Raw genomic sequence first — 109,734 nt, 5'->3', positions numbered from 1 at the left:
ATCGTTGGCGCGATCCTGGGCCAGATGAAGCTGACAAAACCGCAGGCCGCAAATGCCGGCGAGTTGTTCGGCCTGTCGAAGACCGAGACCGCGATGCTCAACGAGGTGCCGATGCGTGGCACCGGCACGCCGATGCCGCCGACCGATCCCCTGATCTACCGCTTCTACGAGATGGTGATGGTGAACGGACCGGCCTGGAAAGCGCTGATCGAGGAAGAATTCGGCGACGGCATCATGTCGGCGATCGATTTCGACATGGGAATCGAACGCGTCGCCAACCCGAAGGGCGATCGCGTCAAGATCACCATGTCAGGCAAATTCCTGCCGTACAAATATTACGGCGCCAGCGGCAACGTGCCGGAATACGGTTTCAAGGAGGGGTGAGGCCCTTTCGTCATTGCGAGCGAAGCGAAGCAATCCAGAATCTTTCCGCCGCGGCAGTCTGGATTGCTTCGTCGCCAGCGCAAAATTGCTCCGCAATCTTGTCGCGGGCTCCTCGCAATGACGGCGAGACCTATCAGAGAATCGCGCCCGGCTTGTATTTGGCCGCCTCGGGCTTCGCCTTCGCCAGCGCGTCGACCTGCTCGGCGAAGTAATCGACCTGAGCTCCGGCGTCGCCGGAATTGGCGCGGCCGTGATCGAGCACTTGGGCGAGCTCGGCTTCGCCGAGGCCGAGGCGCTGGTCGGCGGCGAGACGCTTCAGCAAATCATTCTGCACGATCTTGCCGGTGCGCAGGTCTCTGATGGCTGCGACCGCATGCTCCTTGATCGCCTCATGCGCGCCTTCGCGGCCCGCGCCCTTCTTCACCGCCTCCATCATGACCGTCGTGGTCAGCAGGAACGGCAGGTAGCGGCCCAGCTCAGTCGCGACGACCGCGTCGAAGATCTCCATCTGGTCGAGCACCGAGAGCAGCGTCTCGAGCAGGCCGTCCATGGCGAGGAAGGCATCGGGCAGCATGACGCGGCGAACGACGGAGCAGGAGACGTCGCCCTCGTTCCATTGATCGCCGGCAAGGCCCGCAGCCATTGCGAGATAACCCTTCAAGACGACATGCAGGCCGTTGATGCGCTCGCAGGAGCGGCTGTTCATCTTGTGCGGCATCGCGGACGAGCCGACCTGGCCCTTGGCAAAGCCTTCGCTGGCGAGCTCGTGGCCCGCCATGAGGCGAAGTGTCTTGGCGAAATTGCCGGGACCGCTGGCAAGCTCGGTCAGCACGCTGACCGCGCGGAAATCGAGGCTGCGCGGATAGACTTGGCCGACCGCATCGAAGCTCCTGGGCAGGCCGAGGTGCTTGAGAATTTGCTGTTCGAGCGCGCGCGCCTTGCCGGCATCGCCGTTGAACAGCGTGATCTGGTCGAGCCGCGTGCCGACCGCGCCCTTCAGGCCGCGCGCCGGATAAGTATCGAGCACATTGACGAGGCTCTGATGCCCGACCAGCATCTCTTCGCCGAACATGGCGATGCGCTTGCCGAGCGTCGTGACCTGCGCGGCGACGTTGTGCGTGCGCGCCGTGAACGGCATGTCGCGCAATTGCCTGGCGTGCCTGGCAAAGCGGATCAGCGCGGCGATGCTCTTGGTCTCGATCAGCTGCAGCCCGCGATAGACCTGCAGCTGCTCGACGTTCTCGGTGAGGTCGCGGCTGGTCATGCCCTTGTGCAGGTGTTCGTGACCGGCGAGCTCGCAGAACTCCTCGATCCGCGCCTTGACGTCGTGGCGGGTGATGCGCTCGCGGCGCATGATGGAGTCGAGGTCGACCTGATCCTTGACGCGCTCGTAAGCCTCGATCACGCCATCGGGCACGGGAATACCGAGATCGCGCTGGCCTTTCAGCACGGCGATCCAGTAGTCACGTTCGAGGCGGACCTTGCCTTCGCCGCTCCAGATCGCGCGCATGGCGGGCGAGGCATAGCGCTGGGCGAGGACGTTCGAGATGTGATCCTGTGACATGCCGCCCATTTGGCATTGCGCGGGGCCGGCTGCAAGCCCGAGAGGGCGGGCCGCGCCGGGCCTGCCGTGGCCGTCCGCCGCTCGATGTTAAGCTTACTTTCCGGCCTTCACCTCGGCGGCGGCGACCGCCATCAGTTCGCTCATCTTGCCCCGAATCGCCTGTTCGGTGACGGCGACGTTCTTGGCGGCGAAATCGCCCATGACCTTGCGCAAGGCGCCGCCCTCGCCGGCCTCCCCGAAATCGGCCGCGACCACCTCCTTGGCATAGGCGGCGGCGGCTTCGCCCGACATTCCGAGCTTTTCGGCCGCCCACAAGCCCAGCAGCCGGTCGCGGCGGGCTTCAGCCTTGAACTTCTGCTCCTCGTCGAGGGCAAACTTCTTCTCAAAGCCTTCTTCACGCTTGTCGAATTCGCTCATGCGTCTCCCCCTGGGGCTGACCGGACGTGCGGCCCTCGTTGCGAGGACCCCCGTCCATGCCTAGATAGAGGGCACGACGGGCGAAACAACGAGCCGTAAGGCCGCAGGCAAGGCGGTATAAGTCAGCGTCGGACGGGCCGGATCGATTGTGCTCGGACAACCAATCGGATAGGTTGCCTGAAGGCTTGGTTCCCGTTCTGTTTCCTCGGAGTTTCCTTTGACGTTCCTTGGGTTCAGATCGGTTCCGGACCGTTCACGGCAGCTCCGCTGTGGGTCGTAACCTGGTAACCGGAGCACACCAAATACATGGATTTCAACAAAACACGGTACATCCCAATGAGCCGTCGGCGTCGCATTTATGAAGGCAAGGCAAAGGTTCTGTACGAAGGTCCGGAACCCGGTACCTTGATCCAGCACTTCAAGGACGATGCCACCGCGTTCAATGCCAAAAAGCATCAGGTGATCGAGGGCAAGGGCGTCCTCAACAACCGGATCTCGGAGTACCTGTTTCAGCACCTCAACGACATCGGGGTGCCGACCCACTTCATCCGCCGCCTCAACATGCGCGAGCAGTTGATTCGCGAGGTCGAGATCGTGCCGCTCGAGGTGGTGGTGCGGAACGTTGCCGCCGGCTCGCTGTCGCAGCGCCTCGGCATCGAGGAGGGCACCCAGCTGCCCCGTTCGATCATCGAATTCTACTACAAGAACGACCAGCTCAACGACCCCATGGTGTCCGAAGAGCACATCACCGCGTTCGGCTGGGCCACGCCCCAGGAGATCGACGACATCATGGCGCTTGCCATTCGCGTCAACGACTTCCTCACCGGCCTCTTCCTCGGCATCGGCATCCGCCTCGTCGACTTCAAGATGGAGTGCGGCCGGCTGTTCGAGAACGAGATGATGCGCATCATCGTCGCCGACGAGATCTCGCCCGATTCGTGCCGGCTGTGGGATATCAAGTCGAACGAGAAGCTCGACAAGGATCGTTTCCGTCGTGACCTCGGTGGCCTGCTCGAGGCTTACACGGAAGTTGCAAAACGCCTCGGCATCCTCATGGAGAACGAGCGTCCGCAGGGCACTGGCCCGGTGCTGGTGAAGAGCTAAGAGGGATCTGGACGTGAAGGCACGTGTGACCGTTACCCTGAAGGCGGGTATCCTCGATCCGCAAGGCAAGGCCATCGAAGGCGCGCTGAAGTCGCTCGGCGTCGATGGCGTTGCCAGCGTGCGTCAGGGCAAGGTGTTCGACATCGAGCTGGCCGGCGCCGACAAGGCCAAGGCGGAAGCCGCGCTGAAGGATGCTGCCGACAAGCTGCTCGCGAATACCGTGATCGAGAACTATCGGGTCGAGCTGCTCTGATGAAAGCCGCCATCCTCGTCTTCCCCGGCATCAACCGCGAGCGCGACATGGCGCGGGCGCTGAGGCTGGTCTCGGGCCATGAGCCTGCGATGGTGTGGCACGCCGAGACGTCGTTGCCTGCCGGCACCGACCTCGTCGTGGTGCCAGGCGGCTTCTCCTACGGCGATTATCTGCGTTGTGGGGCGATTGCGGCGCGGGCGCCGGTCATGGATGCGGTGCGCGACTATGCGGCGAAGGGTGGCCTCGTGCTCGGCGTCTGCAATGGCTTCCAGATCCTCTGCGAGTCCGGTCTTTTGCCGGGCGTGCTGATGCGCAATGCGCGGCTGAAATTCATCTGCAAGGACGTTCATCTGCGCGTCGAGCGCTCCGACACGCCGTTCACCCGCGGCTACAATGCCGGCCAGGTGATCCGCGTGCCGGTCGCCCATGGCGAGGGCAATTACGAAGCGGATGAAGAGACCATCAAACGGATCGAAGGCGAGGGGCGCGTGCTCTATCGCTACTGTTCGGCTGATGGCGTGGTCGACGAAAGCCACAACATCAACGGCGCTGCGCATTCGATCGCGGGCCTCGTCAACGACAAGGGCAACGTGCTCGGCATGATGCCGCATCCCGAAAACCACGTCGAAGACATCATGGGCTGCACCGACGGCCGCGGCCTGTTTGCGGGCCTCACCGCGCATCTGGAAAAGGCCGCGTGATTTCTGCGGTGGTGAAGCGTGCGCTCGTCGCGCTCGCGGCAGCGGGGCTTGTGAACCTGCATCGCGTTCGAGGCGACTGACTCCTCGTCGCCATCAAGGCGCATGGTCCTCGATCGCTGATTGCGGAGGTTGGGCAACTCAAGGTTGTCTCATTGCATCAGTTGCGATATCAGGAGGCCTGCGCTCCCGCTGTGCTCGTGGATGTCACATGCCCGTCGCTTTGGTCGTACTGCTGCTCGATATCTCGCTGATCTATCACGCCTCGCGCACCGGGCGGCTGCAGCCCTGGGCCTTCATCATCCTGATGGTCCCGCTGGTCGGCGCGCTCGCTTACATCGCCGTCGAACTTGTCCCGGAATGGTTGTCCAGCCCGGGCGCGCGGCAGGCGCGCCAACGCGTCGCCAACAGGCTCGATCCGGAGAAGCGCTACCGCGAGCTGTGCGACCACCTGGCGGGCACCGACACCATCGCCAACCGCGCGGCGCTCGCCGAAGAGTGCGCGATTATTGGCCGTTACAGCGAAGCCGAGCAGCATTATGACCACATCCTGAAGCTGCCGATGGGGCACGATCCCAACTATGCGCTTCGAAAGGCACAGGCCCAGTTTTCGGCCAAACGCCCGGCCGATGCGCTGGCAACGCTCGACGATCTCCAGAAGCAATGGCCCGACTTCGATTCCGCCGACGCGCATCTTTTGTATGCCCGCGCGCTCGCCGAGGTCGGCCGCCTCGATGAGGCCCTCGAGGAATTTCACGCCGTCGCAGGCTACTTCCCCGGTGCCGAAGCGCGGGTGCGCTACGGCATGCTGCTGCAAACGGTCGGCCGCACCGCCGAGGCGCGCATGGTGTTCAACGAGCTGCTGATCCAGATGCGGCGCGCGCCGAAATATCTGCGCAATGCGCAGGCCGAGTGGCTGTCGATCGCGGAGAAGCAGATATCGGCTTGAGCGGGGCGCTACGGCTTCCGCTTCACCCGCTTGATCGTGCCGGAGAAGGTGAACAGCGGCCGGCCGGCCGAGGTCAGCTTGCCGCGCAGGAAGATCAGCGAGCCGCCGGCGCGGGAGACTTCGCCGGTGCATTCGATCAGCTCGCCCTCGCGGGCCGCGTCGAGGAAATCGCAGGCGAAATTGGTGGTCACCGCCGGCCCGTCCAGCTCGTTTGTGGCGATCGCAAACAGGCAATAATCGGCGAAGGCCATGAAGCAGCCGCCGTGGACGTTTTTGGCGCCGTTCAGGTGCTTTTTCTCGACACGGAAGGCGCAACGGACGCTGCCATCGTCTTCGACCTTGTGCCAGAAGGGGCCGATATGGCTCTCGAAGCTGTCGCGAATCCAGGTCCGCCAGCCCGTGAATTCGCCCTCGGTGGCGACATGCAGGTCGGGGCGGCGGGTTGCGGGGACTTTGGTCAATTCGTGCAAGGACATGGACCTTAAAACATGGGCCTTCAATTACGGGTCTTGAGCCCTTAAATCCGATCCGTCAGCGCCTTGCAATTCCCGTTCCCGCCGGCCCACCGTGCAAAACGCGGGACAGCGGGAAAATGAGCCATAAAGGGCTTTTCGAAGCCGTCCGATCTTCCTAAGAACGGCCAAACGCACGCCGAAAGCCCCTGAAGCCATGACGAACGAACCCAAGATCACCCCCGAGCTGGTTGCCGCCCACGGGCTCAAGCCCGACGAATACGAGCGCATCCTGAAGCTGATCGGGCGGGAGCCGACCTTCACCGAGCTCGGCATCTTCTCGGCGATGTGGAACGAGCACTGCTCGTACAAATCCTCGCGTATCCATTTGCGCGGCCTGCCGACCAAGGCGCCCTGGGTGATCCAGGGTCCCGGCGAGAATGCCGGCGTGATCGATATCGGCGATGGCCAGGCCGTGGTCTTCAAGATGGAGAGCCACAACCATCCGAGCTACATCGAGCCCTATCAGGGCGCGACGACCGGCGTCGGCGGCATCCTGCGCGACGTCTTCACCATGGGCGCGCGCCCGATCGCCTGCCTCAATGCGCTGAGCTTCGGCGCGCCCGAGCATGCCAGGACGCGGCATCTCGTCTCCGGCGTCGTCGCCGGTGTCGGCGGCTACGGCAATTCCTTCGGCGTGCCGACGGTCGGCGGCCAGGTGCGCTTCCACACCCGCTATGACGGCAACATCCTCGTCAATGCGATGGCGGTCGGCCTCGCCGACGCCGACAAGATCTTCTATGCGGCGGCCTCCGGCGTGAACATGCCGATCGTCTATCTCGGCTCCAAGACCGGCCGCGACGGCATTCACGGCGCCTCGATGGCGTCGGCCGAGTTCGACGACAAGTCCGAGGAGAAGCGCCCCACGGTGCAGGTCGGCGATCCCTTCGCTGAGAAGCTGCTGCTCGAGGCCTGTCTCGAGATCATGGAGAAGGGTTGCGTCATCGCGATCCAGGACATGGGCGCGGCGGGGCTGACCTGCTCGGCGGTGGAAATGGGCGCCAAGGGCGATCTCGGCGTCGATCTCGATCTCGACGCGGTGCCGACCCGCGAGACCGGCATGAGCGCCTACGAGATGATGCTCTCTGAAAGCCAGGAGCGCATGCTCATGGTGCTCAAGCCCGAGAAGGAAAAGGAAGCCGAGGCGATCTTCAAGAAGTGGGGGCTCGACTTCGCGGTGGTCGGGTACACCACGCCGAGCAAGCGCTTCGTGGTCAAGCATGGCGGCGACGTCATGGCCGACCTGCCGATCAAGGAGCTCGGCGACGAGGCGCCGCTCTATGACCGGCCGCACGTTCCCTCCGCAGCGCTGCCGGTCGTGCATGCGCGCGAGGTGCCGGCGCCGATGGGGCTGGGGGCTGCGTTGGAGAAGCTGATCGGCACGCCCGACATGTGCAGCAAGCGCTGGGTCTGGGAGCAGTACGACCACGTCATCCTCGGCAACACCCTACAGCGCCCCGGCGGCGATGCCGCCGTCGTGCGCGTGCAGGACGGGCCGAAGGGCCTCGCCCTCACCGTCGACGTCACCCCGCGCTATTGCGAGGCCGATCCCTATCAGGGCGGCATGCAGGCGGTGGCGGAAGCCTGGCGCAACATCACGGCGGTCGGCGGCAAGCCGCTTGCGATCACGGACAACCTGAATTTCGGCAACCCTGAACGGCCCGAGATCATGGGCCAGTTCGTCGGGTGTCTGAAGGGCATTTCGGAAGCCTGTCGTACGCTCGACTTCCCGGTCGTGTCCGGCAACGTCTCGCTCTACAACGAGACCAACGGCCGCGCGATCCTCCCTACGCCGTCGATTGGTGGCGTCGGCCTGCTCGACGATTTCACCAAGTCGGCGTCGCTTGCCTTCAAGGCCGAAGGCGAGGCGATCCTCTTGATCGGCGAGACCCATGGCTGGCTTGGCCAGTCGGTGTACCTGCGCGACATCTGCGGTCGCGAGGAGGGCGCGCCGCCGCCGGTCGATCTTGCCGCCGAGAAGCGCAATGGCGATTGCGTGCGCGGCATGATCCATGCGGGTACGGCAACCGCCGTGCACGATCTCTCCGATGGCGGCCTCTTGATCGCGCTCGCCGAGATGGCGATGGCGGGCGGCATCGGCGCGAAGCTTCTGGCTGCGCCGACGTCGCTCGTGTCACACGCCTATTGGTTCGGCGAGGACCAGGCGCGCTATCTCGTCACCGTGCCGGAAACCGAAGCCGGCCGCGTGCTCGCCAAGATGCGCGGCTGCGAGGTGCCCTGCGTGCGGATCGGCACCACCGGCGGTGATGCCATTGCGATCGCGGGCGAGCCGCCCGTGTCGATCGACAGCTTGCGCACGTCGCACGAGCGCTGGCTGCCGGAGTACATGGGCGGCAAGGCGGCGTAAGGCCGCCTTCCCCAACTCACAGCACCTTCGTTGCCCCGGGAATCTGGCGCAAGGCGCGTGTCAGCGCCCAACTGAGCGCGACCGTCAGCACGAATCCGACCATCGCCTTGACGATCGCTGGCAGGTCATAGTCGAACAGCCAGTATTGCAGCCAAAGCGCGATCGGGTAGTGCACCAAAAACATGCCAAAGGCGTCCGCCTGCATCGGATCGAGCAGCCTTGCCGAACCCGATTGTTTGAACCGCTGGAAGAAGGCCAGGATCAGAAACATGATGGCCACGCTGAAGACGGTGACGCAGGCGGCGTAGGTTCCTTCATACCAGTTCGGCAGTGGCGACGGATTGCCCAGGATCTCTCGCTTGATGAAGATCAGCACCCAGAGCAGGCAGTACGGCACGATCGCCAGGACCAACCACTCCCAGCTCACCTTCGCCATTCTGCCTTCAGCCGAGAGCAGTCCGCGATCCATATTCGCAACGCCGATGCCGGCGCCGAAAAAGAAGTAGGTCGCATAGAGCATCACGCGCCCATGCTGGACCGAAAACGGCCCGAACTCGAACCAGCTGCTGGGTCCGAAATACATCAGCCCGGGGACATAGAACGCGGCGCTGACGGCCAGCATGACCGCGAAGAACTCGGCGGGTCGGCGCCGCCCGCGCACCGAGAGACGGTTGATGGGATCGAGCAGGTTGGGCCGCAGGCTGTACAGAAGGCATGCGATCAGGTCGAACGCGAACAGGACCCAGAGGAACCAGATCGGTCCTGATGGCCACGGACCTTTCGTGATCGTGGTCCACCAGAATTGCGAAAAGCCGATCTCGGGATCATTCCGCAGCGAGATGGCGTAGTAGGCGATCGGAATGACCGTGAATGCACAGATCACGAACGGTATGCCGAGCCGGCGGATGCGGTCCGCCAGATAGCTCGCCGGCCCCTTGCGCGCGATTCCCGACCACGCGAACAGTCCCGACAGGAAGAAGAACATCGCCATGAAGAAGCTGTCGGTCGCCAGCACGATCATGTCGAAGCCGAAGAAGGACGTCGGGTCGGTGTGGCCGAAATAGGTATAGGGGATCACGGCGTGGTGCAGCAGCACCACCAGCGTCAGGAAGGTGCGGGCGCGGTCGAGCGACATATTGCGCGTCTTGGCCTTCGGCGCGGCATGCGCTTCGGCGCCGGCGGTTGCGGTATGTGACATTGTGCTCATGGTCGCCCCCGATAGTGCTCCCGTCCCGGCCGGACTGTGCCGCCGGGAACCCGATTCAGCAAGCGCAGTTTGCGCCGCAACAACTCTCTGCCGTGCCTTTGGGAACCTGTTCCCTACGAAGCGGTTAGCGTTTCCGACACGGCTGAGGGGCCATCGCCTGCAGTGGCCGAAGTTGCGGAGCTGGCAATGACGATCTTGAAATGGGCATTGATATTCCTGCTGATCTCGATCGTGGCCGGCGTGCTCGGCTTCACCGGCATCTCCGCCGCCTCCGCCGACATTGCCCGCTTCCTGTTCTACGTCTTCGTCGTGATCTTCCTGGTGTTACTTGTCCTCGGGCTCACGATCTTCAGGGCGTAGCCCGGGCAGGTCCACCGCACGGTTGGTGAGGATACCACGTTTTGTTGCTGGGCAAGGAGACACAAATCCAGGTAACCTCTGGTTGCGTGTTTTTCCGGAATGGGCCCAACGAAACCCGATGGGGCGGATATTTTCATCGACTCGGGCGGCCTTGTCCGAACGCTTCCGATTATGCTTCGGCGTAGCGAGTCTTGTTGCCGTCGTATTGGCGGGCTGCGGTGAGGCGGCTGATCAGCGCGGCGCGGTCGCCAAGACGCTGCCGCCGACGGAAATCGTCAGGCGCATCGCGTCTCTTCCTGACTACGCTCATTTTGGCTTCTCGGGCGTCGCATTTGATGCAGGCCAGCTCTACGTCGCGACCAACATCGGGCTCATCGAGCTGCAGGGCACCAGTATCAAGTCTTTGCATACTTGGTATCCGGGAGACGATGTCGTTGAAGGGCCGTGGGCCGATGAAACCAGCCTGTGGATTCAACACGCCCACGATGGCGTCCTCCAACGGCTTGACGGCACCGGTTGGCATCGTGTCGCTCTTCCGGCCCCGCCGAATGGTTATTACAGTCGTGGCGACATGGCCGAAGGCTTCCGCGCAATATCCGATGCAACCGGGCTGCGCCTGATTGGTGCTGATCATGTCTGGGCCTGGAATTCACCCGACCAGTGGTCCATGGAATCGTCGCCGGCGGCACCGCAATATAGCGGGTCCGTAGGCGTGGCTTTTTTTCGCGGTCGGGAAGTGCGCATCATGCGCTTGGGGTTTTGCATCGGAGGGCCGGACCCCTGCGACTATGCATTCTACTGGCGAAAGGGAAATGGCTGGAGCGAAGGCAGGACCTTGCCGCTGGCGCGGCTGAGGCAGGTTTTGGGAACAGCGGATGGAATTTTCGCGAGAGGCGGCAAGGGCGGACTCGTCCGGCTCGATGACGAGGGTGCCGTCGTGCTTGAAACACCAGGGCAGTGCGAGGCCATTGCACGGACGTCTGCCGACAAGTTGATCGCGAGCTTTGTCGGCGCAGGGGTCTTTGCGCTAGGCCCAAAGGGATGGACGAAGGTTCTCGATTCTCCATATGGACCCTCGGAAGGTGAGCACTGGGCGCACCTTGCCGAGAACGATGGTGTCATCGCTTACGCAACGACAACCATGTCCGCCAGTTACGGGAAACAGGAAGCCGGCACCACCGCACTATGGATCGCCGAAGCAGGCAATTGGGCCCGGATCGATATCGAGCAGGCGGCCAGGAACTGAGCGGTGATCGATCAGCCCACTTCCTCGATCTTCACCTTGTCCGGATAGAACGCGAGGTGACCTGAAATCTCGGTCATCGCGGGGAAGGGCGTCTCATAGGTCCAGATCGCGTTGTCGAGCGTCTTGCCGTCGGCCTTGACGCTGAAGTAGCTGGCGTCGCCCTTGTACGGGCAGTGGGTGGTACGCCCGGTGCGCTCCAGCAGCGCCATGTTGGCATCCTCCCGCGGCAGATATTGCACCGCCGGATACCTGGCCTCTTTCAGCGTCAGCGCCCGGGTGCTCTCGGCAATCACGATATCGCCCGCCGTCACGCGGACGCGCCGGGGGTTTGGGGTGATTGTGATCGGGTGGTCGGGCCCTGGAAGTTTCATGATTTCACGCCTTTTCGTTCGATCTGCCGCGCGCGGCACTTTGTCGTGCCTTTATCCTGATGGGATCAGGGATATAGTGCCTGAAGGCGTGACGTAGAAGTCCGTTCACGCTAAGTTTCGCCCTGCCGGCAAGTTTGGCCTGACAGATCCGGACCCCGGCAAGCGATTCGATGCCGAGGCTGTAAGCCGACACAGGAGCAAGACCCGAATGCCCATGGACGCCCACGATATCGAGGCGATGATCAAGGCAGCGATCCCCGATGCCGAGGTGACCATCCGTGACCTCGCCGGCGATGGCGACCACTATGCCGCAACCGTGATCTCGGAATCCTTCCGGGGCAAGTCCCGCGTCCAGCAGCACCAGATCGTCTACCGGTCCCTCCAGGGCCAGATGGGCGGCGTGCTGCACGCGCTGGCGCTGCAAACCGGCGTACCAGGTACTTGACGAAATTGTACCTGACCTGATCGCGCAACGGGGACGCTGATGGCTGCGGACAATCCACGCGGCGCGATGTTTCGCGTCATCGTGCCGAACCAGCCCAGCCGCGTCACCAATGCCGAGCTGTTCTTCGACCTCGTCTTCGTCTTCGCCGTCACGCAAGTCTCGCACACGCTGCTGCACCATTTCACGCCGCTGGGTGCAGTTCAGGTCACGCTGCTGTTCCTGGCCGTGTGGTGGGTGTGGGTCTACACCGCCTGGGTCACCAACTGGCTCAACCCCGACCTGACGCCGGTCCGCATCCTGATCTTCCTGATGATGCTGGGCGGTCTCGTGCTGTCGACCACGATTCCAACCGCCTTCGATGGCCGCGGCCTCTGGTTTGCGATCGCCTATGCGGCCATGCAGGTCGGACGCACCGCCTTCTGGCTGCTCGCAACTCCGCGCCATCGCACTGCAGTCCGGCACAATGCGATCCGCATCCTGGTCTGGCTCTGCGGCTCCGCGGTGTTCTGGATTCTTGGCGGCCTCGCCCATGGCCAGGCGAGACTGTGGTTCTGGATCGTGGCGCTGACGATTGAATACGTCTCGCCCGCGGTGCGCTTCTGGGTGCCGAAGCTGGGCTTCTCGTCGGTCGAGGCCTGGGCCGTCGATGGCGGCCACATGGCCGAGCGCTGCGCCGGCTTCATCATCATTGCGCTCGGCGAGGCCGTGGTCGTCAACGGTGCGACCTTCGCCGAACTCGACTGGACCGCGGACAACATTCTGGCGTTCGTCTCGTGCCTCGTCGGCAGCATCGCGATGTGGTGGATCTATTTCCACAAGGGCGCTGAAGCCGGCTCCGAGGTGATCTCGAAGGCCGCCGAATCCGGCCGCGTCGCGCGGCTCGCCTACACCTATCTGCACATGCCGATCGTCGCCGGAATCATTCTCACCGCGGTCTCGGACGAACTCGTGCTGAAGCACCCGAGCGGCCATTCCGATGTCCGCACCATCGTCAGCACGATCGGCGGGCCGCTGGTGTTCCTGGTCGGCACCATCCTGTTCAAGCACTCGATCCGCGGCTTCCTCCAGCTCTCCCACGGCATCGGCATCATCCTGCTGCTGGCGCTGTGGTGGTTCGCCGCCGATCTGTCGCCGCTCTGGCTATCGGTCGCGACGAGCGCGATCATGATCGCGGTCGCAGTGTGGGAGTCGGTGTCGCTGGGGTCGAAACCAAAAGAGGTCGATGAGCACTGAGGCGCCGGAGCTTTTACTCCGCCGCCTCCAGCGCGTGCACCGAGAACATCTTCGCCGCGTCCGTCCAGCTCTCGCGCACGCGCCACCCGGCGCCCTGCGCCAGCGCGGCAAAACGCTCGATACTGTATTTGTAGCTGTTCTCGGTGTGAATGGTTTCGCCCGGCCGGAACGAGAAGCTGGTGCCGAGCAGGCGCACGGTCTGGTTCTTCCGGCTGATCAGATGCATCTCGATCCGGTGTCGCTCGTGATTGTAGATCGCACCATGGGTGAAGGCGGAGAGGTCGAAATTGCCGCCGAGCTCGCGGTTGATCCGCACCAGCACATTGAGATTGAAGCGCGCGGTGACGCCGGCCGCATCGTTATAGGCGGCGTGGAGCAGGCGCTCGTCCTTCTCGAGGTCGGCGCCGATGATCATCTGCGCGCCCTTGCCCAGGATCTGGCGCGCGCTCCTGAGGAAGGCCTGGGCTTCATGCGGCTCGAAATTGCCGATGGTCGATCCCGGGAAGAAACCGACTTTCGGCATCGAGGCGACCGCCTTCGGCAGCTCGAACGGCGTGGTGAAGTCGGCGGCCACCGGATAGATGCTGAGCGAGGGGAAGTCGCGCTTGAGTCCGTTGGCCTGGGCCCGCAGGAAGTCGCCGGAGATATCGACCGGCACATAGGCGGCGAACTTGCACTGATTGAGCAGCAGGCGGACCTTCGTCGTCGCGCCGGCGCCGAACTCGACCAGGGCCGCATGCTCCGGGATGATCTTCGCGATCTCGCTGCCGCGCTCCTTCAGGATCGCAAGCTCGGTGCGCGTCGGATAATATTCCGGCAGGCGCGTGATCGCCTCGAACAGCTCCGATCCGGTCGCGTCATAGAAATATTTCGGCGACAGCTTTTTCGGCTGCTGCGAGAGGTCCTCGATGGCCTCGCGCGCGAAGGCAGTGGTCTGCTCGTCGGGAAGATGGGCTTCGGCCAAAGCGCTGGCGTGCACATTCATGATACTCTCCTGAACGCGCTGTCCGGCGCGTATGTGTCGTCGGATGAGAACTAGAAATAGTCAGCGAGCCGCAACCCCGTGAACTGCCAGCGGTGGTGCGGATAGAAGAAGTTGCGGTATGTGACACGGCTATGACCGTCCGGCGTCGCAAGTGACGAACCGCGCAGCACCAGCTGGTTGACCATGAACTTGCCGTTGTATTCGCCGAGCGCACCTTCGATGGCGCGGTAGCCGGGGTAGGGCGAATACGACGAACGCGTCCACTGCCAGACAATGCCGAAGGCGTCGTTGAGTTGCCTGGTGCGGGCCGCGACCTCCCACTCCATCTCGGTCGGCAGATGCTTTCCCGCCCAACGCGCAAACGCATCGGCCTCGTAATAGCTGATGTGGCAGACCGGCGCGTCAGGATCGACCGGCTTGACGCCGCCGAGCGTCATGACGTGCCACTGGCCATCGATCTCGCGCCAATGGCCGGGGGCCTGCCAGTCTTCCTTGCCGGCCGCGGCGAAGCCGTCCATCAACCAGAGTGTTGCCGTCCGGTAGCCACCGTCGCGCATGAAGGCCAGCCATTCGCGATTGCTGACGAGATTGCGCGCGATCTTCACGGGGCCGACGAGCGCGCGATGTGCGGGCTTCTCGTTGTCGAAATGAAAGCTGTCGTCGACATGGCCGACGGTGTGGATACCTTCGTTGAGCGTCAGCCAGTCGTCGCCGGTGCGCGTCGCAGACGGAAAGCGCCAATCTGCGTCGTAAGCCGGATAGACCGGGTTCTGCGCAAAGGCGTGCAGGATGTCGGTGAGCATCAATTCCTGATGCTGCTGCTCGTGGTTCAGCCCGACCTCGACCAGCGGCGCGATCTCGCGAATCTTGTCCTCGCCGGCCTCGCGGAAGAATGTGACGACGGCTGCATCGACATGGCGACGGTAGGCGCCGACCTCGGCGGCGCTGGGCCGGGTGATGTCGCCGCGATGATTGCGGGCATGGCGCGGGCCGGCGCTGACGTAATAGGAATTGAACAGGAACGCGAAGTCGGGGTGGAAGGGCCGATAGCCGGGCGCGTGCTCACCCAGCAGAAACTGCTCCCAGAACCAGGTGGTATGCGCCCGATGCCATTTCGCAGGGCTCGCGTCCGGCATGGACTGGATCTGCTGGTCCTCGGGCGACAGCGGCGCGGCTCGGCGCTCGGTCTCGGTACGGACGGCCACGAATGCAGCCTCCAGCGCCTGCGCAAGGCTGCCCTGCGCGGCCGTTGGTGACGAAAGCGGCGGCGTGGCCGTAGCGGAGGCTTGTTTCGTCACGTTTTTCTCCAGACAGGACAAAAGAACGTTGTTGGCGATCTCAGGTTCCAAACCCGAGGTTCGTCCTAGATAGGGGCTCCGTTACGGTATGAAAGTCCTCCCCGGCTATGATATTCATGCCATCATGCAATGGCGCAGGGCCGCCCCGGCCTGATGTCCAGGGCGGTTCGCCGCCATTTTACTTTGGATGCACAACGGTTTGGGCTACATATATGGGCAGGTATCGGGTTAGATCGGCTGAGCCGGCCCGGATTGATAGGTGAGGGCTCGAGCCCCAAAAGGACACGGATATGAGCATCGCGGAATTCATCGACAACGAAGTGAAGTCGAACGACGTGGTTCTGTTCATGAAGGGTACGCCGCAATTTCCGCAGTGCGGTTTCTCCGGCCAGGTCGTGCAGATTCTCGACCACGTCGGCGTCGGCTACAAGGGCCTGAACGTGCTCGAATCCGCCGAGCTGCGCAACGGCATCAAGGAATATTCGAACTGGCCGACCATCCCTCAGCTCTACGTGAAGGGCGAGTTCGTCGGCGGTTGCGACATCGTCCGCGAGATGTTCCAGGCCGGCGAATTGCAGCAGCTCTTGTCCGAGAAGGGCGTCGTCGTCGCGGCCTGATCCGTGACGGTGCTGACGCGCCGGATCGGCGGCGTCCAGCTCGACATCGTCGTTGCCGACATCACCACGCTGAGCGTTGACGCCATCGTCAACGCCGCGAATTCGTCGCTTCTCGGTGGAGGCGGTGTCGATGGTGCGATCCATCGGGCGGCCGGGCCCGAGCTGGTTGCCGAATGCCGCATGCTCCACGGCTGCAAGACGGGCGACGCCAAGATCACCAAAGGCTACCGGCTCAAGGCCTCGCACGTGATCCACACAGTGGGACCGGTCTGGAACGGCGGTACGCTGGGCGAGGACGACCAGCTCGCCTCCTGTTATCGCCGCTCACTGGAATTGTGCGGGACACGCGAGCTGGCCTCAGTGGCATTCCCCGCGATTTCGACCGGCATTTTCCGCTTTCCCGCCGACCGGGCCGCCAAGATTGCCATCGATACGACCATCGACGCCCTGCCGACCGCGCCGTTGGTCGGCCAGGTCATATTCTGTTGTTTTTCGGAAGCAAGCGCCGCCCTGCACTCGGACGTTTTGGCGCGGTACGGTAGCCCTTGTGCTGACTGACCCGGTCAGTACACTCCGCCCGCCATGTTCCGGGGAGGGGATATGATTTTACGATTTGCACGATTTGCCTTGGCCTGCGGCGCGCTCGTCTCGTTTGGGACGATATCGCTCGCGCGCGCGGAGGGCACCTACGAGATTCCGGCCGGTGCGCATTTCAATCAGGACAAGCTCGCCAAGGTCAGCGAGTTCTTCAAGAATGAGGTCGCGACCGGCAAGATCGCCGGCGCAACCGTGCTGATCAAGCAGCACGGCAAGCCGGTCTACCACGAGGCCTTCGGTGTGCAGGACGTGGTCAGCAAGGCGCCGATCACGGACAAGACGATCTTCCGTCTGTCGTCGCTAACCAAGGCGGTCACCTCCGTTGTGGCGATGCAATTGATCCAGGACGGAAAGATCAAGCTCGACGATCCCGTCTCCAAATACATCCCGTCCTTCGCCAATGTGAAGGTCGGTGAGGAGAAGAAGGCCGAGGACGGCACCAAGACGCTCGAGCTGGTACCATTGGTCCGGCCCATTACCATTCTCGACCTGATGCGCCATACCTCCGGGATCACCTACGGCTTCTACGGCGACAGTCTGGTTCGCAAGGCCTATCGCGACGCCAACATCTACGCGGGCGAATTCGATCTCGCCGAGTTCGCCGAGCGAATCGCCAAGCTGCCGCTGCACAATCAACCCGGTGCGCTCTGGCAGTACGGCCATTCCACCGACATTCTGGCGCGGATCATGGAGATCGTGTCCGGAAAGACATTGTTCGAACTCGAGAAGGAAAAGCTGCTCGATCCGCTCGGTATGACCGACACAGGCTTCTTCGTCACCGAACCGGAGAGGCTGAAACGGCTCGCCCAGCCGCTGCCTAACGACAGCAATTTCCGGGTCGGCCGCGAGTACAGGACCGAGGTTCGCCAGAAGTGGGAATCCGCCAGCGGCGGCATGGTCTCGACCATGGCGGACTTTTCGCGCTTTGGGCAGATGCTGGTCAATGGAGGAACGTTCGAGGGCAAGACCTATCTCAGCCCCAAGACGTTCGAGCTGATGGCATCGGACCATGTCGGCAAGGACTCCGGCGTTGAGCGGGACTACTTCTATTTTCCCGGTGACGGTTTTGGCATGGGACTTGGGTTTGCCGTCCGCACCGATCCCGGTAACGCCAAGCCGCCGCCGCCCGGCGATCTCGGGGAATTGAAGTGGGACGGCGCCAGCGGTTGCTATTTGGTGATCGATCGCAAGCAGGACATGTTCTTCGTGCTGCTTGAGCAGACCCCGACCGAGCGGCAGCGGGTCCAGCGGACATTGAAGCAACTGGTCTATGAAGCCATGGAGAATTGACATGTTCGGGCGCCGCGCGCGCCGCTGCGAGGCTCGCGCTCGGTGATCCGGTCTCAAAAGACATTCCCGCCTTTGCCGGCATGAAGGTCGGCGTGGGAAGACCTTGGTTTCTCGGGCGATCGGGCGGTAGTTACGCCCCGCGCACGATCTCTCTGATGTAGCCGAGCGTTTCCTCGACCTGGCTCGCATTGACGTCGAGATGGGTGCAGGCGCGAATACGGCCGTCCATCATCGCCAGCGTCACGCCGCGCTGGCGCAGGGCCGCGACCATCTTGTCACCGGGAATGCCGGCGCCGTCGGGCTTGAAGAACACGAGGTTGGTCTCGGGCTCCTGCACTTCGATGCCATCGATCTGCGACAGCCCGCGGGCGAGCGCGCGCGCGTTGGCGTGATCGTCGGCGAGGCGGTCGACGTGATGGTCGAGCGCGTAGATGCAGGCGGCCGCACAGATTCCGGCCTGCCGCATCGAGCCGCCGAGGCGCTGCTTCCACTGCCAGACCGCGTCGATGAATTCGCGCGTGCCTGCGAGCACGGCGCCGATCGGTGCGCCCAGGCCCTTGGAGAAGTCGATCCAGGCCGAATCCCAGCCCGCGGTCATGTCGCGCGCCGAGATGCCGGTCGCGACGGTCGCATTGAGCAGGCGCGCGCCGTCCATGTGGGTGACGAGGCCGTGCTGCCTGGCGATCGCGACGATCTCGTCGAGTGCGGCCTTCTTCCAGATGGTGCCGCCACCGATATTGGCGGTCTGCTCGACGCTGACGACGGTCTGCGGTGGTTGATAGCGCGTGCGTGGATGCAGGGCTTTCCGGAACGTCTCCGGCGTGAACTGGCCGTCGGCGCCCTTGAGCTGCGTCACCTGAAAGCCGCCGATCGCAGCATGCGCACCGCCTTCGCGGGCGATGATGTGCGCGGTCTCATGCGCGAGCATCTCGTCGCCGGGACGGCAATGCACCAGCGTCGCGGTGACGTTGCACATCGTCCCCGAGGGCATGTAGACGGCAGCCTCCTTGCCCATCAGCGCGGCGACGCGCTCGCACAGCGCATTCACGGTCGGATCGTCGCCGACCTGCTCGTCGCCGACTTCGGCCCGCGCCATCGCCTCGCGCATCGCGGCCGTCGGCCTGGTCTGCGTGTCCGAGAGCAGATTGATGCGCACCGGCGGCGCCTTGGGATCAACGGGAGGAGGGGTGTAGAGCATGGCTGGTCTCGTCATTTCATCTAGTCGAACAATTGCGACGTATTTCGTGCGGGGCCTGCACTAGCCACGAGAACGTTCAGCGACGCGCTGTCGCGCGGCGAAGAGGATGTCGTTTGCCGTGTCCGGTGTGAAGGTATTGCAATCGGGGTGAGCAAACAGCCCCCGATAGAGGCGGACCTGCTCGCCGCGCGAGAGAGTCTTCCACGCTCGAAGACCTGCTTCAGTCGGCGCTGCCGAAGGCAGAGTATTGGCGAATTGGTCGGCCATGCGAGACATCGATGGCATGCTACCAAACAAAAAGGCCCCGGAGAACCGGGGCCTTTGAATGTCGTTCTGCCGATATGATCAGCGCGAATAGAATTCGACGACCAGATGGGGCTCCATCTGCACCGGGAACGGCACGTCGGAGAGGGCGGGAATGCGCACGTATTTTGCCGTCATCTTGCCGTGGTCGACTTCGAGATAGTCGGGGGTATCACGCTCGGGGAGCTGGCTGGCTTCGAGAACGTGCGCGAGCTGCTTGGAGGCTTCCTTGACCTCGACGACGTCGCCGACCTTCACCTGGTAGCTCGAGATGTTGACCTTGCGGCCGTTCACCTTGACGTGGCCGTGGTTGATGAACTGGCGCGCGGCGAAGATCGTCGAGACGAACTTGGCGCGGTACACGACCGCGTCGAGACGACGCTCCAGCAGGCCGATCAGGTTCTCGCCGGTGTCACCCTTGAGGCGGCTCGCCTCGACATAGATGCCGTGGAACTGGCGTTCGCTGATGTTGGCGTAATAGCCCTTCAGCTTCTGCTTGGCGCGCAGCTGCACGCCGAAGTCCGAGAGCTTGCCCTTGCGGCGCTGGCCGTGCTGGCCGGGGCCGTATTCCCTGCGGTTCACGGGGCTCTTGGGGCGGCCCCAGATGTTCTGGCCCATACGGCGATCGATCTTGTACTTCGCCTCACTGCGCTTAGTCATCGCGTCCTCTTCGGTTGCATGGTTTGAGGAAACGCGCCCTCCTGTGTGACGGGACATCCCGGCACCGACAGGTCCGATCCCCAAAGCTGGAGGGAGCCGACCACGGGTCGCGAAACGCTTCGCGGGCCGAAATCGGCCCGCGAGCAGGCGGCTTTTAGGGGAGTTTGGGGTTCGCTGTCAATGCGAATAGCCCGGATTCACGTCCCGACAGCCCGAATCGGCTTGGGGCCGACGGCCTGTAATTCGGCAGCGATTTCAGTGTTCAGGGCCCGTTCCAGCCGCGTCAGGACCCGCGCCATGGGGGCCGCGTCTGTGACCCGATGGTCCCAGCGGATCACGACATGGATGGTCTGGTCGGGCTCGACCAGCCCATAACTGACGATAAAGGGGCCGGGCGTGATCGGGTGGAGTTCGCCGCCGCCATAGGCGGCCACCGAGCTCACCGCGAAGCTGCCGAACCAGTTGCCGCGCTGCCGGCCGAAATTCAACCCCACCGCCCAGGACAGGCGCCGCAACGGCAGCGGCAGCCGGGTGACCCGCATGATCTTGCGGAACATGGGAACGTCGTCGATCGGGGCCGTCTTGGCGCGCCGGATTTCGGCGTCGACGGCGGCCAGCGTCATGGTCTCCGGAGCCGCGATTCGCTGCGGCATGACGCATTCCTCGCCGGCCTCGACCCGGGCGATGGCCACCGACGCCACGCTATTGGGGAGTTCGTAGAGCGACGGCCAGGGCCATTTGGCATAGACGGTGCGCAGGACCGGCTCGTCCCTGGCCACCAGGGCAAAGGCCTTGACGAACATCGCCGCCCAGCCGGCAGGCGTCATAGCTCCCGCGCGGGCCTCCAGCAGGGGACCAATCTTGAGCGATCGGGCGAGAGAGACGAAAGGCACGCCCGTCGAGGCGTGCATGAGGTCGATAATCAGCCGGCGCGGGAGCGAGATGTTCTTGGGTTGACCGCGCATCGTTCTCCGGTTCCCGCGGGCTGACATAAGGGACGGCGAAAAGGTCGCCGAACCTAGCAGCACTGCCGTTCGCGGCAAGCCTCAAGAGCTCAGGCCGCCGTTCAGCGCTTGATCCCGTCGAACGCCGCCATGATGCCGCGCTGGAACAGCGACCAGTCAAAGCCGAGCGCGATCGCGCGGTAGCCGCGGTCGATCAGCTGGTTGGCCTGCTCGGCGGTGCGCGCCACGCCGCCGATCGGCACGCCGCTTTTGAGAATGCCGGCCTCGGCCCGCGCGATCAATGCGAGCAGTTCCGGATCGTCCATCTGTCCGCGCCTGTTGATGGAGGTGGCGAGATCGCCGGGGCCGATGACGGCAACGTCGATGCCGGGCGTTGCCATGATCTCGTCGATGCGGTTGACGGCATCGACATGCTCGATCGTGATCATGCAGATCATCTCGTCATCGGCGGACGCCATGTAGTCAGGCATCGACTGGCCCCAGCGGAACGGGGCGTGGAAGGGGCCCCAGAGCCGGTCGCCGCGCGGCGGATAGCGCACGCTGCGCACTGCTTTCTCCGCTTCCGCAGAGTTGGTGATCATCGGAAAGTTGATGCCGAAGGCGCCGATGTCCATCGGCGCCTTCGCAAGCCACGGCTCGTTCGCCGCGATCCGCACCAGGGGCGTACACGGCGTGCCCGTCGTCGCCGCGATCATCGCATGCGCTTCGGTGAGGCCGATAGGCCCGTGCTCGAGATCGACGATGATCCAGTCGAGCGAGCGCGCCATGATCTGCACCGTCTGCACGCTCGGAATCGTTGCGATCGCGCCGAAGGCGGGGCGGCCCTCGCGCCACATCTGGCGGAGGCGGTTGAGCGGCGTTGCGGGGACCGACATGGCATGACCTTCGCGAGATGACGATGCGCGAAGCCTAGCAGCGCTCCGGGCCTGCGAAAAGTCAGGCGACCGCGCGCCCGCCGAAGAACGGCGTCAGCGTGGACCCGAGGCCATGCACGCGGTTCGAGGTGAAAATCATCTCGGCACCCGTCTGCGCGATGGTGCCGCAGTGCGGGCCGAGCAGGTCGGAGACGCGGCGAGCAATAGCCGGTGCCGGGTCGATCCATTCGACCGGCCAGGGCGCGAGCTTTTCCATCCGGCCGAGCAGCAGCGGATAGTGCGTGCAGGCGAGCACCACAATGTCCGTGCGTGCGCCCGCGTCCTTGGCATCCCCGACGAAGCAGGGGGCGAGTTCGGCCAGAATGTCGGCGTCGCTGATCGGATGACCGCTGAGCTCACGCTCCGCGAGCGAGGCCAGCTCGGGCGAGCCGACCAGCGTGACCTCGCATCCTAGCGCGAAATCGCGGATCAGCGCCCTGGTGTATTCGCGCTTGACGGTGCCCTTGGTGCCGAGCACCGAGACGCGGCGGGTCTTCGACCGGGCGCAGGCCGGCTTGATCGCCGGCACCGTGCCGACGAAGGGCACGGAATAAGCGGCACGTAAGTGCGATAGGACCAGGGTGGAGGCCGTATTGCAGGCAATGACGACGAGATCAGGATCATGGGCGCCGATCAGTTTTCCCATCAGCGGCACGACGCGGGCGATGATCTCGTCCTCGCTGTGATTCCCATAGGGGAAGAAGGCGTCGTCGGCGACGTAGGTATAATGCGCATCCGGGCGCGCGGCCACGACCTCACGCAGCACGGTGAGGCCGCCAAGACCGGAATCGAATACCAGGATCGTCGGGGATTTGGTCACGTCGCTACCCTAGCCCGTCATGGTTACCATTCGGTTTTTTGGGCGGTTTTGCGGCGGGGACGACCAAAGCCCAATTTGGAACGATTCAATTTCACGTTTGCCGCCTGTTGCCGCTATCAGCCGTGCTGCGCTGCGGTTGGGACATCCGCAAATTTTCGGGGGCCGACATGATCAGAAATACGAGGACCGGCTGGGGAAGCGTTGCCCGGTGGTTTCACTGGGGCCTGGCGCTGACGATCATCGGGATGATCGGGTTCGGCTGGTGGATGAATCATATTCCGGCGCGCGCCGACAGGTTCTTCTACCGCTCGATCCACGCCGATATCGGCTACGTGATCCTGCTGCTCACGGGGCTGCGCCTGGCCTGGCGCGCCATCAACCCGACGCCGGCCTTGCCGGCCGAGTCCTTGCGCTGGCAGAAGATCGCGGCCCGTGTCAGCCACGGCGCGCTCTATCTCGTGGTCATCCTGGTCGCGATGCTGGGCTGGGCCCATTCCGGCGCGCGCGCGACCAACTACTCGGATTTCTTTGGCCTTTTTCACGTGCCGCAGTTCACGTCTCCGGACAAAGCCGCGGCGGACGCCTATGAGGACCGACATATTTTCGTTGCCTATGTGCTGCTGGCCCTGATCGGGATCCACGTCATTGCAGCTCTCTGGCACCAGTTCATTCGCCGCGACCGCGTCGTGGCGCGCATGGTGACGGACGAGGTGGGATAGGGCACGCTCCTTCAGCATCGTCGCTGCGCTCGCAAGGACGGGATAGGATGCGGCGCCAGTTTTTGCTTCATCTCTTCAGGAGACATCCATGCTCACCGTCCACCATCTCGGCCGATCGCAATCCGAGCGTATCGTCTGGCTCTGCGAGGAGCTCGGGATCCCTTATGAGCTGAAGTGCTACACGCGCGATCCCGTCACCATGCTGGCGCCGCCAGACTACAAGGCGCTGCATCCGATCGGATCGGCGCCCGTCATCACCGACGGCGATCTGGTGCTCGCCGAGTCCGGCGCCATCGTCGACCTTATCATCGCCAGATATGGCAATGGGCGCCTCGTGCTCGGTGCCGACGATCCCGACTTCGCGCAATTCCTGTACTGGTTTCACTTCGCCAACGGCACGTTGCAGGCCGGCATGGGCCGGCTGATGCTGCTGAACCGGCTCAAGCTCACTGACGACAATCCGATGCTGACGGCCACGAAGGCGCGCGTCGATCGCGCTTTCGACCTGGTCGACGCGCGCCTGCGCGATGCGGACTATCTGGCCGGGAGCACCTTCACCACGGCCGACATCATGACGGTCTTCTCGCTCACCACGATGCGCTATTTCCAGCCCTACGACCTCGCCCGCTGCCCGAATGTGGTCAGATATCTCGCCCGCATCGGCGCGCGTCCAGCCTACCGGCGCGCGATGGAGAAGGGCGATCCTGGTATGGCACTGCTGCTGAGCTGAGCCGCGATCAGGCGATCTTGTTCGTGGTCGCCGCCTGCGCTGCCGCGAGCTGTTTCTGCAGACGTTCGATGTTTTGCAGGAGGCGCTGGCTGCTCAGCACCAGGAAGTAATAGCCGAACTGCGGATCCTGGAAGTAGATCTCGAGCAGGCGGTCATAGGTGATCGTCAGCACGTGGCCGTCTTCGATACATTCGATCGTTCCGGTGCGCCGGTTGTCCGGGGTCAGGAAGCCGAGCTCGCCCATCAGCGCGCCGGGCCCGATTTCGACGCCGATCTCCTTGACCAGGAACTTGCCTGTGACCGTGAGGAGCATCTCCTGGGCCGGGTCGCCCAGCTTGAACAGCGTGTCGCCGCGGCGATATTTGCGCTCGGTCATGAACGGCTTCAGCCATTCGATCGACATGTCGCCTTCGGCGGCATGGCGCGCTTTCTTGACCAGCTTGAGCATCTGCCGCAGCCGAAGGGCGTTGATTGGTACCATCAGGAGATAGAGCAGGAAGGTCGAGACGTTGGCGGAGAGCGCGCCGAAGATGGCGAAGAACGCGCAGCCGATCATGTTGGCGACGCGCAAGGGCACCATCGTTCGCATCAGGATGGTGGCGACGAAAAAGCCGGCGCCGACCGCGGCAAACATATTGGCGAGCGTGATGTTATGGACGAAGATCTCGAGCAGCCGATTGAATATCGCGTCATAAGTGACGTTGTTGGGATCGAGGCCCATCTGGACCAGGATCTTCGCGATCCTGAGGTTATCCGTGGCCGCATCGAGAATGCGGTCGAGGATCGAGGAAATGTCTGCGCTGCCGGACGGCATGGTACTATCCCTGCGTAAGGCCTTCAAATCTGGTCGGTATGCTCGACACCTATAGCCGAAATCGAATGACGACTGCTTGAATGAAACTTTCGGTCGCCGCTCCGCAACAGGCAAATTTTAGCCCGAACCGCAATTTCGGCAATTGCCCGTTCGTTGCGCGCGTGTTCCGGGGCGCCCCCGTGATTCGGGCTGGCGCGATCGGTGGATTTAGGCGTCCAAGGAGGCGCTGGGTGTCAAAAAGGCCGATAGGCCTTACCGCTTGGCGGGCTGGACGACCTGCTGCTCGACGAGGGTCAGGTGCCCGGGCAGCGAACCGGCGCGCAGCTGCATGGCGACGCTGTTGGCCTCCTCCGGGGTGAAATTGCCTGAGATCTGAACCGATCCGCCGGTGATGGGTTCGCGGATCACAGGGGCGGAGATCACGGTGCCGTCGAGCGCAATGGCGATGGGCTTGCCGATATTCTCTTCGGTGAGATGGGCGAAACGCCGCGTGCCGCGCCCGTTGAAGTGGAAGGAGACAACCGGATCCTTGGTGCCGGGGGCGAAGCTGGGGGCAGCGTCGCTGATGTCCTCGCCGTCCAGCGCGTTGTCCTTGGCGACCAGATAGGGCTTCTTGTCCTTGAAGCCGAGCAGGACCTCGGTCCCTTCAGGCGGCGTGCCCGACAGCGCCTGCTCCGGCGACATCGAGACATCGACCTGGCGGAGGCTGACCTTGACCTTCCGGGCGAAGATTGCGGCGATGCGCTCGGGATCGGTCACGCCGGGCAGGAAGATGCGAATCCGGTCCGTCCCGTCAGGGGCGACGCTGACGAGCTTGATGTCGGCGTCCTTGAGGCGTTGCTCGATCATGGCGATGGAGTCTTCGACGAGGTCGTGCAGCCGTGCCGCGGCTGCCGCGTCCGTCGGCGCGAGCCTGACCGCTCCGTCGCTACCGTCGGTCCAGGACGTCGCATGCGACGGCAGTCCCTCTGCGGCGGCGGTGAGCTTGCGCGCGAGCTGGTCGCGACCTCGGGGGTCCGCGATCTTGACATCGACGCCGCCGTTGCGGATCGCAAGGCCAGAATAGGCGATGTGGCCGTCGTGCAAGATCTTGTAGACGTCGTCGCGCAGATCCGTCAGGACGCCTTCGCGCAGGCCGTCGCTGTCCACCTTGTAGATGATGCGTGAGCCGCCCTGTGTCTGCATCTTGTCACCGACGAAGGCTGTGATCTTGGCCCGCATCTTGTCCAGCTGGCTATCGGCGAGCGCGGCGCGCGGCAGGGCGATCGTCGACGCCGAGATCACCGATGTCATGGCGAGCGCGAGGATCAATCGCGTGGCGCGGTCCCGATGGGGCATGGTCATGATCACCTCACGTCTTGCGGCAGGACGCTGGCAGATGAGTCCGATGCCAGTCCTTGGTCCCCGGATCCGGCATGGAGGTTCAAATGCCTCCCAGGCGAGGTTTATCGCAGCAGCCGGTAGGCAATGGACGAACGCCAAATCATCCATCATTGTGGCCCTGCTCGGTCGGCCGGTCGGCCGAGGCCGCGCCGCACCAAATGTCAAAAGACAGGCGGCGAGAGAGGACATCTGAGGGAGGACGGAATTCCATGGCGGGCATCCACGCGCTCGATCGATTGATCGGCAACGACTATCCGGAGCTCCTGACGGACGAGGAAGTTCGGGCCTTCGAACAGGTCCCGTACGCCGACAGAGTTGCGGCCGAGAGCACCTATGATGCCATCGGACTCGGTGCTGCGCGCAACCCTGACGGCGCGGCGATCCAGTTTTTGCAAAATGCCGATCCCGCCGACACGCCGCTCGTCGTCACCTACCGCGACTTCATCGCGCGGGTGACGCGGGCCGCCAACATGTTTCACGCGCTCGGCGTGGGGAAGGGCGACGTCGTCTCTTTCATGCTGCCACTGCTGCCCGATGCCTTCGTAACCCTGTTCGGTGCCGAGGCCGCCGGCATTGCCAATCCCGTCAACCCATTGCTCGAGCCGCATCAGATCGCGGAGATCCTGGAGGCGGCGAACACGAAGATCCTGGTGGCGCTCGGGCCAATGCCGGGCACTGATATCTGGCAGAAGGTCGAGCAGATCCGCCCGCAACTCAAGCACCTCAAGGCGATCGTGCAGGTGGGCGGCGGTGGCGATCCCGCCAATGGCGTGTATGCATTCAACGATCTGATCAGGCAGCAGCCTGCGGACCGGCTTGTCAGCGAGCGCAAGATTCTCGGCAGCGACATTGCCGCCTATTTCCACACCGGCGGTACCACCGGCACGCCGAAGCTGGTGCGGCACACGCACGCCAACCAAGTCTATCAGGCCTGGGCGCTGAACCTGCTTCTGAAGGCGAAGCCCGGCACCAACATGCTGTTCGGCATGCCGCTGTTTCACGTTGGCGGCTCGCTGACGCAGGTGTTGCTGACCCTGTCCTCGGGCGGCTCGCTGGTCGTGCTGTCGCCGAGCGGCTGGCGCAATCCGAGCGCGGTGAAAAACATCTGGGGTCTGGTCGGGCGCTTCAAGGTCGAGGCGCTGTCGAGCGTGCCGACGGTGCTCGCCGCAGCGCTCGCGGTGCCGCCGGGCGATGCCGACATCTCCAGCCTCAAATACGCGGCCGGCGGCGGCTCGGCGATCCCTGTTGCCGTGGGCTCGGCGATCCAGGAGAAGCTCAAGCTTCCGGTCGTCGAGGTCTACGGCATGACAGAGACATCGAGCGTCCACACCCTGGCCTATCCGTCACGGCCGATCCGGCTCGGCTCGGTCGGTCTTCCCATGCCTTACGCACGCGTGCGCATCGTGCAGTTGGACGCCGACGGCCATTTGATCCGCGACTGCAAGCCGGACGAGATCGGCGTCGTCATCATGGCCGGGCCCGGCGTGTTCGGCGGCTATCTCAACGACGCCCACAACAAGGGCGCCTTCGTCGACGAGGTCTGGGTCAATTCCGGCGATCTCGGACGGCTTGATGCCGACGGCTATCTCTGGATCACCGGCCGCGCCAAGGACCTCGTGATCCGCGGCGGCCACAACATTGATCCGGCGCCGATCGAGGAGATCATGTTCCGCCATCCCGCCGTCGGCTTTGCCGCGGTGGTCGGCCAACCCGATGCCTACGCGGGCGAGTTGCCGGTCGGATATGTGCAGCTGAAGCCCGGCGCGACGGTCGAGCCGGGTGAGCTCGAGGCCTGGGTGCGCGAGCGCACCCCGGAGCGTGCGGCGGTGCCGGTGCAGGTCATTCCGATCGACCCAATGCCGGTGACCGGTGTCGGCAAGGTGTTCAAGCCGCAGCTGCGCTGGGACGCAGCGCAACGCGTGTTCACCACGGTGCTGACGCCGCTGACGGAGCGCGGCATCGACTGCAAGGTGAAGGTCGGCGCCCATGGCAGCCACGGCTCGATCGCCACCGTGACGCTTGCGGGCCTGCCGCCTGAGCAGCGCGAGGTCGTCGCCGGCGAGGTGCGCACGCTGCTCGCGCCGTTCGTGATGCGGCACGAGGTGGTATACGCCTAGAGCGGGAGGGATGCGCAACTTTCTGGCCCGCAGAGTCCCTGCGGTCACGCCAGACCGTCGAAACTCCTTCGGCTCATTCCTATAGCGGCTTGTGATCGAGGCCGATTTCTCTTCCCCGCCGGGAAGCCTCTCGCATGTCCGACGGCGTCATGCCGAAATGCCGTCGGAAGGCGCGGTTGAAATAGGAGAGATCGCCGAAGCCGACCCCGAGCGCAATCACGCTGATCGTCTGGTCGGCGAAGCGCGGGTCGGTCAATATTCGTTGCGCGCGCGCCAGCCGCTTGCCGACGACATATTCCGAGAAGGTCACACTTTCGGCTTCGAACAGCATGTGAATGTAACGTGGCGTCAAACCCTGACGGGCCGCCACGCTCGCCACTGACAATTCCGGACTGGCCAGATTGCCGAGAATGTCTGCCTTGACTGCAGCTAGCCTGTCGGCGCGGATGCCGCGCTGCTCAGCGGCGGCTTGCGCATGGCGGGTCCCGCTAAGCGTCAGGGCGGCGAGATCCTGGACATGGGTCGTCACCAGAAGTCGTGTTTCGGGATCTTCGATCGTGTCTTCGGCGTCGAGCATGCGCAGATAGGCCAACAGGAGCCGCACCGCCTGGGAGTCGCAGGCCACCGGGGATTGCGTCAGCTCGGAGAAGTGCGGCACGAACCGCTCAACGAGGCTCCGCACGCCGACGCTCGTGAATGTTGCATCCGTCTCGATCCTCGGGGCCTCGCGCTCCATGGCTGCTCGGTCGGACTTCATGACGGGATCACTGCGCGCCGCCTGTATGGCGAGCGCTCGCGTCGGGGTGAGCCATGATCGCGCCAAGTCGCACGAAACCGGCTTTCGGCGACCCGATGTCCCACCGTCATTCTCATTCGTGGCCGCCACACCAAGCATTGCTCCGAGACTGCGTCGCGTGGCCTGCACAGGCGTCGCGCAAGAACGGATGTCCCGCTCACGTGCGAGTTTTGAGAATGCTGGGCTTGGGATTCAAGAAAATCGGTAGCCAGGGCCGTCAATTTGTCCGTGGCTGCAAATGGTCGTCTGCTAATGCAGAATCCGCAGCGGCCGGACGCCGATCCGGAGACGATGGCGGTTCATGCGAGGCTCGGGCACGCTCCGGGAATGACCCCCGAGGAAGCGCCCGTCAGATGTGGCGCATCCAATCCCACATCGTGCCGACGCCATGGCGCGAGGACACCTCGCCAGGCCAGCCGGCGCCTGCGAAGGCGCGCATGGCGCGTGGGCTCATGTCGAACATGCGGCGAAACGTGCGGCTGAAATTCGTCGGATCCGTGAAGCCGTAGCTTTCCGCAATCTCGGCAATTGTCTTGTGTCGGTGCACAGGGTCGACAAGCGCGGCGCGCACACGGCGCAGCCTGACTTTCAGGATGTAGGCAGCAACTCCGCCATGGACACGCATGAGATAGTAGAGCTTGCGCTCCGACATGTTGAAGGCTGCGGCGATCTTTTCCGCAGTCAAGCCCGGCTCCATCGCACGATCGTCGATATGGCGACATATCTCTGCGGCAAGGGCCATCTGCGGTCCGATGGAATTCTCTTCGCGAACGCTCTCGTTGATGGCAGCCGCGGCGAGCTCGAGGGTGGGGTGGGTGACGGCGCACGCGGCTTGGGCCTGGAGATCGGAACTCGCCCGATACAACGCATGCAGATGGCTGCGGAACAGCGCGACCAACGGATTCTTTCCAGAGATGACGCGGGCGTTGTGCTCGTCCGGTGCATTCAGCAGCGGAGCCAGCATCGCGCGCGGTACGACCATATAGAGATCGTCCTGACCGTTGAGCCTGGATGAACTCGTCTGTGCCTGATCGAGGATCAGCAGGTCGCCACATTGGATTCGCTGCTGCGAACCGTTCGCCGGCGACGCAACGCATTCCCTGCTGTGGAAGTGAAGCGTGTAGCTGTCGAGTCCGTCCCGCGCATAGCGAGCACGCGAGCGTGCAACATCCTGCTTCACTCTGACCTGGAGCGCGCCAAGGATGAAGCTGTCGAAGTGGTACGCCTTGGTACGAATGCGAAGCGGCTCATTCGGCCCATCATTGTGGAGCCGGATGTCGTACATGCTTCCGAGCGCCTCCTGCCAGGCCGCTACGGCATCCTTCGGGGGGAGCTGCGTCAGATCGAATACGGATCGCGGAATAAAGGGCGCAACGGTCTTCTGCTCTCCCGCCTTCTCGCCGGTGATTTTCGTCAATGGCATGGCCCTCGAAAACAGGCGCTGTCTCAAGTCGGATGATCGATAAAGCCGCTACAGATTGCCGCAGGTTATCGAGCCATGTCGTCGTTCGGCAAGTCGAAATTGCAGGCGTTGTGCCGCGCCGCGGTGGGAGCGCAATTTCGCTCTGGTCGGGTCGGCCTTCTCTCGAATCCCGGTCTGCAGCGCTTTTGCAACGCGGGTTCTGGTGGATCACGCTTCGCAAAGCCCCGTCGCAGACTTCCTCTACCCTGCCGGCATCGCGGTTTCGACCAGGCGCACCCAGAACGAGGCGCCGTGACCGAGGATGTTGTCGTTGAAGACGTAGGCCGGGTGGTGGCACGCGGGGCTGTCGCCCATGCCGACCAGCACCATGGCACCGGGGCGCGCCTCCAGCATGAACGAGAAGTCCTCAGCGCCCATCATCGGGATGATTCGGTCGTTGACGCGCTCGGAGCCGACGATGTCGCGGGCGACATCGGCAGCGACGCCGGCTTCGCGCGCATGGTTCATCGTCACCGGATACATGCGCGAGTATTTCGTCTCGGCCGCGCCGCCATAGGCGCGTGCGACGCTCTCGGCGACTTCGCCGATGCGGCGCTCGACGAGATCGCGCACCTCGGGATCGAGCGTGCGCACGGTGCCACTGAGCTCGGCGGTCTCGGGGATGATGTTGAAGGCGGTGCCGGCGTGGAATTGGGTGATCGAGATCACCGCCGACTTCAGCGGATCGACGTTGCGCGCGACGATCGATTGCAGCGCATTGACGATCTGCGAGCCGATCAGAACGCTGTCGATCGCCTGGTGCGGGGTGGCGCCGGCATGGCCGCCCTTGCCGCGGACGGTGATGCGGATGTTGTCGGAGGAGGCGAGCAGCGGACCCGCCGTGGTGGCGAAATGGCCCTCGGGCAGGCCCGGCATGTTGTGCATGCCGTAGACCTGTTCGATGTTCCAGCGCGTCATCAACCCATCCTCGACCATGGCCTTGCCGCCGCCGCCACCCTCCTCGGCGGGCTGGAAGATCACGACCGCGGTGCCGTCGAAATTGCGCGTCTCAGCGAGGTACTTTGCGGCGCCGAGCAGCATCGCGGTGTGGCCGTCATGGCCGCAGGCGTGCATCTTGCCCGGGATCTTCGAGGCGTAGGGCACATCGGCGGTTTCCATGATCGGCAGCGCGTCCATGTCGGCGCGCAGGCCGATCGCCTTGCCGGAGCCGGATTGGCGGCCGCGGATCACCCCGACGACGCCGGAGCGACCGATGCCCGTGACCACCTCGTCGCAGCCGAACTCGCGAAGCTTGTCGGCGACGATGCCGGCGGTGCGATGGACCTCGTAAAGCAGCTCCGGGTTCTCGTGGAAGTCATGGCGCCAGGCGGCCATTTCATCGGAGAGGGCGGCGATACGGTTGACGATGGGCATTGGGGGCCGATCCGTTTTTTCTTCGTGAGGTGCTGGGCGCGCCAGCCAAGAACGTATTACGCCGTGATTTGGCAGAGGGGGAGGGCGAAACAACCGGCGCGGCAAGGTGGCGGGGGATGATCGTTGAATAGGTATTATTGTCCGCTGAGTATGGCGGGCGTCTCTGGGTCGGGGTGTAACGACCAAAAACCAACTATCAGTCACGGATCTTTGAGTAACAGATATTGAAATCTGTCAGCGAGACGTGTATATCCCTCGTCGGACGCTCCGATTGGGCGTCCCGTGGTCATCCCTCCAGGGGGCCCAAGATCGGAAACGGATCGAGGGACGTAGGGGGTGAGGACCGCGGACGAATGGAGACTTAAGACAATGACGACCGAAATCATCAATCTCAGGGGAACGATCGGGCGCTGGCTCAACCTCTTCGTGGCGCGCCAGATTGCGGCGCAGGCTGCAAAACTGCCTCATTGAGAGCTGAGCTTTCCGAACGACCGGCAGGGCGCTTCGGAAGCAGCCCCGCCGCCGAAAACTGGACCCTGAACGGGAACATGGTGCTGGCATGAACGAAGCCGTTGTTTTGACGCCGGAGCGGATCCTCGAAGTCACCGAGGACGTTTTGCGTCGCTACGGACTTGCCAAGGCCACAGTGGTCGACGTTGCCCGTGCGCTCGATGTGAGCCACGGCAGCGTCTATCGTCATTTCCCGAGCAAGGCTTCGCTGCGCGAGGCCGTCGCCAAACGTTGGCTGGATCGCATCGACGCGCCGTTGCTTGCGATTGCCAACGAGAAGGGCCCTGCGCCGGCGCGCCTCGATCGCTGGCTGCGCACGTTGTTTGCCGCCAAGCGCTCGCGCGTGCTCGACGACCCTGAGATGTTCGAAACCTATCTCACGCTGGCGCGCGAGGCCTGCGCGGCGGTGAAGTGCCACAAGGACACGATGATCAATCAGATCGCAGGGATCATCTCCGACGGCGTGAAGCAGGGCGAGTTCTCGGCGACCGACGCCAAGACCACAGCGCGTGCGATCTTCGATGCGACCGTTCGCTTCCACCATCCGGCCCATGCCGACGAGTGGAAGGATGCCGACTTGCCTGCGCGCGTCGATGCGACGCTGGCGCTGTTGTTGCGCGGGTTGAAGGCGTAACCAAGAAAACCATCCCGAAGAAGCCGCCTGCGCGCGATTGCCCGTCGCCTCTGTGGCGCGGCACATAGTTTTGCGGCGGGCAACCGCCGCGCGCCGTTCCGCCGTCATCGGGTTCGCTGCTCCGCAACACGAAATTGTTCCAACGCAATGCGTCGCGCAGGGATCGCCTGCCGGCATTTTTAATCCGCGATCGTTCATAACCGACTGGACCGCGCGTGACGGCTTTGATCCAATCGGCAGCGGGCGTTGCCGGCCAGGAGCAGTGCGGCATGAGTTCGATGACGATTGGGCCGATCGCGGGCTCTTCTGCGGACCCTTCCGAGCGCAGCGCGCTGCTGTTCTGGATGATCTTCACCGGGCTTTCGATTTTTGCGGTCGTGCTGCTGTGGCGGTTCGGGCTGATCCATCTGATGCTGACGTCGGACCGGACCTACATTTCGAGCGTGATCGCGGTGCTCTATCTCGTCACCTGCGGCCACTGCTTCCTGCGGACGCGGGCGATTGCCCGTGAAGGCGCCGCAGCGCGGCGCTGCCGCGCGGTGCTGGCCGCGCCCGACGGCAGCAAGGCGCTCGATGCCAGCGCGACGGATCTGCCGCGCGGGCTGGTGCGGGATCACATCGAGAGCCTCGTCACCAAGGCCGCCGCGCAGGATTATCGTCCGGTCGACCAGACCCTGCTGCTGCGGACGCTTGCCGACCGCCTGCGCGGCTCCAACGGCTTTGGCGCTTTCGTCTCCGACACGCTGATGAAGCTTGGCCTCCTCGGCACCATCATCGGCTTCATCATCATGCTGGCGCCGATCGCGGGGCTCGATGCGGCCGACAAGGTCGCGATGCGCTCCTCGATGGGGCTGATGAGCGACGGCATGGCGGTCGCGATGTACACCACGCTGGCCGGCCTCGTCGGGTCCATCCTGGTCCGTATCCAGTATTACATGCTCGATACCGCGACCCAGCGGGTTTTCTCGGACGCGGTGGTGCTGACCGAGACCTACGTGACGCCGGTTCTCGAGCGCAAGGGCGCAGAAATCAAGGGCGCTACGCCGTCATGATGGATGATTTCGGTCTCTATCCGCGCGAGGAGCCGTTCGATCCGCTCGGCGTGATGCTGTTCAAGGCGCTGCAGGTGGTCGCCTTCCTGTTCTTCCTCGCGCTGCTCGCAGTCTCGCCCGATGCCAAGGACGGCAAGATCGACTCCAAGGCCGAGTTCATGATCACCCTGGACTGGCCGGACAACCACCCTGATGATCTCGACCTGTTCGTGCAGGATCCCGCCGGCAATATCGCCTGGTATCGCCACCGCGAGGCAGGCTTCCTCACGCTCGATCGCGACGATCGCGGCGGGGCCAATGATTTCATCATGGTCAACGGCAAGAAGATCGCCTCGCCCATCCGCGAGGAGATCGTGACGCTGCGCGGCATCGTTCCCGGCGAATACACCGTCAACGTCTCGCATTTCGTCGCCACGACCGGAGAGCCCGTCACGGCCAATGTGAAGGTGCAGAAGCTCAACCCGACCGCGCAGGTGATCTTCGACAACAAGTTCACGCTGGACCATACCGGTGACGAGAAGACGGCGGTGCGGTTTCGGCTCGATGCCGAAGGCAAGGTCATCGACGTGAGCCAGCGGCCGAAATCGCTGATGGAGACGTTCCGCAGCACCTGGCGCAACGGGGCCGATCTCGACCCGAGCACCGGTGTAAGCAGGAACGCTGTGAGGGTGCGCCGTGACTAGTCTGCAAACGGTCATTCTCTCGCTGTCGGTGGCCTATGCCGTGATCGGCGCGCTGCTGCTGGTCGTGCTGGTCTATGCGCGGTTGCACTGGTCGCTGAAGGCAGTCGCGGTGGTCGTGACCAGCGCCTTCTATGTCGTCAGCTTCGGCGAAATGCGCGGGCTGCTCGGCTGGGCCAGCCCCGAGCGGCTACCGACCGCCTTCAAGCTGCTCAAGGCGCGCATCGTCGAGCCGCATTCGCTGGAGGGCGATCCCGGCTCGATCTATCTGTGGGTCGAGGAACTCGACGCGGATCATCGTCCGAGCGGCATCCCGCGCGCCTTCCGCGTCCCCTACAACGACACCCTCGCCGACAAGACCCATGCGGCGGAGAACGAGATCGCGGCTGGCCATCCGCAAGGCGGCCGCGCGGCCGATTTTGGCGGCGGTGAGGGCAGCCTGATCGACATGGTCCGGGAATATGTGACGCCCAAGGCGATTCTTGAGACCACGGGCGGCGATTCCTCGACCGGAGAGTTCAATGCCCCGCCGGCCGGCGCCCAAGGCGCCGTCTTCACGCCGCTGCCGCCACCCCGGATGCCGCCCAAGGACGAGCAATAAGGACGAGCAACAGGCCCTTCACCATCGTGCCCGGGCAGCGCTGGTCAACCGCCGCGCGTTGGCGCATCTTGTTGACCTCCCTCAAATTGGCTCTATCGGCATCCAATAAGAATGTGAGGGTGGAGGGTGCGTGCTTCTCGCTGTCTTCTCGGATATCCACGGTAACCGGCAGGCGTTCGAGGCGTGCCTGAAGGTCGCCCGCGCGAAGGGCGCGCAGCGATTCATCCTGCTCGGCGATTTCGTCGGCTATGGCGCCGACCCGGAATGGGTCGTGGATACCGCCATGGATCTGGTCGCGCACGGTGCGGTGGCCGTGCGCGGTAACCATGATGAAGCCGTCAACACGACCACGGAGAGCATGAACAACGAGGCACAGATTGCGATCGAGTGGACGCGCGGGCGGCTCGACACGGCGCAGCGGCGGTTCCTGGCCGAGTTGCCGATGCGCGTGGAGGACAGCGACCGTCTGTTCGTGCATTCGGAAGCTTCGAGCCCCAAGCGCTGGCATTACGTCCGCTCGACCGCGGATGCCGCCAAGAGCTTGATCGCGACGCCGTCCCACGTCACTTTCTGTGGCCATGTCCATCGGCCCGCGCTCTATTCGATGTCGGTGACCGCGAAGATGACGAGTTTCGTGCCCAGGACCGACGTGCCGGTGCAGTTGCTGCGTGGGCGGCAATGGCTCGCGGTGCTCGGCTCGGTCGGCCAGCCCCGTGACGGCGACCCCTCGGCATCCTTCGTGCTGTTCGACACGGTGTCATGCCAGATCACCTATTGCCGCGTGCCCTATGACATCGCGAGCGCGGCGAACAGGATCCGCGAGAACGGCCTGCCGCCCTGGCTCGCCGACCGACTGTCGCAGGGACGCTAGATGCCCAAATCCTTGGTCAAGTCAGGCGCGGAGATCGACGGCTACACCATCGGCGAATGCGTCCATGCCGGCGGCATGGCGACGTTGTGGACTGCCACCCATCCCGGCATCGACGTGCCGCTGCTGATGAAGGTCCCGCGGGTCTCGGAAGGCGAGGACCCCGCCGCGATCGTCTCCTTCGAGATGGAGATGATGATCCTGCCGCGTCTTGCGGGTCCGCACGTGCCGCACTGCTACGGCACCGGCGATTTCGCCCGCCAGGCCTATGCCGTGATCGAGCGCATTCCCGGCACCACGCTGTACAAGCGGCTGCCCGATCTGCCGCTGCCTTACGAGGAGGCGCGGCTGCTGGTTGCGAAGATCGCGGCCGCGCTCGCCGATCTGCACCGGCAGAACGTGATCCATCACGACATCAAGCCGAGCAGCGTGATGTTTCGCGAGAGCGGCGAGGCCGTGTTGATCGACTACGGCCTGTCGCATCACGACCATCTGCCAGATCTGCTGCAGCAGGAATTCCGCCTGCCTTACGGCACCGCGCCCTATATGGCGCCTGAGCGGCTGCTGGGTGTGCGCGACGATCCGCGCAGCGATCTGTTTTCGCTCGGCGTGCTGCTCTATTTCTTCACGACCGGCGAGCGTCCCTTTGGCGAGGGCGAGACGCTGCGCGCGATGCGGCGGAGGCTGTGGCGGGATCCGCATCCGCCGCGAAGCTTGCGGGCCGACTATCCGCCCTGGCTCCAGGAGGTGGTGCTGCGGTGCCTGGAGATCGAGCCGGTCCGGCGCTATCCGACCGCGGCCCAACTCGCCTTCGATCTTGCTCATCCGACCCAGGTCAGGCTGACCGCGCGTTCGGAGCGGATCAAGCGCGATCCCCTCAGCGTCGCGTGGCGGCGCCGCTTCAACCAGGACGTCAAGCAATCGCGGGCCAGGCCCGATGTCGCCGAGCAGATCGCATCGAGTCCGATCCTTGCAGTGGCGCTCGACACCGAGGAAGGCGCAGCCGAGTTGAACGAGGCGTTGCGCGTGACGACGGAACGGATTCTGGCGACGCTACCGTCAGCGCGGCTCGCCTGCGTCAACGTGCTGAAGCTCAACCGCATTGCCATTGACAAGACGCTGGACGAGCAGGGCTCCAACAAGCACATCGACCGCCTGGTGGCGCTTCGGCATTGGGCCACGCCCTTGAAGCTCGACGAGAGCCGGCTGTCGGTTCATGTCCTGGAGGCGGTTGATCCCGCGACGGCGCTGCTGGAATTCGCCGAGATGAACTCGGTCGACCATCTCATCATCGGCGCGCGGCAAAATTCGTTCAGGCGGACCTGGCTCGGCAGCGTCTCGGCCAAGGTGGCCGCCGAGGCGGCCTGCAGCGTTACCGTGGTGCGGCCGCCGCGGATGGCCGCGGCGAAACCGGACGCCAGCGTGGTATGGGGTTAGGAAGGGATCACGCCGCGTGGGCGGTGTGGAAAGCCCGCTTGCGGCGGACCGGCCAGGGGAACTGGGGGCCGGGCTCGCCGTGATCCGCACTGCCGCCGAAGTACTGAATGATCTCGCGGCAGGGCTCGCAGTTGAACAGGTTACGCGACGCTGACGCCTTGGTCATTTCCGTCAGGCAGTTCGGGCAGTGCGGTTTCATCTGATTGGTCCGGAAAATGATTTCAATGCCGGCGCGGTGACCGGAACGAATGATCCAGGTCGGCCGTGTCGGCGCCGGGATCGTCGCGCGTCTCGCCTTCGCTGAGCTCGAGCCGACCGAAGAAGTAGTCGAGGTTCGGATGCGGGCGGCGCGGGATGCGGCACCTGCGTTTCGGCTGACGCTTCACCAGAGCGATCTGCATGGTGTCAGACCCGCTGGCGACGGATGTGGCGTGCCGAACGTACTGGGACCTGTACAGGTCCGGCCGACGGGCCGAACACAACAAACGCACAAAAACCAAGCCACAACGCCACGCCAGTCCAAACCAGGGTCGTCGTCATGATGTGCTCCTGTCAAATCAGGCAGGAATCAATAGCGGTGATTTGCACGAATCAGGGAAGTCCGGAGGAGTACGGATCGCGGTTGTAATTTTAGGCATCGCGCGTTGCGACGCCCGTAAGAACCGCAGATTTGCGGGCGAATTGCGCGTCAGATCGCTTCGCCCCGAGCCCCGAGCGCCGCGTTGCGGATCGCTGCAATGTTGGTCTTGTAGGCTTCCTGCGTGCCGCCTTTGAACACGGAGGTGCCGGCGACAAAGGCATTGGCGCCGGCGGCCGCGAGCGCGCCCGCCACGTCAGGGCCGACACCGCCATCGACCTCGATGTCGATTGGCCGTCCCGCCGTCATTGCGCGGATGTCGCCGATCTTGCCGATCGCCGAGGGAATGAAGGCCTGGCCGCCGAAGCCTGGATTGACCGACATCACCAGCACAAGATCGACCAGGTCGAGCACATATTCGAGCACGCCGATCGGCGTGCCCGGATTGAGCGATACGCCAGCCTTCTTGCCAAGCGCGCGGATCGCCTGAAGCGAGCGATGCAGATGCGGACCCGCCTCGGCATGCACGGTAATGTGGTCGCAGCCGGCCTTGGCGAAGGCTTCGAGATAGGGATCACAGGGCGAGATCATCAAATGCGCGTCGAACACCTTCTTGGTGTGCGGGCGCATGGCCTTGATGACGTCGGGACCATAGGAGATGTTGGGGACGAAATGCCCGTCCATCACGTCGAGATGGATCCAGTCGGCACCAGCCGCATCCACCGCGCGAACCTCCTCGCCGAGCTTCGAGAAATCCGAGGCCAGGATCGAGGGCGCGATAGCCAGGGGGCGGGAGGCGAAGGCTTGGGTCATGGCGCGGTTTCCCGTGGCGGCGAGGGGCGAATGGCCTCGCGTAACATGGGCCTCCCGGCCGGGCAATGCAGGGAGAACGAGCTTCCTGTGGGCGGAAAAATCTGCCGCCGACGGCATGAATTGCCGAGGTTCCCTGGTCCCGCGAAGTGCGGTGGATGCGGATTTCATTGAGCTTTTTGCGCTGGCACGTCGCTTGCTGACCTCATGGCCAGAATATTGGCCGCGGCATGCCGCACCGGTTGGAGTTGTGCAATGTTGTTTGCGCTTGGTGCCGTCTCGACTGCGCTTGATGCCATTCAATCGCTGACCAGCTCGAAATCGTCCACGTCGACATCGTCGCAAGGGGCGACCAATCCGTTCGCGATCGATAGCGGCAGCAACGGTTCGACAAGCGGCGTGACCTCCTCGGTCAATTCCGGCAATTGCGCACAGATCTCGCCGGAGACGATGAGCGCGCTGATCGCCGCGCAAAGCCAGGCGTCGACATCGTCGAGCGCGACGTCCTCGACCTCGACCAGCCGGGACGATGCGCTCAAAGACCTGTTCTCGAAGCTCGACGCCAATGGCGATGGCCAGATCAGCAAGTCCGAGTTCGAGAACGCGCTGGGCGCCGGCGGCACCAATCTGGCGCAGGCCGACGACGTGTTTTCCAAGCTTGATACCAATTCGGACGGCAGCGTCAGCCTCGACGAGATGTCGAAGGCGCTGAAGGGCGCCGGCGGGCATCGCGGCGGTCACCACCACGCCGAGACTGCGAGCGCCTCGGGTGATGCGTCCGGCAGCGGCTCGAATTCCTCATCGAGCGGCGGGTCGACCTCGACCACCACGACGGGGGCCGACGGCTCGACCACCACCACCGTCACCTATGCCGACGGCTTCAAGATGACGACGACGGTGCCGGGCGCCTCCCGTTCCTCGAACGGATCGGGTGGCGGTAATTCACCCTATGACTGGTTTGCGCAGATGATGCAGAACCAGTCGCAGGGATTGTCGGGGTCCACGGCCTCTTCGATGTCGATGAGCGTCTGAGTCCGCGGCAGTGTCTCGAGGTTTGACCTCGACGCCACTAGTCTCGGTGAAACAGTGCGGTAGCAAAGCGCCGCTTCTGGGGATCATCGAGGCTGCTGTAGAGCGGCTGAGCGGCATCCGCGAGCTTCTTTTGTGCGTTTGACCGATCGATTTGCTCGTCGGCATCCTTGCGCATGCCGTCAATCAGATCGACGTTGTCCTGCTGCTTGGCGCGCGCATTTCGCCAGGCGAGGCGCTGTTCAACCTGGTTCTTCCACGTTTCCACGACAGCTGTTTCAAATGCCGACCAGTTTTTCTCCTGCTCGGGGGTGAGACGCAGATCGGCCTTGAGTTGAGCGGCGCGGGCGGCTGCCTGATCGGTCATTTGGCTCGCCGTCAATTCCGGCCGATCCGAGCGGTCGCGCGCATCGGCTGATCCCGAAACCGCCGTACCGATCAACAGGACTGCAGTGGTCAAGAGGATTGATGTCTTTCGCATGGCGTGCTCCTTTGAGCGGCGTTGTAACGATTTTGCTTCGCGTCTACTGCCAAGTTCGTCGAACCGAATTGATGTAGTCGCCCGCGCTGGCCGAGGCCGAAGCCCTTGGCCAGCGCTTACGCGCAACCGGGCGAGATGGGTGTTGCAATCAGTTGTAGTCGAACTGCGGAAGCGCCTTGAGCTGATCGGCGGTGAGGTTGATCACCGCGTGATCTGGATACCATTGCTCATTGGCGCTTCGGACCGGCCGCGTGGTGGTCGCAGCGCCCGTCGTCGTCTGAGGAGCGGTCTCGGCAGGCTTCGTCGAAGCCGACGACGTCTGCGTGCTCGACGCCATTTTCGCTTCAATGGGCTGGTTGACGAACTTCAGCTGGTCAAAACTGATCGCAACCATGCGCTCGCCAACGCCGAGAAATCCTCCGACACCGAGTATAGCGGTCTGGATTTTGCCGGTCGGATCGGTCAGGATTTCGGAGATGTCGCCGAGCTTCTCGTTGTTCTGGTTGTAGACGTCGAGACCGATCATCTTGTAGACCCGCCACTGCCCCCTGTACGGCTGCGTGACGCTGGCCGAATTGGTTGCGGGCGGTGTTGTCGCGGTCGGTGTCTGCGCCATTGCCGCACTGGTCAATAGGCTCGCGATAGCTCCAAGTACGATGAGCCTGGTCTTCATGGTATTGCTCCGGGACTTTGCCTTCTCGGGAGTCCGAGAAGGTGAGAAAGCGTCAGGTCTGGCAGCGGCGCTGCGTGCCTTGTGCGCTTCGCATCGACTACTCGCCGGAATCTGGATCGTTCCGGCGCATGCTGGAATACTTCAAGCAACGGTGAGCAGTATTGACCAGAGCATCAGCGACGCCAGCACGTATGATTGTGTGGGGAGTGACTGATAGTTGGAAATGAATTTGATTGGAGAGGCAGTTGATGTTCAATCGAATCCTTTCGTTAACTCCCGGATAGCGTGGAATTTCTGAAAAGCCCGGACGGCATATTCGCTTTCCACCAAACCTGCATGAGGTGAGAAAGCGTGAGCCTCGCTGAGCTTTGACTGCCGTTGGCGTAGGCCTCGCTCAAACCACACCATGGTAGGGGATTGCGTCGGCGAGGTTTATCGAGTGAAAAGTCCCGGCCTTTCATTTCCCAACACCTCGGACTTTCCCAAGACTTCGGACATTGAAAATGCATCCCATCCATCGTGAATCGCATTTCATCGATCGCATCGGCTGGCTGCGCGCGGCCGTACTCGGCGCAAACGACGGAATCATTTCGACGTCCAGCCTCGTCGTCGGTGTTGCCGCTGCATCGACGTCGCCTGATGAGGTTATCGTTGCGGGCGTGGCCGGTCTGGTGGCCGGTGCAACTGCGATGGCTGCCGGCGAATATGTTTCCGTCAGTTCGCAGGCTGATACCGAGGCTGCCGATCTGGCGAAAGAAAGGCGGGAGCTTTCGGAGCAGCCGGACGCGGAGCTCCATGAGTTGACCAACATCTACGTCGCGCGCGGGCTCGATGCTGCGTTGGCGCGGCAAGTGGCGGAGGCGTTGTCGGCAAAGGATGCATTCGCCGCGCACTCTCGCGACGAGCTGGGACTTTCGGCGCACGTCGTGGCTCGCCCGATTCAGGCGGCTTTGACCTCGGCAGTAACCTTCGCCTGCGGGGCCGCCATCCCACTGCTGATCGCGATAGCATCGCCCTTACCCCGAATTCCCTGGGTTGTGTCGGGAGGCTCTCTGGTCGCGCTTGCCATCCTGGGGGCTGCGGGTGCGCAGACCGGTGGCGCGGGTATCGTGAAGCCGATGTTGCGCGTGACCTTCTGGGGAGCGATTGCGATGGGAACCACAGCCGTTATCGGACGCCTGGTGGGGCACTCTCTCTAGGTGAACGCAAGAATACATCATCTAACGATGATCGCGACGCTGGTTCCCGGTGGCTTCTTTTCCGAGTGCGCTCTCGACCGATCTCTTCAGATCGTGAATGGCGCCGCGAATCGCCTTTTCAATGGTGTTTTCCCGGTGCGTCACCACGATGGACTCGCGGCCGTCGCGGCGTGCCTCGATCATGCAGCTCTTGTCATCATGGCCGGTCTTGTGACCGACGGCGTCGCTGAGGTGCACATCGACCCGCCTGATGTGGTCCGCGTAATGGTCCAGCGCGGCTAGAACTTCTGCCTTCACCGCGGCGGAAGACTGCTCGCCACCCTTGATGGTGCCGTCTGTTCTGACCTCGATCAGCATCTTATCTCCGTCGTGGCATCCCGTTGAAGGTGGCGCAGCTACTTGATACGGCGTCCCTTGAAGAAGCCCTTGTTGGTCGTGTTTTGTCTCATGTTCGCTGTCTAGCCCTGTTCAGCCGGATTGACGTCGGCATGCTTGCGTGGTTCGCTCGCCGGGATTCTGGAGTTGTCGCCTGGCCCTTTCGGGCTGTGGTTCGCCGGCGGTACCGGCGGCATGTGCCCATGCTTGGACATGGAAGCCTCGCTGACTATTGCCGAGCGGACCTAAGCGCGCTCGGGCGGGGCCCGGCTCGTCGCCGGGCCCCTCTGGTTACTTTTGCTGCTGGCTCTTCGAGGTGGCATGGTCGGTCTGCTTTGCGGCGGACTGCGAATGCTGCTGAGCTGACTTGGCGTGCTCGGTGCCCTTCGCTGTGTCGCCCTTGGTATGACTGTCGGCCGCCGCCAGATGTGAATTGGCCGCATGCTGGTGCAGTTCGGCCGCCTTCTTGTGTTCGGTTGCTGCCATCGTGAGTTCCTCCGGCTGGTTCGCGGCGGCAACGGCCTGCCGGGTGGCAGAACGTTCCGCTTCGAAACCGAACCCTAGGCGCTGCGCGTGGCTCCCGTACGGTCAATTGTGCTCACCGTCCGGCAAGGCGCGCGCGATGCCGGTGGCCCTGGATTGAAACCTTGCGGATCGTCAGGAAACTAGCCGAACCGATCCGTCCACGCCGGCTGCGCGCCAGGGAACGGCAACGCGGTCGCGGTGTAGACGCCGCGGGCGATCGCGCGCGCGACCACGTTGGCGGCGACCATGCCGAGCTCGGTGAGGCCGACGATCGGATCAATCGCCTTCTCACATGTCGCAGCCGCGAACAGCACGTCACCATCGGTCGTGGCATGCACCGGATAGATCGCACGGGCAAAGCCCGTGTGTGCGATCATTGCCAGCCGCTTGGCCTGGGGCTTGGTCAGCACCGCATCGGTGACGACGACGCCGATCGTGGTGTTCTCGCGCTCGGTTGCGGCAAGGCCGCCCTTGATGCGCATCTTGAGCATGTCGTCGGTGAATTTGTCCGGCAGTCCGCGGCCGCCGAACTCGCCACCAACCTCGAACGGCGCCGCCCAGAACCACGGTCCGTCGCCGACCGTGGCGCTGCCGACCGCGTTGACGGCGATGATGGCCGCGACCTTGACGCCGCTGCTGGTGACGGCAGACGCCGAACCGAGCCCGCCCTTGAACGTCGCGGTGGTCGCCCCAAAGCCCGCGCCGACGCTGCCGAGCGCAAACTCGGTCCCCGCGGAAAGTGCTGCGACATAGCCGAGATCGCGATAGGGCGCGAAGCGGCCCCACGCCTTGTCGCCGCCGTTGAGCAGATCGAACAGGATCGCGCCGGGCACGAGCGGGATCAGTGCCTCGCGCACGCGGAAACCGCGGCCCTGCTCGGCGAGCCAGGCCTGGATGCCGCCGCCGGCTTCGATCCCGAAGGCGGAACCGCCCGATAGCGCGATCGCGTCAACGCGTTCGACGGTGCTGGCGGGATCGAGCATTGCGTCCTCGCGCGTTCCGGGGCCGCCGCCGCGGACGTCGATCGCCGCCACAGCCGGCTGCTCGAACACGATCGCCGTGGTGCCGGAGGCGAGCTTCGCGTCATGGGCATGGCCGACGCGGACGCCGGCGATATCGGTGAGGAGGTTTTTCAAGACGGCACTCCGTGCTCTACACGGTCTCAGCGATAGCGCAGGCGAGCGGCGGGCTCAACTCGCCAGCGCCATCCTGAGCATCCTGGCGAGCTCCGACTTGCGGTAGGGCTTGGCCAGCAGCAGCACGCCGGAATCGAGCCGGCCATGATGGACAATGGCGTTCTCGGTGTAGCCCGAGGTGAACAGCGTCTTGAGATCAGGGCGGCGCCGCACCGCCTCGTCGGCGAGCTGGCGGCCGTTCATGTTGCCGGGCATGATGATGTCGGTGAAGAGCAGGTCGATGTCCTTGTCGGCGTCGATGATGACGAGCGCCTCGGCGGCGTTGGCCGCCTCGAGCGCGGCATAGCCGAGGCTCTTGACCTGCGTCACGACATACTGCCGCACCAGCGCGTCGTCCTCGACGATCAGGACCTTTTCGTCGCCGCCGGTGATGGGCACGTTCTGCAGCGCCTCGTACTCGGTCTCCTGCACGCCGGTGGACCGCGGCAGGTAGATCTTCACGCTCGTGCCGTGACCCTCCTCGCTGTAGATCTTGATGTGGCCGCCGGACTGCTTGACGAAGCCGAACACCATGCTGAGGCCGAGGCCCGTGCCCTTGCCGACCTCCTTGGTGGTGAAGAACGGATCGAACACCCGATCGAGCAGCGCGGCCGGAATGCCCGAGCCGGTGTCGCTGACCGCGATCATCACGTAATTGCCGGCGACGACATCGGGGTTCATGCTGGCATAGCCGTCGTCGAGGAAGATGTTGCGGGTCTCCAGCACGAGGGTGCCGCCGTCGGGCATGGCGTCGCGCGCATTCAGCGCGAGATTGAGGATCGCGGTGGAGAGCTGGCCGGGATCGACCAGAGCGGGCCAGGCATCCTCGGTGAGCTGCGGCGTGATGGTGATCTGCTCGCCGAGGGTGGGATGCAGCAGCTTGGCGGCCTCGAGCGTGAGCGCGTTGACGTCGATCTCGCGCGGCTGCAGCGGCTGCTTGCGGGCGAAGGCGAGCAGGTGCTTGGTCAGCTGCGCGCCGCGCTCGGCGGCATCGTCAATCAGTTTGGTGATGGCGGCGAGCTCAGGCCGGTCGGCGACCGCATCCGCCAGGATTCCGATCGTGCCGGTGATGACGGTGAGCACGTTGTTGAAATCGTGGGCGACGCCGCCGGTCAGCTGGCCGATGGAATCCATTTTCTGGATCTGTCGCAACTGGGCCTCTGCGGCTTGCTTCTCGCTGAGATCGCGACCGATGAAGAAGTGGCGCTTCACCGGCTCGGACCAAGTGCCCATCCAGTTCAGCGAGACCTCGTGACCGTCGTAATGGTAGTAGCGCGCCTCGAAGCTGCGCTTGGTCTGGCCGCGGCGCGCCGCGCGCATCTCGCTTCGCGTCTTCTCGAGGTCATCAGGATGGATGAATTCGGTCGCACTGTGCCCGATCATGTCCTCCGGGCTCAGGCCGAGAATGTCCTTCACGCTCGGGCTGACCTGGATGAAATTGCCGAAACCGTCGGTGACCAGGATCAGGTCGCGCGAGGTCTCGAAGATGCGCTCGCGCTCCTCGATCTCCCGGCGGAGCTTTTCCCGCGCCTGCTTTTCCTCGGTGATGTCATGGGCGATCTTGGATGCACCGACGATTTGCCCGCTGTCCGACCGCAGCGGCGAGACATTCAGGACGACGTCGAGCCGGCGGCCGCCCTTGTGGATGCGGACCGTCTCATGCTGGGCGATCGACTCGTTGCTGCTGATCCGATTGAGAATGCCCCTGGCTTCGGTCCTCCGGTCGTCGGGCACCACGAGATCGATGGACTGGCCAATGGCCTCCGCGGCCGAATAGCCAAACAGGCGCTCGGCGGCCTTGTTCCAACCGGTGATGATGCCATCAAGCGACTCGGTGATGATCGCATCGTTGGAGGATTCGACGACGGCGCCATATAGCGCGAGGCGCTTTGTGTAGAAGTCGCGTTCCGTGGCCGACTGCTCACGCAGGCGCCCAACGAGGCCGATCGTGGTCGCCTGGAGGCGGACGTTCTCGATCAAGAGCACGGCGAGCACGAAACTCGCGGCGCAGAGACCGTAGATGCGGCCGGCGTAGAAGCCGAGATCGTAGCGGGCGTCATTGACGATCGCCGACAGCGCGATGTCGAATAGCCAGGCGCACATCGTGACCATCAGCCAGACGTCGATCACCGTATGCGGCTTGCGGAACCAGAGCGTGATCAACGCCGCAAAACTCAAGGACCAGACGAATGACACCACGCCAATCATGGTGGTGGTGTAGCGACCGTCCTTCAGCAGGACCGGCAGCAGATCGTGCCGCGCCGTCACGACCCAGGCAATAATGATCATTGCGACGATCGCGCCAAGGATGGTGAGCACGATCGAGCGCCCGGTCGGCCCCTCGACCTCGTTGCCGCCGTTGCCGTCCTTCAGCCACCCATAGGCCAGCACGAACAGCGGGAATCCGCCGTGCCAGATCATGTAGAGCCAGACCGTGGTCTGGACGCCGGCGCCGAGCAATCCGGTCGGCGCGAACAGGCCCGGGAAGGTGAGGGCATGGGTCACTGCTGCCGCCGCCGTGAACAGATAGCCGGTCGAGAGCAGTAGCAGGGCGCGGCTGCGCAGCACGGAGAATTGTGATAGCAGCAGGACTGCGGTGATGATGTCACTGACGGCGAGGGCCGACTGGTAGCAGGCCACGAAGGCCGGTACCTGGACCAGCGGGGTCCCTGCGAAGGGGACAGCCAGCGCGAACAGGATCGCGGAGATTCCGACGATCGCCAATGCTGCAGTGCGGTCGCTCTGCCTGGCCCGTAGGGTTGAAAGGAATGTGCTTCGGTCGTTTCTCGCGTGCACGTTGACCTCTCACTGGGTCGGCATGGGCAGTCCACGTGACTCCACGGGCCAGCCTCGGCATTTCGCCTTGGCCTCCATGGTAGCCGGCTCCGGGCGCGTGTCCTGAAGGGATTTGCCCGCGACTCAACCGAGGGTTACAGCTTACTTAACTCGGACAGGGAATCGGAATAGGCAATCGGTAAGGTTGGCTTTACTGGCCCGACCCATACTGCCTTGGCGCGTGCCGCCGTTGAATTGAACCAATTAATGATAAGAATCCGGAAGTTGTTCCCATGCCCCGTGTCCTCATTATCGATGACCAGAAGGACGTACGCGCCATGGTCTCGATCGTCCTTCGGGTCAACCATTTTGACGTAGTTGAAGCGGAGAGCGGGTCGGCCGGGCTGGAGGCCTTCGGCGAGAGCGTTTTCGACGCTGCGATTGTCGATATTTTCCTGACCGATACCAGCGGCGTTGAGGTCATGGCCGCCATCCGCGAGCGGATTCCCGGTTTTCCGATCGTTGCGGTTTCCGGCATGACGACACTGGATTTCATGGGCGAGGCACCGGGCCTCGATGGTGTGGTCGGCCTGCAAAAGCCGTTCCGGCCGAACGACCTGCTGCAAGCGCTACGCACCGCGCAGGCCGCTGCGGGCGACGAACTGTCCGCGGCCGTATGACCGCGTGCCAAACGAAAACGCCCCGGCGAACCGGGGCGTTGACGTCGATCTGATCAAAAGGTCAGGCGTCCTGTCTCAGGTACCGTTGCCTTTGATCTCGGCGTAGCCGCCCTTGGCGTCCCACTTGTAGACGACGTAATCGAGCTGCTTGATGTCGCCCTTGGCGTCATACTCGATCGGGCCGATCACGGTGTCCCACTTGCCGGCCTTCATCGCTTCCATGACCTTCTTCGCGTCGGTCGTGCCGGCCTTCTTGGCCGCCTGCGACCAGACCTGCAACGCCGCGTAGGTGTAGAGCGTGTAGCCTTCGGGGTCGATGTTCTTGGCCTTGAAGGCGTCGACGATCTTCTTGGCGGTCGCCTTTTCGCGCGGATCGGGACCGAAGGTGAACAGCGTGCCTTCGCCGGCGGGGCCGGTGATAGAGGCGAATTCCTTGTCAGCAAGCGCGTCGCCGGCCATCAGGATCGTCTTGAGGCCCTGGTCGCGCATCTGGCGCAGGATCAAACCGCTTTCCTGATGGTAGCCGCCGACATAGACGAGATCGATGTTGTCGCGCTTCAGGCGCGAGACGATCGCGTTAAAGTCCTTGTCGCCCTTGTTGTAGGACTCCGAGAGCTTGACGGTGATGCCGGCCTTGACCAGGGCCTTCTTGGTCTCGTCGGCGAGACCCTTGCCGTAAGTGGTCTTGTCGTCGAGAACCGCGATGTTCTTGCCCTTGAAGTTCTTGGCAATGTACTGCGCCGCGATCAGGCCCTGCTGGTCGTCACGGCCGCAGACGCGCGCCACGTTCCAGAGCTTGCGCTCGGTAAAGAGCGGGTTGGTCGAGGCAGGCGTGATCTCGAGCACGTTGCCGTCGGCATAGGCTTCGGAAGCCGGGATCGACGATGACGAGCAGTAATGCCCGGCGACGAACGGGATCTTCGCGCCCGCGATCTTCTCGGCGACCGAGCGGGCCTGCTTGGGATCGCAGGCATCGTCCTCGACGTCGAGCGCGAGCTTCTTGCCGCCGACGCCACCGGCGGCGTTGATGTCAGCGACGGCCATCTCGGCGCCGTTCTTCATCTGCCGGCCGAAGGCGGACTCGCCGCCTGTCATCGGGCCTGCGACTGCGATGGTGACATCCTGCGCGAATGCCGCGCTCGACAACGCGATCGACGCGCCGAATGCCAGACCGATGAGCTTTAGTGATTTCATGAGATACCTCGCGGGTGATCGCCTGTGGAAGTTGCCGGGCTCGCCCGGTTCAAACCGGTGGCATTGTCGAATGAATTCTTCGAGAAGTCACCGGCAAAATACGGGCATGATCGCAGATATTTCGGCGCCTTCAACCCGGGGCTCGACAACGACCCGGGCGGTCTCAGCCGTGCCGGCCGCCTTCCAGATAGGCGGCGCGGATCTCGGGGCGCTGCAGCAACTCGGCGCCTGTTCCGGCGAGCGTGATCAGGCCATTGACCATGACATAGCCGCGATGGGCGAGCTTGAGCGCATGGTTGGCGTTCTGCTCGACGATCAGGACGGTCAGTCCGTCTTGCCGGTTGAGGGTCCGGATCGCGTCGAAGATCTGGCGGGCGATCAGGGGCGCGAGCCCGAGCGAGGGCTCGTCGAGCAGCAGCAGGCGCGGGCGGCTCATCAGGGCGCGGCCGATCGCCAGCATCTGCTGCTCGCCACCGGACAGCGTGCCGCCGCGCTGGACGTAGCGTTCCTTCAGCCGCGGAAACAGCGAGAACACGCGCTCCAGCGTCGCCTCGCGCTCCGCATCGGTGCATTCGGTCGCGTCCGCGCCCATCTGCAGGTTTTCCGCCACGCTCATGCGCGGGAAGATCCGCCGGCCTTCCGGCGACTGCGCGATGCGCAAATGCGCGATCTCGTGGGTGGGCACGGCGGTGATGTCGCGGCCTTCATACAGGATCTGGCCGGCGCGGGCGCGCGGCTTGCCGAAGATCGTCATCATCAGCGTCGATTTGCCGGCGCCATTGGCGCCGATCAGGGCGACGATCTCGCCGGCATTGATCTCGACGTCGACGCCCTTTAAGGCCTCGATCTTGCCGTAGGCGGCGCGCAAGCCCCGGATCGCGAGCAGGGGAGTGGCAGAGGTCACGACCCGCTCTCCATCACCGCGGCAGCTTCTTCCTCGTCGGTGCCGAGATAGGCGGCGATCACCCTGGGATCGTCCCGCACCTCTTTCGGCGTGCCCTGCGCGATCTTCACGCCATGGTCCATCACCACGATGTGGTCCGATATCTCCATCACGACCGACATATCGTGCTCGATCAGCAGGATCGAGGTGCCGAGCTCATTGCGGATCGACAGCAGGAGCTCGCTGAGCGCGGCACTTTCGCGCGCATTGAGGCCGGCGGCGGGCTCGTCCAGGCAGAGCAGCTGCGGCTCGGTGCACATCGCGCGCGCGATCTCGAGCCGGCGCTGGTCACCATAGGCAAGATTGCCTGCGGCATCGTCGGCGCGGTCGAGCAGATTGATCCGCTTGAGCCAGTCGGTGGCGAGCGCGATCGCGCGCTTTTCGGCGTCGCGATAGGTTGGGACGCCGATCAGGCCGAGGACCGTGAAGCCCGAGGCAAGCATCAGCGCGTTGTGCTGCGCCACCATAAGGTTCTCCAGCGCCGTCATTCCGGGAAACAGGCGGATGTTCTGGAAGGTGCGGGCGACCTTGGCCTGCTTGGCGATGCGGAAATCGTTCAGCCGCTCCAGCGCGATCTGCCTGCCGTCGTCATGGCTGAGACGGATGGCGCCTCCGGTCGGCTTGTAGAAGCCGGTGATGCAGTTGAAGACCGTGGTCTTGCCCGCGCCGTTCGGTCCGATCAGCGCGGTGATCTTCTTCCGTTCGGCCGCGAATGACAGCTCCTGCACGGCGACGATGCCGCCGAAACGCATGGTGAGCCCGTCGACGGTGAGAATTGTCTGGCCGCTCATCCGTGGCCCTCCTTGACGAGGTCCGAGGAGATCGCCTGCGCCTTGGTCAGATACACGGTCGGCGCGCGATGGCCGATGATGCCGCGCGGCCGCCAGATCATGATCAGGACCATCGCCATGCCGAACACCAGCATACGATAGCTTTCGAGGCTGCGGAACAGCTCGAAGCCGCCGATCATGGTGAGTGCGGCGAGAGCGACGCCGAGCTGCGAGCCCATGCCGCCGAGCACGACGATGGCGAGCACCAGTGCGGATTCCTGGAAGGTGAAGGATTCCGGACTGATGAAGCCCTGGCGTGTCGCGAAGAATGCGCCGGCGAAACCGCCGAACATGGCGCCGGTGGCGAACGCCGTGAGCTTGGTGGTCGTGGTGTTGATGCCGAGTGCACGGCAGGCCACCTCGTCCTCGCGCAGCGCCTCCCAGGCGCGTCCGATCGGCAGGCGGCGCAGGCGGATTGTCACCCAGTTGGTCAGCAGCGCCAGCGCCAGGATCAGGTAGAACAGGAAGACGATACGGTGGGTCGGCGAGTATTCGATGCCGAGTTTTGCCGCGAGCCCGTCGTCGCTGTTGTCCAGCGGGATGCCGAAGAAGGTCGGCCGCGGAATGCCGGAGACGCCGTTGGGCCCGCCGGTCAAACTCTGCCAGTTGATGATGACGAGGCGGATGATCTCACCGAAGGCGAGGGTCACGATGGCAAGATAATCGCCGCGCAGGCGCAGCACGGGGAAGCCGAGCAGCACGCCCCAGAACGCGGCGAGGATGCCGGCGAGCGGCAGGCAGATCCAGAACGACCAGCCGAAACTGGTGGCGAGCAGCCCGTAGGAATAGGCGCCGACCGCGTAGAAGGCGACGTAGCCGAGATCGAGCAGGCCGGCGAGCCCGACCACCACGTTGAGGCCCCAGCCCAGCATCACATAGGTGAGCACCAGGATCGCGAGGTCGAGGATATAGCGCTGGTTATAGAAGATGACGGGCACCAGCAGCGTGAAGATCAGGAGCGCCGGCGCGAGGTAGCGGCCGATGAACGACACCCCGCTCTGGACCGAAGCGGGCACCAGCTTCTCGGCGCCGGTCGGGCCGATCCATTGCCTGAGCAGCTCGATCACGATCGAGCCGCCGAACACGGCGGCGACGAGCCAGGCGAGGTCGCCGAACCGCGTCCAGTAGGTGAGCTGGCCGTCCGAACCGGCCTCGGTGCGGATGCCGACCATCAGCGAGAACAGCACCAGCGCGATCGCGGCGTTGATGAAGGCCGTCTTCAGAAGGAAGGGGATGCCGGCGGTGCGACTTGCGTTGGTGGCGTTGTGCGGAGTGGCTGTCACGCGGGGCGGTCCGTCAGACTTTTTCGACTTCGGGACGGCCGAGCAGGCCGGTCGGCATGAAGATCAGCACGACGATCAGGATCGAGAATGCCGCAACGTCCTTGTATTCGACCGAGAAATAGGCCGACCAGAACGTCTCGATCAGCCCGATCGCAAGGCCCCCCAACATGGCGCCGGGCAGCGAGCCGATGCCGCCGAGCACGGCCGCGGTAAAGGCCTTGATGCCGGCGACGAAGCCCATGAAGAAATCGACCAGGCCGTAATAAAGCAGGTACATCAGGCCGGCGACGGCAGCGAGCGCAGCCCCGATTACGAAGGTCATGGAGATGGTGCGGTCGACGTCGACGCCGAGCAGCGCCGCCATGGTCTGGTCCTGCTCGCAGGCGCGCATGTCGCGCCCGAGCCGCGTGCGCGAGACCAGCCAGGTGAAGATCGCCAGCAGCACGATTGTGGTGATGACGACGATGATCTGGATGTTGGAAAGCTGGATCACGAAGCCGTCCGCGCTCTCATGCAGCGTATAGCCGCCGGTGATGACTGGCGGGATCGGCTTGACGCGCGCGCCCTGCGCCACCTGCGAGTAGTTGGTGAGCACGAAGGACATCCCGATCGCCGACAGCATCGGCGCGAGGCGGAAGGAATGGCGCAGCGGTCGGTACGCGATGCGCTCGATGGTCCAGCCGTAGAGCGCAGTGATCGCCATCGAAACCAGCAGCACCACCAGCAGGATCACCGGGATCGCAGTGAGGCCCAGCGAGATCAGGATCAGGAAGGTGATGAGGGCGATGAAGCCGCCGATCATGAAGACGTCGCCATGGGCGAAATTGATCATGCCGACGATGCCGTAGACCATCGTGTAGCCGATCGCGATCAGACCGTAGATGGAGCCGAGGACGAGGCCGTTGATGAGCTGCTGGGCGAAATAATCCATAGGCTGCCGTTACCAAACCTGACGCGGGTTCAAGGGGAGTTGTGCGAGAGAGAGCTTACGTTTCTTCTCGGGCCCGGCAGCCCTGGGGTTCTTTCCGTTTTGTAACAGGAGGGAACTGGCGGCTGCAACTGGTGATGCCTTGGGATAAAGGCTTGTACAGGCGATTTTGGTTTCGGATTTCGACTTTCGGTTCCGCACCTGCGAGGAACCGGGTTCCGCAAGGCAACCAAGATCGCCGCTGGCAGTTGTCTCCTGACTGACGTCCAACAAGGGAGTTTCCCCCAAATGACGAAGCAGCAGAACCAGAACCCGGGTCAGCAGAACCAGAGCCCCGGTCAGCAGCAGGGTGGTGGTCACAAGCCGGGCCAGCAGCAGCAGGACCCGCAGCGCCAGGGCGACAAGCCGGGCCAGCAGCAGGGTGGCCAGCGCGGTCAGGAGCGCAAGTAATTTCGGAGCCCAAGTTGGGAGCCCGAAAACCATAGGTCGTGAGGAGGGCCCCGCCGAAAGGCGGGGCCCTTTTTGTCGGGCGAACCGGCTGCCCGGCCAGTTAAGGTAAACAAAGGGTTTAAATTGCCGCCAAAGTCCGATGCGAGTTAGCTCCCGGCAACGCCTTACGTCGAAGGCGTGGGTAGCAGACGAAGCGGGAAGCGGAATGTTCAGGAACTGGCGGATCGGCTCGATCAATGGCGCGTTGCTGGCGGCCTATTTCATTCCAGCCTGGGCCCTGGTTGCATTCAATATCTTTGTGGCGCCGGTGCACGGCCTCTACGAGCGGCCGAGCGTCGCCGTGGCGCTGTTCCTCAGCGATCAGCTCCAGATGTCCGGCATGAGCACGGTTCGTGCCGCCTGGCTGCTGGCGCTCGGCCGGCTGACCGTGGTGGCGTTCTTTACGATCTATCTCGCGCTCCTCGCCATCCCGCGCACCCGCAAGAGCGGGGCGAGCGACGAGGCCCTCGGTGTCGCGCTTGCGATCGGCAGCCTGATCTCGTTCGCCAGCATGGTGATGGCCTCGAAGGTCGGCGAGTTGGCTGCGCTTCGGCTGCATGCAACCGAGCTTCTCCTGCTGCTCGGCGCTGCGATCGTGCTGGTGATCGAGCGGCCCGCGGCCGCGCCGAGGACCGTCGACGTCGCCGATACCGCGCCGCTAGGACTCGAGCAGGCCGAGCTCCTGCACAATCGCTGAGGCTTCCTTGACGGCGTGGTTCGCCGCCGGAACGCCGCAATAGATCGCCTGCTGCAACAGGATTTCCTTGATGTCGTCGGGGGTGAAGCCGCCCTCGGCAAGCGCTGCGCGCACGTGCAGGCGGAATTCATCCCATTGCCCGAGCGCGACCATGGTGCCGATCACCAGCACCCGCCGCGTGCGCTCGTCGAAATGCGGCCGCGTCCAGATCTCGCCCCAGGCATAGCGGGTGATCATGTCCTGGAAGTCGGTGTTGAAAGCGTTGCGGCCCGCGATCGATTTGTCGACCCAGGCATTGCCCAGCACTTTTCGGCGCACGTTCATGCCGGCATCGCGGCGCTTCTGGTCGTCCATGTTGTCTCCTCCGGGTGCGTCATTCCGGGGCGATGCGAAGCATCGAACCCGGAATCTCGAGATTCCGGGTTCGCCTCTTCGAGACGCCCGGGAATGACGGTGGCGGTATCAGCGCTGCGTCAAAAATCCCACCACCGCGTCGGTGAACGCGTGCGGCTGCTCGACATTGGAAATATGGGCGGCATCGATGATGGTCATGCTGGCGCCGGGAATGTTCGAGCGGATCAACTCGCCTGCCGAGATCGGCGTCGCCACATCGTGGCGGCCGGCGATGACCAGCGTCGGGCTCTTGATCTTCGGCAACAGCGCGCGCTGGTCGAGCGTCGACAGCGCCTCGCAGCAGGCGAGATAGCCTTCGACCGGGGTGGCGAGCAGCATCGCCTTCATCCTCGCGGTGATATCGGGCTCGCGCTCGCGGAAATCCTGGGTGAGCCAGCCGGCGATGACGCCATCCGCGACGGCGGCGATACCGCCCTTCTTCACGGCGTCGATGCGCTCCAGCCATTTGGTCGGCTCGGCATAGTAGCAGGAGGTGTTCGCAAGGATCAGCTTGCCAAATCTTTCGGGTGCATTGGCGCCGAGCCACTGCCCGACCATGCCGCCCATCGACAGGCCGCACCAATGCACCTTCTCGATGTTGAGATCGTCGAGGATCGCCAGCACGTCGCGGCCGAAGCGCTCCATCGTATAGGGACCGGGCGGCACGCTGGACTTGCCATGGCCGCGGCGGTCGTAGCGGATGACGCGGAACACCTGCGTCAGCGCCTTCATCTGCGGCTCCCACATCTGCAGCGTGCAGCCGAGCGAGTTGGAGAGCATCAAGGTCGGCCCGCCGTCGCGGCCTTCGACGGAGACGTTGATCAGGCAACCGTCGGCATCGATCATGGGCATGCGGCGTCTCCGTTTATTCTCGCTCAGCGCTGCTCTATTCGCGGTCGAGACTGTCGAGCAGCCGGTCGATCAGGGCTTGAGAGGCCCCTTGATAGGCCATTGGCTCGAACAATGCCGCAACTTTCTCCGGTGTCAGGTGCGCGGTGACCTGCGAATCGGCCGACAGCACCTCGCGCAGATGTTTCTTCTCGGCAACCGCGCGCTTGCTCGCGGCCTCGATCAGATGATGCGCATCGCTCTTGCCGATCTTGTCGGCGAGCGCAAAGGTGACGGCCTCCGCCATGATCAGCCCATGCGTCGCATCGAGGTTGCTGCGCATGCGCACGGCGTCGACCTCCAGCCCTTCGGCGATGTCGACAATCGCGGCAAGTGCGCCCGAGGTCACCAGCATCAATTGCGGCAGCGTCGGCCATTCCGCGTGCCAGGGGCCGGCACTGCGCTCATGGTCCTGCACCTGGGCCGCGAAAATCGTCGCGGCGAGTTGCGGGGCCATGGTCGCGCAGCCGAGCGCGCTTGCGGCTGCGACCGGATTGCGCTTGTGCGGCATGGTCGAGGAGCCGCCGCGGCCTTCGCCGGCGGGCTCGAAGGCTTCGCCGACATCGGTCTGCATCATCAGCGAGACGTCGCGTGCGATCTTGCCGCAGCTTCCGGCGAGAATCGCGAAGCTCGATGCGGCTTCGGCAATGCGGTCGCGATGGGTATGCCAGGGCGCTTCCGGCAGCGGCAGGTTCAACTCCTGCGCCAGCCGTTCGGCGACCATGAGTCCCTGGTCGCCGAGTGCGGCGAGCGTGCCGGCCGCGCCGCCGAATTGCAGCGCGAGGCCCTCGCGGCGCAAGCGCCGCAGGCGGCAGCGGGCACGGGCCAGGCTTGCGGCATATTCGGCCGCCTTCAGCCCGAACGGCATCGGCAGCGCGTGCTGGAGCCAGGTCCTTGCCACCATCGCGGTGTTGCGATGGTGGCGCGCCAGCGCGGCAAAGCCCTTGATGGCACGGCTGAGATCGACGTCCAGCGCGTCGATGGCGGCACGCAAGCTCAGCATGGTCGCGGTGTCGATCACGTCCTGGCTGGTCGCGCCCCAATGCACATAGCGCGCGGCCTCGGCGTCCGCCTTGCCGACATTGGCGGTCAGCATCTTGACCAAGGGGATCGCGAGATTGCCTGATCGGGTCGCCGCCTCGGCCAGCGCGGCTATGTCGAAAGTGTCGGCCTTGCAGGCCGCTTCGATCGGGCCCACCGCGCCGGCTGGAATCACGGCCGTGGCGGCCTCGGCACGGGCCAGGGCCGCTTCGAAATCGAGCATGTTCTGGAGCGTGGTCCGGTCGTCGCAGACGGCACGCATGGCCGCGCTCGACAGCATCGGCGCAAGCAGGGGGGAGAGGGCTGAGCTCATGTTGCGCCGGACCTAATCACCATGATCAGGCTCTGCCAATCCCTGACTTGCCGGACAAGACCTTTTGCAGTTGCGAATATGCATTGCTCGTGACCGGGGGCACCCTTTCCTTTGCGGCCTCCGTGCGTTACTTGAGCATCCTCACCTTTTGCGATCCCCGGAGGCGCCCCATGGCCATGACGATGAACGGCGAAGTCCAGCTTGCGGCGTCGCGCGAGGCCGTGTGGGAGAAGCTCAACGACCCCGCGGTGCTGAAGGCCTGCATCCCCGGCTGCGAGGAACTGGAGAAGACCGAGGATGGCGGGTTTCGCGCGACCGCAAAAATGAAGGTCGGCCCGGTCTCGGCACGCTTCAAGGGCAAGGTGACGCTGTCTGATCTCGACCCGCCGAACGGCTACAAGATCTCGGGCGAAGGCGAGGGTGGGGTGGCCGGCTTTGCCAAGGGCGGTGCGGTCGTGAAGCTCGCGGAGAAGGACGGCGGCACGCTGCTGTCCTACGAGGTCGAGGCGCAGATCGGCGGCAAGTTGGCGCAGCTCGGACAGCGCCTGATCAACGGCACCGCCAAGAAGCTGGCCGACGAATTTTTCGCGAATTTCGCCAAGGCGGTACAGGGCTGAGGGCTCTGGCTTTTCGTCATGGCGCCTTGCGCCTGGGGCAATGTTGCCCCCGGCCATAATGGCCCATATGATGGGTTGGAATAATTATAAGAAAGAACCGCTTCGACGGGACCCGTCGGGGCGCTGATAGAGAGTGCTTATGGCAAAGATCTCCCTCATCGTGAACGGCAATCCTGTTACCGGCAACGTCGACCCGCGTACGCTCCTCGTGCAGTTTCTGCGCGAGAATCTGCGGCTGACCGGCACCCATGTCGGCTGCGACACCTCGCAGTGCGGCGCCTGCGTCGTGCATCTCGACGGCAAGGCCGTGAAATCCTGCACCACGCTCGCCGTGATGGCCGACGGCCACGAGGTGAGGACCATCGAGGGGCTGGCCGCCGACGGTGCGCCCCTGCATCCGATGCAGGAAGCCTTCCGCGAGCACCATGGTTTGCAGTGCGGCTTCTGCACGCCCGGCATGATCATGACCGCGATCGACATCGTCCATCGCAAGGGCCACGAGCTCGACGACCATACGATCCGGGAAGAACTGGAAGGCAATCTCTGCCGCTGCACCGGCTACCAGAACATCGTCGCCTCGATCGCCGCCGGCGCGAAGGCGATGGCGAAATCCGATCTCGCGTAACCGCGCGCCCGCCGCGATCAGGACACCCCAGGATACCCCCATGTACGAATTCAAATACCATCGCCCCGGGACCGTCCGGCAGGCCGCCAATCTCCTGCTGAAGAACGAAGATGCCAAGGTGATCGCCGGCGGTCACACGCTGATTCCCGTCATGAAGCAGCGGCTCGCGAGCCCCCCGCATCTGGTCGACCTCTCCCATATCGAAGGGCTGAACACGATCGAGATGAAGGGCCGTTCCCTGGTGATCGGCGCCACCGCCAAGCACGCCGAGGTCGCGACCTCGGCGATCGTCGGTGAGGCGATCCCGGCGCTGGCCAATCTCGCCAGCCAGATCGGCGATCCCGCCGTGCGCCACAAGGGCACGATCGGCGGCTCGCTCGCCAACAACGACCCCACCGCCGATTATCCGGCCGCCGTGCTCGCGCTGGGGGCGACCATCGTCACCAACAAGCGCCGTCTCAAGGCCGAAGAATTTTTCCAGGGCTTGTTCTCGACGGCGCTGGAGGCTGACGAGATCATCACCAAGGTGATGTTCCCGCTGCCGAAGAAGGCCGCCTATATCAAGTTCCGCAACCAGGCCTCGCGCTATGCGCTGGTCGGCGTGTTCGTGGCGCGGCGTCCGTCGGATGTGCGCGTTGCCGTCACCGGCGCGGGCTCGAACGGCGTGTTCCGCGTGGAGGCGTTCGAGGAAGCGTTGAAGAAGCGCTTCGCTTCGAAGGCCATCGAGGGCATCGAAGTGCCGGCGGAGGGGCTCAACAGCGACATCCACGGCAGCGCCGAATACCGCGCGCATCTCATCGGCGTGCTGACGCGGCGCGCGCTCGACGCCGCCAACGCCAAGGCGTGAGTGACCCTCACTCTTCGGCCAAACTTGTCCCTTGTCGGGACGTAGCGAGATCGGCTGTTTCATGACCTCAGCGACACTGCCGGCATCGGTCGATGCGATGCTCGAACTCCTGACCTCGCGCGGCTATCTGGCCGAGCGGTCGCTGGCGACGGTGACGTACCTCTCGCTGCGCATGGGCAGGCCGCTGTTTCTCGAAGGCGAGGCCGGCGTCGGCAAGACCGAGATCGCAAAGGTGCTGTCGGCGGCGCTGGGGCGGAAGCTGATCCGCCTGCAGTGCTACGAAGGCCTCGACGTTTCCTCCGCGGTCTACGAGTGGAACAGCGCCGCGCAGATGATCGCGATCCGGATGGCGGAAGCCGCCGGGGACACCGATCGCGACCAGCTATCCAGCGACATTTTTGCCGACCGCTACATGATCAAGCGGCCGCTGCTCCAGGCGCTGGAGCCCGATGTCGCCGGTCCGCCGGTGCTGCTGATCGACGAGCTCGACCGCGCCGACGAGGCGTTCGAGGCCTATCTCCTCGAAATCCTCAGCGACTTCCAGGTGACGATCCCCGAATTCGGCACCGTGAAGGCGCCGCATCCGCCGATCGTCATCATCACCTCCAACCGCACCCGCGAGATCCACGACGCGCTGAAGCGGCGCTGCCTCTATCACTGGGTCGACTATCCCGCGGCCGAGCGCGAGCTTGCGATCGTCAAATCGCGCGTGCCCGGCATCTCGGCGAAGCTGTCGCAGCAGGTCGTGCGCTTCGTGCAGGCGCTGCGCAACCAGGATTTCTACAAATCGCCCGGTGTCGCCGAGACCATCGACTGGGCCACCGCTCTGTCCGAGCTCGATGCCCGCGCGCTGACGGCGCAAGTGGTCGGCGATACGCTGGGCGCGCTGCTCAAATACCAGGACGACATCACCCGGATGCAGGGCGACACGCTGCAGAAGGTGCTGAAGGAAGCGACGAGCGACTAGCTCGTCATTCCGGGGCGCGCGTCTGCGCGAGCCCGGAATCTATCGGGCTGCATAACGCGCGGGTAAGTGGATTCCGGGTTCGATGCTGCGCATCGCCCCGGAATGACAGGAACATTGGTACCACCATGGCCATCAACCACCTCGCGCCTGAAAAGACCGAGCAGTTCGCCGACAACATCGTCGGCTTTGCACGCGCGCTGCGTGCGACGGGCATGCCGGTCGGTCCGGGCGCCGTGATCGACGCCATGAACGCGCTGCAGGTGATCGACATCGGCAGCCGCGCCGACGTCTTCACCACGCTCGAGGCGATCTTCGTCAAGCGCCATGAGCATGCGCTGATCTTCAAGCAGGCCTTCAACCTGTTCTTTCGTGCCTCCGAAGAGTGGAAGCACATGCTGGATTCCGTGCCGCTGCCCGACGGCGCCAAGAAGAAGCCGCCGGCCGCCGCGCGCCGCGTGCAGGAGGCGATGTCGCAGCCGCGCATGACCGAGACGCCGCAGCACCAGGAGCAGGATCTGCGCCTGTCGGTCTCCGACAAGGAGATCCTTCAGAAGAAGGATTTTGCGCAGATGAGTGCCGCCGAGATCGCCGAGGCGCTCCGTGCCGTCGAGATGATGCGGCTGCCGCAGGCAGAGCTGCTGACGCGCCGCTATTTGCCCGATCCGCGCGGCCTGCGCCTCGACATGCGCCGCACGCTGCGGGCGTCCTTGCGCACCGGCGGCGACATCATCCACATCCATCGCCTCGGCCGGATCGAGAAGCCGGCCCCGATCGTGGCGCTGCTCGACATCTCGGGGTCGATGAGCGAGTACACCCGCCTGTTCCTGCATTTCCTCCACGCCATTGGCGACGCGCGCAAGCGCGTCTCGGTGTTCCTGTTCGGCACCCGGCTGACCAATGTGACACGCGCATTGCGCCAGCGTGATCCCGACGAGGCGCTGGCAAGTTGCTCGGCTGCTGTCGAGGACTGGGCTGGCGGAACCCGAATCTCTGCCTCGCTGCACAACTTCAATAAGCTCTGGGCGCGGCGGGTGCTGAGCCAGGGCGCCATCGTGCTGCTGATTTCGGACGGGCTGGAGCGGGAGGCCGATTCCAGGCTGGCCTTCGAGATGGACCGGCTGCACCGGTCCTGCCGACGGCTGATCTGGCTCAACCCGCTGCTCCGCTTCGGCGGGTTCGAGGCCAAGGCGCAAGGGATCAAAATGATGCTCCCGCACGTTGACGAATTCCGCCCGGTGCATAATTTGAGTTCGATCCAGGAGCTGATCACCACGCTCTCCCGGCCGCTGCCGCCCCATTACCGCAGCCTGATCCGCTCCGCAGCCTGAGAGGCCAAGCCATGCTCGATCGCGACGAGGATATTCTGAAGGCGGCGGAGGACTGGCAGAAGGCCGGCCGAGGCGTCGCGCTGGCCACCGTTGTCGAGACCTGGGGCTCGGCCCCGCGGCCGGCGGGCTCGAGCCTCGTCATCAACGACGAGGGCACGTTCCTGGGCTCGGTCTCCGGCGGCTGCGTCGAGGGGGCCGTGGTCACCGAGGCCATGGATGTGATCGAGAGCGGCAAGCCCAAGATGCTGGAGTTTGGCGTCGCCGACGAGACGGCCTGGAATGTCGGCCTCTCCTGCGGCGGCACCATCCGCGTCTTCGTCGAGAAGGTCGGCTGACCGTGAAGCTCGCAATCCTGCATGAACTGAATGCCGAGCGCGCCGCGCGCCGGCCGGTGATTCTGGTGACCGACACCGAGAGCGGCGAGCAGCGTCTGGTGAAGGCCGCCGACTTCGCCAAGGATCCGTTGCGCGCCGAGCTCGACAAGCAGCTTCGCATGGGCAAGAGCGCCAATGTCGAGGCCGGCGGCAAGAAGCTGTTCTTCAACGTCTACGCGCCGACCGCAAAGCTCGTCATCATCGGCGCGGTCCATATCAGCCAGGCCCTGGCGCCACTGGCGCGCTCACTCGGCTATGACGTCACGGTCGTCGACCCCCGCACGGCGTTTGCGAGCCCGGAGCGCTTCCCCGATATTCCGCTCGTCGCCGAATGGCCTGATGCCGCGCTGCCGCCGCTCAATGTCGATGCCTACACGGCCTTCGTCGCGGTGACGCACGATCCGAAGATCGACGACCCCGCGCTGCTGCACGCTTTCGAGCGCAATTGCTTCTATATCGGCGCGCTCGGCTCGCGGAAGACGCACGCCAAGCGCGCCGACCGTCTGCGGGCGCAGGGTGCCAGGGACAGCGACATCGCGCGCATCCACGCGCCCATTGGCCTTGCGATCGGCGCGGTGTCGCCGGCCGAGATCGCGGTGGCGATCATGGCCGAGATCACGGCCGTGCTTCGCCTGCCACCCAAGGAAAAGGAAGAAGCGGCATGAAGTTCGGCCCGGCGAGCCCAGAGGATGCGATCGGCGGGGTCACCGTTCACACCCTGCGGCAGGGTTCGCTGGTGCTGAAGAAAGGGACCACGATCGGTCCGGCCGAGGTCGACGCGCTGACGCGTGCCGGCATCAAGGACGTCGTGGTGGTGCGGATGGAGGAGGGCGATGTCTCCGAGGACGTCGCGGCGGCCAGCATCGCGCATGCGATCGGCGGCGAAGGCATTCATGTCGAGCGCGCCTTCACCGGCCGCGCCAATCTGTTTGCCGCGCGTCCGGGTTTGCTGGTGATCGACCGCGCCGCGGTCGACCGGATCAACAGTGTCGACGAGGCCATTACCTTTGCCACGCTTCCCGTGTTCAAGCCGGTGGTCGAGGGCGAGATGGTCGGCACCGTCAAGATCATCCCGTTTGGCGTTGAAGGACGTTTGCGCGATGCCGCGGTGAAGGCCGCAGGCAAGGACGTGCTCAGAATCGCGCCTTACGTCGTCAAGCGTGTCGGTGTGGTCTCGACGCTGCTGCCGGGGCTCTCTTCGAAGGTGGTCGACAAGACGCTGCGCGTCACCGCCGAGCGCCTCGCGCCCGCTGGTGCCAGCATCATCGCCGAACGACGCGTGCCGCATGATGAGCGGGCGCTGTCGGCTGCGATCAAGGAGCTGCTCGCGCTTGGCGCCGAGCTCGTGATCGTGTTCGGGGCATCGGCGATTGCCGACCGCCGCGACGTGATCCCGGCCGCCGTCACGGGAATCGGCGGGGAGATCGAGCATTTCGGCATGCCGGTCGATCCCGGCAATCTGCTGCTGATCGCGCGCGCCGGCAGCGTGCCGGTGCTGGGTGCACCGGGTTGTGCGCGCTCGCCGGTCGAGAACGGTTTTGACTGGGTGCTGATGCGACTGCTCGCCGGCATCAAGGTGACGCGCTCCGAGCTGATGGGCATGGGTGTCGGCGGGCTCCTGATGGAGATCGTGACGCGCCCGCAGCCGCGCGCAGAACCCGAGATCGAGGGCAACAGCAAAGTTGCGGCCATCGTGCTCGCGGCGGGACGCTCGACCCGCATGGGCGGACCGAACAAGCTCTTGGCGGAGCTTGGCGGCAAGAAGCTGGTGCGGATCGCAACCGAGCAGGCGCTGGCCTCGAAAGCATCCGAGGTCATCGTCGTCACCGGCCATCAGACCGAGCTGGTCGAGCAGGCGCTGCAAGGCCTGAATGTGCGGTTTGTGAAGAATCCGGATTTCGCCGGCGGGATCGCGAGCTCGGTCAGATCAGGCATTGCGGCCGTCTCTGACGCCAGCGACGGTGCCGTGGTTTGTCTCGGCGACATGCCGCTGATCGATGCCGGCCTGATCGACCGTCTGATCGACACCTTTGCGCCGGAGCGCGGCAACCTCATCGTCGTACCGGTCAGCGAAGGTCGCCGTGGCAACCCCGTGCTGTGGTCGCGCCGCTTCTTCAAGGAGTTGATGACGCTTGATGGTGATGTCGGTGCGCGACATTTGATCGCCAGGCATACGGAAGCGGTCGCCGAAGTGCCTGTCGACGGCGAGGGCGCGTTCCTCGATATCGATACGCCGCAGGCGCTGGAAGCGGCACGACGCGGATAGCATCTCGCGGTCGTCCGATTTCAACCACCCGTTCACCATCTGGAAACGACCGCCGCTTAAAGTCCTCTCCGCCTGCCTTGGGGGTGAGGGACTTTTCCATGATTTCGAACGTCGTCGCGCGCCGTTGCGCGATGTTTTTCTTTGCGATGTCGGTTTGTGTCGCGGGAGCCCGTCATATCACCGAAGCCCATGCGGCCGGAGCCTTTGCCGTCGGCAAGTGCGGCGCTTATGGCCAGGCCTATGATTACGGCGCCGAGCACGAGGCGCGTGCCGCAGCCCAAAAGCAGTGCAAGGGCGAATGCACGACGGTGACGATGAAGCGCGCCTGCGCGGCGATGTCGGTCGACATGGCCAACCCCTGCGGTGCCTATGGCTACGCCGTGAAGCCGAAGATCTCGGCCTCGCTCAATGCCGCCACGCGCGAATGCTACAAGTATGGCGGCAAGGAATGCGTGATCCGCGCCTGGGCCTGCGACGCCAAGGGCTGATCAAGAGCTGATCGGAGCTGAACATGGGCTCGCGCAGCCCTCAAGGCTAGCGCAGCCATCCGGCGTTGGTTTGCACCAGTTGTGTCGGTTGCTCCGGCGCATCGACAGCCCAGGGCACCTTGGCCCCGGTGAAGCCCGACCAGGCCTCGAGCAGGCGCGCTTCGACACCGACCATGGCGTGGGCCTGCCAGCCGGCGATCGCCGCCGCCGCCATGCCGCTGTCGATCGAACCAGCGCCGACATCGGCAAGCAGTGACGTCGTCACTGCCATGTCGTTGTAGATCCCGAGCTCCTGCTGGAGATCCGCGAGCTTGCGCGAGAAGCGCCGCGCCGATTTGCGCTGACCGCAAAGCGGCAGCAGGAAGTCGGCGACGTAACGCAACTTCTTCGCGGCGAGACGGACGCGGTGCCGTTCCTCCGTCGGCAGAGATTTGAACTTGCGGCCGCGCTTCAGCACCTTCGCATGCTGTGCCGACAGGATGTTGCGGGCGAAATTGATCGCGGGCGTCGCGAGTTGCGCCAGGCCTTCGGGAGAAACCTCGCTGCGCCAGCCGCGCGCTTCGATCCAGGCACCGAGCCCGATCACGAAATACGAGCAGCGCCGGTCAGCGAGGGCGAGGCGGGCCTTGTCATAACAGCTCGCGCGACGTTCGTCGGCGAGCCCGCCCAACGCGTCGAAGCCGGCGACCGACGGACAGCCGTCTGCGACGGTCCGCAGCGTTTCTTGCCGAAACACGTCCCAGTCACGGGCACCAGAGAGAGATCCCGCGAGCCATTTCGCCTCGGCGCGCATCAGGTCGAGCTTGTTCAGCGGGACCACCGATCGCATCAGGTCGAGCGCGGAACGCAGACGCCGGAGCGCGACGCGAAGCTGATGCATCCCTTCGGGATCGCGGCCGTCCTCGGCCGCAGGCAACGACTGCAGCAGATGCAGAAGACACGACCGCAGGATCTCGGAAAACGCCTCGTCGAGCGAGATCGATGGATCCAGACGAAGCTTTGGCGGCTTCGGTGCTGACGGCGGGGTATCGGCCGCCAGGTCGAATCCACGTGCCGATTTGGTCCGGATCGAAGCCTTCACCGGACCATGCTCGGCGAGCCGGAGCGCAAGTTCCCAGATTGCCGACGGGCTGCCGCTCTTGAGCTCCAGCTCGATCTCGCTGACCGGCAGCGAGCGATCGCCGGACAGCAGATGGCCCTGATCGAAGGCGATCTCGATTGTGCCCGACGGCAAGTCCACCATGCGTTGATGCCGACGGATGTCGGTGGTGAAGACGGCTTCGAGCGGATCCCGCGCGAGATCATCGCGCAGCTTCTCCGGGAGGAAGGGGAGTGCCAGCGCGACGTCGGGCATCATGGAAGGCACGCTGGCCTCCCATTCGCCGCGCCGAAGCGGATCGTTGGCGGATTCAGCTTTCACGGTTTGCGTGAAGCGCGCGCCACTCTGACGAACCCGGAAGCTCAACCCGCTGCGCCGCAGTGCGCGCTTGGGCGTGTCGTAATAGACGGCCGTGAGATGCTTGCGCGTCCCCTTATTGCGCGCATTCGTCGCGATGATCGGTGCGTCGTTGAAGCTGGCCAGACGATCGGAAGGCACGAGCAGCTTGAGTTCGATCTCGGTCGCTTGAGGCGCAACATTTTTGGACGAAGAGGCATCCGCCGTCGCCTCGGGGCGAACGTCATCGGTGGGTGGGTCCGCGGGAGGAGGGTCGCTGCGCGGCGGCCCGTTATCAGATTTTTCGGAATCAGGCTTTTGTTCCAAGCCGGGCGTGGCGGCGTTCTTGATTGGAGCGTGTTGATTGTTTGACCCGGCGAGACGCCGCACCGGTTCGAGGGCTTGCTTGATGGCGTCGATTTCGGACATTCGTAGCTTTATGACAGTTCAATGACAGATCATCGAGGTATATCCGACTTGACCTGCGGAGAGAAGCGTAGCCGATCGCATCTTCCGTTTAAAATTTCTGAGCTGTGATCGTTTGGGACAATCCGCGTCACACTTACATAAGCAATCAGCGCGCGGAATTTTCTTTTTGTTTCCAGACGCTTGGTTGTGCGCGGGAGCATTCATGCAGTTCGATACCAAGATTGCCGTTGTCATTCGCAACGATATCCAGGTCTGGCAAAAGCTTAATGTTGCATCATTTCTGACGAGCGGCGTCGCAGCTGCATTTCCCGAGTGCATCGGTGATCCTTATGAGGACGCATCGTCCACTAAATATCTTGCGCTGATCGGCCAGCCGATCCTGATCTATGGCGCCGATGGTCCGGCGCTATCGCGCGCACTCGATCGTGCGCTCACGCGCAACGTCACGCCGGCGGTTTATACCGAGGACATGTTCAAGACGACGCATGATGCCGCCAATCGCGAGGCGGTGAGGGCGGTTGCGCGTGCGGATCTCAATCTCGTCGGCATCGCGATGCGCGCAGAGCGCAAGGTGATCGACAAGATCGTCGACGGATTGAAGTTCCATAGCTGACATCGTCGCATTTGCGATCAATAAATTTGTGCTGTTTGACTCCAATCAAGTGGGAGCCGCGCGGCATCGCTAATCTGCTTGTGTAATGCAATGGAGCAGATTGATGCCGACCATGAAAGCCGCTGTTGTCAGACAATTCGGCAAGTCGCTGGTGATCGAGGATGTGCCGGTGCCGCAGCCCGGTCCCGGCGAAGTCCTGGTCAAGGTGAAGGCCTGCGGCGTCTGCCACACCGATCTGCACGCTGCGTCCGGCGATTGGCCGGTGAAGCCGGTGCCACCCTTCATTCCCGGCCATGAAGCCGCCGGCATCGTCGCTGCGCTCGGGCCCGGCGTGAAAAATCTGCAACTCGGCGATGCCGTTGGCGTGGCTTGGCTGCACGATGCCTGCATGTCGTGCGAATATTGCGAGACTGGCTGGGAGACGCTGTGCGAGCACCAGCATAACACTGGCTACAGCGTGAACGGCGGCTTCGCCGAATACGTCATCGCTTCGGCGGCCTTTGCAGCAAAGCTGCCGGCAACGATCGACTTCGCTGCTGTCACACCGATCCTGTGCGCTGGCGTCACCACCTATAAGGGATTGAAGGAGACCGACGCGCGGCCCGGTGAGTGGGTCGCCATCTCGGGCATTGGCGGCCTCGGTCATGTTGCAATCCAGTACGCCAAGGCGATGGGATTCAAGGTCGCGGCGATCGATATCGCTGAGGACAAGCTCAAGCTGGCACGCGAGACCGGTGCCGATCTTGCGGTCAACGCACTTGCAAACGATGCCGTCGACAAGGTTCTGGCAGCGACCGGCGGCGGGGCTCACGGCGTGCTGGTGACGGCGGTCTCGACAGCAGCCTTTGCCCAGTCGCTGAAGATGGTGCGCCGGAAAGGCACTGTCAGCCTCGTCGGTCTGCCGCCCGGCGAATTCCCGACGCCGATTTTCGATGTCGTGCTGAAACGCATCACCGTTCGCGGCTCCATCGTCGGGACCCGCAGGGATCTCGACGAGGCCATTGCGTTCGCCGCCGACGGCAAGGTGAAGGCTGAAGTGACGAAGGTGCCGCTCTCGCAGATCAACGACGTCTTCGAGCGGATGAAGGCCGGCAAGATCGACGGCCGCATGGTGCTCGACTTTGGCTAAGATCTCGACCTCGGCCCGGCGGCATCGTCTCAAATCTCGTTAGGCTTGCATCACGAGGATTCCAGTCAAACGCCGCCGTCGCCAGCCGGCGAACGCCGCATTCAGGGCAAAAGGCGCGATCTGCAAACGGCCGCTATGGCCAGTCATGTCCCATACAACTTCCCGAAGCGGCAGTTGACAATGACTGACTAGTCAGTCAATATTTACGAATGACCAGGAAGCTGATCCAGGCGGCTGCGGCTGGGAAAAAAGCCAAGGCCGCAACTCCCAATTCCAGGGCCGGTGGAGATGCCGCGCCCTTGTCGAACCGCGCCACGCGCGCAGCGGAGCGACGCGCGGCCATCGTCGAAGCCGCGATGGAGGAATTCATCGCCCGGGGCTTCGCCGCGACGCGGCTCGACGACATCGCCAAGCGCGCCGGCGTCGCAAAGGGCACGATCTACCTGCACTTCAAGGACAAGGAATCGATGTTCGAGGAACTGGTGCGCACCGTGATCGTGCCGGTGGTGGCGCGGCTCAACGCATTGCCGCCGCCGACGGGCTCGGTGCGCGATCTGATCGAGAGCTTTGCCGGCAATTTCATGAAAGAGGTGATCGGCACCAGGCGTGGCGATCTCGTCCGTCTGATCGTGGCGGAGGGGCCGCGTTTTCCGTCGGTTGCGGATTTCTACTACCGTGAGGTGGTCTCGCGCGGGCTCGCCGGCATGCGCGCGCTGATCGATCTCGGAATTGCCCGCGGCGAGATCCGCCAGAAGAACCTCGCGCGCTATCCGCAGATCCTGATCGCGCCCGCGATGATCGCGGTGATCTGGCAGAGCCTGTTTCAACGGCACGCGCCGCTTGATGCGCAGGACATGCTGCGCGTCCATCTCGATCTGATATTTGGCGAACGGAGGGCGACATGAGGCCGTCGCAAAGGATTCTTGCAATCGCATTGGCCGCCGTGCTCGCAGCCGCGCTCGCCGGTTGCAAGGAGAAGCGCGACCCCGGCTTCCAGGGTTGGGTCGAGGCCGACATGATCTATGTCAGTCCGGACGAGGCTGGCCGGGTGACCAGACTGGATATTCGCGAGGGCGACGTGGTGAAGGTCGGCGATCCCCTGTATTCGGTCGACGACGATCTCCAGCTTGCCGATCTCAACCAGACCAAGGCGACGCTGGCGAATGCGCAGCAGGTGTTTGATCGCGCGGATGCCCTGCGCAAGACCGGCTCGGGCACGCAGGCGACGCTGGATTCCGCCGTCTCGGATTTGCGGGTCGCGCAGGCGCGGGTGGTGACTTCGGAGACGCGGCTGACGCGGCGCAAGGGGTTTGCGCCTGTTGCCGGCACCATCCAGCAGATCTATTTCCGTGAGGGCGAGATGGTGGCGGCGCAGCGGCCGGTGCTCTCGATCATGCCACCCGGCAACATGAAGCTGCGCTTCTTCGTGCCGGAAACGGAGCTGCCGAAATTGTCTGTTGGCGATGAGGTGCGGGTCTCCTGCGACAATTGCGCGGCCGACCTCACGGCAAGGATCTACTTCATCGCGACGTCGGCCGAGTATACCCCGCCGGTCATCTACAGCCTCGAGGAGCGCAACAAGCTCGTCTATCTGATCCAGGCGCGACCGTCCCGGCCCGATGCGCTGCGCGTCGGTCAGCCCATCAGCATCTATCTCAACCCCAAAACTCCGGTGGCGGACAAGCGATGAACGCAGGCAACGACATCGCGATCGACGTCAAGGGCCTGACCAAATCGTTCGGCGGCCGCGAGGTCGTGCACGATCTGTCGATGCAGGTGAAGCGCGGCTCGATCTACGGCTTCCTCGGACCGAACGGCTCGGGCAAGACCACGACCATCCGCATCCTCTGCGGCCTGCTGACGCCCGACAGCGGAGAGGGCACCTGCCTCGGCTACGACATCCTGAAGGACGCCGAAAAGATCAAGCGCCAGGTCGGCTACATGACCCAGCGCTTCAGCCTGTATCAAGACCTCTCGGTGCGCGAGAACCTCGAATTCGTCGCCCGGCTCTACGGGCTCGCCGACGCGCGAGGCGCCGCGCGCGACATGATCAGGCGGCTCGGGCTGTCGGGCCGCGAGGAGCAGCTTGCCGGCGAGCTCTCCGGCGGCTGGAAGCAGCGGCTGGCGCTTGGGGCCTGCACGCTGCCCAATCCGCAATTGCTGCTGCTTGACGAGCCGACCGCCGGCGTCGATCCCAAGGCGCGGCGCGATTTCTGGAACGAGATCCACGCGCTCGCGGCCGATGGTCTCACTGTGCTGGTCTCGACCCACTACATGGACGAGGCCGAGCGCTGCCACGAGATCGCCTATATCGCCTATGGCCATCTCCTGGCGCACGGGACGGTCGACGAGGTGATCGCGAAATCCGCACTGACGACCTATACCGTTACTGGCGAGTTGAACGGCCTCGCCGCCGAGCTCGCCGGCAAACCCGGGATCGACATGGTGGCCCCGTTCGGCACCTCGCTGCACGTCTCGGGCCGAGACGTCGCGGCGCTCGAAGCCAGCATCGCGCCGTGGCGCGAGAGGAGCGGCCTGCACTGGCAGACATCGCATCCATCGCTGGAGGACGTCTTCATCGAATTGATGAACCGCTCCACGGACAATTTCCAATGAGCTCCATCCGCACAATCGGCCCCGCGCCGGAAATCCGCGACCGCTTCGGCTTCTGGCGGCGCACCTATGCCATGATGGCAAAGGAGTTCATTCAGCTTCGGCGGGACCGCGTCTCGTTCGCGATGATCGTGGCGATTCCGGTGATGCAACTTCTCTTGTTCGGTTATGCCATCAACACCACGCCGCACCATCTGCCGAGCGCGGTGCTGCTGCAGGAAGATAGCGATCTGGCCCGCTCGGTCCTGAAGGCGTTGGAGAACACCGCCTATTTCCGCTTCGTCTACGAAGTGCACGACGTCGACGAGTTCGACAACCTGCTGAAATCGGGCAAGGTGCTGTTCGGCGTCGAGATCCCGCGCGGCTTCGAGCGCGCGGTGCGGCGCGGCGACAGGCCGGCGCTGCTGATTGCGGCCGATGCGACCGATCCGGTCGCCGCGAGCTCCGCGCTCGGCTCGCTCGGCATGGTCGTCCAGACCGCGCTCCAGCACGATCTCTACATCGGCGATCCCCCGGCGATGCCGTTCGAGATCCGCGCGCATGCGCGCTACAATCCGGCCGCGGAATCGCGGCTCAACATCGTACCGGGACTGGTCGGCACCATCCTCACCATGACAATGCTGATCTTCACGGCGCTATCGGTGACGCGCGAGATCGAACGCGGCACCATGGAGAGCCTCCTGTCGATGCCGATCAAGCCGGTCGAGGTGATGCTCGGCAAGATCGTTCCCTACATCCTGGTCGGCTTCATCCAGGCTTTTCTGATCGTCAATATCGGAGTCTTCCTGTTCGGCGTGCCGGTGCTCGGCAATCTGTTCCTGCTGGCGGCGCTCTCGACCCTTTTCATCGCCGCAAATCTCGCGATCGGCTACACGTTCTCCACCATCGCGCAAAATCAACTGCAGGCGATCCAGATGTCGTTCATGTTCTTCCTGCCGAGCATCCTTTTGTCCGGATTCATGTTCCCGTTCGCGGGAATGCCGGCCTGGGCGCAATATGTCGGCGAATGCCTGCCGCTGACGCATTATCTGCGCATCGTCCGCGCCATCATGCTGAAGGGCGCGTCCATGCCCAATCTGCGCTTCGACGCGGCCGCCCTCGCCATCCTGATGCTGGTCGCCATGACCATCGCCGTGACGCGCTTCCGCCGCACCCTGGATTGAGGCACTATAGCCGAAGTCCTTCCGGGGCGATGCGACAGCATCGAACCCGGAATCTCGAGATTCCGGGTTCACGCTTCGCGTGCCCCGGAATGACCCTGGGGGAATGATGGTCAGCTTTGCGAGCTGGAAAGCCCGGCAGAAGGCCGTCTTGTCGGCGGAGTTCGAGCACGAGCTGATGCGCGAGGTGCTGCGCACCGAGCTGTTGCGGGTGAAGGCGCTGATCATCACCGGCCTCGTCACGCTGGTCCTGCTGACGGCAACCTTCGTGATCGATCCTGCCATCTCGAACCGGATCTGGCGCGGGACCGAGGGCATGGTCCGCGAATATGTCCTCGTGGCGGGTTTTCTGCTGTTCGAGGTCTGGGTCCACATCCAGATCAGGCGAAACCTCGAGCTCGATCGCGACCTGCCGGTGATCAGGCGCTATATCGGCGCCTTCATCGAGACGTCGCTGCCGACGCTCGTCCTGATCCTGCAGATCCGCAGCATGGGCGCCGGGCCTGCGCTCGGCTTCGTATTGCCGCTGGTCTATTTCATCTTCGTCATTCTTTCGACGCTGCGGCTCGATTTCTGGCTGTCCACCTTCACGGGATTTGTCGCAGCGAGCGAGCTCCTGGCGGTCGCGCTGTATTTCGATTCGGCGAACGCCGCCGGCGAACCCTTGATCTACTTCCACACCGTGCGCAGCACCGTCGTCCTGGTCTGCGGCGTGCTGGCGGGATCCGTCGGTGCGCAATTGCGCCGGCAATTTACCGCGAGCATCGCTGCGGCCACCGCGCGCGATCGGGTCACTAACCTGTTCGGCCAGCATGTGTCGCCGCAGGTCGTCGAGCGATTGATGGCGGAGGGCACCAGCGCTGCGGGCGACATCCGTCGCGTCGCCGTGATGTTCGTCGATTTCCGCGGCTTCACCGCCGGCGCGCAGTCGCGCTCGCCGCAGGAGGTCGTCGACCGGCTCGACGGCGCCTTCGCGGTGCTGGTCGATATCCTCGATCGCCACGGCGGCATCGTGAACAAGTTCTTGGGTGACGGCTTTCTTGCGCTGTTCGGCGCGCCGCTGGAAGCCTCCGATGCCGCGCATCGTGCGGTCGCCGCCGGCCGCGACATGCTGACCGCGATGGATCGCATCAACGCGCAGACGAGCTGGCCGCTGCGGATCGGTATCGGCATCCATTTCGGCGAGGTCGTCGCCGGCAATATCGGCTCTCCTCGGCGCAAGGAATACACCGTGATCGGCGACACCGTGAATTTTGCCTCGCGGCTCGAGGCGCTGAACAAGGAGTTCGGCTCGCAGCTTCTGATCTCCGCGTCGGTGCGCGAGGCGCTGGGCGACGACGGCAAGGATGCGGTCGCGCTCGGTGAAGTGATCGTGCGCGGTTACGAGCAAAAGGTTGCGGTGTTTCAATTGGGATGAGGGGAGCGCTCGCGTTTGTTTGATGACGCGCGCTGAAATATCTTCAGCTGTCCTCCGCTCTTGCACTCAGGACGTCGAAATTCTTTCGACGTCCTGATGTCACGCGGAGAAAATCCATGATCCGATTGAGCTTTGTCTCGGCCGCCCTGATTGCCGCAGCCGTCTACCAAATTGAAGCCGCGTCCGCCCGCGATGCCGCGCCCGCGCGACGCGCCGTGGCACACGCGCCGGCCGATTGCGTCAGGGCGCCGGCCGTGGGGGCCTATGCGACCGCTCCCTACAAGGAGCCGCCGTGCATGCCGAAGACGACGAACTGAGAAACCGGACAGACGAGGCCGGGTTGGCGAAGCTGCCAGCCCGGTCTCACGCGCCCGGTAACGGTATTAAGGTAGCGCTTGACTCCACTTTCATCTAGTCATCTATATGACTGTATGAATTCAGTTTCGCGCGACGACCGTCTGCCTCGCTATCAGCGCCTGCGCGACGACCTCGCCGCGCGGATCGTCAGCAATGAATGGCGGCCGGGCGAGCCGATCCCGTCGGAAGCCGAGCTTGGCGGCCATTACGGCGTCGCCATCGGCACCGTGCGTAAGGCGATCGACCAGCTCGTCGCGGATGCCGTGCTGGAGCGCCAGCAGGGCCGCGGCACCTTCGTGCGCCGCGCGCGCTTCAACTCCTCGCTGTTCCGCTTTTTCCGCTTCCAGTCCGAGAGCGGCGAGCGGCGCGTGCCGAAGAGCCGCATCCTCAGACGCAAGAGTGTGCCGGCCACATCCGCCGTGGCGTCCGCGCTGCGGATCCCCATTGGCGAGCCGGTGATCAGCCTGTCGCGCCTGCGGCTGATCGACGACGTGCCGCTGCTCGCCGAAGATATCTGGCTGCAGCAGTCGCGCTTCACGAAAATTCTCGAGATCGACACGGCCGAGTTCGGCGACTTGCTCTATCCACTCTACGAGGAGCGCTGCGGCGAGGTCGTGGTGTCCGCCGAGGAAGTTCTCACGGTCGAGACCGCCAGCGAGATGCAGGCGCGGCTGTTGCGCCTCGAGGCCCACGCGCCGCTGATCGTGATCGAGCGCATTGCGCTCGACCTGGAGCGGCGGCCGATCGAATGGCGTCGCTCGCGCGGGCCAGCGGACCGCTTCCGCTACCACGCCGAGATCCGGTGACGGCTGAATTCAACGACATCAAACAATAAATGCACACAGGGGTAGGAAACATGTCGAACTGGTACAGTGAGAGCTCGCCGCTGGAGCGGCGCACGTTCTGGGCGAGCTTCGGCGGCTGGGCGCTGGATGCGCTCGACGTCCAGATGTTCGGCCTCGCGATCCCCGCGCTGATCGCGGCCTTCGGCATCAGCAAGGCCGATGCCGGCCTGCTCGGCTCGGTGACGTTGTTTTTCGGCGCGTTCGGCGGCTGGCTCGGCGGCGCGCTCGGCGATCGCTTTGGCCGCGTCAAGGCGCTCCAGATCACGGTCGCGACCTTTGCGCTGGCGACCTTCGCCAGTGCCTTTGCGATGAGCTACACCCAGCTCCTGGTGCTCAAGGCGATCCAGGGCCTCGGCTTTGGCGCCGAATGGGCTTGCGGCGCGGTGCTGATGGCCGAGATCATCCGTCCCGAGCATCGCGGCAGGGCGCTGGGCACGGTGCAGAGCGCGTGGGCTGTCGGCTGGGGTGCGGCTGTCCTCCTGTCGGCCCTTGTCTTCACCTATGCACCGGCCGATATCGCCTGGCGGATCCTGTTCGCGATCGGGTTGCTGCCGGCACTGCTCATCATCTTCATCCGCCGTGGACTGAAGGAGCCGCCGCGTGCCGTCGCGCGCGAGGAGACACCGTTCTTTGCCACGCTGTCGGGCATCTTCCATCCCGACGTGCTGCGCTCGACGCTGGTCGGCGGCCTGTTCGGCATCGGCGCCCATGGCGGCTACGCTGCGCTCACGACCTTCCTGCCGACCTATCTGCGCGAGGTGCGGCATTTGTCGGTGCTCGGCTCGAGCGGCTATCTCGCCGTCATCATCATCGCGTTCTTCTGCGGCTGCGTTGCAAGCGGAATCATCAGCGACCGGATCGGCCGCCGGGCCAATGTCGCATTCTTTGCCAGCACCTGCATTGCCACCGTGCTCGTCTACATCTTCGCGCCGCTGAGCGATGGCCAGATGCTGGTGCTCGGCTTTCCGCTCGGCTTCTTCTCGGCCGGAATCCCTGCGAGCATGGCGGCGTTGTTCAGCGAGCTCTATCCCGCCGGCGTGCGCGGGACCGGCGTCGGCTTCTGCTACAATTTCGGCCGCGTGGTTTCCGCCGCATTTCCCTTCCTGGTCGGCTTCCTCGGCGATCGCATCGGACTTGGGCCCGCGATCGGCATCGATGCGGCTTTTGCCTATGCACTGGTGCTGATCGCCGTGCTGCTGCTGCCGGAAACCCGCGGCAAGGTGTTCGAGGCGCCTGCGGCAACGCGCGCCTGAGCTACGAATGTGGAGTAAGGAACATGACGACAAGCGAACGTGGCCTGACGCGCCGCCAATTCGGCGCGGGCGCCGCAGCTGTTGTGGCGAGCGCCGCCGTGGGCAAGGCGACAGGTGAGGTGACCATGCCTGTGATCGACACCCACGCGCATGTCTTCCACCGCGAGCTCAAGCTCGCGCCGGGCCGGCGCTATGCACCCGACTACGACGCGCCGCTGTCGCTCTATCTCGAGCAACTCGACACCAACGGCACGACCAACGGCGTGCTGGTGCAGCCGAGCTTCCTCGGCACCGACAACTCCTATCTGGTCGACTGCCTGAAGCAGACCGGCGGCCGCCTGCGCGGCATCGCGGTCGTCGATGCGGCCGTCTCCGTGGACGAGCTGCGCGCATTCGACAAGGTCGGCATCGTCGGCATCCGCCTCAATCTGGTCGGCCAACCGCTGCCTGATCTCGCAGCCAATGCATGGAAGGGATTGCTCGCCAACGTGAAGGCGATGGGCTGGCAGGTCGAGATCCAGCGTAACGCATCCGATCTTGCCGTGCTGACGCCGCAACTGCTCGATCAGGGCATTACCGTCGTGCTCGACCATTACGCGCTGCCGGATCCAAAGCTCGGCGTCGCCGATCCCGGCTTCCAGTCCGTACTGAAGCTTGGCGCGACGCGGAACGTGTGGGTCAAGATCTCCGCGCCGTATCGCAACGGTCCGGCCGGCGAGAGCTTTGCCAAGGAAGCCTATCCGCTGCTGCGCAGTGCCTACGGGCTCGACCGCTTGCTGTGGGGCAGCGACTGGCCGCACACGCAGTTCGAGGCGACGCAGACTTACGCAAGGAACCGCAAATTCCTCGACACGCTCATCGTCGACGAGCGCGAGCGCGCGCAGGTGCTGGCATCGCCACGGCCTCTCTTCCGCTTTTGAGACGCGTTTCGATTGCTCCGATTGCACTCAATTTTGGGGAATGACGGGCGATGTTTCGGGCTTGTAGAGTGCTGAGCGCGGCAGCCGGTTCGCTGCCGCCATTTGCGTGAGGATTTTGCATGCAGCTCCGCTACGTCACTGTCGACGTGTTCACCGACCGCGCCTTCGGCGGCAACCAGCTCGCCGTGGTGCTCGATGCCGGCGGGCTCTCCACGCAGCAGATGCAGGCGATCGCGACCGAGTTCAATTATTCCGAGACGACCTTCGTGCTGCCGCCGCGTGACAAGGCCAATGACGCCGAGGTGCGTATCTTCACGCCGGTGCTGGAAATTGCCTTTGCAGGGCATCCCAATGTCGGCACGGCCTTCGTGCTCGCGTCGATGTCGAAAGAGCCGAAGCCGCGCCTGCTGTTCGAGGAGAAGGCAGGCCTCGTGCCAGTCGAGGTCGTGCGAGAGCAGGGCCGGGTGGTCAGGACCGAACTGACGGCGCCGCAGCCGCTCCAGCGGTTTGCGCCGCTGTCGCCGGCCGAAGCCGCCAGCTGCATTTCGCTTGGCGCAGACGACATCAAGACCGACAATCACCCGCCTGAAGTCGTTACCGTCGGCAATGCGTTCCTGGTGATGGAGCTGCACTCGCGCGAGGCGCTGAAACGGGCTCGGCCCGACGCTGCCGCCTACGCCAGGAACTTGCCGCGCGATGGTGCCCGCTCGGTGTGGTTCTACACGCGCGAGGTGCCCGCAACCGAGGCGCCGTGCGAGCGGCAGGCGCGCATGTTCATGCGCGGCGCCAGCGGCCTCACCGAGGATCCCGCCACCGGCAGCGCGACGGTAGCGGCCGCCGCGCTGTTCGCCGATCTCGATCCCGTCAGGGATGGCGAATTGAAGCTCACGGTCGGCCAGGGCTTTGACATGGGCCGGCCGAGCATCCTGCAGACGCGTGTCGTCAAGCAGGACGGCAAGATCGTGTCAGCGCATGTCGGCGGTGCCTGCGTGCAGATGATGGAGGGGACGTTTCGGCTGGCGGGGGAGAGGTGAGTCGTCATTCCGGCCTCGTGGCTTCGTCGCGCCCCGGAATGACACTCAGAGTATTCGCCCCGCCAAATTCCTTACCGCCACCCCATCGCGCTCCTCGATGATCTCCGCGATCATCTGGCGGTGACAATGCGTGTGGTCACGCTCGTAGCAAAGCAGGCAGACGGGACCCGCCTTCTTCACGAGTGCCGAGAGCTCGTCCATCTGTTCCCGGGCCTCCGGTGTTTTCAGATGCTTTGAGAAAATCTTCTCGAGCACATCGTATTGTCCGCTCCTTGCGGCGAGGCGTCCTTCCTTCGGCGTGCCGAGCGCGGCAAGATGGACATAGGCGATGCCGCGTTCATCAAGGCCTGCGGCGAGCTGCTTCTTGGAAAAGCCCGGCCGGCGCGATGACGTCACCGCGCGCACGTCGACGACGAGCTTGACGCCGGCCTGCTCCAGTTCGTCCAGCACGGCCTTGGGCGGCGTCTGCTCATAGCCGATTGTGAAAAGTCTCTTCGCCTTCGCCATGGCCGTTCCTCAGCTCACCCGCGCGATCAGTTCCATGGCGCCGTGCGGTGCGCGCACCTTGCCTTCGTGGATGACGTAGGCGAACACGTCGCGCGGCTCCTTCTTCGGCTTCGCCTTATCAACCTTGGGCAAATCGTCGGGCTCACTTCCTTCGGCCCAGGCCTTGAAGCGCCGGGCCCAGGCGTCCAGCTGCTTCGGCGGATAGCAGGTCTTGATCTCGTCATTGCCCTTCTGCAGCCGGGCATAGACGAAATCGCCGGCAACGTCGGCGATGGCAGGATATTTGCCGTGCTCGGCAAACACCACGGGCGTCTCGAACTCGCGGATCAGTGCGATGAAGTCAGGTGCGCAGAAACTGTCATGCCGCACCTCGACGACGTGACGCAGCGCGCGCCCGTCGAGCTTGCGCGGCAACAGCTCCAGGAACTGGCCGAAATCGGCACCGTCGAATTTCTTGGTCGGCGCGAACTGCCAGAGCACCGGTCCCAGATGGTCGCCGAGTTCCAGCACGCCGGAATCATAGAACCGCTTGATGGAATCCCCGGCCTCGGCGAGCACGCGCCTGTTGGTGGCGAAGCGCGGCCCCTTCACCGAGAACACGAAGCCTTCAGGCACTTCGCTCGCCCATTTACGAAAGCTCTCCGGCTTCTGCGAGCCGTAATAGGTCCCATTGATCTCGATCGAGGTCAGCTTTGAGGCCGCGTAAGACAGCTCCTTCGCCTGCGTCAGCTTCTCCGGATAGAACACCCCGCGCCAGGGCTCGAAGGTCCAGCCGCCGATGCCGATGAAGATGTTGCCGGATTTTTTGGTCGCGGTTTTTGCTTTGGCCACGGGGATCTCGCATCGACGGGAAGGGGAGGGCTGCATCCTATTCAAACCAGAAGTGATTGGCCAGTTGTCGCATCCCGTCTAAGCTTGAGGCGCGATCTGCGAAACAAGGGGAACAAGATGCGGATGCTGATGCTGGGAGCGGCGCTCGTCATGATGACATCTGCTGCCATGACCGGTTCTGCGACGGCGGATGACGACGACACCAAGGGCGCGCAGAAGCTCGCCATGCAGGGTCGCGACGATTACTGGCATTGCCTGGCGCGCGAATATTCGCGTGACTCCAATCAGGGTCTGTCGGCGCAGGATTTCGGCCGTTCGGTCGCCGGCGCCTGTCCGTCGGAGCGGCAATATTACCGGGTCGCGCTGCTCGACTATCTCACCGCGCAATATCCGAACATCGATTCCGGCGCCCATCTCGCGACCGCGAACAGGGCGGTGGAATCGGCGCAGAAAGACATCGTCACCGCCTTCGTCAAGCACCGGCCACCGTCGAAATAGGGAGTGGCGAATGGCCAATAGCGAATAGGGAAGGAGGGAGTCTTATTCGCTACTCGCCATTCGCTATTCGCCGGTTTTGAAGCCCTTCCGGCCGCGTTCATCCGTGGTATGATCCGGATCATCTGGAACAGGGACTGGTGCATGTCGTCTGAGTCGGTAGGGGGCATCTTTGGCGCGGTGGTCGCGGCAATCGTGCTTGCGGTTGCCGTCGTGTTTGGGCCGATCGGGCAGTATGGCAAGCCGCCGAAGCCGGCCAAGGTCGAGCCGGCGCCCGCCGCGATGGCGCCCGCAGCCCCTGCGGCGCCGGCGCCCCGGGGCCCGGTGATCCGGGAAGTCCCGAACCAGTAGGGCCCCGAAAAGGTGGTTTTAGCCCCTTGCAAAGCGGCTTTGTCGCTCCCATCCAGCTTTTAACGGCAACGTTGAGTGACAATCTCCGTTGTTGGGACGACCTTGGAATAGCTTGGGCTGCGCCGGATGTACGCGCGGTCTGCCATTCCGGGGTCGTTGGCATTTTCGGACCCCTTTTGGGCCATTTTCCAGAGAAAACCCCGGCTTATAGTTCAAGAACTTGGCAGCGCAGGACGCGGCGGATATACGCTGCCTCATGAACGAAGCGATCAGATCCGGTGCCGACGACCTGCCTCAGGCCCATGAGGGGCCGGAACTGTCGGTCATCGTCCCGACCTTCAACGAGCGCGACAACGTCGCCGTGCTGTACCGGCGGCTGGAGGCGACGCTTCCCAACGTCGCCTGGGAAGTCGTGTTCGTCGACGACAATTCGCCTGATGGCACCTGGGACGTCGTGCGCGCGCTGGCCCAGAAGGACAGCCGCGTCCGCTGCATCCGCCGCATCGGCCGCCGCGGTCTGTCCGGCGCCTGCATCGAGGGCATCCTGGCCTCGAGCGCGCCCTATGCAGCCGTGATCGACGCCGACCTCCAGCACGACGAAACGCAGCTGCCGAAGATGCTGCTCTTGCTCGCAAGCGACAAGGCCGACCTCGTCGTCGGCAGCCGTTACATCGAGGGCTACAAGAGCGAAGGCTTCAACAAGCAGCGCGCGGGCGCCAGTGCGCTTGCGACCGAGGTCGCCAGGAAGATGCTCCGGGTCGAGATCGCAGATCCCATGAGCGGCTTCTTCATGGTTCGTCGCGACCGCTTCGAGCAGCTGGCGCCGAAGCTGTCGGTGCACGGCTTCAAGATCCTGCTCGACCTCGTCGCGACCGCGCATGGCGATTTGCGCGCGGTCGAGATTCCCTACACGTTCGGCGCCCGCCAGCATGGCGAGAGCAAGCTCGATTCCATGGTCGCGCTGGATTTCCTTGGCCTCGTGCTGGCGAAGCTGACCAACGACATCGTCTCGCTGCGCTTCATCCTGTTTGCGATGGTCGGCGGCATCGGCCTGCTGGTGCATCTCACGACGTTGTTCGTCGGACTTCAGGTGATCAAGGTGCCGTTCGCGGAGGCGCAGGCCGCCGGCGCGATCGTGGCCATGACCAGCAATTTCATCCTCAACAACTTCCTCACCTATCGCGACCAGCGGCTGAAGGGCTTTGCGATCCTGCGCGGCCTGATCATGTTCTACATCGTGTGCAGCGTTGGCCTGCTTGCCAATGTCGGCGTCGCCTTCTCGGTCTACGACCAGGAGCCGATCTGGTGGCTGGCCGGGCTTGCCGGCGCGCTGATGGGCGTGGTGTGGAATTACGCGATGTCCGGACTGTTCGTCTGGCGCAAGAAATAGCGCGTCAAGGTCACTTGCAGGGAAGCTCGTATGGGCGGGGCTGACGCGCGGATCGTCCGCAACACGGCGCTGGTGATCCTCGCGCTGGTCGCATTGCGGCTGGTTGCGGCCGCCTTCACCCCGATCACCTTCGACGAAGCCTATTACTGGATGTGGTCGAAGAACCTCGCCGGAGGCTATTACGACCACCCGCCCATGGTGGCTTACGTCATCCGCGCCGGCACGATGATCGCCGGCGATACCGAGCTCGGCGTCCGCCTGGTCTCGATTCTGCTCGCGCTGCCGATGAGCTATGCGATCTATCGCACCGCGGCGATCCTGTTTGGCGGCGCGCGCCTGGCGGCGACCAGCGCCGTCCTGCTCAACGTGACGATGATGGCATCCGTCGGCACGCTGATCGTGACGCCGGATGCGCCGCTGCTGGTTGCCTCCAGCTTCGTGCTGTTCTTTCTAGCCAAGGTCTTGGAGACCGGCCGCGGCATCTGGTGGCTTGCGGTCGGCGCAGCCGTCGGCGCGGCGCTGCTGTCAAAATACACCGCGATGTTCTTCGGCGCCGCGATCCTGATCTGGCTTGCGGCGGTGCCGAAGTTGCGGCGCTGGTTTCTCTCGCCCTGGCCCTATCTTGGCGGCCTCGTTGCTTTTGCACTGTTCTTGCCGGTGATCCTGTGGAATGCCGATCATCACTGGGTCTCGTTCGTCAAGCAGCTCGGGCGCGCCAGGATCGAGGATTTTCGTCCGGTCTTCATTGCCGAGCTGATCCCGACCCAGATCGCGTTTGCGACCCCGCTGGTTTTCATCCTCGGCGCGATGGGACTTCACGCGCTGACCTGGCGCCGCGCCGGCGCGCTGGCCTCGCGCGTGCTGATCGAGAGCATGTTCTGGACCATCGTCGCCTATTTTGTCTGGCATTCGCTGCACGCGCGCGTCGAGGCCAACTGGTTCGGACCGGTCTATCCGCCCTTCATTGTCGCCGCCGCGGTCGCAGCCAACCTTGCGCAGTGGAAACCGCGCGCGCGGCGCCTGGTGGATTTCTGCATGCGTTGGGCCGCGCCCGCCGGCATCGTGATGTTCGTCGCGCTGATCGTGCAGGCCAATACCGGCTGGCTATCCGGCTACCGCCGCGATGCGACCGTGCGCAGCGTCGGCGTCGGCTGGCGCGAGCTCGCGGACGGCATCGAAGCCGCTCGCGTGCGCAATGGCGCGACCTGCGTGCTCACACCCGATTACGGCACCACGGGCTGGCTCGCCTTCTACCTGCCGCGCGGCACCTGCGTGGTGCAACAGAACCAGCGCATCCGCTGGGTCAACATGCCCGAGCCCGATCCGAAGCTGCTCGCAGGCAGGCTGATCTATGTCGACGAGCTCAGGCCCGACGGCCATCCGTTCCTCAACGACCTCTTCACGCGAGTGACGCGTGTCGGCGAGCTGCAGCGCAAGCGTGGACCGCTCGTCGTCGAGACCTACGCGATTGATCTGCTCGAGAGTGCGAAGGGCGATGTGCTGGACCGTTCGCCGCCGCCCGAACTCCAGCCCTGAACTGCGCCGGCCGACAGCACCAGCCTCGCGCAACGCTTCCCCGCTATCGTCCGGATATTGAAGACCACGAAAATGACGCGGTTGATGCGTCTACAGATGCGGCCGGAGGCGTTCTCCGGTTGTGCTGAACCGGCCGGGAATGATGGTTAACAGTGTCGCCTAAGTCCGTAGTTCCGCGGGTTTTTTTCTCGAAATGGCACAGCGTTAACGAGTTGCCCTACATCTGCCAGAACTTAATCCGCATTTAACTAAAAGTCGCCTTAATGACGCTCCGACCCTCTGCGAAATGCTGGTTCCGGAACGTGACCAGCGGCACTTCGAAGGGGGACTGAGTGACACCGTCCTGGACGCAAGGCGAATGAGTACGAGTATCGCTGCGCAGAGTTACGCGGCACGGAAGCCCAAGAATCCGAACAAGCATTCCAAGCGGAAGTCTTCCCGGAAAATGACCACCCAAAACGTGCTTGGCGCGGCCGTGGCCGGTTGCGTCTTGCTTGCCGGCTGGACCGTCTACAACAATATCTTCGCGGCGAGTGTCTTTCCGACGGTCGGCAGTGCCGGCTACGACGAGCCCGTGGTCAAGCGTGCCCCCAGGGTCGCGCTGCGCGAGGCGGGTGAGGCCATCCGGGAAACCTTTGCGCTGCTGCCCGACCGGCTGCAGGTCGCCGCGCCGATCTCCCGCGAGATGTTCAACGAGCGCTTTGCCGCGGCAGCGACGCAAGGTGTCGACTCCAACGCGGCGAGCGCTGCGCCTGCGACGAGGGTCGCCGAGGCCAAGGATACGTCAAAGGATGCCGCGAAGCCGACCGTCGTCGCCAAGGTCGCGGACGTGCTGAAGAGCCCGGCCAAGGCCGTCGAGAAGATCGCGGAGGCCGCGAAGACGAAGCGCACGGATGCTTCGATGCAGCTCGCCTCGGCTGATCCGGCCGAGATCGTGCCGGCGCCCGAAGTCAAGCCCGAAGCCAAGCCGAAATCCTTCGCCGACCGCGCCAAGGCCGCGGTGATGTCGATCACCGGGCCGCGCCAGTCGATGGTCGAGAAGCTCTGGGGCAAGCGTGAGCCGTCCGGCGGCTTGCTCGCCTACGCCTCCGCCGATGCCAGCGTGACCTCGGCGATCGCGCCGAAGGAGCAGAACCCGATGTTCGGCGGGGCGCCGCCTTACGAACGCGACACCGCGGTCTACGACATCACTGCCAAGACGGTTTACCTGCCCGATGGCACAAAGCTCGAGGCACATTCCGGCCTCGGCGAAAACCTGGACGATCCCCGTTCGCAACGCGTGCGCATGCGCGGCGTCACCCCGCCGCACATCTACAATCTGAAACCGCGCGAAGCGCTGTTCCATGGCGTGCCGGCACTGCGTCTGACGCCGGTCGGCGGAGAGAATGCAATCTACGGCCGCGATGGTCTGCTCGCGCACACCTTCATGCTCGGGCCGAACGGCGATTCCAACGGTTGCGTGTCGTTCAAGGACTATTACGCGTTCCTCGACGCCTATCGCAACAAGGGCATCCGCAAGCTCGCGGTGCTGGCGCGGGTCGATTAACCCGCGCTTTACGCCGCAACCGTCTTGCGCAGCGCCATTTCGGTGGCGAGTTGCAGCATCGCCTTGCTCCGTTATCTCAGCGCATCGCCGCGCGCGATGATCGCGAAGCGGTCGGATAGCTCGGCGAGGGCAACCTCGTGGATGGTCCGGGCGTCGAGCGTGCCGTCGCGTCCGTCTGGCAGGTCGCGCGTGGCGCAGGCATCGGCATCGACAGTGGTGCGAAAGCCGAGATCGAGTGCGGCGCGCGCGGTGGAGGAGACGCACATATGCGTCATGAAACCGGCCAGCACGATGTTCTCAAGGTCGGTGGCGTTCAGGCGCGCCTTGAGATCGGTGCCGGCAAACGCATTGGGGAGCTCCTTCTCGATCACCAGCTCGCCGGCACGGGGCGTGAGTTCGGCGACGATCGCGCCGCGCGCGGCGCTGCGATCGAACAGGCTGCCCGGCTTGCCGCGATGGGCGATATGGATGATCGCGGATCCGGCCTCGCGCGCCCGCGCCAGCAGCGCAGCCGCCCGCGCGATCGCGGGCCTGGCGTCGGGCAAAGCGAGGGGGCCCGCGAGATATTCGTTCTGGATGTCGATCAGCACCAGTGCGGCGTCGGCAAGGCGGGGCGGATTGAGGTCGGCACCAGCGAGTTGCAGCAGGGTCTTTGCGGTCGTCATGGTCTTTGGAATCTCCGGAAGGCGAAATGAGAAGGAAGCATAGCTCCGGGATGGCCTGCCGATATGCAGGGATATTGCAGCGGGTGGCTGCGATATTGCAGGCAGCGTTTGGCCGGTATAGCCTGACGGCATGAACTGGGACGATCTGCGCATCATCGCCGCCGTCAGGGACGAGGGCACCTATGCCGGCGCCAGCACGCGGCTGCGCATTGACGAGACCACGGTTGGGCGCAGGCTCTCGCGCATCGAGCGTGCACTGGGCTTGCGCCTGTTCGAGGCCGCCGACGGTGTCCGCAGGCCGACGCGGCAATGCGAGGCGGTGCTGGCGCATGTCGAGGCGATGGCGGCGCATGCGGCCGAGATCGGCCGCGTTGGCGAGAGCCTGGCCGGTCCAGTGGGACGTCTGCGCATCGCCTCCACCAACACGGTTGCCGAGGCGGTGCTGTCGCCGCGCGCGAGCGACTTCCTGCGGGCTCATCCCGGCCTGACGCTGCAATTCCTCACCTCGAGCGAGAACGTCAAATTCTCGCGCTGGGAGGCCGATCTCGCCATCCGCCTGCGCAAGCCCGACAAGGGCGACTTTGCGATCTCGAGGCTCGGCGACATCAAGCTCTATTATGTCGAGCCTGCTGCGACCGAAGGCGAGCCGATGCTCTGTGCCTATCCGGACGAGCTCGGTGCCATTCCAGAGATGCAATTCCTGCGCACCAGGAAAGTCCGCACGCGATGCATCACCGACAACGTCCGTGTCATCCGCAATCTGATCCGCGCGCATCGGGCCGCCGGGGTGTTGCCGGAGTATGTTTGCGCGGATCTGCTCGGCGATCGCCGCCTGCGCGCCACGCTGCTGCCGAAGCGCCGCGACGCCTGGCTGCTCGTGCAAAATCATCTCAAGCGCGACGCCGCAACGCGGGTGACGATCGACTGGGTGAGGGCGTGTTTTCAGGAGATGGCGCGTGCTTGAGCGGCTGGTCGAGAAGGTCGGCCGCATCGATCTCCACGCCTCCAGCGGCGAGGCCTCGATGCTCTCCTGACCGGGTTCGTGCGCCTGAAGGCGCCCGAGATCGCGTGAAAACCGAAGGGCCGCCCACGGGCGACCTTCAACTGTCCGTCACCCCGTGGTTTGCGCTGAACGTGCCTTCGCGTCCGTGCGACCAAGATCATCGAATGCACCGGGATTGCGCGCCCTGTCGCGTGCGCTAATCTCGGCACACAACCTATCGGGCAGGGCAGGCGATGACGACGCTTCAGGACACTATCCGGCCGCGGGCCAAATCGAGCGAATGGAAGGCGATCGTCATCCTGATCCTGCTCGTCCCCGTGCTGTGGTCGCCGGTGATCCTGTTTCGCTACGTGCTGTTTCAGCCGTTCAACATTCCGTCCAGCTCGATGACCCCGACGCTGGTCGTCGGCGACTTCGTCTTCGCTGCCAAATACGCCTATGGCTACGGGCGCTATTCGGTTCCCTTCGCGCCGTCATTCATCACCGGCCGTTTCCTCGCAGCTGATCCCGCCTATGGCGATGTCGTCGTTTTCACGACGCCGAAGGACACCACGGTCGACTATATCAAGCGCGTGGTTGGACTGCCCGGCGATCGCATCCAGATGCGACAGGGGCAGTTGTTCATCAACGACACGCCGGTGGCGCGCGTTGCGCTGAAGGATGTCACCGCCGGCTCCGCCTGCGGCGGCGACGTCGGCACCAGGGGCAAGCGCTGGCGCGAGACGTTGCCGAACGGGGCGAGCTACATCACCTATGATTGCGTCGACAACGGCTTCCTCGACAATACCCCCGTCTACACCGTGCCTCCTGGCCACTTCTTCGCGCTCGGCGATAACAGGGACAATTCGACCGACAGCCGCATGATGTCGGCGATCGGCTTCGTCCCCATGGACAATCTCGTCGGCACGGTGACGCGGATCTTCTGGTCGCTCGATTCCAGAGGCGAGCTGCGCGCGGAGCGGCTGGGGAAGGTGGGGTAAGGTCTTCGCTCGTAGCCCGGATGGAGCGCAAGCGTAATCCGGGGCCGAAGGCGCCGCGGAGAGACTGCCCCGGATTGCGCTGCGCTCCATCCGGGCTACGTGCCCGCATCTCATCCCCCCAAACAAAAACCCCGGCATCGCTGCCGGGGTTTCGTAGTTCTCGAAGGGTATCGGACTTAGAAGTCCATGCCGCCCATGCCGCCGCCCGGGGGCATCGCGGGGCCGGCGCCGCCCTTCTTGGGCAGCTCGGCGACCATGGCTTCCGTGGTGATCAGCAGCGCCGCAACCGAGGCTGCGTTCTGGATCGCGGTGCGGACCACCTTGGTCGGGTCGATGATGCCCTTCTTGACGAGGTCGCCATATTCACCGGTCTGGGAGTCGAAGCCGAAAGCATACGCCTTGTTCTCCAGCACCTTGCCGACGATCACCGAGCCGTCTTCGCCGGCGTTGATCGCGATCTGGCGAGCGGGCTCGACCAAAGCCTTCATCACGATGTCGAAACCGGCCCTGACGTCCGAATTGTAGCGGCCGTATCTCTGCCGGCCTGACCGGCTGCGCTCGGATTGCCGCGCTTTTCGAAACTTCAGGATAATTTCCGTCAGGAAGTCGATCAATTCGGATTCAAGAGTCTCGGGAAGTTGTAACTGATGGACTTGATGAAAGAAGAAGTCCGGGTAAATAAAGGGGCTCTCGGAATTCACCAGCTTCTCGATCGAATCCAATATCTCGATCAAGAGGTTATTGTTCAACAAGGACTGCTTGCGAAGCAGCTTTCCAAGCTCGTGCGTATCCGACGTCGCCGCGTCGGACAGGCCTTCCGGCTCCTCGTCATCTTCTAGGTCGCGGAACACCGCCTGCCGAGCACGGAGCAGGGCGACGCCGCCGCCCGGGACGATGCCTTCCTCGACAGCGGCGCGGGTCGCATGCATCGCGTCGTCAACGCGATCCTTGCGCTCCTTCACCTCGACCTCGGTCGCGCCGCCGACGCGGATCACCGCGACGCCGCCGGCGAGCTTGGCGAGACGCTCCTGGAGCTTCTCGCGATCGTAGTCCGAGGTGGTCTCCTCGATCTGCGCCTTGATCTGGGCCACGCGCGCCTCGATGTCGGCCTTCTTGCCGGCGCCGTTGACGATCGTGGTGTTCTCCTTGTCGATCATCACCTTCTTGGCGCGACCGAGCATGTTGAGCGTGACGTTCTCGAGCTTGATGCCGAGATCTTCCGAGATCGCCTGGCCGCCGGTCAGGATCGCGATGTCCTGCAGCATGGCCTTGCGGCGATCGCCGAAGCCCGGAGCCTTGACGGCCGCAACCTTCAGGCCGCCGCGCAGGCGGTTCACGACCAGGGTGGCGAGCGCTTCGCCTTCGACGTCCTCGGCGACGATCACCAGCGGCTTGCCGGTCTGCACCACGGCCTCGAGCAGCGGCAGCAGCTCGTTCAGCGAGGAGAGCTTCTTCTCGTTGATCAGGATGTAGGCGTCGTCCATCTCGACGCGCATCTTGTCGGCGTTGGTGACGAAGTAGGGCGAGATGTAGCCGCGGTCGAACTGCATGCCTTCGACGACGTCGAGTTCGGTCTCGAGCGACTTGGCTTCCTCGACGGTGATGACACCCTCGTTGCCGACCTTCTTCATGGCGTCGGCGAGGAACTTGCCGATCTCCGCGTCACCGTTGGCCGAGATGGTGCCGACCTGGGCGATCTCCTCGTTCGAGGTGACCTTCTTGGAGTTCTTGACGAGGTCAGCGACCACGGCTTCCACGGCCAGGTCGATACCACGCTTGAGGTCCATCGGATTCATGCCCGCGGCAACCGACTTGGCGCCTTCGCGCACGATCGCCTGGGCGAGCACGGTGGCGGTGGTGGTGCCGTCGCCGGCCGCGTCAGCGGACTTGGAGGCGACTTCGCGCACCATCTGCGCGCCCATGTTCTCGAACTTGTCCTCGAGCTCGATCTCCTTGGCGACGGTGACGCCGTCCTTGGTGATGCGGGGCGCGCCGAACGACTTGTCGAGCACGACGTTGCGGCCCTTGGGGCCGAGCGTGACCTTCACCGCGTTGGCGAGAATGTCGACGCCGCGAAGCATCTTGTCGCGCGCATCGACCGAGAATTTGACTTCTTTAGCTGCCATCTGGATTTTTCCTTGAGGGTTTGAGCTGGGTGAGAGAGGGGCTATTAGGCCGCCTTCTTCTTGGAAGCGGGGACGTCGAGGACGCCCATGATGTCGCTTTCCTTCATGATCAGCAGGTCGACATTGTCGATCTTGACCTCGGTGCCGGACCACTTGCCGAACAGCACGCGGTCGCCGACCTTCAGGTCGATCGGGATCAGCTTGCCGGCTTCGTCGCGGCCACCGGGACCCACAGCGACGACTTCACCCTGCGAAGGCTTTTCCTTGGCCGTGTCGGGAATGATGATGCCGCCAGCGGTCTTCTCTTCTGCGTCGATGCGCTTGACCACGACGCGGTCGTGAAGCGGACGGAAGTTCATGCAGTCCTCCTAAGCAATTGCTCGGGTTAATGATTTCAGATTGTTAGCAGTCCTCGCCCGCGAGTGCCAAGCGGGCCATGCTGAGATAAGCCAGGATTTTTGCGGGGACAAGGGCTTCTAGCAGAAAAATAAGCACTCGGAAGTGTTGTCTGCCAGAATCGCTTTCCCATCCTTAACCGGCCCTGGCGACCGTATTAGCACGGAGCGGTGTCTGCTGCTAAGGCATTGAATTTCAACAACTTGTTAAACTTTTAGGCTTGAGATGGGTTGTCAGTTTGCGTCACATTTCTCTCATGTGAGCGTATCACCACCGGGTGGCTCGTGCGCAGCGTACCGGCCAAGCCACTCCTGAATGCGCTCCTGCAAAGGAGGTTGGCATGGGACTGCGGGTTGGGAGTGTCTCCGAGGATTTTCGGAAGCAGTTGCTGGGTTACGGGCTGACGACGGCACAAATTCTCTACCGGTTGCCGGATCATCCCTCGCTGCTTCAGACCTACGTCTGGCAGGACTACGACATGTTTCCGAAGTTTCCGGCGCTGAAGGATTTCCTGGTGTTCTGGCAGGAGAAGCTCGACGGTCCGCTGCACTCGGTCACGGTCGCCCATTCCAAGCTGATCAAGCCGGCTGAGCTCCGCGCGGTCGACGGCGTGTTCCGGTTGAATTGAATACAACACCGGCCTCGTAGGGTGGGCAAAGGCGCGCGCTTTGCGCGCTGTGCCCACCATCTCTCCCCGATCGCACGTGGAAGGTGGGCACGCTCCGCTTTGCCCACCCTACGATATCTCGTTCTGTGCTAGCCTCCGCCCATAACAACAGGGGAGGCTGGCCCATGGCCAAGACAACACGCAAGAAAACAAAATCGCGCAGCGCAGCGCAGACCGCGGTGAAGAAGCGCAGCAGCACTAAGCCTGCCGCGCGCTCTGCGGCACGTAAGGCCGTGAAGTCGAAGGCCCGCACGACAACAGCCAAGGCCGCAGCGAAGAAAACCGCACGTCGCAGGCAGCGCATCGCCATCAGCCATCACCGCGAGGAAGACTTCAAGGCCGACGGCCTGCGCGCCTACGCGAAATATCGCGATCTCGGTATCGCCGCTGCAAGCCACGGGCTCGCGCAAGCCCACGTGATCCGCCTGCAAGGCCCCTGCGATCCGGCCGAGGTGTCGAAGCTGCACTTCCACGACGTCGAGTTCCAGATGGTCTATGTGCTCAAGGGCTGGGTGAAAACCTACATGGACGGGCAAGGCGAGACGATGATGCGCGAAGGCAGCGCCTGGACCCAGCCGCCGAAGATCAAGCACATGATTTTGGATTACTCAGATGACGTGGAGCTGCTGGAGGTGATCCTGCCGGCGGAATTCAGGACCGTGGAGTTGAAGGCCTGATGTCATTCCGGGGCGCGACGAGGTCGCGAACCCGGAATCCATCGGGCAGCAGCACGTGCGGTGAAATGGATTCCGGGCTCGCGCTCCGCGCGCCCCGGAATGACGAAGGGAAGCTACGTCAACACCCCGACGATCGCCCCCATCAGGCACGTCGTCAGCGTCCCCGACACGATCGACTTCAGCCCGAGCGCGTTGATCTCCTCACGGCGCTCCGGCGCCATCACCCCTAAGCCCCCGATCATGATGCCGAGGCTGGCGAAGTTGGCGAAGCCGCACATCGCATAGAGCATGATCAGGCGTGAGCGCGGATCGAGCGTATCGGGCGGCAGCTTCGAGAAGTCGACATAGGCGACGAGCTCGTTGAGCACGGTCTTGGTACCCATCAGGCTGCCCGCGGTGATCGCCTGGTCCCAGGGCAGTCCCATCAGCCAGCACACCGGCGCCATGATCAGCCCCAGCACACGCTGCAGCGAGATCGCGGCGCCGCCAATATCAGGCAGCAGGCCCAGCACCGCATTGGCGAGATAGACGAGGGCGACCAGCACCAGCAGCATCGCGATGATGTTGATCAGCAGCTCGATGCCGGCGCCCGTGCCTTTCACGATCGCATCCATCGTGCCGGCAATTTCCATCTCCGGATCCTCGAGCGCGCCGCCGGTGCGCCTGTCGGAGGTCTCGGGGATCATGATCAGGCTGACGAGGATGGCGGCCGGCGCGCCGAGCACGGAAGCGATGACGAAATGCGCGGCCGCGTCGGGGATGAGCGGCGCCAGCAGCGTCGCGTAGAGCACCAGTACGGTGCCGGCGATTCCAGCCATGCCGCCGGTCATCACCAGGAACAATTCGCTGCGTGACATCTGCGCCAGATAGGGCCGCACGAACAGCGGCGCCTCGACCATGCCGAGGAAGATGTTGGCGGCGGTCGAGAGCCCGACCGCACCGCCGACCCCCAACGTGCGCTCGAGCAGCCAGGCCATGCCGCGGACAACAGGCGGCAGCACGCGCCAGTAGAACAGCAGCGTCGTCAGCACGCTCATCACGAGCACGATCGGCAGTGCCTGGAACGCCAGAATGAAATCGGCGCCCGGCACCTTCAGCTCGAAGGGCAGGGGGCCGCCGCCGACATAGCCGAACACGAAGGAGGAGCCGGCGCGCGAGGCCGCCGAGATCGCGCCGACCGCGTCGTTGATGGCGCCGAAGCCATGCGCCACAAAAGGCACCTTCAGCAGCACGATCGCGGTGACGAAGGTGACGAGAAGGCCGATCAGCGCCTGGCGGAGCGAGACCGCGCGGCGATTTTCCGCCAGCGCGAAGGCGATCAGCAGCAATGCGAAAACGCCGAGTGTCGATTGCAGCCGCAGCATGATGTCCCCAAAGCCCCAATGATTATGGCCGCGCGTGCGTTGCAAACGCAATGCCGGGAATGCTGCTGGCTGCCCCGCTGTTGACATCCATGCCCGCGTCAGCCACGCGGGGCACGTCGATATCAGGGGCGGACCATCCGAGCGTGACCGAACAGGCGATGCCAGACGAGCCGGTTTCAGTGAACCAGCCGGCCACCGCCGGCGAGCTCCTCCGCCATCGCGCCTTCCTGTTCTTCCTGCTCTCGCGCAGCCTGTCGCGCTTTTCCAGCCAGATCGCGGCGGTCGCGATCGGCTGGCAGATCTACGACCTCACCGGCTCGGCCTTCGACCTCGGCATGGTCGGGCTGGTGCAGTTCGCGCCCACCGCGCTGCTCGTCTTCGTCGCCGGTCATGCCGCCGACCGCTATGAGCGCAAGCGGGTGGTTCAGCTCTGCCAGCTGGTCGAAGCCGCAACCGCGCTTTATCTCGCCGCGATCACCTATCTTGGCCTCGTCAACGAGGTGCAGATTTTCATCGCGACCTTCGTGCTCGGCATTGCCGGCGCTTTCGAAAGCCCGACCACGGCAGCGCTGTTGCCGCTGATCGCGCCGCAAGGCTCGCTCCAGCGCGCCACGGCGGTGTCCAGCGGCGCGGCGCAGGTGGCGACCATTACCGGGCCCGCGCTCGGCGGTTTTGCCTATGCGATCGCGCCGCATCTGGCCTATGCCGTGATGCTGCTGTTCTGGATTTTTGGGATGGTCCTGACCGGGTTTATCCAGTCGCGTCCGCAGTCGGTCGCCAGGCAAGGCACCGACGAGGACAACATTTTCGCCGGCGTCCGCTTCATCCGCAGCAATCCCGCGATCCTCGGCACCATCTCGCTCGACCTGTTCGCGGTGCTGTTCGGCGGCGTCACCGCGCTGCTGCCGATCTATGCCCGCGATATCCTCCAGACCGGCCCGATCGGGCTTGGTGTGCTGCGTGCCGCGCCCGCCGTCGGCGCGCTGTTGATGACCATGATCCTGGCGCGCCATTCGATCATGCGGCATGTCGGCCTGCGCATGTTCCAGGCGGTGATCGTGTTCGGCATCGCCACGATCGTGTTCGCGCTGTCGTCCTGGATGTGGCTGTCGGTGCTGTCACTCGCCGTTCTCGGCGCAGCCGACACGATCAGCGTCGTGATCCGCTTCTCGCTGGTGCAGCTCGCGACGCCGGACGAGATGCGCGGCCGCGTCGGCGCGGTCAACTTCCTCTTCATCAACGCCTCGAACCAGCTCGGCCAGTTCGAGAGCGGCGTGACGGCCGCCCTGTTCGGCGCCATGCCGGCGGCGGTGCTCGGCGGCGTCGCGACCGTCGCGGTGGCGCTGTTCTGGATGAAGCTGTTTCCCAGCCTGCGGCGGGTGGAGAGTTTGGAGTAGGAGCGCCGCTCTCTCCCCGTCGTTGCAATGATGGAGGGAAAAATTGGTCCCGTCATCCTGAGGCGCGAGGCTTGCGATGCGAATGCATCGCAAGCGGAGCCTCGAAGGATGACGGTGATGGAGTTGCGCTCGCAATGGCGATTGTGGAGGCCGGGTGAGCAGTTACCTCACGTCACCCCGCTTGCCGGCAAAGGTCGCAACCCCATGCCCTCTACTGTGCATGGGGTTGTTTTCGCGGTTTCGGCTCAGCCCCGTCCGACGAACGGCATCTTCGTCGCCATGACAGTCATGGTCAGCACGTTGGCGTCGAGCGGCAGGCCGGCCATGTAGGCGACGGCGTCGCCGACCGCCTTCGCATCCATGCGCGGTTCGTGCTTGGTGGTGCCGTCAGGCTGGAGCACGCCGGGGCCGTTGACCATGCGATCGGTCATCGGGGTGGCGGCATTGCCAATGTCGACCTGACCGACCGCGATGTCGTACATGCGGCCGTCGAGGTTGCTCGCCTTGGTCAGGCCCGTGATGGCGTGCTTGGTCGAGGTGTAGGCGGCCGAGAACGGCCGCGGGGCATGCGCCGAGATCGAGCCGTTGTTGATGATGCGGCCGCCGCGCGGGCTCTGGTCCTTCATGATGCGGAAGGCGTGCTGGGTGCACAGGAACGGACCGGTGAGGTTGGTGTTCACCACCGCCTGCCACTGCTCGAGGCTGAGGTCCTCGAAGTTGACCGCGGGCGCGCCCATGCCGGCATTGTTGAAGAGCACGTCGAGCCGGCCATAGGTCGCCTTCACCTTGTCGAACAGCGCGGCGATCTGCTCCGGCTTGGTCATGTCGGCCGTCACGCACAGGCTCCTGCCGGCGGGGCCTAGCTTGGCGGTCTCTTCGAGCATGTCGAGGCGGCGGCCTGCGAGCACCACGGTGAAGCCGGTGTTCATCAGCGCCAGCGCGGCGGCGCGTCCGACACCCGTGCCGGCGCCCGTCACCAGGGCGATCTTTTTTGCTTCACTCATCGTTTCCTGCCTTTTCTTCAATTGTCAGGTTTTGGGTTCTTTTTCGTTCTTGTAGGGCGGCCGCGGAATGTTCTGATGCGCGGCGCGCAAGGCCGCCGACCAGCGCGAGCGCAGATCATGGAAATAGGGCTCGCCGGCCTCGATGCGGTGGTTCAGGTCGGCATCGCAGGCATCGGAGCGCACCACCAGCACGTCGATGGGAAGGCCGACGCCGAGGTTGGAGCGCATGGTCGAGTCCATCGAGATCAGCCCGGTCTTCAGCGCCTCGTAGAGCTCGACGTCGTAATGCATGGCGCGGTCGAGCACCGGCTTGCCGTATTTGTGCTCGCCGATCTGCAGGTACGGCGTGTCCGTGGTGCATTCGATGAAATTGCCTGCCGTGTAGACCATGAACAGGCGCATGCGCGCGCCCTTGATCTGGCCGCCGAACAGGAAGGAGACGTCGAAGGACACGTCCTCGGATTTCAGCGCCGGCCCTTCGGTCGCGTGCACCGCGCGGATCGCCCGGCCGATGCGCTGGGCGGCCTGGAACATGGTCGGCGCGTTCATCAGCGTCTCGATCTCGCCCGTGTTGGGGTCCTCGAGGCCTTCCGTCAGCGTGGACAGCACCGACTGGCTGATGGCGAGATTGCCGGCGCTGGCGATCGCCATGATGCGGTCGCCGGGCTTGGAGAAGATGTGCAGCTTGCGGAAGGTCGAGACGTTGTCGAGGCCGGCATTGGTGCGGGTATCGGCGATCATCACCAGACCGTCCCGAACCAGGATTCCGCAGCAATAGGTCATTTCCAGTCCCCAACGCGTTTGCGCCGAAGTACTAGCCAATTTCGGGGAGGCATGAAACCCCCGATTCCCGAGGCCAGGCTGTCATTCCGGGGCGCGACGAAGTCGCGAGTCCGGAATCCATTCATCCACCCACTCTGCGGCCCGATGGATTCCGGGCTCGATGCTGCGCATCGCCCCGGAATGACGGAAGGACGGAACGCCTCTAGCTCTGTCGCTGCGATTGCGACTGCCCGCCGCGGCCGGCCTGCTCGACCTTGACCGCGACCGTCAGCGTCTCTGCGCCGCCGCCGTAGCGCGTGCCGCGCACAGGCGCTGCGCCGAGATAGTCGAGCCCGATCGCGACGCGGACATGGGCATCGGTGGTGCAGATGCTGTTGGCGGGATCGAAGCCGACCCAGCCGAGATCAGGGACATAGGCTTCCGCCCAGGCATGCCCGGCGTCCTGATGCACGGTGCCGTCGGAGCGCAGGAAATGGCCGGAGACGAAGCGCGCCGGCACGCCGCCGGTGCGGGCGCAGGCGATGAAGATATGCGCATAGTCCTGGCAGACGCCGCGCTTCAGCGTGAAGGCTTCGGCGGCCGAGGTGCCGCTGTTGGTCGGATCCTCGTCGAAGGTCATGTGATCGCTGATCTGCGACATGAGCGTATGCAGAAAGCCGAGCGTGTCGCTCTCGGCCTCGCTGCGCAGCTGACGCGAGACCGCTGCCATGGCCGGATTGACGGTCGTCAGGTCGGTGGTGCGCAGGAACATGTCGGCGGGAAAGCGCTCGTCGGTGCCGCGCAGCACGCCGCCGGTGTCGTGGGTCTCGATCAAGCCCTCCGCGGTGATCTTGATGTCGCTCACGGGGCCGCAGGACAGCACGTGGGTGACGTTGCCGAACGCGTCCTCGTGCATGTCGAGCTTGGTGTCGGTGGAGACGTCGATCTGCCATTCCGCCACATATTGCCCGTCGTGGCTGCCCGGCGTCATGCGCAGGATCTGGATCACGCTCGTCGCCGCAGGTTCGTAGCGATAGGTCGTGGTGTGCTGGATTCGCAGGCGCATGGTGGACCACAGTTTCTATGCCGTCATTCCGGGGCGATGCGACAGCATCGAACCCGGCATCTCGAGACTCCGGGTCTGGTCCTTCGGACCATCCCGGAATGACGGAGGTCAGATCAAATACTGCTTCGTGATGATTTCGCCCAGCCTGGAATTGTCTGCGATGAATTCCTGAATGAATTCATGCACACCATGCTGGAAAATGTCGTTCATGTTGCTGTGTTCCAGCCGGTTGCGGATGCCGCGGGCGTGGCGCTGGGCCGGGCCCTGGCGGCCATAGGCGACGCCGATCTGGTCGAGGTTGCGGGTGAGATTCTCGTAGCAGCTCGCCAGCGAGCGCGGCAGCGTGCTGTTGAGGATCAGCAGATCCGCCACCAGCCACGGCTTCAGCGTCTCGCGATAGACCCAGTGATAGGCCGTCAGCGCCGACACCGAGCGCAGGATCGAGCTCCACTGATAGAAGTCGAGCGGGCCGCCGACATGTTCCTCTTCGGGCAGCAGCACGTGATACTTCACGTCGAGAATGCGCGCGGTGTTGTCGGCCCGCTCCAGATGCAGGCCGAGGCGCGAGAACCAGTAGGCGTCGTTGCGCAGCATGGTCCGGTAGGCCGAACCGTCGAAGCGCAGCGAGGTCTCCTGCACGAAGCGCAGGAATCTTGCCAGCTCCTCGCGCGTCGAGGTGCCCTTGTTCCAGACCTCCTGCAACTCGATCCACGCCGAGTTGATGGTGTCCCACATCTCGCTGGTCAATGCGGTGCGCACCGAGCGTGAGTTCAGCCGCGCCGCTTCGATGCAATTGCGGATCGAGGACGGGTTTTCGGCCGAGAACGAGAGGTAGTCGACGACGTTGTGCTCGTTGGCTTCCTCGTGGGTCTGATAGAAGCTCTCGGCGACGCCGGCGGTCAGCAGCGCCGAGTCCCATTCGTTGGTCTTGCCGATATAAGTGGCGGGAAGCGCGGTGACGCGCAGCGTCGCATCGATCGTGCGCGCGAGATATTCGGCCCGTTCGACGTAGCGGGCGAGCCAGTAGAGGTTTTCGGCGGTACGCGACAGCATCTCTCTACTCGTCCAGAATCCAGGTGTCTTTGGTGCCGCCGCCCTGGCTTGAATTCACCACGAGCGAACCTTCCTTCAGGGCAACACGCGTCAGCCCGCCCGGCACGATGGTCGTCGTCTTGCTGCCGGTGAGCACGAAGGGCCGCAGGTCGACGTGCCGCGGGGCAAGGCCGGAGGCCGTGCAGGTCGGGCAGGTCGAGAGCGCCAGCGTCGGCTGGGCGATGAAACCTTCCGGCTCGCGCTTGAGCTTCTCGCGGAAGGCTTCGATCGTGGCCTTGGTCGCGGCCGGGCCGATCAGCATGCCGTAGCCGCCAGAGCCGTGCACTTCCTTGACGACGAGCTCACCGAGATTGTCCAGCACGTAGGCCAGATCCTTCGGCTCGCGGCAGCGCCAGGTCGGCACGTTCTTCAGGATCGGTTCTTCGCCGAGATAGAACTTCACGATGTCAGGCATGTAGGAGTAGATCGCCTTGTCGTCGGCAATGCCAGTGCCGACCGCGTTGGCGAGCGTGATGTTGCCGGCTGCATAGGCCGACATCAGCCCGGGCACGCCCAGCACCGAGTCAGGGCGGAAGGTGAGGGGGTCGATGAAATCGTCGTCGACGCGGCGATAGATCACGTCGACCCGTTTCAGCCCCTCGGTCGTGCGCATGAAGACTTCGTTGTTCTTGACGACGAGGTCGCGGCCTTCCACCAGCTCGACGCCGAGCTTGTCGGCGAGGAAAGAATGCTCGTAATAGGCGGAATTGTAGACGCCCGGCGTGAGCAGCGCGACGGTCGGCTCGGCCGAGGCGCTATGCGGCGCGACCGAGCGGAGCGCCGAGAGCAGTTCGTCCGGATAGCGCTCGACCGGCGCCACCCTGTGGCGGGCGAACAGATCCGGAAACAACCGCATCATGATCTCGCGGTTTTCCAGCATGTAGGACACGCCGGAGGGCGTGCGCGCGTTGTCCTCGAGAACGATGAAGTCCTCGGCGTCGACCCGGACGATGTCGATGCCGGCGATGTGCACGTAGACGTCGTGCGGCACCTGCTGGCCGTTCATCTCCGGCCTGAACACCGGGTTCTGGAAGATCAGATCGTCAGGCACGATTTCGGCGCGAAGAATGTCGCGGCCGTGATAGATGTCGCGCAGGAACATGTTCAGCGCCTTCACGCGCTGCTTCAGCCCCTTTTCCAGCAGGGTCCACTCCTTGCCCGACATGATCCGCGGGATCACATCGAACGGGATCAGGCGCTCCGTGGATTCGGAGTCTCCATAAACCGCAAAGGTAATGCCGATACGGCGGAACAGGAGTTCGGCTTCCTGGCGGCGATATTCGAGCGCCTCGGGAGGCGTCTCCTTGAGCCAGCGCGCCAGCTCCTGATAGGCGGGGCGAAGGTCCCCGCCGGGAATATTCATTTCGTCAAACGCGACTGCCATAGATCCCGACTTGTCTCCGCAAGGCGTTGCGCCAATGGACAGGTCGAAAGGCCTTGTTGGAGACCGCAACGCCCTGGCCATGCGGCAAGAGTGCATGACTTTGAGGAGGTAGCAAGGGCCGGGCCAGCGCTATAAGCAGTGAGAAGGGGCATTTGCCGGGGACAGCCGGAAAGCTGCCTGAAAAAATGGCTGAGGACTGCTTATTTCGGCAGCAAAACCGCGTGACTTCAACGCGTTACCTCGGCAAAGTCGGGATCACAGGTGAGGGACTTAAGGCATGAGCGAGATCGTCACGGCGGGCATTCTGGTCATCGGGGATGAAATCCTGTCGGGCCGGACCAAGGACAAGAATATCGGCTTCATCGCCGAATACCTGACCAATATCGGCATCGACCTGAAGGAAGTGCGGGTCGTCTCCGACGACGAGGCCGACATCATCGCAGCTCTGGATGCACTGCGGCATCGCTACACTTACGTCTTCACCACCGGCGGCATCGGGCCGACCCATGACGACATCACCGCCGACAGCGTCGCCAAGGCGTTCGGCGTCGGCATCGACCACCATCCCGAGGTGGTCGCCCGTTTCAAGGAGCGCTGGAGCGAGCAGGACCTGAACGAGGCCCGCTTGCGCATGGCCCGCATCCCCGATGGCGCCGAGTTGATCCAGAGCGCGACCATCCTCGCCCCCGGCTTCAAGATCGGCAACGTCATCGTCATGGCCGGTGTGCCCTCGATCATGCAGGCGATGATGGACATCGTCGCGCCGAAGCTGAAATCGGGCGTGCGCATGCTGTCCGAATCGGTCCGCGCCAATGCGAGGGAGGGAGACATCGGCAGCCCGCTGCGGGCGATCGCCGCCGCGCACCCCGACACCATCATTGGCAGCTATCCCTTCATGGACGAGGAGCAGAAACCGAACACCAATCTGGTGGTGCGCTCGCGCGATGCGGATAAGCTCGCTGCCGCGATGGCGGCGGTGAAGGAAATGCTGGCAGGATTGAACATCACCCGGTAGCAGATGAGCTGCCGGCAAGACGAATGCAGGAGACGATGATGGCTGGTGACGCACCGGAACTGAGCGCGCAGGAACGGGCAGGCAGGCCCTTTCCGGTGTCGTGGGACCAGTTCCACCGGGATTGCCGGGCGCTGACATGGCGGCTCAACGAGGTTGGTCCATTCCATGCCGTGATCGCGATCACCCGCGGTGGACTCGTGCCTGCGGCAATCGTGGCGCGTGAGCTCGGTGTGCGCATCATCGATACGGTCTGCATCGCCAGTTACGACCATGACAAGCAGGGCGAGCTTCAGGTCCTCAAGGGCATTTCAGAACAGGCGATGAAGCTCGGCGAAGGCACCGGCAAGGGACTTCTGATCGTCGACGACCTCGTCGATACCGGCAAGACCGGCAGAATGGTGCGCGAGATGCTGCCCGATGCGCATTTCGCGACCGTCTACGCCAAGCCGAAGGGCCGTCCGCTGGTCGATACCTTCATCACGGAAGTGTCGCAGGACACCTGGATCTTCTTCCCCTGGGACACCGCGTTGTCCTACCACCCGCCGCTGCGCGACGGCGCTGCCTAGGGAGGGAGTCATTCCGGGGCGATGCGAAGCATCGAAACCGGAATCTCGAGATCCCGCGTCTGGTCCTGCGGACAATCCCGGAATGACGGCATTTCAAAAGGCGCGCCCATGCCCCTGCAGAACCGCGTCACACCCACTGGCGATATCATCGCCACGCCGCATCGCGGGATGTTCACGGGCAATCGCGGCATCATCCATGATCCCGCGACCAAGACGCTGCTGAAGAAGCGCTGGTCGTCGCCGGCCTGGCTGACCTGCACCTGCGAGTTCCGCGGCCGTCGCCGCGAGGTGATGGCGCAGCAGAGCTGGACCGAGCTGTTTTTTCTCGATGAAGCCACCGCGCTGGCAGCCGGACATCGGCCCTGCTTCTACTGCCGCCGCGACGATGCCAATCGCTTCCGTGCCGCGTGGGAGAAGGGCAACCGCGTGCACGACGTCCGCATGCACGACATCGATACTGTGCTGCACCACGAGCGGCTTGACCACGGCAGGAAGCGGCTGCACGTGCTGCTCGTGCCGCTCGAACAGCTTCCCGATGGCGCGATGCTGCAGCAGGGCGAAGAGAGCTTTCTGGTGACGCAAGGCAGGACGCTGCTGTGGTCGGCCGGGGGATATGCCGGCTCGGGACATCTCTCTGGTGAGGCAAGGCTGCTCACGCCACCTTCGACGCTCCGCACGCTGAATGCGGGCTATCGGCCTGTGCTGCACCCGACAGCGCTGCCCTAAAGCGGAGTGTGGTTAGGTTGAATCGATGCGAACGAGAGCTCAGGTCACCTCTCCCGTAGGGAGAGGTGACCCCGGACGCCGATCGAACCTGACTCCATCGTGCCCTAGCGCAGCGGCCGCCCGTTCTCATCCACCGTCGTCCGAGCATCGCGCAAGGCCCATTCGCGGATGATCTGGCGGCAGCGGGTAAGGTCAGCTTCGCTCACGGCTTTCGCGTCCTTGGAGGCCCGCTCGACCGTCACCTTGCAATTGAGAAGCACCGAGCGGTCTTCCGCATGCGCCCGCGGCGTGAACGCCGCAAGCACAGCCATGACCAGGGCGGGCCGGATCGGCGGCATCAGCCAAGCTTCTCGCGGGCCAGCGCGGCGCCGGCTCCGAGTGCCATCAGCTTGGCTTCGGCGATCTCGCGCCGCATCGGCGCCATGCCGCAATTGGTGGTGGCGATGATGTTGCTCCTGGGTACGAATTTCGAGACCGCGTCGATCACCTGCACGACGTCCTCGGCCGTCTCGACGGTGTCGCTGGCCACATCGATCACGCCGGCCTGCACGACCTTGTTCTTCAAGAGCGCGAGCAGATCGAGCGGCACCTTCGAATTGCGGCACTCGATCGCGACCTGCTGGATCGGGCTGGCGTCGATCGCCGGAAAAATCTGCTCATACTGCCGCCACTGCGCGCCGAGCGTCTCCTTCCAGTCGGTATTGGCCTTGATGCCGTAGCCGTAGCAGATGTGGACGGCGGTGGTGCAGGTGAGCCCCTGCGCGGCGCGCTCCAGCGCCTTGATGCCCCAGTCGTTGACCTCGTCCATGTAGACGTTGAAGGCGGGCTCGTCGAACTGCACGAGATCGACGCCGTCGGCCTGGAGCGCCTTGGCCTCTTCGTTCAAGAGCTCGGCGAAGGCGAAGGCCATCTTGACGCGGTCGCCATAGTAACGGTCCGCAATGGTGTCGATGATGGTCATCGGACCGGGCAGGGTGAATTTCAGCTTCTTCCTGGTGTGGGTGCGCGCGACGCGCGCCTCAAAATCGTGGACGCGCCCCTTCAACCGCAGCGGCCCGACCACCTGCGGCACCATCGCCTTGTAGCGATCTTTCCGGATGCCCATCTCGACCTTGTGGGCGAAGTCGATGCCCTCGATCTTCTCCAGAAAACCGTGCACGAAATGCTGCCGGGCCTGCTCGCCCTCGGTGACGATGTCGATGCCGGCATCTTCCTGGATCTTCAGCCAGATCAACGTCGCGTCTCGCTTGGCGCTGGCCAGCTCGTCGCCTTGCGACTTCCAGGGCGCCCAGAGCATGTTGGGCTCGGCCAGCCATTCCGGCTTGGGCAAGGAGCCGGCGATCGTCGTTGGAAACAGCATGGGTCCTCCCGGCGGGTTGCGATTGCGCCTCTGTCTGCCATGTCTTAACGTCGAGGTACAGAACAACAAAAGTCGCCCACTATTCCAGCGGCGACGGCAGGGAAGGTGATGATCGACCTCCATTATGCGCCTACGCCGAACGGCTGGAAAATCTCGATCATGCTGGAGGAACTCGGGCTTCCCTACACCGTGAAGCCCGTCAACATCCGCGCCGGCGAGCAGTTTGCGCCTGAGTTTCTGGCGATCTCGCCCAACAACCGTATTCCCGCGATCGTCGATCACGATCCTGCAGACGGCGGCGCGCCGTTCTCGGTGTTCGAGACCGGGGCGATCCTGATCTATCTGGCGGAGAAGACCGGCCGTTTCCTTCCAGGCGACCTGCGCGGCCGCTCCACCACGATCCAGTGGGTGATGTGGCAGATGGCGGGGCTCGGGCCGATGCTCGGCCAGCACGGCCATTTCGCGCTTTATGCGGCGGAGAAGATCCCTTACGCGATCGAGCGCTACCGCGACGAGGCGGCGCGGCTCTATGGCGTGCTCGACCGGCAACTCGCCAAGACCGGCGCCTATGTCGCCGGCGACTATTCCATTGCCGACATCGCCTGCTTCCCTTGGACCATGACCCACAAGGCGCAGGGCTTTACGCTGGACGACTATCCGAACGTGAAGCGCTGGTACGCCGAGGTGCGCGCCAGGCCGCAGGTGCAGGCGGGGATTGCGATCGGCAAATTCGTGAAAGAGCCGTTCGATGAGGAATCACGCAAGATCATGTTCGGCCAGCGGGCTAAGGAAGTATTGGGAAAGAAGTGACGGCTACCGCTCTCCCCGTCATTGCGAGGAGCTCGCGACAAAATTGCGAAGCAATTTTGCGCTGATGCGACGAAGCAATCCAGAGCCTTTCCGTGGAAAGATTCTGGATTGCTTCGCTTCGCTCGCAATGACGGGGAGCGAGACCAAACGCGACAAAGGAAACACCATGATCGAATTCTTCTTCGACTGTTCCAGTCCCTGGACCTATCTCGCCTTCCACAACATCCAGCCGCTGGCCAAAGAGCTCGGCGCCGAGATCGTCTGGCGGCCGATCCTGGTCGGCGGCATCTTCAACACCGTCAACCCGAGCGTCTATGCACAGCGCGAGACGCCGGTGCCGTTGAAGGCGCGCTACATGAAGAAGGACCTTGCCGACTGGGCGCGCTCGGCGGGGCTGGCGATCAAGATGCCGCCGACTGTGTTTCCGGTGAACAGTGTCAAGGCGATGCGCGGCTGCATCTGGCTGGGCAAGGACATGGTGCCGTTCGCAACCGCTGTGTTCGAGGCCTATTGGGGCGGCGACAAGGACATTTCGCAGGACGCCGTGCTCGCCGAGATCTGCAAGAGAGTCGGCGTCGAGGAGCAGAAGTTCTTTGCCGGCATTTCGGAACAAACCATCAAGGATCAGCTCAAGGCCAATACGGAGGAAGTCGTCGCGCGCGGCGGCTTCGGTTCGCCCACGATCTTCGTGAACAAGACCGACATGTACTTCGGCAATGACCGCCTGCCGCTGATCCGCGAGGCGCTACTGCGCAGCAAGGCGAGCGCGGCCTGATGGTCCGTGCGGTCGTCTGCCGCGCGCTCGGTGCGCCCGAAACGCTGCGGCTCGAACAGTTTCCCCCGCGAGCCCTGAAGCCCGGCGAGGTCCGCGTCGCGATCCGCGCCGCGGGCCTGAATTTTCCTGACGTGCTGATGGCATCAGGCGAATATCAGCTCAAGCCGGAGTTGCCGTTCACGCCCGGTATGGAGGCGGCCGGCGACGTGACGGAAGTGGGCGCGGAAGCAAGGGGCGTGTCCGTCGGAGACAAGGTCATCGTGAAGATGCGCTATGGCGCCTTCACGGATGAAGCCGTTGTGACGCCGGCGCAGCTCACGCCGATACCATCGACATTCGATTACGCGGAAGCCGCGACCTATCTCGCCGGCCACGGCACGGCCTATCATGCGCTGATCGATCGCGGCCGGGTCGAACCGGGTGAAGTGCTCCTCGTGCACGGCGCTGGCGGCGGCGTTGGACTCGCGGCGGTGGAGATCGGCAAGATGCTGGGCGCAACGGTGATCGCGACAGCATCCAGCGACGAGAAGCTTGCGATCGCAAAATCGCGCGGCGCCGACCATCTCGTGCGCTATGATCGCGAGCCGTTTCGTGACGCGGTCAAGCGCATCACCGATGGCCGCGGCGCGGATGTCGTGTTCGATCCCGTCGGCGGCGAGGTGTTCGAGAACTCGATGCGCTGCATCGCCTGGGGCGCGCGACTCCTGGTGATTGGCTTTACGGGCGGCATCGGCTCGGCCAAGACCAATCTGCTGCTGATCAAGGGCGCCAGCGTGTTAGGGGTGCGCGCGGGCGAGGCGGTCCGGAAAGACCCCGCGCTGGGTGAGGTGCGCCTGAAGGCGCTGCTGCAATGGGCGGAAGAGGGCAGGCTCCGCCCCAACGTCTCGCACCGCCTGCCGCTTGAGGATTGCGCCAAGGCGATGCGGTTGCTGCTCGACCGTAAGGCGATCGGACGCGTGGCGCTGGTGATGGAATGACGGAGCTGCGGTGACGGCGCCGTAGGGTGGGCAAAGCGAAGCGTGCCCACGATCTGTATCCATCACGCAAGGATGGTGGGCACGGCGCAAGAGCGCCTTTGCCCACCCTACAAGAGCGTCACTTATACTCCCGCTCCGTCCACCACGGGAAATAGTCGGGCATATCGCTGGACACCTTGTTCTTGAACTGCGCCGGGCGCTTCTCCAGGAACGAGACCACGCCTTCCTTGACGTCCTCCGAGCGGCCGCGGGCGTAGATGCCGCGGCTGTCCACCTTGTGGGCCTCCATCGGATCGTCCGCGCCCATCATGCGCCACATCATCTGGCGGATCAGCGCGACCGACACCGGCGCGGTCTTCGCCGCGAACTCCTTGGCGAGGGCGCGAGCGGTCGGCAGCAGATCATCGGGCGCGACGACCTTGCTGACGAGACGCCCCGCCAGCGCTTCCTGCGCGGGGAACACGCGGCCCGAATAGCACCATTCCAGCGCCTGCGAGATGCCGACGATCCGCGGCAGGAACCAGCTCGAGGCCGCCTCGGGCACGATGCCGCGCTGGGAGAACACGAAGCCGAAACGCGCGGCATCCGACGCAATGCGGATGTCCATCGCCAGCTGCATGGTGACGCCTATGCCGACCGCGGGGCCGTTCACCGCCGCGATGACGGGCTTCAGACATTTGAAGATGCGCAAGGTCACCTGCCCGCCGCCATCGCGCACCTGCGGATCGCTGTAATCGACCTTGCCGTTGGCCAAGCGCTTCACCGGCCCGCGGCGCGCGTCGCGGTCGAAGGTGTCGGCGCCTGACGACAGATCCGCGCCTGCGCAAAAGCCGCGGCCGGCGCCGGTGACGATGATGGCGCGGACATTGTCGTCCTTGTCGGCGGCGTCGAACGCGTCGATCAGCTCGGCCTGCATCTGTGCGTTGAAGGCGTTGAGCTTGTCGGGCCGGTTCAGCGTGATGGTGAGGATCTGGTCGGCGACCTCGTATTTGATCGTCTCATACGCCATGGGTGGGTTTCCTTCCCGGTTTCTTGGCATTTCTCTATCACGTCATTCCGGGGCGCGCGACGCGCGCGCCCGGAATCCATTTCTCCGCACCAGTAGTGCCGATGAATGGATTCCGGGCTTGCGCCAAGTGGGCGCAACCCGGAATGACAAGTGTGGGATTACTTCGCCGGCGGCTTCGGCCAGGGCTTCTGCGTTCCGCGCAGGCCCTCGAACGCCTTGGCCATGCCGAGCACGCCGATATCGTCGAAGCGGCGGCCGACGATCTGGACGCCGATCGGAAAACCCGTGGCGTCGAAGCCGCCATTGATGGAGACGGCGGGGTTCTCCGACATATTCCATGGCACGGTATAGCAGATGTGCTCGAACGGCCGCATCGGATCGTTGGTGGGCGAGGCCCATTCCGCCGCATAGTTCACGTTCGGCGCGGTCGGCGAGATCACATAGTCGAGCTCGCAGAACAGTTTCGAGGCTGCGCTGCGGATCGCCATGGTCTGGTTGAAGCCGCGGATCACGTCGACGCCCGACAGCTTCGCACCTGATACCCCCCATTTGAAGATGTAGGGCAGCACCTTTGCCTGTTCGGCCGGCGTCAGCTTCGACAGATCGTCCCACATCCGTGCGCGCCAGAAATTGTCGAGGCCGTCGAGCATCTCGCGCGTCAGGATACCGTCGATCTCGGTGACGACGCTGCCGGCGGATTCGAATGCCTTGGCCGCTTTCACCGCGACCTCGCGGACCGGCTTTTCCGCCGGAAGGCCAACGCCTGCATCGAGCATCAGGCCGATCCGCAACTTGCGCGGGGATTTCTCCAGCCCCTTCCAGTTGAGCGGCTCCGCCGGCAGGCTCGTGCCGTCGCGCCGGTCGGGCTTTGCGATCACGCTCATCATCAGCGCGCAATCATCGACCGTGCGGGTCATGGGACCTGCGACGCGGCCGACATAGGCGGGATCGATCGGCACGCGGCCGAAGCTCGGCTTCAGGCCGACGAGTCCGCACCAGCCGGCGGGCAAGCGGATCGAGCCGCCAATATCCGTGCCGAGATGCAAGGGCCCGTAGCCAGCCGCGGCGGCGGCGCCCGCACCAGCACTGGAGCCGCCGGGATTCTTCGAGAGATCCCAGGGATTGCGTGCCAGCGCGTGGAACGAGGAGAGTCCCGAGGACAGCATGCCGTAATCGGGCATGGTGGTCTTGGCGAAGATGATAGCGCCTGCCTCACGCAGGCGCGCGGCGGGCGGGGCGTCCTTCTCGGCCGGCACGAGCTTGACGCTCGCCGCCCCCAGCGGCACCGGCACGCCCTTGGTCGCGATGTTGTCCTTGACCGTCACGGGCACGCCGTCGAGCGGGCCCGATGGCTCGCCCCCGGACCAGCGCGCGGTCGAGGCCTTGGCGGCCTCGCGCGCGCCATCAGGATCGAACGCATAGAGCGCCTTCAGATGCGGCTCCCACGCAGCGACATGCGTGAGCACATCCTCCAGCACCTCGCTCGGCGAGAACTGTTTGGCGCGGTAGCCCGCGATCAGATCGACCGCGGAGAGATCGTGCAGCGAGGTGACCGCCTCGGTGGCGCTCTTCTTCTGCATTGTCAGGCGACCGGCATGCGCGTTTCGATGATCCGGGCGAACATGCTGGCGCCGATCGGCAGGATCTTGTCGTCGAGCACGAACCCGGGATTGTGCACGGGCACCGAGCCGTCATGACCAACCCAGAAGTAGGCGCCGGGAATCGTCTCCAGCATGTCGGCGAAGTCCTCGCTGCCCATCTTCGGCTGGGTCCTGGTGATGACCTTGGCCGGATCGACAATCGTGCGCGCGACCTCCTCAACCACCTTGGACTGCTCGGCCTGGTTGACCAGCACGTTGAAAGTGTCGCGGATGTCGACGTCGATCGCGCAGCTATAGGCGCTGGCGATGCCGGCGCAGATGGTGCGGATGCGTTCGCTGACCAGGGTGCGGACGTCCTTCGAGAAGGTGCGGATGGTGCCGCAAAGATGCGCGTCGCCGGGAATGACGTTGTAGGCGGAGCCTGCGTGGATCTGGGTAATCGACACGACGGCAGCCTGGAGCGGCTCGACGTTGCGGCTGACGATGGTCTGGATCGCCTGCGCCAGCGTGGTCGCGATGATCACCGCGTCCTTGGAGCGTTCGGGCATCGCGCCATGCGCGCCGTAGCCGGTGATGCGGAGGTCGAAGAAGTCGGCGCTGGCCATGGCGGGGCCGGGCAGGATCGCGATCTCGCCGAGGTTGAGGTCGGGCGCGTTGTGCAGGCCGTAGAGCTCGTCGCAGGGAAATTTCTCGAACAGGCCGTCCTTGATCATTGCACGCGCGCCACCGAGGCCTTCCTCGGCCGGCTGGAAGATCAGGTGCACGGTGCCGTCGAAATTTCGGGTCTCGGCGAGATAGCGCGCGGTGCCGAGCAGCATGGTGGTGTGGCCGTCATGGCCGCAGCCGTGGAAGCGGCCAGGAATCTTCGAGCTCCATTTCAGATTGGTATTCTCTTCCATCGGCAGCGCGTCCATGTCGGCGCGCAGACCGATGCGCTTGCCGCTCGAACCCTTGCCCTTGATGACGCCGATCACGCCGGTACCGCCGAGACCGCGATGCACTTCGATGCCCCAGCTCTTCAGCTTGTCGGCGACGATGCCGGAGGTGCGTACTTCCTCGAAGCCTATCTCGGGATGGGCATGGATGTCGCGGCGGATGGCGGTGAGTTCGTCGGCGTAGCCGTCGATGCGATCGATGGTGGGCATAGGTCCTGTCCGGTTAGCGTGAAGGGGGAGTGAAAACGGGGCCGTTCGGCTTGATGCGGATGCCCGGACGCAACCGCGTCCAGGGCAGTGACGCGGTGTCGGCCGGCATCGCGCCCGGCGCGGCGCAGTTGATCGCGATCAGGAACGGAAATTGGCAGAACGAATTTGCAAAGCGTTGTTTCGTGCGTCATCGCCGGCCAGCCGCCGCCGTGCTGGAAGTCGGCGAACGTCGCCTTCGTCGGTGCGAAGGTGTTGGTCTCCTGCAGGAAGCCGCCGATGGCGATACGTGTCATCAATTCAAGTCCAGCGATCGAAAGTGCGCGACGTTAGCCTTGGCTTTGCGAGGAGAGCAAGGTGGGACGCACTCGCGCCGCGCATAGGGTCAAGACGTTTTGGGAATGCTGCGGATGCGTGTCGTTTGAGAAGGCGCTTCCACATGCTCAGTGTCGTCCCGGCGAAGGCCGGCAACTGTTATGTTGATGGTTCGACCTTATAGATTTTTCGGTCGCGCAGCATGGCGTTGAGGATGGTCAGCAGCTTCCTGGCGACAGCAATGAGGGC

The 109,734-nt window shown here is 64.1% G+C and carries 116 protein-coding genes and 1 pseudogene (1 of these 117 only partly in view); 64 read left to right on the top strand and 53 right to left on the bottom strand.

The annotated features are described in order from the left end of the window. Positions 1-384, top strand: partial view of a cyanase gene (cynS, locus tag JQ621_RS28270; protein ID WP_212239535.1) — the 3' portion only. It extends 105 nt beyond the left edge of the window; the window shows 384 of its 489 coding nt (coding positions 106-489); its start codon lies beyond the left edge, outside the window; it ends in the stop codon at positions 382-384. 133 nt (positions 385-517) lie between these two features. On the opposite strand, the gene purB is transcribed toward cynS, so the two are convergent. Both purB and JQ621_RS28260 read right to left on the bottom strand, forming a co-directional pair. Further along, positions 518-1,948 (bottom strand): adenylosuccinate lyase, encoded by a 1,431-nt coding sequence (gene purB / locus JQ621_RS28265; RefSeq protein ID WP_212239533.1) that lies wholly within the window; start codon positions 1,946-1,948, stop codon positions 518-520. 93 nt (positions 1,949-2,041) lie between these two features. Continuing rightward, on the bottom strand, positions 2,042-2,365 hold the full coding sequence (locus JQ621_RS28260; protein WP_212239531.1) for a DUF1476 domain-containing protein: 324 nt from the start codon (positions 2,363-2,365) through the stop codon (positions 2,042-2,044). 336 nt (positions 2,366-2,701) lie between these two features. Between JQ621_RS28260 and purC the strand changes: the two genes are divergently transcribed. The 4 genes from purC to JQ621_RS28240 all read left to right on the top strand — a co-directional run bounded on the left by purC (position 2,702) and on the right by JQ621_RS28240 (position 5,369). Further along, the gene (purC, locus tag JQ621_RS28255) at positions 2,702-3,469 is read left to right on the top strand and encodes a phosphoribosylaminoimidazolesuccinocarboxamide synthase (RefSeq protein ID WP_172782948.1); all 768 of its coding nucleotides are present in this window, start codon (positions 2,702-2,704) and stop codon (positions 3,467-3,469) included. Positions 3,470-3,482: 13 nt separating this feature from the next. Beyond that, on the top strand, positions 3,483-3,722 hold the full coding sequence (purS, locus tag JQ621_RS28250) for a phosphoribosylformylglycinamidine synthase subunit PurS (RefSeq protein WP_212239529.1): 240 nt from the start codon (positions 3,483-3,485) through the stop codon (positions 3,720-3,722). Beyond that, entirely contained in the window at positions 3,722-4,423 is a 702-nt protein-coding gene (gene purQ, locus JQ621_RS28245) for a phosphoribosylformylglycinamidine synthase subunit PurQ (RefSeq protein WP_212239522.1), read from the top strand. Before purS ends, purQ begins: the two co-directional genes overlap by 1 nt. A gap of 208 nt (positions 4,424-4,631) precedes the next feature. Then, positions 4,632-5,369 carry a tetratricopeptide repeat protein gene (locus JQ621_RS28240; protein WP_212239521.1) on the top strand — a complete coding sequence of 246 codons (738 nt, stop codon included), beginning with the start codon at positions 4,632-4,634 and terminating at the stop codon, positions 5,367-5,369. Positions 5,370-5,377: 8 nt separating this feature from the next. Here the strand turns inward: JQ621_RS28240 and JQ621_RS28235 are convergent, their stop codons facing one another. Next, positions 5,378-5,839: a PaaI family thioesterase gene (locus JQ621_RS28235; protein WP_212239519.1), complete on the bottom strand. Its 462-nt coding sequence runs from the start codon at positions 5,837-5,839 to the stop codon at positions 5,378-5,380. 199 nt (positions 5,840-6,038) lie between these two features. Here JQ621_RS28235 and purL point away from each other — a divergent pair, with 199 nt between their 5' ends. Next, the gene (purL, locus tag JQ621_RS28230) at positions 6,039-8,249 is read left to right on the top strand and encodes a phosphoribosylformylglycinamidine synthase subunit PurL (protein ID WP_212239517.1); all 2,211 of its coding nucleotides are present in this window, start codon (positions 6,039-6,041) and stop codon (positions 8,247-8,249) included. Between the two features lie 16 nt (positions 8,250-8,265). On the opposite strand, the gene JQ621_RS28225 is transcribed toward purL, so the two are convergent. Then, a complete protein-coding gene (locus JQ621_RS28225) occupies positions 8,266-9,456 on the bottom strand; it encodes an acyltransferase family protein (protein ID WP_212239515.1) in 1,191 nt (396 codons plus the stop codon). 186 nt (positions 9,457-9,642) lie between these two features. Between JQ621_RS28225 and JQ621_RS28220 the strand changes: the two genes are divergently transcribed. Together JQ621_RS28220 and JQ621_RS28215 are read left to right on the top strand one after the other, a co-directional pair. Next, positions 9,643-9,816 (top strand): DUF1328 domain-containing protein, encoded by a 174-nt coding sequence (locus JQ621_RS28220; protein ID WP_008139417.1) that lies wholly within the window; start codon positions 9,643-9,645, stop codon positions 9,814-9,816. A 151-nt stretch (positions 9,817-9,967) separates the two neighbouring features. Then, the gene (locus JQ621_RS28215; protein WP_212239513.1) at positions 9,968-11,062 is read left to right on the top strand and encodes a hypothetical protein; all 1,095 of its coding nucleotides are present in this window, start codon (positions 9,968-9,970) and stop codon (positions 11,060-11,062) included. Between the two features lie 11 nt (positions 11,063-11,073). On the opposite strand, the gene JQ621_RS28210 is transcribed toward JQ621_RS28215, so the two are convergent. Further along, positions 11,074-11,433 (bottom strand): DUF427 domain-containing protein, encoded by a 360-nt coding sequence (locus JQ621_RS28210; protein ID WP_212239511.1) that lies wholly within the window; start codon positions 11,431-11,433, stop codon positions 11,074-11,076. A gap of 208 nt (positions 11,434-11,641) precedes the next feature. Between JQ621_RS28210 and JQ621_RS28205 the strand changes: the two genes are divergently transcribed. Further along, positions 11,642-11,878, top strand: coding sequence for a BolA family protein (locus JQ621_RS28205; RefSeq protein WP_015685068.1), 237 nt, complete (start codon positions 11,642-11,644; stop codon positions 11,876-11,878). Between the two features lie 39 nt (positions 11,879-11,917). Continuing rightward, positions 11,918-13,111: a low temperature requirement protein A gene (locus JQ621_RS28200; RefSeq protein ID WP_212239509.1), complete on the top strand. Its 1,194-nt coding sequence runs from the start codon at positions 11,918-11,920 to the stop codon at positions 13,109-13,111. Between the two features lie 13 nt (positions 13,112-13,124). On the opposite strand, the gene egtD is transcribed toward JQ621_RS28200, so the two are convergent. Continuing rightward, on the bottom strand, positions 13,125-14,096 hold the full coding sequence (gene egtD / locus JQ621_RS28195) for an L-histidine N(alpha)-methyltransferase (protein ID WP_212239507.1): 972 nt from the start codon (positions 14,094-14,096) through the stop codon (positions 13,125-13,127). A 50-nt stretch (positions 14,097-14,146) separates the two neighbouring features. Further along, positions 14,147-15,445 (bottom strand): ergothioneine biosynthesis protein EgtB, encoded by a 1,299-nt coding sequence (gene egtB / locus JQ621_RS28190; protein WP_212239494.1) that lies wholly within the window; start codon positions 15,443-15,445, stop codon positions 14,147-14,149. 239 nt (positions 15,446-15,684) lie between these two features. On the opposite strand from egtB, the gene grxD reads away from it, so the two are divergent. Genes grxD through JQ621_RS28175 form a run of 3 tightly spaced genes read left to right on the top strand, consistent with a single transcriptional unit; the run spans position 15,685 to position 17,898 of the window. Next, on the top strand, positions 15,685-16,011 hold the full coding sequence (gene grxD, locus JQ621_RS28185; protein WP_212239491.1) for a Grx4 family monothiol glutaredoxin: 327 nt from the start codon (positions 15,685-15,687) through the stop codon (positions 16,009-16,011). Positions 16,012-16,014: 3 nt separating this feature from the next. Beyond that, positions 16,015-16,569, top strand: coding sequence for an O-acetyl-ADP-ribose deacetylase (locus tag JQ621_RS28180; protein ID WP_212239488.1), 555 nt, complete (start codon positions 16,015-16,017; stop codon positions 16,567-16,569). A 42-nt stretch (positions 16,570-16,611) separates the two neighbouring features. Next, on the top strand, positions 16,612-17,898 hold the full coding sequence (locus JQ621_RS28175; RefSeq protein ID WP_212239486.1) for a serine hydrolase domain-containing protein: 1,287 nt from the start codon (positions 16,612-16,614) through the stop codon (positions 17,896-17,898). Between the two features lie 130 nt (positions 17,899-18,028). On the opposite strand, the gene JQ621_RS28170 is transcribed toward JQ621_RS28175, so the two are convergent. From JQ621_RS28170 to murI, 6 genes are all read right to left on the bottom strand, one after another. Then, positions 18,029-19,096 (bottom strand): threonine aldolase family protein, encoded by a 1,068-nt coding sequence (locus JQ621_RS28170; RefSeq protein ID WP_212239484.1) that lies wholly within the window; start codon positions 19,094-19,096, stop codon positions 18,029-18,031. Between the two features lie 60 nt (positions 19,097-19,156). Beyond that, the gene (locus JQ621_RS28165) at positions 19,157-19,363 is read right to left on the bottom strand and encodes a hypothetical protein (protein ID WP_249125626.1); all 207 of its coding nucleotides are present in this window, start codon (positions 19,361-19,363) and stop codon (positions 19,157-19,159) included. 78 nt (positions 19,364-19,441) lie between these two features. Next, on the bottom strand, positions 19,442-20,059 hold the full coding sequence (gene rpsD / locus JQ621_RS28160; protein ID WP_212239480.1) for a 30S ribosomal protein S4: 618 nt from the start codon (positions 20,057-20,059) through the stop codon (positions 19,442-19,444). Positions 20,060-20,256: 197 nt separating this feature from the next. After that, positions 20,257-21,024 (bottom strand): acyltransferase, encoded by a 768-nt coding sequence (locus JQ621_RS28155; protein ID WP_212239470.1) that lies wholly within the window; start codon positions 21,022-21,024, stop codon positions 20,257-20,259. Positions 21,025-21,125: 101 nt separating this feature from the next. After that, positions 21,126-21,899, bottom strand: coding sequence for an HpcH/HpaI aldolase family protein (locus JQ621_RS28150; protein ID WP_212239468.1), 774 nt, complete (start codon positions 21,897-21,899; stop codon positions 21,126-21,128). A 61-nt stretch (positions 21,900-21,960) separates the two neighbouring features. Further along, a complete protein-coding gene (gene murI / locus JQ621_RS28145; RefSeq protein ID WP_212239466.1) occupies positions 21,961-22,758 on the bottom strand; it encodes a glutamate racemase in 798 nt (265 codons plus the stop codon). A gap of 167 nt (positions 22,759-22,925) precedes the next feature. On the opposite strand from murI, the gene JQ621_RS28140 reads away from it, so the two are divergent. After that, entirely contained in the window at positions 22,926-23,477 is a 552-nt protein-coding gene (locus tag JQ621_RS28140; RefSeq protein ID WP_212239464.1) for a cytochrome b, read from the top strand. 88 nt (positions 23,478-23,565) lie between these two features. Next, positions 23,566-24,207: a glutathione S-transferase family protein gene (locus JQ621_RS28135; RefSeq protein WP_212239462.1), complete on the top strand. Its 642-nt coding sequence runs from the start codon at positions 23,566-23,568 to the stop codon at positions 24,205-24,207. Between the two features lie 7 nt (positions 24,208-24,214). On the opposite strand, the gene JQ621_RS28130 is transcribed toward JQ621_RS28135, so the two are convergent. Both JQ621_RS28130 and JQ621_RS28125 read right to left on the bottom strand, forming a co-directional pair. Next, positions 24,215-25,021, bottom strand: coding sequence for a Crp/Fnr family transcriptional regulator (locus JQ621_RS28130; RefSeq protein ID WP_212239459.1), 807 nt, complete (start codon positions 25,019-25,021; stop codon positions 24,215-24,217). A 252-nt stretch (positions 25,022-25,273) separates the two neighbouring features. Next, a complete protein-coding gene (locus JQ621_RS28125; protein WP_212239456.1) occupies positions 25,274-26,365 on the bottom strand; it encodes a SecDF P1 head subdomain-containing protein in 1,092 nt (363 codons plus the stop codon). A 248-nt stretch (positions 26,366-26,613) separates the two neighbouring features. Between JQ621_RS28125 and JQ621_RS28120 the strand changes: the two genes are divergently transcribed. Next, positions 26,614-28,521, top strand: a complete 1,908-nt coding sequence (locus JQ621_RS28120; RefSeq protein WP_212239454.1) for an acyl-CoA synthetase — start codon at positions 26,614-26,616, stop codon at positions 28,519-28,521. A gap of 79 nt (positions 28,522-28,600) precedes the next feature. Here JQ621_RS28120 and JQ621_RS28115 read toward each other — a convergent pair whose 3' ends face one another. The 3 genes from JQ621_RS28115 to JQ621_RS28105 form a co-directional block, all read right to left on the bottom strand. Next, on the bottom strand, positions 28,601-29,416 hold the full coding sequence (locus JQ621_RS28115) for a helix-turn-helix domain-containing protein (RefSeq protein ID WP_212239452.1): 816 nt from the start codon (positions 29,414-29,416) through the stop codon (positions 28,601-28,603). Positions 29,417-29,666: 250 nt separating this feature from the next. Then, a complete protein-coding gene (locus JQ621_RS28110; protein WP_212239451.1) occupies positions 29,667-30,740 on the bottom strand; it encodes a helix-turn-helix domain-containing protein in 1,074 nt (357 codons plus the stop codon). A gap of 240 nt (positions 30,741-30,980) precedes the next feature. Continuing rightward, complete coding sequence (locus tag JQ621_RS28105; RefSeq protein WP_212239449.1) at positions 30,981-32,153, bottom strand: M20 aminoacylase family protein; 1,173 nt, start codon at positions 32,151-32,153, stop codon at positions 30,981-30,983. Between the two features lie 559 nt (positions 32,154-32,712). On the opposite strand from JQ621_RS28105, the gene JQ621_RS28100 reads away from it, so the two are divergent. The 6 genes from JQ621_RS28100 to JQ621_RS28075 all read left to right on the top strand — a co-directional run bounded on the left by JQ621_RS28100 (position 32,713) and on the right by JQ621_RS28075 (position 37,935). Then, complete coding sequence (locus JQ621_RS28100) at positions 32,713-33,297, top strand: TetR/AcrR family transcriptional regulator (RefSeq protein ID WP_212239447.1); 585 nt, start codon at positions 32,713-32,715, stop codon at positions 33,295-33,297. 269 nt (positions 33,298-33,566) lie between these two features. After that, positions 33,567-34,349, top strand: coding sequence for a MotA/TolQ/ExbB proton channel family protein (locus tag JQ621_RS28095; RefSeq protein WP_212239591.1), 783 nt, complete (start codon positions 33,567-33,569; stop codon positions 34,347-34,349). Next, positions 34,346-35,032 carry a hypothetical protein gene (locus JQ621_RS28090; RefSeq protein ID WP_212239444.1) on the top strand — a complete coding sequence of 229 codons (687 nt, stop codon included), beginning with the start codon at positions 34,346-34,348 and terminating at the stop codon, positions 35,030-35,032. Before JQ621_RS28095 ends, JQ621_RS28090 begins: the two co-directional genes overlap by 4 nt. Further along, positions 35,025-35,630 carry a hypothetical protein gene (locus JQ621_RS28085; protein WP_212239441.1) on the top strand — a complete coding sequence of 202 codons (606 nt, stop codon included), beginning with the start codon at positions 35,025-35,027 and terminating at the stop codon, positions 35,628-35,630. Before JQ621_RS28090 ends, JQ621_RS28085 begins: the two co-directional genes overlap by 8 nt. 130 nt (positions 35,631-35,760) lie before the next feature. Then, complete coding sequence (locus JQ621_RS28080; protein ID WP_212239438.1) at positions 35,761-36,501, top strand: metallophosphoesterase family protein; 741 nt, start codon at positions 35,761-35,763, stop codon at positions 36,499-36,501. After that, positions 36,502-37,935, top strand: coding sequence for a serine/threonine protein kinase (locus JQ621_RS28075; protein WP_212239435.1), 1,434 nt, complete (start codon positions 36,502-36,504; stop codon positions 37,933-37,935). Between the two features lie 7 nt (positions 37,936-37,942). Here JQ621_RS28075 and JQ621_RS28070 read toward each other — a convergent pair whose 3' ends face one another. The 3 genes from JQ621_RS28070 to rpe all read right to left on the bottom strand — a co-directional run bounded on the left by JQ621_RS28070 (position 37,943) and on the right by rpe (position 39,325). After that, a complete protein-coding gene (locus tag JQ621_RS28070) occupies positions 37,943-38,134 on the bottom strand; it encodes a hypothetical protein (protein ID WP_212239429.1) in 192 nt (63 codons plus the stop codon). Between the two features lie 22 nt (positions 38,135-38,156). Beyond that, positions 38,157-38,336: a hypothetical protein gene (locus JQ621_RS28065; RefSeq protein ID WP_212239426.1), complete on the bottom strand. Its 180-nt coding sequence runs from the start codon at positions 38,334-38,336 to the stop codon at positions 38,157-38,159. 287 nt (positions 38,337-38,623) lie between these two features. Beyond that, positions 38,624-39,325 (bottom strand): ribulose-phosphate 3-epimerase, encoded by a 702-nt coding sequence (gene rpe, locus JQ621_RS28060; protein ID WP_212239424.1) that lies wholly within the window; start codon positions 39,323-39,325, stop codon positions 38,624-38,626. Between the two features lie 252 nt (positions 39,326-39,577). Between rpe and JQ621_RS28055 the strand changes: the two genes are divergently transcribed. Next, positions 39,578-40,354, top strand: coding sequence for an EF-hand domain-containing protein (locus tag JQ621_RS28055; RefSeq protein WP_212239422.1), 777 nt, complete (start codon positions 39,578-39,580; stop codon positions 40,352-40,354). Positions 40,355-40,391: 37 nt separating this feature from the next. On the opposite strand, the gene JQ621_RS28050 is transcribed toward JQ621_RS28055, so the two are convergent. After that, a complete protein-coding gene (locus JQ621_RS28050) occupies positions 40,392-40,832 on the bottom strand; it encodes a Spy/CpxP family protein refolding chaperone (protein WP_212239420.1) in 441 nt (146 codons plus the stop codon). A gap of 148 nt (positions 40,833-40,980) precedes the next feature. Further along, positions 40,981-41,505 (bottom strand): PRC-barrel domain-containing protein, encoded by a 525-nt coding sequence (locus JQ621_RS28045; protein ID WP_212239417.1) that lies wholly within the window; start codon positions 41,503-41,505, stop codon positions 40,981-40,983. Positions 41,506-42,008: 503 nt separating this feature from the next. Between JQ621_RS28045 and JQ621_RS28040 the strand changes: the two genes are divergently transcribed. Continuing rightward, entirely contained in the window at positions 42,009-42,704 is a 696-nt protein-coding gene (locus JQ621_RS28040) for a VIT1/CCC1 transporter family protein (RefSeq protein WP_212239416.1), read from the top strand. Between the two features lie 21 nt (positions 42,705-42,725). On the opposite strand, the gene JQ621_RS28035 is transcribed toward JQ621_RS28040, so the two are convergent. The 4 genes from JQ621_RS28035 to JQ621_RS28020 all read right to left on the bottom strand — a co-directional run bounded on the left by JQ621_RS28035 (position 42,726) and on the right by JQ621_RS28020 (position 47,575). Then, on the bottom strand, positions 42,726-43,061 hold the full coding sequence (locus tag JQ621_RS28035) for an HPF/RaiA family ribosome-associated protein (protein WP_212239415.1): 336 nt from the start codon (positions 43,059-43,061) through the stop codon (positions 42,726-42,728). 309 nt (positions 43,062-43,370) lie between these two features. Beyond that, positions 43,371-43,565 (bottom strand): hypothetical protein, encoded by a 195-nt coding sequence (locus JQ621_RS28030; RefSeq protein WP_212239414.1) that lies wholly within the window; start codon positions 43,563-43,565, stop codon positions 43,371-43,373. A gap of 179 nt (positions 43,566-43,744) precedes the next feature. Beyond that, positions 43,745-44,740 (bottom strand): P1 family peptidase, encoded by a 996-nt coding sequence (locus JQ621_RS28025; protein ID WP_212239407.1) that lies wholly within the window; start codon positions 44,738-44,740, stop codon positions 43,745-43,747. A gap of 54 nt (positions 44,741-44,794) precedes the next feature. Continuing rightward, the gene (locus tag JQ621_RS28020; RefSeq protein WP_212239405.1) at positions 44,795-47,575 is read right to left on the bottom strand and encodes a PAS domain S-box protein; all 2,781 of its coding nucleotides are present in this window, start codon (positions 47,573-47,575) and stop codon (positions 44,795-44,797) included. A gap of 272 nt (positions 47,576-47,847) precedes the next feature. Between JQ621_RS28020 and JQ621_RS28015 the strand changes: the two genes are divergently transcribed. Further along, complete coding sequence (locus tag JQ621_RS28015) at positions 47,848-48,234, top strand: response regulator (RefSeq protein ID WP_212239403.1); 387 nt, start codon at positions 47,848-47,850, stop codon at positions 48,232-48,234. A 75-nt stretch (positions 48,235-48,309) separates the two neighbouring features. Here the strand turns inward: JQ621_RS28015 and JQ621_RS28010 are convergent, their stop codons facing one another. The 5 genes from JQ621_RS28010 to JQ621_RS27990 all read right to left on the bottom strand — a co-directional run bounded on the left by JQ621_RS28010 (position 48,310) and on the right by JQ621_RS27990 (position 53,415). After that, on the bottom strand, positions 48,310-49,428 hold the full coding sequence (locus JQ621_RS28010) for a branched-chain amino acid ABC transporter substrate-binding protein (RefSeq protein ID WP_212239401.1): 1,119 nt from the start codon (positions 49,426-49,428) through the stop codon (positions 48,310-48,312). Between the two features lie 163 nt (positions 49,429-49,591). Then, positions 49,592-50,332 (bottom strand): ABC transporter ATP-binding protein, encoded by a 741-nt coding sequence (locus tag JQ621_RS28005; RefSeq protein WP_212239399.1) that lies wholly within the window; start codon positions 50,330-50,332, stop codon positions 49,592-49,594. After that, a complete protein-coding gene (locus JQ621_RS28000; RefSeq protein WP_212239398.1) occupies positions 50,329-51,162 on the bottom strand; it encodes an ABC transporter ATP-binding protein in 834 nt (277 codons plus the stop codon). Before JQ621_RS28000 ends, JQ621_RS28005 begins: the two co-directional genes overlap by 4 nt. Then, positions 51,159-52,436: a high-affinity branched-chain amino acid ABC transporter permease LivM gene (gene livM / locus JQ621_RS27995; protein WP_212239587.1), complete on the bottom strand. Its 1,278-nt coding sequence runs from the start codon at positions 52,434-52,436 to the stop codon at positions 51,159-51,161. The genes JQ621_RS28000 and livM overlap by 4 nt, the downstream gene beginning before the upstream one ends. A gap of 61 nt (positions 52,437-52,497) precedes the next feature. Continuing rightward, positions 52,498-53,415: an ABC transporter permease subunit gene (locus JQ621_RS27990; protein ID WP_212239395.1), complete on the bottom strand. Its 918-nt coding sequence runs from the start codon at positions 53,413-53,415 to the stop codon at positions 52,498-52,500. 285 nt (positions 53,416-53,700) lie between these two features. Here JQ621_RS27990 and JQ621_RS27985 point away from each other — a divergent pair, with 285 nt between their 5' ends. Both JQ621_RS27985 and JQ621_RS27980 read left to right on the top strand, forming a co-directional pair. Then, complete coding sequence (locus tag JQ621_RS27985; protein ID WP_212239392.1) at positions 53,701-53,862, top strand: hypothetical protein; 162 nt, start codon at positions 53,701-53,703, stop codon at positions 53,860-53,862. Positions 53,863-54,067: 205 nt separating this feature from the next. Further along, positions 54,068-54,598: a hypothetical protein gene (locus JQ621_RS27980; RefSeq protein ID WP_212239389.1), complete on the top strand. Its 531-nt coding sequence runs from the start codon at positions 54,068-54,070 to the stop codon at positions 54,596-54,598. Here JQ621_RS27980 and JQ621_RS27975 read toward each other — a convergent pair. The 3 genes from JQ621_RS27975 to JQ621_RS27965 form a co-directional block, all read right to left on the bottom strand. Beyond that, positions 54,560-54,952 (bottom strand): carboxymuconolactone decarboxylase family protein, encoded by a 393-nt coding sequence (locus JQ621_RS27975; protein ID WP_212239388.1) that lies wholly within the window; start codon positions 54,950-54,952, stop codon positions 54,560-54,562. The two genes, JQ621_RS27980 and JQ621_RS27975, sit on opposite strands and share 39 nt — an antisense overlap. A 108-nt stretch (positions 54,953-55,060) precedes the next feature. Further along, a complete protein-coding gene (gene pcaD / locus JQ621_RS27970; RefSeq protein ID WP_212239379.1) occupies positions 55,061-55,843 on the bottom strand; it encodes a 3-oxoadipate enol-lactonase in 783 nt (260 codons plus the stop codon). Positions 55,844-55,877: 34 nt separating this feature from the next. Next, positions 55,878-57,233, bottom strand: coding sequence for a 3-carboxy-cis,cis-muconate cycloisomerase (locus JQ621_RS27965; RefSeq protein ID WP_212239378.1), 1,356 nt, complete (start codon positions 57,231-57,233; stop codon positions 55,878-55,880). 170 nt (positions 57,234-57,403) lie between these two features. Between JQ621_RS27965 and JQ621_RS27960 the strand changes: the two genes are divergently transcribed. From JQ621_RS27960 to JQ621_RS27920, 9 genes are all read left to right on the top strand, one after another. Further along, entirely contained in the window at positions 57,404-57,850 is a 447-nt protein-coding gene (locus tag JQ621_RS27960) for an SRPBCC family protein (protein WP_212239377.1), read from the top strand. 139 nt (positions 57,851-57,989) lie between these two features. Further along, on the top strand, positions 57,990-58,475 hold the full coding sequence (locus JQ621_RS27955) for a (2Fe-2S)-binding protein (protein ID WP_194481977.1): 486 nt from the start codon (positions 57,990-57,992) through the stop codon (positions 58,473-58,475). 40 nt (positions 58,476-58,515) lie between these two features. Continuing rightward, positions 58,516-59,322 (top strand): FAD binding domain-containing protein, encoded by an 807-nt coding sequence (locus tag JQ621_RS27950; protein ID WP_212239375.1) that lies wholly within the window; start codon positions 58,516-58,518, stop codon positions 59,320-59,322. A gap of 61 nt (positions 59,323-59,383) precedes the next feature. After that, positions 59,384-60,289: an AAA family ATPase gene (locus JQ621_RS27945; RefSeq protein WP_212239373.1), complete on the top strand. Its 906-nt coding sequence runs from the start codon at positions 59,384-59,386 to the stop codon at positions 60,287-60,289. Positions 60,290-60,414: 125 nt separating this feature from the next. Then, on the top strand, positions 60,415-61,617 hold the full coding sequence (locus JQ621_RS27940) for a vWA domain-containing protein (RefSeq protein ID WP_212239370.1): 1,203 nt from the start codon (positions 60,415-60,417) through the stop codon (positions 61,615-61,617). A gap of 11 nt (positions 61,618-61,628) precedes the next feature. Continuing rightward, complete coding sequence (locus tag JQ621_RS27935; protein ID WP_008564652.1) at positions 61,629-61,952, top strand: XdhC family protein; 324 nt, start codon at positions 61,629-61,631, stop codon at positions 61,950-61,952. Between the two features lie 2 nt (positions 61,953-61,954). After that, positions 61,955-62,656: an XdhC family protein gene (locus tag JQ621_RS27930; protein ID WP_212239367.1), complete on the top strand. Its 702-nt coding sequence runs from the start codon at positions 61,955-61,957 to the stop codon at positions 62,654-62,656. After that, positions 62,653-64,257: an NTP transferase domain-containing protein gene (locus JQ621_RS27925; protein WP_212239365.1), complete on the top strand. Its 1,605-nt coding sequence runs from the start codon at positions 62,653-62,655 to the stop codon at positions 64,255-64,257. The genes JQ621_RS27930 and JQ621_RS27925 overlap by 4 nt, the downstream gene beginning before the upstream one ends. Positions 64,258-64,355: 98 nt before the next feature. Continuing rightward, entirely contained in the window at positions 64,356-64,745 is a 390-nt protein-coding gene (locus JQ621_RS27920; RefSeq protein WP_212239364.1) for a DUF4189 domain-containing protein, read from the top strand. A 46-nt stretch (positions 64,746-64,791) separates the two neighbouring features. Here the strand turns inward: JQ621_RS27920 and JQ621_RS27915 are convergent, their stop codons facing one another. Beyond that, complete coding sequence (locus JQ621_RS27915; RefSeq protein WP_212239363.1) at positions 64,792-66,609, bottom strand: CYTH and CHAD domain-containing protein; 1,818 nt, start codon at positions 66,607-66,609, stop codon at positions 64,792-64,794. 202 nt (positions 66,610-66,811) lie between these two features. Here JQ621_RS27915 and JQ621_RS27910 point away from each other — a divergent pair, with 202 nt between their 5' ends. The 12 genes from JQ621_RS27910 (at position 66,812) to JQ621_RS27855 (ending at position 77,950) form a co-directional block, all read left to right on the top strand. Then, complete coding sequence (locus JQ621_RS27910) at positions 66,812-67,222, top strand: DUF2000 family protein (RefSeq protein ID WP_212239362.1); 411 nt, start codon at positions 66,812-66,814, stop codon at positions 67,220-67,222. A gap of 103 nt (positions 67,223-67,325) precedes the next feature. After that, on the top strand, positions 67,326-68,351 hold the full coding sequence (gene adhP, locus JQ621_RS27905; RefSeq protein WP_212239361.1) for an alcohol dehydrogenase AdhP: 1,026 nt from the start codon (positions 67,326-67,328) through the stop codon (positions 68,349-68,351). Between the two features lie 209 nt (positions 68,352-68,560). Beyond that, positions 68,561-69,256 carry a TetR/AcrR family transcriptional regulator gene (locus JQ621_RS27900; protein ID WP_249125624.1) on the top strand — a complete coding sequence of 232 codons (696 nt, stop codon included), beginning with the start codon at positions 68,561-68,563 and terminating at the stop codon, positions 69,254-69,256. Further along, positions 69,253-70,041: an HlyD family secretion protein gene (locus tag JQ621_RS27895; RefSeq protein WP_212239360.1), complete on the top strand. Its 789-nt coding sequence runs from the start codon at positions 69,253-69,255 to the stop codon at positions 70,039-70,041. The genes JQ621_RS27900 and JQ621_RS27895 overlap by 4 nt, the downstream gene beginning before the upstream one ends. Then, entirely contained in the window at positions 70,038-70,967 is a 930-nt protein-coding gene (locus JQ621_RS27890; protein WP_212239358.1) for an ABC transporter ATP-binding protein, read from the top strand. The genes JQ621_RS27895 and JQ621_RS27890 overlap by 4 nt, the downstream gene beginning before the upstream one ends. Further along, positions 70,964-72,127, top strand: a complete 1,164-nt coding sequence (locus JQ621_RS27885) for an ABC transporter permease (protein WP_212239357.1) — start codon at positions 70,964-70,966, stop codon at positions 72,125-72,127. The genes JQ621_RS27890 and JQ621_RS27885 overlap by 4 nt, the downstream gene beginning before the upstream one ends. A gap of 106 nt (positions 72,128-72,233) precedes the next feature. Then, entirely contained in the window at positions 72,234-73,541 is a 1,308-nt protein-coding gene (locus JQ621_RS27880; protein ID WP_212239580.1) for an adenylate/guanylate cyclase domain-containing protein, read from the top strand. Positions 73,542-73,657: 116 nt separating this feature from the next. Further along, entirely contained in the window at positions 73,658-73,858 is a 201-nt protein-coding gene (locus tag JQ621_RS27875) for a hypothetical protein (RefSeq protein ID WP_212239355.1), read from the top strand. A gap of 114 nt (positions 73,859-73,972) precedes the next feature. Next, on the top strand, positions 73,973-74,704 hold the full coding sequence (locus JQ621_RS27870; RefSeq protein WP_212239354.1) for a GntR family transcriptional regulator: 732 nt from the start codon (positions 73,973-73,975) through the stop codon (positions 74,702-74,704). Positions 74,705-74,754: 50 nt separating this feature from the next. Further along, positions 74,755-75,996, top strand: coding sequence for an MFS transporter (locus JQ621_RS27865; RefSeq protein ID WP_212239353.1), 1,242 nt, complete (start codon positions 74,755-74,757; stop codon positions 75,994-75,996). A gap of 23 nt (positions 75,997-76,019) precedes the next feature. Beyond that, the gene (locus JQ621_RS27860) at positions 76,020-76,916 is read left to right on the top strand and encodes an amidohydrolase family protein (RefSeq protein ID WP_212239351.1); all 897 of its coding nucleotides are present in this window, start codon (positions 76,020-76,022) and stop codon (positions 76,914-76,916) included. A gap of 119 nt (positions 76,917-77,035) precedes the next feature. Next, positions 77,036-77,950, top strand: coding sequence for a PhzF family phenazine biosynthesis protein (locus JQ621_RS27855; protein ID WP_212239341.1), 915 nt, complete (start codon positions 77,036-77,038; stop codon positions 77,948-77,950). A 45-nt stretch (positions 77,951-77,995) separates the two neighbouring features. Here JQ621_RS27855 and JQ621_RS27850 read toward each other — a convergent pair whose 3' ends face one another. Together JQ621_RS27850 and JQ621_RS27845 are read right to left on the bottom strand one after the other, a co-directional pair. Next, complete coding sequence (locus JQ621_RS27850) at positions 77,996-78,457, bottom strand: DUF488 domain-containing protein (protein ID WP_212239335.1); 462 nt, start codon at positions 78,455-78,457, stop codon at positions 77,996-77,998. Positions 78,458-78,466: 9 nt separating this feature from the next. Then, positions 78,467-79,288, bottom strand: coding sequence for a DUF72 domain-containing protein (locus JQ621_RS27845; protein ID WP_212239329.1), 822 nt, complete (start codon positions 79,286-79,288; stop codon positions 78,467-78,469). Between the two features lie 117 nt (positions 79,289-79,405). On the opposite strand from JQ621_RS27845, the gene JQ621_RS27840 reads away from it, so the two are divergent. The 5 genes from JQ621_RS27840 (at position 79,406) to JQ621_RS27820 (ending at position 84,606) form a co-directional block, all read left to right on the top strand. Continuing rightward, complete coding sequence (locus JQ621_RS27840) at positions 79,406-79,786, top strand: hypothetical protein (RefSeq protein ID WP_212239328.1); 381 nt, start codon at positions 79,406-79,408, stop codon at positions 79,784-79,786. A gap of 141 nt (positions 79,787-79,927) precedes the next feature. Continuing rightward, entirely contained in the window at positions 79,928-80,134 is a 207-nt protein-coding gene (locus tag JQ621_RS27835; RefSeq protein WP_212239327.1) for a hypothetical protein, read from the top strand. Positions 80,135-80,390: 256 nt separating this feature from the next. Further along, the gene (locus tag JQ621_RS27830; protein WP_212239325.1) at positions 80,391-81,524 is read left to right on the top strand and encodes a glycosyltransferase family 2 protein; all 1,134 of its coding nucleotides are present in this window, start codon (positions 80,391-80,393) and stop codon (positions 81,522-81,524) included. A gap of 30 nt (positions 81,525-81,554) precedes the next feature. Then, a complete protein-coding gene (locus JQ621_RS27825; protein ID WP_212239324.1) occupies positions 81,555-83,060 on the top strand; it encodes a glycosyltransferase family 39 protein in 1,506 nt (501 codons plus the stop codon). 445 nt (positions 83,061-83,505) lie between these two features. Next, positions 83,506-84,606 carry a DUF2778 domain-containing protein gene (locus tag JQ621_RS27820; protein WP_212239323.1) on the top strand — a complete coding sequence of 367 codons (1,101 nt, stop codon included), beginning with the start codon at positions 83,506-83,508 and terminating at the stop codon, positions 84,604-84,606. Positions 84,607-84,677: 71 nt separating this feature from the next. Here JQ621_RS27820 and JQ621_RS27815 read toward each other — a convergent pair whose 3' ends face one another. After that, a complete protein-coding gene (locus JQ621_RS27815; protein ID WP_212239322.1) occupies positions 84,678-85,271 on the bottom strand; it encodes a cysteine hydrolase family protein in 594 nt (197 codons plus the stop codon). 130 nt (positions 85,272-85,401) lie between these two features. On the opposite strand from JQ621_RS27815, the gene JQ621_RS27810 reads away from it, so the two are divergent. Together JQ621_RS27810 and lepB are read left to right on the top strand one after the other, a co-directional pair. Beyond that, positions 85,402-86,235 (top strand): LysR family transcriptional regulator, encoded by an 834-nt coding sequence (locus JQ621_RS27810; protein WP_212239321.1) that lies wholly within the window; start codon positions 85,402-85,404, stop codon positions 86,233-86,235. Positions 86,236-86,507: 272 nt separating this feature from the next. Further along, a complete protein-coding gene (gene lepB / locus JQ621_RS27805) occupies positions 86,508-87,254 on the top strand; it encodes a signal peptidase I (protein ID WP_212239319.1) in 747 nt (248 codons plus the stop codon). A gap of 176 nt (positions 87,255-87,430) precedes the next feature. Here the strand turns inward: lepB and groL are convergent, their stop codons facing one another. Both groL and JQ621_RS27790 read right to left on the bottom strand, forming a co-directional pair. Then, positions 87,431-89,380 carry a chaperonin GroEL gene (gene groL, locus JQ621_RS27795; protein ID WP_249125622.1) on the bottom strand — a complete coding sequence of 650 codons (1,950 nt, stop codon included), beginning with the start codon at positions 89,378-89,380 and terminating at the stop codon, positions 87,431-87,433. Positions 89,381-89,424: 44 nt separating this feature from the next. After that, positions 89,425-89,739: a co-chaperone GroES gene (locus JQ621_RS27790; RefSeq protein WP_092239996.1), complete on the bottom strand. Its 315-nt coding sequence runs from the start codon at positions 89,737-89,739 to the stop codon at positions 89,425-89,427. Between the two features lie 377 nt (positions 89,740-90,116). On the opposite strand from JQ621_RS27790, the gene JQ621_RS27785 reads away from it, so the two are divergent. Both JQ621_RS27785 and JQ621_RS27780 read left to right on the top strand, forming a co-directional pair. Beyond that, positions 90,117-90,404, top strand: coding sequence for an usg protein (locus tag JQ621_RS27785; RefSeq protein WP_212239312.1), 288 nt, complete (start codon positions 90,117-90,119; stop codon positions 90,402-90,404). A gap of 164 nt (positions 90,405-90,568) precedes the next feature. Then, the gene (locus tag JQ621_RS27780; protein ID WP_212239309.1) at positions 90,569-91,120 is read left to right on the top strand and encodes a cupin domain-containing protein; all 552 of its coding nucleotides are present in this window, start codon (positions 90,569-90,571) and stop codon (positions 91,118-91,120) included. A gap of 113 nt (positions 91,121-91,233) precedes the next feature. Here the strand turns inward: JQ621_RS27780 and JQ621_RS27775 are convergent, their stop codons facing one another. Next, entirely contained in the window at positions 91,234-92,484 is a 1,251-nt protein-coding gene (locus JQ621_RS27775; RefSeq protein ID WP_212239306.1) for a NupC/NupG family nucleoside CNT transporter, read from the bottom strand. A gap of 158 nt (positions 92,485-92,642) precedes the next feature. Here JQ621_RS27775 and JQ621_RS27770 point away from each other — a divergent pair, with 158 nt between their 5' ends. Next, positions 92,643-93,881, top strand: a complete 1,239-nt coding sequence (locus tag JQ621_RS27770; RefSeq protein ID WP_212239303.1) for an MFS transporter — start codon at positions 92,643-92,645, stop codon at positions 93,879-93,881. A 245-nt stretch (positions 93,882-94,126) separates the two neighbouring features. On the opposite strand, the gene JQ621_RS27765 is transcribed toward JQ621_RS27770, so the two are convergent. The 5 genes from JQ621_RS27765 to JQ621_RS27745 all read right to left on the bottom strand — a co-directional run bounded on the left by JQ621_RS27765 (position 94,127) and on the right by JQ621_RS27745 (position 99,189). Then, positions 94,127-94,885, bottom strand: coding sequence for an SDR family oxidoreductase (locus JQ621_RS27765; protein ID WP_212239301.1), 759 nt, complete (start codon positions 94,883-94,885; stop codon positions 94,127-94,129). A gap of 24 nt (positions 94,886-94,909) precedes the next feature. After that, the gene (locus JQ621_RS27760; RefSeq protein ID WP_212239299.1) at positions 94,910-95,668 is read right to left on the bottom strand and encodes a proteasome-type protease; all 759 of its coding nucleotides are present in this window, start codon (positions 95,666-95,668) and stop codon (positions 94,910-94,912) included. A 202-nt stretch (positions 95,669-95,870) separates the two neighbouring features. Further along, complete coding sequence (locus JQ621_RS27755; protein WP_212239296.1) at positions 95,871-96,713, bottom strand: transglutaminase family protein; 843 nt, start codon at positions 96,711-96,713, stop codon at positions 95,871-95,873. Positions 96,714-96,821: 108 nt separating this feature from the next. After that, positions 96,822-97,766, bottom strand: a complete 945-nt coding sequence (locus JQ621_RS27750; RefSeq protein ID WP_212239294.1) for an alpha-E domain-containing protein — start codon at positions 97,764-97,766, stop codon at positions 96,822-96,824. Positions 97,767-97,770: 4 nt separating this feature from the next. Continuing rightward, positions 97,771-99,189, bottom strand: a complete 1,419-nt coding sequence (locus JQ621_RS27745; protein ID WP_212239292.1) for a circularly permuted type 2 ATP-grasp protein — start codon at positions 99,187-99,189, stop codon at positions 97,771-97,773. Between the two features lie 277 nt (positions 99,190-99,466). Here JQ621_RS27745 and JQ621_RS27740 point away from each other — a divergent pair, with 277 nt between their 5' ends. From JQ621_RS27740 to JQ621_RS27730, 3 genes are all read left to right on the top strand, one after another. Further along, positions 99,467-100,204, top strand: coding sequence for a competence/damage-inducible protein A (locus JQ621_RS27740; protein ID WP_212239290.1), 738 nt, complete (start codon positions 99,467-99,469; stop codon positions 100,202-100,204). A gap of 38 nt (positions 100,205-100,242) precedes the next feature. After that, the gene (gpt, locus tag JQ621_RS27735; protein ID WP_212239287.1) at positions 100,243-100,770 is read left to right on the top strand and encodes a xanthine phosphoribosyltransferase; all 528 of its coding nucleotides are present in this window, start codon (positions 100,243-100,245) and stop codon (positions 100,768-100,770) included. 108 nt (positions 100,771-100,878) lie between these two features. Further along, the gene (locus JQ621_RS27730; RefSeq protein WP_212239285.1) at positions 100,879-101,496 is read left to right on the top strand and encodes a hypothetical protein; all 618 of its coding nucleotides are present in this window, start codon (positions 100,879-100,881) and stop codon (positions 101,494-101,496) included. 104 nt (positions 101,497-101,600) lie between these two features. Here the strand turns inward: JQ621_RS27730 and JQ621_RS27725 are convergent, their stop codons facing one another. Next, positions 101,601-101,834 (bottom strand): hypothetical protein, encoded by a 234-nt coding sequence (locus JQ621_RS27725; protein ID WP_249125621.1) that lies wholly within the window; start codon positions 101,832-101,834, stop codon positions 101,601-101,603. Continuing rightward, positions 101,834-102,856 carry a methionine synthase gene (locus JQ621_RS27720; RefSeq protein ID WP_212239283.1) on the bottom strand — a complete coding sequence of 341 codons (1,023 nt, stop codon included), beginning with the start codon at positions 102,854-102,856 and terminating at the stop codon, positions 101,834-101,836. The genes JQ621_RS27725 and JQ621_RS27720 overlap by 1 nt, the downstream gene beginning before the upstream one ends. A gap of 108 nt (positions 102,857-102,964) precedes the next feature. On the opposite strand from JQ621_RS27720, the gene JQ621_RS27715 reads away from it, so the two are divergent. From JQ621_RS27715 to JQ621_RS27705, 3 genes are all read left to right on the top strand, one after another. Continuing rightward, positions 102,965-103,666: a glutathione S-transferase N-terminal domain-containing protein gene (locus JQ621_RS27715; protein ID WP_212239277.1), complete on the top strand. Its 702-nt coding sequence runs from the start codon at positions 102,965-102,967 to the stop codon at positions 103,664-103,666. Positions 103,667-103,832: 166 nt separating this feature from the next. Further along, on the top strand, positions 103,833-104,441 hold the full coding sequence (locus JQ621_RS27710) for a 2-hydroxychromene-2-carboxylate isomerase (RefSeq protein ID WP_212239272.1): 609 nt from the start codon (positions 103,833-103,835) through the stop codon (positions 104,439-104,441). Beyond that, on the top strand, positions 104,441-105,418 hold the full coding sequence (locus JQ621_RS27705; protein ID WP_212239269.1) for an NADPH:quinone oxidoreductase family protein: 978 nt from the start codon (positions 104,441-104,443) through the stop codon (positions 105,416-105,418). The genes JQ621_RS27710 and JQ621_RS27705 overlap by 1 nt, the downstream gene beginning before the upstream one ends. Before the next feature lie 118 nt (positions 105,419-105,536). On the opposite strand, the gene JQ621_RS27700 is transcribed toward JQ621_RS27705, so the two are convergent. From JQ621_RS27700 to JQ621_RS35925, 4 genes and pseudogenes are all read right to left on the bottom strand, one after another. Beyond that, complete coding sequence (locus JQ621_RS27700; protein WP_212239262.1) at positions 105,537-106,427, bottom strand: crotonase/enoyl-CoA hydratase family protein; 891 nt, start codon at positions 106,425-106,427, stop codon at positions 105,537-105,539. A gap of 158 nt (positions 106,428-106,585) precedes the next feature. Next, a complete protein-coding gene (locus JQ621_RS27695; RefSeq protein WP_212239260.1) occupies positions 106,586-108,007 on the bottom strand; it encodes an amidase in 1,422 nt (473 codons plus the stop codon). 2 nt (positions 108,008-108,009) lie between these two features. After that, the gene (locus JQ621_RS27690; protein WP_212239258.1) at positions 108,010-109,173 is read right to left on the bottom strand and encodes a M20 aminoacylase family protein; all 1,164 of its coding nucleotides are present in this window, start codon (positions 109,171-109,173) and stop codon (positions 108,010-108,012) included. Positions 109,174-109,316: 143 nt separating this feature from the next. After that, positions 109,317-109,466: pseudogene (locus JQ621_RS35925) on the bottom strand (M81 family metallopeptidase); the annotation flags it as partial. Positions 109,467-109,734: the final 268 nt, after the last annotated feature.

The organism is Bradyrhizobium manausense (genome assembly GCF_018129685.1).
Lineage (GTDB): Bacteria > Pseudomonadota > Alphaproteobacteria > Rhizobiales > Xanthobacteraceae > Bradyrhizobium > Bradyrhizobium manausense_D.
This window is presented reverse-complemented; position numbering and strand designations above follow the sequence as displayed.

What these genes read in the sequence shown, in the direction of transcription:
- purB (WP_212239533.1), bottom strand. Translation starts at nt 1,948, where the DNA reads ATGTCACAGGATCACATCTCGAACGTCCTCGCCCAGCGCTATGCCTCG.
- JQ621_RS28260 (WP_212239531.1), bottom strand. Translation starts at nt 2,365, where the DNA reads ATGAGCGAATTCGACAAGCGTGAAGAAGGCTTTGAGAAGAAGTTTGCC.
- purC (WP_172782948.1), top strand. Translation starts at nt 2,702, where the DNA reads ATGAGCCGTCGGCGTCGCATTTATGAAGGCAAGGCAAAGGTTCTGTAC.
- purQ (WP_212239522.1), top strand. Translation starts at nt 3,722, where the DNA reads ATGAAAGCCGCCATCCTCGTCTTCCCCGGCATCAACCGCGAGCGCGAC.
- JQ621_RS28240 (WP_212239521.1), top strand. Translation starts at nt 4,632, where the DNA reads ATGCCCGTCGCTTTGGTCGTACTGCTGCTCGATATCTCGCTGATCTAT.
- purL (WP_212239517.1), top strand. Translation starts at nt 6,039, where the DNA reads ATGACGAACGAACCCAAGATCACCCCCGAGCTGGTTGCCGCCCACGGG.
- JQ621_RS28225 (WP_212239515.1), bottom strand. Translation starts at nt 9,456, where the DNA reads ATGAGCACAATGTCACATACCGCAACCGCCGGCGCCGAAGCGCATGCC.
- JQ621_RS28220 (WP_008139417.1), top strand. Translation starts at nt 9,643, where the DNA reads ATGACGATCTTGAAATGGGCATTGATATTCCTGCTGATCTCGATCGTG.
- JQ621_RS28210 (WP_212239511.1), bottom strand. Translation starts at nt 11,433, where the DNA reads ATGAAACTTCCAGGGCCCGACCACCCGATCACAATCACCCCAAACCCC.
- JQ621_RS28205 (WP_015685068.1), top strand. Translation starts at nt 11,642, where the DNA reads ATGCCCATGGACGCCCACGATATCGAGGCGATGATCAAGGCAGCGATC.
- JQ621_RS28200 (WP_212239509.1), top strand. Translation starts at nt 11,918, where the DNA reads ATGGCTGCGGACAATCCACGCGGCGCGATGTTTCGCGTCATCGTGCCG.
- egtD (WP_212239507.1), bottom strand. Translation starts at nt 14,096, where the DNA reads ATGAATGTGCACGCCAGCGCTTTGGCCGAAGCCCATCTTCCCGACGAG.
- grxD (WP_212239491.1), top strand. Translation starts at nt 15,685, where the DNA reads ATGAGCATCGCGGAATTCATCGACAACGAAGTGAAGTCGAACGACGTG.
- JQ621_RS28175 (WP_212239486.1), top strand. Translation starts at nt 16,612, where the DNA reads ATGATTTTACGATTTGCACGATTTGCCTTGGCCTGCGGCGCGCTCGTC.
- JQ621_RS28170 (WP_212239484.1), bottom strand. Translation starts at nt 19,096, where the DNA reads ATGCTCTACACCCCTCCTCCCGTTGATCCCAAGGCGCCGCCGGTGCGC.
- JQ621_RS28165 (WP_249125626.1), bottom strand. Translation starts at nt 19,363, where the DNA reads ATGGCCGACCAATTCGCCAATACTCTGCCTTCGGCAGCGCCGACTGAA.
- rpsD (WP_212239480.1), bottom strand. Translation starts at nt 20,059, where the DNA reads ATGACTAAGCGCAGTGAGGCGAAGTACAAGATCGATCGCCGTATGGGC.
- JQ621_RS28155 (WP_212239470.1), bottom strand. Translation starts at nt 21,024, where the DNA reads ATGCGCGGTCAACCCAAGAACATCTCGCTCCCGCGCCGGCTGATTATC.
- JQ621_RS28150 (WP_212239468.1), bottom strand. Translation starts at nt 21,899, where the DNA reads ATGTCGGTCCCCGCAACGCCGCTCAACCGCCTCCGCCAGATGTGGCGC.
- JQ621_RS28140 (WP_212239464.1), top strand. Translation starts at nt 22,926, where the DNA reads ATGATCAGAAATACGAGGACCGGCTGGGGAAGCGTTGCCCGGTGGTTT.
- JQ621_RS28135 (WP_212239462.1), top strand. Translation starts at nt 23,566, where the DNA reads ATGCTCACCGTCCACCATCTCGGCCGATCGCAATCCGAGCGTATCGTC.
- JQ621_RS28130 (WP_212239459.1), bottom strand. Translation starts at nt 25,021, where the DNA reads ATGCCGTCCGGCAGCGCAGACATTTCCTCGATCCTCGACCGCATTCTC.
- JQ621_RS28125 (WP_212239456.1), bottom strand. Translation starts at nt 26,365, where the DNA reads ATGACCATGCCCCATCGGGACCGCGCCACGCGATTGATCCTCGCGCTC.
- JQ621_RS28120 (WP_212239454.1), top strand. Translation starts at nt 26,614, where the DNA reads ATGGCGGGCATCCACGCGCTCGATCGATTGATCGGCAACGACTATCCG.
- JQ621_RS28115 (WP_212239452.1), bottom strand. Translation starts at nt 29,416, where the DNA reads ATGCTTGGTGTGGCGGCCACGAATGAGAATGACGGTGGGACATCGGGT.
- JQ621_RS28110 (WP_212239451.1), bottom strand. Translation starts at nt 30,740, where the DNA reads ATGCCATTGACGAAAATCACCGGCGAGAAGGCGGGAGAGCAGAAGACC.
- JQ621_RS28105 (WP_212239449.1), bottom strand. Translation starts at nt 32,153, where the DNA reads ATGCCCATCGTCAACCGTATCGCCGCCCTCTCCGATGAAATGGCCGCC.
- JQ621_RS28100 (WP_212239447.1), top strand. Translation starts at nt 32,713, where the DNA reads ATGAACGAAGCCGTTGTTTTGACGCCGGAGCGGATCCTCGAAGTCACC.
- JQ621_RS28095 (WP_212239591.1), top strand. Translation starts at nt 33,567, where the DNA reads ATGAGTTCGATGACGATTGGGCCGATCGCGGGCTCTTCTGCGGACCCT.
- JQ621_RS28090 (WP_212239444.1), top strand. Translation starts at nt 34,346, where the DNA reads ATGATGGATGATTTCGGTCTCTATCCGCGCGAGGAGCCGTTCGATCCG.
- JQ621_RS28075 (WP_212239435.1), top strand. Translation starts at nt 36,502, where the DNA reads ATGCCCAAATCCTTGGTCAAGTCAGGCGCGGAGATCGACGGCTACACC.
- JQ621_RS28070 (WP_212239429.1), bottom strand. Translation starts at nt 38,134, where the DNA reads ATGAAACCGCACTGCCCGAACTGCCTGACGGAAATGACCAAGGCGTCA.
- JQ621_RS28065 (WP_212239426.1), bottom strand. Translation starts at nt 38,336, where the DNA reads ATGCAGATCGCTCTGGTGAAGCGTCAGCCGAAACGCAGGTGCCGCATC.
- rpe (WP_212239424.1), bottom strand. Translation starts at nt 39,325, where the DNA reads ATGACCCAAGCCTTCGCCTCCCGCCCCCTGGCTATCGCGCCCTCGATC.
- JQ621_RS28055 (WP_212239422.1), top strand. Translation starts at nt 39,578, where the DNA reads ATGTTGTTTGCGCTTGGTGCCGTCTCGACTGCGCTTGATGCCATTCAA.
- JQ621_RS28050 (WP_212239420.1), bottom strand. Translation starts at nt 40,832, where the DNA reads ATGCGAAAGACATCAATCCTCTTGACCACTGCAGTCCTGTTGATCGGT.
- JQ621_RS28045 (WP_212239417.1), bottom strand. Translation starts at nt 41,505, where the DNA reads ATGAAGACCAGGCTCATCGTACTTGGAGCTATCGCGAGCCTATTGACC.
- JQ621_RS28040 (WP_212239416.1), top strand. Translation starts at nt 42,009, where the DNA reads ATGCATCCCATCCATCGTGAATCGCATTTCATCGATCGCATCGGCTGG.
- JQ621_RS28035 (WP_212239415.1), bottom strand. Translation starts at nt 43,061, where the DNA reads ATGCTGATCGAGGTCAGAACAGACGGCACCATCAAGGGTGGCGAGCAG.
- JQ621_RS28030 (WP_212239414.1), bottom strand. Translation starts at nt 43,565, where the DNA reads ATGGCAGCAACCGAACACAAGAAGGCGGCCGAACTGCACCAGCATGCG.
- JQ621_RS28015 (WP_212239403.1), top strand. Translation starts at nt 47,848, where the DNA reads ATGCCCCGTGTCCTCATTATCGATGACCAGAAGGACGTACGCGCCATG.
- JQ621_RS28010 (WP_212239401.1), bottom strand. Translation starts at nt 49,428, where the DNA reads ATGAAATCACTAAAGCTCATCGGTCTGGCATTCGGCGCGTCGATCGCG.
- JQ621_RS28000 (WP_212239398.1), bottom strand. Translation starts at nt 51,162, where the DNA reads ATGAGCGGCCAGACAATTCTCACCGTCGACGGGCTCACCATGCGTTTC.
- JQ621_RS27990 (WP_212239395.1), bottom strand. Translation starts at nt 53,415, where the DNA reads ATGGATTATTTCGCCCAGCAGCTCATCAACGGCCTCGTCCTCGGCTCC.
- JQ621_RS27985 (WP_212239392.1), top strand. Translation starts at nt 53,701, where the DNA reads ATGACGAAGCAGCAGAACCAGAACCCGGGTCAGCAGAACCAGAGCCCC.
- JQ621_RS27980 (WP_212239389.1), top strand. Translation starts at nt 54,068, where the DNA reads ATGTTCAGGAACTGGCGGATCGGCTCGATCAATGGCGCGTTGCTGGCG.
- JQ621_RS27975 (WP_212239388.1), bottom strand. Translation starts at nt 54,952, where the DNA reads ATGGACGACCAGAAGCGCCGCGATGCCGGCATGAACGTGCGCCGAAAA.
- pcaD (WP_212239379.1), bottom strand. Translation starts at nt 55,843, where the DNA reads ATGCCCATGATCGATGCCGACGGTTGCCTGATCAACGTCTCCGTCGAA.
- JQ621_RS27965 (WP_212239378.1), bottom strand. Translation starts at nt 57,233, where the DNA reads ATGAGCTCAGCCCTCTCCCCCCTGCTTGCGCCGATGCTGTCGAGCGCG.
- JQ621_RS27960 (WP_212239377.1), top strand. Translation starts at nt 57,404, where the DNA reads ATGGCCATGACGATGAACGGCGAAGTCCAGCTTGCGGCGTCGCGCGAG.
- JQ621_RS27955 (WP_194481977.1), top strand. Translation starts at nt 57,990, where the DNA reads ATGGCAAAGATCTCCCTCATCGTGAACGGCAATCCTGTTACCGGCAAC.
- JQ621_RS27950 (WP_212239375.1), top strand. Translation starts at nt 58,516, where the DNA reads ATGTACGAATTCAAATACCATCGCCCCGGGACCGTCCGGCAGGCCGCC.
- JQ621_RS27945 (WP_212239373.1), top strand. Translation starts at nt 59,384, where the DNA reads ATGACCTCAGCGACACTGCCGGCATCGGTCGATGCGATGCTCGAACTC.
- JQ621_RS27940 (WP_212239370.1), top strand. Translation starts at nt 60,415, where the DNA reads ATGGCCATCAACCACCTCGCGCCTGAAAAGACCGAGCAGTTCGCCGAC.
- JQ621_RS27935 (WP_008564652.1), top strand. Translation starts at nt 61,629, where the DNA reads ATGCTCGATCGCGACGAGGATATTCTGAAGGCGGCGGAGGACTGGCAG.
- JQ621_RS27925 (WP_212239365.1), top strand. Translation starts at nt 62,653, where the DNA reads ATGAAGTTCGGCCCGGCGAGCCCAGAGGATGCGATCGGCGGGGTCACC.
- JQ621_RS27920 (WP_212239364.1), top strand. Translation starts at nt 64,356, where the DNA reads ATGATTTCGAACGTCGTCGCGCGCCGTTGCGCGATGTTTTTCTTTGCG.
- JQ621_RS27915 (WP_212239363.1), bottom strand. Translation starts at nt 66,609, where the DNA reads ATGTCCGAAATCGACGCCATCAAGCAAGCCCTCGAACCGGTGCGGCGT.
- JQ621_RS27910 (WP_212239362.1), top strand. Translation starts at nt 66,812, where the DNA reads ATGCAGTTCGATACCAAGATTGCCGTTGTCATTCGCAACGATATCCAG.
- adhP (WP_212239361.1), top strand. Translation starts at nt 67,326, where the DNA reads ATGCCGACCATGAAAGCCGCTGTTGTCAGACAATTCGGCAAGTCGCTG.
- JQ621_RS27900 (WP_249125624.1), top strand. Translation starts at nt 68,561, where the DNA reads ATGACCAGGAAGCTGATCCAGGCGGCTGCGGCTGGGAAAAAAGCCAAG.
- JQ621_RS27895 (WP_212239360.1), top strand. Translation starts at nt 69,253, where the DNA reads ATGAGGCCGTCGCAAAGGATTCTTGCAATCGCATTGGCCGCCGTGCTC.
- JQ621_RS27890 (WP_212239358.1), top strand. Translation starts at nt 70,038, where the DNA reads ATGAACGCAGGCAACGACATCGCGATCGACGTCAAGGGCCTGACCAAA.
- JQ621_RS27885 (WP_212239357.1), top strand. Translation starts at nt 70,964, where the DNA reads ATGAGCTCCATCCGCACAATCGGCCCCGCGCCGGAAATCCGCGACCGC.
- JQ621_RS27880 (WP_212239580.1), top strand. Translation starts at nt 72,234, where the DNA reads ATGGTCAGCTTTGCGAGCTGGAAAGCCCGGCAGAAGGCCGTCTTGTCG.
- JQ621_RS27875 (WP_212239355.1), top strand. Translation starts at nt 73,658, where the DNA reads ATGATCCGATTGAGCTTTGTCTCGGCCGCCCTGATTGCCGCAGCCGTC.
- JQ621_RS27870 (WP_212239354.1), top strand. Translation starts at nt 73,973, where the DNA reads ATGAATTCAGTTTCGCGCGACGACCGTCTGCCTCGCTATCAGCGCCTG.
- JQ621_RS27865 (WP_212239353.1), top strand. Translation starts at nt 74,755, where the DNA reads ATGTCGAACTGGTACAGTGAGAGCTCGCCGCTGGAGCGGCGCACGTTC.
- JQ621_RS27860 (WP_212239351.1), top strand. Translation starts at nt 76,020, where the DNA reads ATGACGACAAGCGAACGTGGCCTGACGCGCCGCCAATTCGGCGCGGGC.
- JQ621_RS27855 (WP_212239341.1), top strand. Translation starts at nt 77,036, where the DNA reads ATGCAGCTCCGCTACGTCACTGTCGACGTGTTCACCGACCGCGCCTTC.
- JQ621_RS27850 (WP_212239335.1), bottom strand. Translation starts at nt 78,457, where the DNA reads ATGGCGAAGGCGAAGAGACTTTTCACAATCGGCTATGAGCAGACGCCG.
- JQ621_RS27840 (WP_212239328.1), top strand. Translation starts at nt 79,406, where the DNA reads ATGCGGATGCTGATGCTGGGAGCGGCGCTCGTCATGATGACATCTGCT.
- JQ621_RS27835 (WP_212239327.1), top strand. Translation starts at nt 79,928, where the DNA reads ATGTCGTCTGAGTCGGTAGGGGGCATCTTTGGCGCGGTGGTCGCGGCA.
- JQ621_RS27830 (WP_212239325.1), top strand. Translation starts at nt 80,391, where the DNA reads ATGAACGAAGCGATCAGATCCGGTGCCGACGACCTGCCTCAGGCCCAT.
- JQ621_RS27825 (WP_212239324.1), top strand. Translation starts at nt 81,555, where the DNA reads ATGGGCGGGGCTGACGCGCGGATCGTCCGCAACACGGCGCTGGTGATC.
- JQ621_RS27820 (WP_212239323.1), top strand. Translation starts at nt 83,506, where the DNA reads ATGACCACCCAAAACGTGCTTGGCGCGGCCGTGGCCGGTTGCGTCTTG.
- JQ621_RS27815 (WP_212239322.1), bottom strand. Translation starts at nt 85,271, where the DNA reads ATGACGACCGCAAAGACCCTGCTGCAACTCGCTGGTGCCGACCTCAAT.
- JQ621_RS27810 (WP_212239321.1), top strand. Translation starts at nt 85,402, where the DNA reads ATGAACTGGGACGATCTGCGCATCATCGCCGCCGTCAGGGACGAGGGC.
- lepB (WP_212239319.1), top strand. Translation starts at nt 86,508, where the DNA reads ATGACGACGCTTCAGGACACTATCCGGCCGCGGGCCAAATCGAGCGAA.
- groL (WP_249125622.1), bottom strand. Translation starts at nt 89,380, where the DNA reads ATGGCAGCTAAAGAAGTCAAATTCTCGGTCGATGCGCGCGACAAGATG.
- JQ621_RS27790 (WP_092239996.1), bottom strand. Translation starts at nt 89,739, where the DNA reads ATGAACTTCCGTCCGCTTCACGACCGCGTCGTGGTCAAGCGCATCGAC.
- JQ621_RS27785 (WP_212239312.1), top strand. Translation starts at nt 90,117, where the DNA reads ATGGGACTGCGGGTTGGGAGTGTCTCCGAGGATTTTCGGAAGCAGTTG.
- JQ621_RS27780 (WP_212239309.1), top strand. Translation starts at nt 90,569, where the DNA reads ATGGCCAAGACAACACGCAAGAAAACAAAATCGCGCAGCGCAGCGCAG.
- JQ621_RS27775 (WP_212239306.1), bottom strand. Translation starts at nt 92,484, where the DNA reads ATGCTGCGGCTGCAATCGACACTCGGCGTTTTCGCATTGCTGCTGATC.
- JQ621_RS27770 (WP_212239303.1), top strand. Translation starts at nt 92,643, where the DNA reads ATGCCAGACGAGCCGGTTTCAGTGAACCAGCCGGCCACCGCCGGCGAG.
- JQ621_RS27765 (WP_212239301.1), bottom strand. Translation starts at nt 94,885, where the DNA reads ATGAGTGAAGCAAAAAAGATCGCCCTGGTGACGGGCGCCGGCACGGGT.
- JQ621_RS27760 (WP_212239299.1), bottom strand. Translation starts at nt 95,668, where the DNA reads ATGACCTATTGCTGCGGAATCCTGGTTCGGGACGGTCTGGTGATGATC.
- JQ621_RS27755 (WP_212239296.1), bottom strand. Translation starts at nt 96,713, where the DNA reads ATGCGCCTGCGAATCCAGCACACCACGACCTATCGCTACGAACCTGCG.
- JQ621_RS27750 (WP_212239294.1), bottom strand. Translation starts at nt 97,766, where the DNA reads ATGCTGTCGCGTACCGCCGAAAACCTCTACTGGCTCGCCCGCTACGTC.
- JQ621_RS27745 (WP_212239292.1), bottom strand. Translation starts at nt 99,189, where the DNA reads ATGGCAGTCGCGTTTGACGAAATGAATATTCCCGGCGGGGACCTTCGC.
- JQ621_RS27740 (WP_212239290.1), top strand. Translation starts at nt 99,467, where the DNA reads ATGAGCGAGATCGTCACGGCGGGCATTCTGGTCATCGGGGATGAAATC.
- gpt (WP_212239287.1), top strand. Translation starts at nt 100,243, where the DNA reads ATGGCTGGTGACGCACCGGAACTGAGCGCGCAGGAACGGGCAGGCAGG.
- JQ621_RS27730 (WP_212239285.1), top strand. Translation starts at nt 100,879, where the DNA reads ATGCCCCTGCAGAACCGCGTCACACCCACTGGCGATATCATCGCCACG.
- JQ621_RS27725 (WP_249125621.1), bottom strand. Translation starts at nt 101,834, where the DNA reads ATGCCGCCGATCCGGCCCGCCCTGGTCATGGCTGTGCTTGCGGCGTTC.
- JQ621_RS27720 (WP_212239283.1), bottom strand. Translation starts at nt 102,856, where the DNA reads ATGCTGTTTCCAACGACGATCGCCGGCTCCTTGCCCAAGCCGGAATGG.
- JQ621_RS27715 (WP_212239277.1), top strand. Translation starts at nt 102,965, where the DNA reads ATGATCGACCTCCATTATGCGCCTACGCCGAACGGCTGGAAAATCTCG.
- JQ621_RS27710 (WP_212239272.1), top strand. Translation starts at nt 103,833, where the DNA reads ATGATCGAATTCTTCTTCGACTGTTCCAGTCCCTGGACCTATCTCGCC.
- JQ621_RS27705 (WP_212239269.1), top strand. Translation starts at nt 104,441, where the DNA reads ATGGTCCGTGCGGTCGTCTGCCGCGCGCTCGGTGCGCCCGAAACGCTG.
- JQ621_RS27700 (WP_212239262.1), bottom strand. Translation starts at nt 106,427, where the DNA reads ATGGCGTATGAGACGATCAAATACGAGGTCGCCGACCAGATCCTCACC.
- JQ621_RS27695 (WP_212239260.1), bottom strand. Translation starts at nt 108,007, where the DNA reads ATGCAGAAGAAGAGCGCCACCGAGGCGGTCACCTCGCTGCACGATCTC.
- JQ621_RS27690 (WP_212239258.1), bottom strand. Translation starts at nt 109,173, where the DNA reads ATGCCCACCATCGATCGCATCGACGGCTACGCCGACGAACTCACCGCC.